Origin of the sequence: Falsigemmobacter faecalis (assembly GCF_003863335.1) — a bacterium.
In the GTDB taxonomy this organism is placed as follows: Bacteria; Pseudomonadota; Alphaproteobacteria; order Rhodobacterales; family Rhodobacteraceae; genus Wagnerdoeblera; species Wagnerdoeblera faecalis.
In genome coordinates this window covers 53,693-137,431 of record NZ_RRAZ01000009.1, presented here as the reverse complement: position 1 = coordinate 137,431, position 83,739 = coordinate 53,693, and the positions used below count along the sequence as shown (strand labels likewise).

Sequence of the window (83,739 nt, the reverse complement as noted above, 5' to 3'; positions counted from 1 at the left end):
GGAAATTATAGGACGCCCCGGGTCAGTTCCGAGCGGAAATCAACACACACCTTCAAACCGTGGGGTCAAACAGCTGACGCGTGCGGCGGTTGCCTGGGATTGCCTCCGCGCATCGGCAGGGGGCGATCGGCGGCTTATTCTTCAGGATGGCATTTGCGCTGCTCATCTTTCGTCCGATTGCTGCCTGTTTTTCGTAGTAAAGAGTGTGGCCACTGAGCACCCTTGCGCGGGATCAAAGGCTGCGGCGCTTGCTGATCCGCTCGCCGGCAGGAGACGGATCGCTGAGGCGGCTCTCAGCTATGGCGGGCGGGCGCTCTGCCTGCTCTGTGCGGGCGCTTGCGGATCATTCTGCTGCGCTGCCTGGCCCTGCCGCAATCGCGAAGGGTCAGCAGGCCCGGAAGGTATGGGGCCATCAGAGGGCCCTCGGAAAGCGGGGCCGCAACGGAGCTGGTACTCTTCGCAGAGCCAGCATCATCCGCGCCTGTTTCAGCGCGAAATTCCCCTGTTCGGCCGGGATGTGCCCTGCAGCAGGGGGAGAGGCAGTCCGGCTCAGGGTTTTCGTCGTCAGGCTTGCAGCCCGTCGGGGGGTATGATGACAATGATACGCAGATCGGTGTTGGCGCCCCTTTCCGCAAAGGACCGCGGCGCTGAAGTGCAGAGAGGGCAGGGCGGCCACCTTCGGGATTTAACCGCAGGATGAATGTCTCAGCTTAAAGAGCAATAGCGGTTGTCTCCGCTCTGCGTGCTCTCATTATGTTCTTTTGGGGAAAATGCGGATGAACTGCCTTCCGTTTCAGCTTGACCCCTGGGCTGAGGTGTTATGTCTCGCCTTTTTCCTCAGGCCTTTGCTCAAAAGGCTGCGCTTGGGCGAGGATGAGTATGGATTTACTGAGGCAGCCCCCCGGATGGGGCCTCCGGGACATCATCAGCCTCAGGCCCGGTGTGTGACACAACTACAAATGTTCTTCTTTTACCCCAGTGCGCATCCTTGGCGGCCCGCACAGCTGTCAGGAACTTTATCCTCTCACAGGGGGAACATCGCATGATGGGACTGTCATAAGCGTCTCAGCCGCTTATATTATTCACAACACCGCAAAGCGGCACAGAGATGAGGCAGGATCTATGGCGACTGAAGGACGCGCCTCCGGGCGGAGGGGTCTGATCTTGGGTTTATCTGCGCTGGCGGCCCTTGGGGCGGGCGGGGCGTTTCTGACACTGCACAACCCGGCGCCATGGGTGGCTGCAGAGGTGATGGCTCCGGGGCCGGTGTCGCTGGTGCTGGCGCTGAATGGTCATGTCAGGGCGCGGGCTGAGGTGGCGGTGCGGCCGCTGGTCTCTGCCTATGTGACGGACGTCGGAGTGACAGAGGGGCAGAGGGTGTCGCGCGGCGATCTTCTGGTCGCGCTTGATGATCGACAGGTTCAGGCACGCCGCGATCAGGCCCAGGCGGCGCTTGATGTGCAAAAGGCGCGCGAGGCCCAGGCCCGTTCGGCGGCACGGCGCGCGCAGGGTCTGGGTGCGAGCGTCATCTCGCGTGCCGATGCGGAGGCGGCAGAGCTGGCACTGGCCACCGCAGAGGGGGAGAGCCTGCGCCTGACCGCTGCCCTTGCTGAGGTGGAGCGGGAGGTGGCGCATTACCGGCTGATTGCGCCGACCGATGGGGTGGTTCTGTCGCGCCGCGTTGAGGCGGGGCAGCAGGTCACGTTGCAGGACACCCTGATGACGCTGGCCGATCCCGAGGATATCCTCGTCGAGGCCGAGGTGGATGAGCTTTATGCCCGGCGGATCAGCGAAGGTCTGGCCGCAAGGCTGCGCGCGATCGGCCAGAGCGAGGTGCGCGAAGGGCGGGTCTCTTTTGCGGCACCAAGGCTTGATCCCGACAGCGGGGGGCGGCGCATCGAGGTCAGTTTTCCCGAGCGCACGGAATTGCCGATTGGCCTGACGGTCGAGGTTAATCTGATCGTTGCGGATTATGCCGATGCGCTCTCTCTGCCGCGCGCGGCTCTTCTGCGTCGCGGGACAAGCTGGCATGTGCTGGTGGCTGAACATGGGCGCGCCGCCGTGCGCCCGGTTGAGATCATTGACTGGCCCTCTGAGCGGGTGATGCTGACCTCTGGTCTGACCGCGGGAGACAAGGTGCTGCTCGATCCGGTGAAGATCTCACCGGGCGATGAGATCCGGGTCGAATAGATGCTCTATGCTGCCAAGCTTGCATGGCGCTATCTTGCCTCGTCGCGGGGACAGACGGCGCTGTTGATCGCGGGCGTTGCGCTGGGGGTGTTTTTCTTTGTCTTCATCAGTGCGCTGATCGGCGGGCTTGGGCAGTATCTGGTGCAGCGCACGGTGGGAGAGATTTCCCATGTCACTCTGACACCCCCTCCTGCGGAGGCGACCCTGCTGCCTGGTCTGCAAAGCACAGCGCTGATGGTTGCTCAGGCGGAGACCGGGCAACGTGATCTTCTGGCCGGTGCTGAGGCGCTGATCCCGGTTCTGGACGCCACGCCCGGTGTGAAAGGCGTCTCCCCGCAGATCACCGGAAACGGCATCCTGATGCGCGGACAGGCGCGGGCGGCGGTCTCTGTCACGGGGATTGAGCCGCAGCGGGTCTCGGATATTGCGAATTTTGGTGCCCGTCTGCAGGAGGGGAATGCCATCCTCGGCTCGAACCGTGTGCTGATCGGTCAGGCCCTGGCAGATGATCTGAAGGTGGGGGTCGGGCAGATCCTGCGCCTGCAGTCAGATCGCGGCCAGGAACGCGCGTTGCAGATCACCGGCATCTTCGCGCTGGGTGTGGAGAGCATTGATCGGCGCTCTATCTTTATCTCGCAGGCGACGGCGCGGACGCTGTTTGCCATTCCCCAGGGGATCAGCCGTATTGAGGTGAGCCTCGAGGATCTGTCGCAGGCCGATGCGATGGCAGAGCGGCTGTCGGCGCTGACCGGCTATAAGGCGGAAAGCTGGACCAGCGGGAATGCCCAGCTGCTGGACGGGCTGAAGGCGCAGGAGCGCTCCGGCGATATGATCAAGGGCTTCAGTCTGGTGACCATTGTGATCGGGGTGGCCTCTGCCATGCTGGTCAATACCTATCGGCGCAGCTCAGAGATCGGCATTATGCGCGCCACCGGGGCAAGGCGGGGCTTTGTGCTGACGGTCTTTGTGCTGCAGGGCGCTTTGGTCGGGATCTGTGGCGGCGCGCTGGGGGCGGGGCTCGGCTTTGCGCTTTTGTCCCACATACCGCCGCCGGAAATCGGGGTGACGCCGGTCCTGCCGGTGGATTACCGACAGGGAGCTTATGGGATGGCGCTTCTGCTGACCACGATCGGGGCGGTGCTGGCGTCGCTGCTGCCGGCGCGGACAGCGTCACGGATCGATCCGGTGAAGGTGATCGGGCAATGACGGATCTGCTGGTGGAACTGAGCGATCTGCGCAAAGGCTTTGGGGAGGGAGAGGCCCGGACCGAGGTGCTGAAGGGCATCACCCTGAGCCTGCCGGAGCAGGAGTTTGCCGCCTTACTCGGGCCCTCGGGGTCCGGCAAGAGCACGCTTTTGTCGATCATGGGCACGCTGATGAAGGCGGACAGCGGGCGGCATATCATGCGCGGCCAGGATCTGATGGCGGCAGGGGATGCGGAGCTCACGGATTTTCGCAATCGACGCATCGGATTTGTCTTTCAGTTTCACCATTTGTTCCCGGATCTGACGGCGCTGGAAAATGTGATCTTTCCTGCCGCCGTCCGGGCCGGGCGTGAGACCCCGGCGCAGAAAGCCCGTGGCCGCCTGCTGCTGGAGCGGGTGGGGCTGGGGCACCGGATGAATTTTCGCGCGACCGCTCTCTCCGGCGGGCAAAAGCAGCGGGTGGCGATTGCACGGGCGCTGATGAACCAGCCCGCTCTGGTGCTGGCCGATGAGCCGACGGGGAACCTCGATCGTGAGAATGCCGATCAGGTGATGGCCCTTCTGACAGAGATCAACCGCGAGGAAGCGACCGCTTTTCTGATCTCAACCCATGACGCCGGGATCGCCGCCGCCTGCCGCCGCCGCATCACCCTGAAAGACGGCCGCGTGGTTGAGGGCGTCTGACCCTTTCTGAATACCGGCGCGCAATTTGAGCATCAAAGCGCAAACGTGCGTCGACGCCGTCACCAGAGCCGCGATGGTGGCGGTGAAGCCAGGGCGGTCCCACCCCTTGCGGTGCCAGCGGGCGCCGGTTCTGCCGCAGCCAAAGGGGCGGCGATGGGCAGCTGTGATAGCTGCGGCGACCCGGACTGTCAGGCGCTCAAATCCAACAGACACAGCGCGGAGACCGGAGCCGCCCCCGGCCATCGGGGCGGCGTTTGCCCGGTGCAGGTCCGTTCCACCAGACGCCCTCCCTATCGCGACAGCGGGGGGCCCCGGCTCCCGTCACAGGGGCGGCGATTGCCAGCCAGGATAGTGGCGGCGGCCCCATGTCACCAGGCGCTCAAGGCCGCGACGGCACAGCGGGCGCAGGCGCGGGTGGCGGCGGATGAAGCCTGCCGCCAGCGGGCCATAGCGGTAGTAGAGCGTGATGAACCGCCGACCCGCGCCGGTGCCGCGCAGCACCTCATCGCGGTAGCGGCGCAGCCAGAGGACATCGGGGTGATGATCGCTCTGATAGCTTGCTCCGGCGACAAAGCAGTCGCCGCCCTCGTCCTCATCCTCTTTATCGGGGGGCGGCTCTTCCTCCTCGCCGCCATCACCGTCGCCATCACCGCCGTCGGGATCGGGGGGCGGCGGTTCGGGCGGGCGACCCGGGCCCGTCTGACCCATTGAGGCCAGAAGCGCCGCGCGGTCCACATCTGCAAGGCCCTGAAAGAGCACGCTGGCCGAGCCCGAGAGCGTCAGCAGCAAATCCTGCGGCTGGCTCTCTCCGGGGCGTGTGCGGGGCTGCAGCAGGCTGGCGGGATCGGTATCGGCGGGCAGTTCCCCGTTCAGATCCAGCCAGTCCTCTCCGGGGGTGAAATCGGTCAGAATCAGACTTGCGTCTTTGGCCGCGATCATCAGATCCGCGCCCTGACCGCCGGTCATGGTCACCGTGCCGCCTTCGGCCGCAACAAGCGTGTCGTTGCCACGATCGCCCGACAGCATATCTTCGCTGTAGTTGGACGGTGCCGCGGTTTCATCGGGATAGGAGGCATAAAGCAGGTCATTGCCCTCGCCGCCGTAAAGGCTGTCATCGCCGGTGCCGCCGGTCAGGGTGTCATTGCCCTCCCCCCCGTAAATGAAATCCCGGCCGCCGTTGCCGTGCAGGCGGTCATCCCCGCTGCCGCCATAAAGCGTGTCATGGCCCGAGCCGCCATAAATGATATCCTCCCCCGCGCCGCCGCGCAGCAGGTCATTGTCGAGACCACCAGAGATCGAATCGTTGCCGCCGCCGCCGTCGATGGTGTCATGCCCCTCGCCGCCGTGGATCAGATCATCGCCGCCCCGGCCGGTCAGCTGGTCACGCCCGTCGCCGCCGATCAGACGTTCGCCCGCATCTGTGCCCTCAATCGTGTCGTCCCCGGAGGTATAGCGCGGTGTCGCCATCTCCCAGTCGCGGTGCGGGCCTTCGTTGCGGGGGAAATAGGCGACATAATCCTCATAGGGGATGTCGGCACTGCGCGGCACGCCATTGGCCCATTCTTCGGGCCAGCCGATAAAGTGACGCTCTTCGCCGTTGGCATTGCCATCCGGATCCGAGCCGGGGGGCGGGCGGATCAGCCCCTCAACCTTGCGCGCGCCCTCAAGCGAATAGAGGACGCGGTCGTCAATCAGCAGCCAGGGCTGCGCATAAAGGCTGACGATCCGCACACCGGCCGGCAGGTTCTGCAGATCGAGCCGGTCATCACCGATCCAGATTTCATCGCGGGAATAGTCGAAATCATCGATCCGCCCGGTGATCCGCGCGTCCGATCCCTCACGGCCGATAAAGATGAACTTATCCGGCCCCTGGTCCCCCCAGGCATGATCGCCATAGGGCGCAGTGCTGTCCGAGACATCGAGGTAAAGCGTATCCGCCCCCGCGCCGCCATAGAGGTGGCTTTGCACCACACCGCGACCGCCTCCGATCAGCGTGTCATCGCCGATCCCGCCCCAGGCACCGCCCCCATGAATGCCGGTGGTTAATGTGTCATTCCCCTGATGGCCATAGATGCGGCGGACCTCCGCAGAGGTCTGCAGCCGGTCATCACCGGGGCCGCCTCTGAGTATTTCTGGCATCGCATCCCCCCAAAGCGCCGCTCGGGGCCTGCATGGGCTGCGGGCCGGGAGAGACGAAAAACTGATTAAACGCGGGCCTATGGGCCCTTTACTGGTCACAAGGCAGGAAAGAGTTAACGGAAAGATAACACGCGTCAGCGCCGTTCAGTCGCGCCAGGGTCCGATCAAAAGTCCGTTACGTCAGGGGGGATCAGCGGCCCCGGGGCGGGGCGCAGAGCTTGCAATCCGCCGGAGGCTTCGGCATGACGTTGCCTCTTTAAGAAGGGGATCTGCCGTGCAGTGGCGTGAGATGCGGGAAGAAGATCTGGCCGGAGTTCTGTCGCTCGCGGACCGCGTGCATCCCGACCTGCCCGAAAGCTATGACGCAATCGCCGAAAAGCGCAGGCTTTACCCGGCGGGCTGCCACGTGCTTGAGGGGGGCGCGGGATCGGCGATCCTTGGCTATGCGATTTCGCATCCGATCCGCGAGAATGCCCCGCCGGCGCTCGACAGCTTTCTGGGGGACATTCCGCCCGATGCCCGGCAGTTCTACATCCATGATCTGGTGCTCGACCCGCAGTTGCGCGGGGGCGGCCATGCGCGCCACGTCATCGACAGGCTTCTGAGGGGGGCGGCTGATTTCTCCTCGGCGGGGCTGGTGTCGGTCTATGGCACCGCAGCGTTCTGGGCGCGCTTTGGCTTTGCCCCGGCCTCCGGCGTTCCTCCGGAAAAGCTTGCAGTTTACGGCGCGGATGCCGTCTGGATGCGCCGCGAACGTCCCGCAGCCGGGTAAGGCAGCCCCGGAGTTTAACCTGCTCAGGCGTCCTTCCGGCGAAAGCCCCCACAGGGCGGCGCGGTTTTCTGCGGTGCTGCGCTGAATTGCTCCGCGCGGTGCGGCAGGCTAAACATCAGGTTGCACCAGACTGGTTGCGCTGTGCAAAGCCTGTCCGGATCTGATGGAATGAAAATGCCAAACCTTGCCGAACGTGACGCTGAGCTGTTGAGTAAAGAATGGTCCGCCCTGCAGGAGGCGCTGGTTCCCCCGGCCCGGGCTGCGCTCTCTGCCATTGTGGCGGATCATGCGGCTGATCTGGTGGATCGCTTTTATCAAGAGCTGGAGAAAGACGCAGACGCGCGGGGATTTCTGTCGCAGGATCTGATCCGCAACCGTCTGAATGGCGCGCTGCAGCGCTGGCTTGTGGCGCTTTTTCCGGCGGATGGTGCCCCTGATTTCGATGAAATGGCCCGGGTGCAGCTGCATGTGGGCGCGATCCATGCCCGCATCGGGCTGGCGCTGAAGCTGGTGACGCGCGGCCTGCGGCTGATCACCGAAGGGCTGATCTATGCCATTGTCGCGCAGGAGGACCTTCGCCAGAGCCGCCGTGCCATGCTGCGGGTTGCGGCCTCCACGCTCGGCATTGCGATTGATATTATGAATTCGGCCACGGTGGAGCAAAGCCGCCGGACCGATCAGAACGCCGAGGCGTTCCGGCTTTTTGCGCTTGGCAAGAACCTCTCGCAGGAGCGCGAGGCGCAGCGCGCGGCCATGGCGGAATGGATGCAGGAGGCGATGTTTGTGATCGCCGCCCGCGAAAAGATGGAAGATCTGGCCGATCTGCGCAGCTCTGAATTCGGGCTCTGGCTTACCCATCGCGGCGGCGTGCTCTTTGAGGGCACCCATGAGATCCACCGCGCCCAGGATATTGTCCGGCGGATTGATGCAGAGCTGCTGCCCGGAATCCGCCGCGGCGAGGATCTGCGCAGCCTGCTGCCGCGTCTCAACAGCGATGCGGCCGAGATCCGCGCCCTGGTCCTGCAGTGTTTCAGCGAGGCCTCGCGGATTGAGGGCGGCCATGATGCGCTGACCGGGGTGCTGAGCCGCAGGTTTATGGATGCGATCCTCACCCGTGAGGTTGAGGCGGCACGGCGGCGCAAGCAGAAATTCGCGGTTGCGCTGATTGATCTGGATTATTTCAAGCTGATCAATGACCGCTATGGCCATGCCGCGGGCGATCTCGCGCTGCGCCACTGCGCAGAGGTGATCCTTGAGACCGCGCGGGTGGGGGATTTCGCCTTCCGCTACGGCGGCGAGGAATTCCTCGTGACCCTGGCCGAGATGGATCTGCCCGAGGCGAAGGCCTTTGGCGAGCGGCTGCTGGAGCGGCTGCGCAGCCGCGAGATCCCTATGCCGGGCGGGCAGGTCATCCGGGTCACCGCCTCAATCGGGATTGCCGAGCTCTGCGGCGAGCCGGATTTTCAACGGCTGACCAAAGCGGCAGACGCGGCGCTTTACGAGGCCAAGAACCTGGGCCGCAACCGGGTGCATCTGGCGGTCTGAGCATGGCGGGTGAGGCCGGGGCAAGGGGGGCGGGATGTATCGGTGCAGCCGGTTCCCGGGCGTGGAGGCAGCTGCGGCGTCGTGCAGGCGGCTCAGCGCTCTTGCGCCCGGGCTCTGATGACTATCGCTGAGAGGCGCTGATTTCAGACAGGTCGCCGGGGGACGGGCAGTGAAGGAAGTGTCTTAGCTCGGGACCGCCGTCCGCCCGCGGAGGATCAGGGCGAAAGCCAGTTCCTGCGAGCTGCGTTCAGAGAGAGACATATGGCTCAGTCTTGACCGCTCATCGCGGCGTCACCTGCGGTTTCGCATGGTGCAGCCCCTGCCTCAGGTCAGAGCGGTGAGGATACTATGAAGACGGCGCACAGGCGGGCCTGTCAATCACCGGGCAGATCAATCAGAGCGGGCGTCTGAGCCTCACAGCAGTTGATCCATCGCCTGGGGCACGAAGGGCCGTGAAGGCCCGCGGTGCAGCGGATGCTTTGATCCACTGAGGCGACGAAGGCTCCGGGATCTGGCCCGCAGGCGGCGGGACCTCAACAGATCCGCGCGTTTCCCAAACCTGACGAAGGGAAAGTCTGCGCTCCGGGCCACTGAGGGCCCGGAGCAGGCTTACTGGCCCGGGATCAGCCCGCGCGGTAGTTCGGGCTTTCGCGGGTGATCTGCACGTCATGGACGTGGCTCTCCCGCAGACCGGCCGAGGTGATGCGCACGAAAGAGCAGTTCTTGCGCATCTCAGCAACGGTGGCATTGCCGGTATAGCCCATCGAGGCGCGCAGCCCGCCAACCATCTGGTGCAGCACCGTGGCGACCGGGCCTTTATAGGCGACCTGACCTTCAATGCCTTCCGGCACCAGCTTGTCGGAGGCTGCATCCTTCTGGAAGTAGCGGTCCGCCGAGCCGCGCGCCATGGCGCCAAGGCTGCCCATGCCGCGGTAGGATTTATAGGAACGACCGTTCCACAGGATCACCTCACCGGGGCTTTCCTCGGTGCCGGCGATGGCCGAGCCGACCATGGCACAGCTTGCGCCCGCCGCGATCGCTTTGGCGAAATCGCCCGAGTATTTGATGCCGCCATCCGCGATGATCGGGGTATCCCCCGCGGCCGAGCAGGCATCCACAATCGCGGTCAGCTGCGGCACGCCCACGCCCGCCACGATGCGGGTGGTGCAGATCGAGCCCGGGCCGATGCCCACTTTCACCGCATCCGCACCGGCACCGATCAGCGCACGGGTGGCCTCAGCGGTGGCGACATTGCCGGCGCAGACCTGAACATTGGAGTTCAGCTTCTTGATGCGCTCAACCGCAATCGCCACACCGGCCGAATGGCCATGGGCGGTGTCGATGACGATCAGATCGCAGCCCGCATCAATCAGCGCCGCCGAGCGCTCAAAGCCCGCATCGCCCACGGTCGAGGCCGCGGCCACGCGCAGACGGCCCAGCTCATCTTTGCAGGCCTGGGGGTTCAGCACCGATTTCTGGGTGTCTTTCAGGGTCAGCAGACCGGTCAGCTTGCCGGCACCATCGGTGACCAGCAGCTTTTCAATGCGGCGCTCTTTCATCAGGCTGATCGCGACATCGCGGTCCGCAGGCTCATGCAGGATCGCCAGATTGTCGGTGGTCATCATGACCGAGACCGGGGTGCGGTCGTCGCTGGCAAAGCGCATGTCGCGGTTGGTGACGATGCCCACAACGCGGCCATCGGCATCCACAACCGGGAAGCCCGAGATGTTGTAACGCTCAGCGAGCACCTTGGCATCGGCCAGGGTCTGATCGGCGCGCAGGGTGATCGGCGCATAAACGATGCCCGATTCAAAGCGCTTCACGCGGCTGACTTCACGGGCCTGAGCTTCGATATCGAGGTTGCGGTGGATGACGCCCATACCGCCCGACTGTGCCATGGCGATCGCCATACGGGCTTCGGTCACGGTGTCCATCGCGCTCGAAAGCAGCGGGATGTTCAGACGGATCGAGCGGGTGACATTGGTCGAGGTATCCGCATCAGACGGCAGCACGTTCGATGCGTTGGGAACCAACAGCACATCATCAAAGGTAAGTGCTTCGCGAATCTCCATGGGAGCCTCCTGGGGGTAAACCATTTGGCGGTTTCCCGTTTCATGATCAGGGGGAAAGTGCAAGGGGGCAGGATCCCCGGAATGCAAAAAGCGCCGCATCTGCGGCGCTTTGTCCGGGCGGCGGCCTGCGGATCAGGCCGTTGGCGTATTGGTTTTGATCGCCAGCGTGCCGCGCGCCCACATCTGCCAGACGCGCGAGGCGACAAAGGCCACCATGGCACTGGCTGCGATCAGCGCGAGGATCCCGGTGATCATCCAGCCCATCGCCATCTGCGCATTGGCAAAGGCCGCCAGCGGAAAGGTAAAGGCCCCCCAGAAGGGCGAGAAGCCTGCCGCCGTCAGCCAGCGCGCGCTCAGAAGAAGCGCAAGGAAAATCCCCGAAGCCACCACCGCAAGCAAAAGCGCCATCGTCTCATAGCCAAGTATCACCGAGGAAAGCACCATCAGACTTGCCGGTGCCAGATGAATGGCCAGCAGCGGGCGCAGGGGGGCGGGCGGAATGCGCTTCACCAGCATCCAGACCGCCTGCAGCCAGAGCACAAGCCCTGAGAAGACGGCATAAAAATAAGCCAGATGCGCCAGTTGCGTATAGCCAAGCGGCTCCAGGGTGAAGGGCAGGATGATATAGCCCGTAAAGATCAGCTGCCAGACCGGCGTGATCACCCGCGCCTCTTCAGGCCCGGTAAAATACGCCTTCAGCACCGCAAACCCCAGGCAGAGATGGCAGCCCACCGCCAGCACCAGGATAGCCAGCGCCAGCCCCGGCAGATAGGGGGCCACCACTGCGGCCATCAGAAAGGCCGAGACATCCGCCGCCGCCAGCCCCGCCCGACCGGGCAGCAGGCTCAGCTCTTCGCGCAGCACGCCGGGACGCCGGAACACCTTGGAGAGATAGGCCCCGATCATAAAGCACCACAACAGGAAGATCCCGCCGAGCAGCAGCTCGGCCAGCCCGCCGGGCAGGGCGGTCTGATCCCCGGCCCGCCTCCAGGCAAGGCCAAGGCCGGTCAGCCCCAGAAGCGGCGGAAAGACCGCCGGCGGCATACGGCGAAAGAGACCACGCGCGGCAATCTTTCGGGCGGCGGGAGGAGGCAGTGCGGACATTGGTAATCCCCGGCAGGGCGGAACAATGCGGCCCATCATGCCGATGCGCCGCCGCGTGCCAAGGCGGCAAAGGAGCGCGTCCCGCTGAGATGATCTCTGATTGTCGCATTTCGGCGACAGTCAGGCGCACCGGTGCCGGTCAGCCCGCCGGAACGCCGCTCATCTGCGCCAGCGCCGCGTCGTAATCGGCAAGCCCCGCGTCCCTGCGTCCGCCCGCTTCCGAGAGCATCCGCCGCCAGGACCGCGCCCCCGGCTGCCCGGTAAACAGCCCCAGCATATGGCGCGTGATGTGGTGAAGCCGACCGCCCTTCGCGAGATGATCCGCGATATAGGGTCGCATCGCCAGCGCCGCCTCCTGCGCGGTGGCGACCGGGTCCTGCGCGCCCCAGAGACGGCTGTCGGCACCCAGCAGCACTTTTGCCGGGTCGTGATAGGCCGCACGCCCGATCATCACGCCGTCCAGCCCGGCCTCCAGATGCGCAGGCACCGCCTCAAGCCCCGCAACCCCGCCATTGAGGCACAGCTCCAGATGCGGGAAGGCGCGCTTCATCGCATAGGCCAGCTCATAATTCAGCGGCGGGATCTCGCGGTTTTCCTTCGGGCTGAGACCCTGCAGCCAGGCGTTGCGGGCGTGGATCACAAAATGGCGGACCCCTGCGGCAGCGACCTTTTCAAGGAAGGCCGGCAGCACCTCTTCGGCGATCTGATCGTCGACCCCGATGCGGCATTTGACGGTGACGGGGCGCGGCTGCGCTGCAATCATCGCCGCGACGCAATCGGCCACCAGGTCAGCCTTCTCCATCAGCACCGCGCCGAAAGAGCCCGATTGCACCCGATCCGAGGGACAACCGCAGTTAAGATTGATCGCATCATAGCTGTAATCCGCGCCGATCTTCGCCGCCTCAGCCAGCTGCGCCGGATCCGAGCCGCCCAGCTGCAGCACCACCGGATGCTCCTGCGCCTCATAGCCCAGCAGCCGGTCGCGATCGCCATGAACGACGGCAGGGGCGGTCACCATTTCCGTATAAAGCTCTGCCCGGCGCGAGAGCTTGCGGTGAAACACCCGGCAGTGCCGGTCGGTCCAGTCCATCATGGGGGCAACAGAGAGCCGATGCGCATTTTTTGTAGTGTAATTCAAAGACTTAACCTCATCACCGCGCAGCGGATCATAGAGCGGATTTGCAGAATTCTGGCCCCCTCAAGGGCCGGTTTCCGCGATGTTCGGATGTGATTTGGCGACATGTAGCAGATTTTTCAGGGGACTGCGATCCGCTTCAGACGCGGCAAAAGCGGGACGGCCAGGCCTGACCAAAAATCGGTTTTCGATTATGCCATGGGCCTTGGGTCCTGACCTCAACAAAAGGAGCAGTTGAATGGTGGCCGAAACGGATTGTCGGCGGCGGCTGAGGGGGCAGGTTTATGCGACACCACTGGGCCTTACGCTGCGCAGGATGGCAGCGTTGAAAATGTTTACTCCTGCCGACAGGAAGACCATGACACAGCCTGCGCGCAAAGAGGACGCGCCGGGCGGGGTGATCCCTCTGTGGCGGCAGAACGACAGCGCTCCGAGGTTGTGTGATTTGTTGCAGCCTCCTTCGAAGCAGTGGGTTCATGGTGCTGCCTCAGCGGTTCAGAGTGGTGGCATGAACAGGCCGGACCCTCTTTTCTGCACGACAGACTGATCCGGTTACAGCCGATCCCTGACGTGGCGTGGCTCTCTGATGGCCTGGCTCGCACACCCGAGCGGCAGGGCGGGTTATTTTGAGAGAGCTTCGACAGCAGCCACACAGTCCCGTCCTGTTCGGGCAGCGGGTCAGTCAGACGACCGGATTTGTCGAAAGCCTTCTCGCTCTTTCGGGGCTGGGTTGGCCCGTGCCCTTCGTCGGATAAGCCTTCCACCGAAAGGCTTGTGAACCCTGCTCAGCAGATAACGCTCTGCCACCGACAAAAGCACCTCGAAACAGAGATATCTTATCGCGCAGGGTCCGGACCGCTGCCTCTGCCGGTGGATCGCACCGGCCTCAGATTTTCGCGCGAGGGCGAGGGACTGGTTCGCAGATGCGGCGCCAGCCGCCGCCGGCAATGGCGCAGGCTGCACATCGCTGTTGCGGCTGATACTTTGAGACTACCGGCTGTCGGGATGACCAGCGCGATACACCTGTTCTGCCCGAACTGCCGGCGCAGATCCCGGTTCAGGAGCGGATCGGTGGTGTTACCGCCGGTGCGATTTCTGACATTGAGAGATGCCATACTGCCACGGCAACAGGCCCGGGATTGGAGGGGGGATATTCCCGGCCAACGGGCCCGCCGGAGGACATGGTCCGGATATCATCAACGCAGCGGCGTGAAGCCCGGGGTGAGATGCCGTAAATTTCGGGGCGCGCGTGGCGTGGCCAGGGATTTTGAGCGCTAAGATGCAGAGCTTCAGATCAGTATTCTTCACAGCCTCTCCCGCCCCAATGGTGTTGGATGGCTCAGTCATGAACCGCCTCACGTCACCCGGGCCACCCGAGAGCGCTCGGATGCGCGGACGTCAGCCGGAAAGGGATCGCTGCGGCAGCGATCAGAAGAGCGCAACATAGTCCTTCGCAATTGAATTCATTCCGAAAGCAGACCGAGCAGATTTCCCGGTGTCCCGGGCATGGGTGATGGACTTTGTGCCCTCGCCACCGCATATGCTGTGGCATGGAACAGGATGTCATCATCGCAGGCGGTGGCCTGAATGGACCGGCGCTGGCGCTCGCGCTGGCTCAGGCCGGATTTCATGTGACTTTGGTCGATGCGCGCCCTGAGGGCGCGCGGGCCGCAGAGGGGTTTGACGGCCGCGCCTATGCGCTGGCGCTGGCCTCGCAACGGATGCTGTCCGCTTTGGGGGTCTGGCCTGCGGTCGCGCGGGAGGCCACGGCGATTGAGGAGATCCGCACCTCTGACGGCGTGCCTGCGGGGGCGTCGGTGCCGTTTTTCCTGAGTTTTGATCGCGGAGAGCTGGATGAGGGCCCGATGGGCTTTCTGCTGGAGGACCGATATCTGCACAAAGCGCTGGTGGCGGCCATAGCGGCAGAGCCGAAGATCCGGCGTCTGAGCGGGCTTTCGGTGACCGGGCAGCAGGCAGATCAGGAGGGGATCAGCGTCACGCTTTCTGACGGAACGGCGCTACGCGCCCGGCTGCTGATCGGCTGTGACGGGCGCGGATCAGCGGTGGCGGGCCGCGCAGGGATCCGGCGTCAGGGCTGGGGTTATGGGCAGATCGCGCTGGTCAATGCGCTGCAACTGGAGGCGCCGCACGGGGGGGTGGCGCATCAGGTCTTTCTGCCGGGCGGGCCGGTGGCGATCCTGCCTTTGAGCGGGGACCGGGTCTCGATTGTCTGGTCGGAGCAGGAGCGGGCGGCGGCCCGGATCCTTGAGTTGTCCGATGCGGAGTATCTGGCGCTTCTGGGCGAGAAGATCGGCCATCTGACCGGGGCGGCGCAGCTTGCGGGGGAGCGTTTCAGCTATCCGCTGAGCCTGTCGCTGGCGGAGAGCTATGTGGCGCCGCGGGTGGCGCTGGCGGGGGATGCCGCCCATGGCATTCACCCGATTGCCGGTCAGGGGCTGAACCTTGGCCTGCGGGATGTGGCGGCGCTGGCAGAGGTGCTGGCGGATGCGCGCGGACGGGGCGAGGATATTGCAGCGGGCAATGTGCTGGAGCGTTACCAGACCTGGCGGCGCTTTGATGCCACCTCGCTGGCTTTGGGGATGGATGTGGTGAACCGGCTTTTCTCCAATCACAGCCCGCTGGCGCGGGCGGCGCGGGGTCTGGGGATGCGGGCGGTGGCAGCGCTTGATGGTCCGCGGCGCAGCTTTATTCGCGAGGCGGCGGGGTTGTCGGGGGAATTGCCGCGGCTCTTGCAGGGACGGCGGCTGTAACTGACTTCTGCCGGGGCTGGCAACCGGCAGGCCTTGGGAAAGACGGTGAGGCCGGAGGGCGCTGCCCTCCGGACCTCCCGGAGTATTTTTAAAAAGCCAAAATGCGCCGGAGGCGTGCAGGGACCTGCAGGTCAGGCGGAGGCTTTGATCGCGTCGCGGATGGCTTTCATATTGGCGCCGTAAACCTCGGGGTGATCGACCGAGCCGCCTTTGAAGACCGCAGAGCCTGCGACCAGCACATCGGCTCCGGCTTTGATGAGCGCGGGGGCGGTTGTCGGATCGACGCCGCCGTCGATCTCGATATGGACCGGGCGGTCGCCGATCATGGCGCGGAGGTCCGCGACTTTGCCGGTCATATCGATGAATTTTTGCCCGCCAAAGCCGGGGTTCACCGTCATGACGCAGACGAGATCCGTCAGATCGAGAAGATGCTGCACCGCGCTGGCCGGCGTGCCGGGGTTCAGCGCGACGCCGGCTTTTTTGCCTGTGGCGCGGATCGCCTGGAGGGTGCGGTGGATATGGGGGCCGGCCTCAATATGGGCGGTGATGATATCGGCGCCGGCATTGGCGAAGGCTTCGATATAGGGATCGACCGGGGCGATCATCAGATGGACGTCCATCACCGTTTTGACGTGTTTGCGAAACGCTGCGACGGCGGGCGGTCCGAAGGTGAGATTGGGGACGAAATGGCCGTCCATCACATCCACATGGACCCAGTCCGCGCCCTGGGCCTCGATGGCCTGGATTTCACGGCCGAAGTCGGCGAAGTCGGCGGAAAGGATCGACGGGGCGATCTTTACGGAGCGGTCGAAGGTCATGGGGCCCCCTGATGGTGCGCAAGCTTTATCCGGGCTTTTGCCCTGAAAGCGCCGCTTTGGAAAGGCGCAAAAGGGTCGCGCGGGTACGCGCGACCCGGAAGGGGGTTATTTGATGATCATCACCGGAAGCTGGGTGCCGGCGAGCACCTCTGCGGCCTGGCTGCCGAGCACCAGTTTGGTGATGCCGCGCCGCCCGCGTGAGCCGATGATGATGAGATCGGCATTCTCTTCGGCGGCTTTTTCGGTGATGGCGACCGCCGGATGGGTATTGGGCACGTAAAGCAGCCGCGGGTGCACGCCAAGGGCGCGGGCCTCCTCAGAGACGAGGGCCAGCACCTCGTCGGCATGGGTCTGCATGGCGGAGCGGTTGGTTTCCATCTGCTCAGGCGTGAAGACCGTGCCGGCATAGGGGCTGAGGTCGGCGGCATAGAGATAATCGGGATAGCTCTCTGAGGCCATGACCACGGTCAGCTTTGCCTTCAGCGCGGCGGCGAGGCCGATGGCCTTTGTCACGCCTTTGCCTGCCCAGTCCGAGCCGTCTGTTGCCGTCAGAATGTGCCGAAACATCTTCACCTCCACCTGTTGGATAAGGAAGTTTAGCACGCAGTTTCCCGGCTGTCGCGCTTACCAGTCGGCGCTGTCGATCCAGATCGTGACCGGGCCGTCATTCAAAAGGCGCACCTTCATATCGGCGGCGAAGATGCCAGCCTCGACGGAGAGGCCCTCAGTGCGCAGGGCGGTTTTGAAATGCTCATACATCGGTGCGGCGGTTTCGGGGCGGGCGGCCGTGGCGAAGCCGGGGCGGTTGCCGCGGGAGGCATCGCCCGCAAGGGTGAACTGGCTGACGGCGAGCACGCTGCCGCCGATGTCGCGGACCGAGAGGTTCATCTTGTCGTTCTCATCGGTGAAGATGCGGAGCCTGGCGATTTTGGCGGCCATTCTGGTGCTGGTGGCCTCGGTGTCGCCCTGCATGGCGCAGATGAGGACCAGAAGGCCGGGGCCGATTTCGCCAGTGATCTGGCCGTCGACGGTGACAGAGGCCTCGGTCACCCGCTGGATGAGTGCGCGCATGTTGTTGTCCTTCCATGAGAAAACCCCGCCGGATCGCTCCGGCGGGGTGTCTTTAGCAAAGCCCGTGAGGGATTACGAATGGATCGCGCCGTCGCCGCAGGCGAGGGCTGCTTCGCGCACGGCTTCCGAGTAGGTCGGGTGGGCGTGGCAGGTGCGGGCCACGTCTTCGGCGGAGGCGCCGAATTCCATCGCGACGCAGATCTCATGGATCATATCGCCGGCCGCCGGGCCAATGATATGGCAGCCGAGCACGCGGTCGGTGGCGGCATCGACGATCATCTTCACCATGCCGTCGCCCTGGAAGACAGCCTTCGCGCGGGCATTGCCCATGAAGGAGAATTTGCCGACCTTATAGGCGCGGCCTTCCTCTTTCAGCTGCTCTTCGGTTTTGCCGACCGAAGCCAGTTCCGGGGTGGTATAGACGACACCGGGGATCACGTCGTAGTTCACATGGCCGACTTTACCGGCGATGATTTCTGCGACCGCAATGCCCTCATCCTCGGCTTTATGCGCCAGCATCGGGCCGGTGATCGCATCGCCGATGGCGTAAAGCCCGGGCAGCGTGGTGCGGTAGTGATCGTCGGTTTTCACCTGACCGCGCGGCAGCATCTCAACGCCAAGCGCCTCAAGGCCGAGGCCTGCGGTATAGGGGCGACGGCCGGTGGCCACGAGGACGACATCGGCCTCAATCGCATGTACGCTGTCGTCTTTGCGCAGCTTATAGCTGACCTTGGCGCCCGGGCCGATGACTTCGGCACCCTGCACCGCCGCGCCGAGCACGAATTTCAGGCCCTGACGGGTCAGAAGCTTCTGGAAGCTTTTCGCGATCTCGCCGTCCATGCCGGGGGTGATGGCGTCGAGATATTCGACCACGGTCACCTGCGCACCAAGGCGGGCATAGACCGAGCCCATCTCAAGGCCGATGACGCCTGCGCCGATGACGATCATCGACTTCGGCGGAGCGTCCAGCGACAGCGCGCCGGTCGAGGTGACGATGACTTTTTCATCGACCGGAACGCCCGGCAGCGAGGCCGCTTCCGAGCCGGTGGCGATCACGATGGCTTTCGCCTCATGCACTTCCTCGCCGACTTTCACCTGACCCTGCGCCGGGATCGAGGCCCAGCCTTTCAGCCAGGTGACTTTGTTCTTCTTAAAGAGGAACTCGATGCCTTTGGTATTGCCGCCGACGACATCGGCCTTATAGGCCTGCATTTTCGACCAATCCACGGTCGGGGCCGCCACATTCAGGCCCATCTTGGCGAAGTTATGCTCGGCCTCATGCAGCGAATGGGTCGCGTGCAGCAGGGCTTTCGACGGGATGCAGCCGACGTTCAGGCAGGTGCCGCCGAGGGTCTCACGCCCCTCAACCACGGCCACTTTCAGGCCAAGCTGTGCGGCACGGATGGCGCAGACATAACCGCCGGGACCGGCGCCGATGACGATCAGATCGAACTGGGCCATGAGATACTCCTGGTAGATCATCCCGGGCCGGAGGGGGCCGGGATGCAAAAGAGGACGGGGGGATCAGAACAGAGAGACCCCGAGGATGACAAGGGTGGCGATGGTGCCAATGGCCCAGACGATCGAGCGCCAGGGCGACAGGCCAAGGCCATAGGCCGGGAAATAGAGAAGGCGGGCCAGAAGCCAGATCCAGGCGGCCACTTCGGTCACGCCCGAGCTTTGCTCCGAAAGCGTGATTACCAGCACCGCGATGGTGAACAGCGCCAGCGATTCGAACATATTGTTCACCGCGCGGCGCAGACGGCCGGTCAGCGGTGAAAAATCGGGCTCGCGGTCGCGCGCACCGGTGTTCCAGTCGCGGCCGACGTCTTTGTTCATCACCGCACCGGCGATGGCGATCTGGACCATCTGCAGGATCGCACCAAGTGCAAGGACCGTCAGTTCCGGGGTCATCAGCCTTCTCCCTCAGCGAAAGGGCAGGCCCGAAGGCCTGCCCGAGAAAGATCAGAGATCCATCAGCAGGCGGCGCGGATCTTCCAGCGCCTCTTTGACGCGCACGAGGAAGGTCACGGCGCCTTTGCCATCGACGATGCGGTGATCGTAGGAGAGCGCGAGATACATCATCGGGCGGATGACGATCTGGCCGTTCACCACCACCGGGCGCTCCTGGATCTTATGCATGCCGAGGATCCCCGACTGCGGTGCGTTCAGGATCGGCGAGGACATCAGCGAGCCGTAAACACCACCGTTCGAGATGGTGAAGGAGCCGCCCTGCATCTCGGCCATGGTCAGCTTACCGTCACGGGCGCGCAGACCAAGTTCGCCGATCTTTTTCTCGATCTCGGCGAAGGACATCTTGTCGGCTTCGCGCACGACCGGAACCACCAGACCGTTCGGGGTGCCGACAGCCACGCCCATATGGACGTAGTTTTTGTAGATGATGTCGGTGCCGTCGATCTCGGCGTTCACCTCCGGCACCTCTTTGAGGGCGTGGTTACAGGCTTTGACGAAGAAGGACATGAAGCCCATCTTCACGCCGTGCTTCTTCTCGAACTGGTCTTTGTAGGTGTTGCGCAGCTCCATGATCGCCGACATATCCACCTCGTTATAGGTGGTCAGCATGGCGGCGGTGTTCTGCGCTTCTTTCAGGCGGCGCGCGATGGTCTGGCGCAGCTTGGTCATGCGCACGCGCTCTTCGCGGGCCGAATCATCGGCTGCAACCGGGGCGCGCGGCGCTGCGGCAGCGGCCGGAGCCGCAGCAGGTGCGGCTTTCACGGCAGCCACAGCCGCCGCGACATCTTCTTTCATGACGCGGCCGTCACGGCCCGAGCCCTGAACCTGATCGCGGTTCAGACCGGCAGCCGCCATAGCGACCTTGGCCGAAGGGGCGTCTTCGACGTCTTTGCCAGTGGATGCCGCCGGAGCCGCCGCCACCGGAGCAGCCTCTGCTTTCGGGGCGGGGGCTGCCGCCACACCGCCTGCAGAGATCATCGCGAGCAGCGCATTGGCGCCCACGGTTTCGCCGTCCTGTGCGATGATCTCGCTCAGGATGCCTGCGGCCGGCGAGGGCACGTCAAGCGAGACTTTGTCGGTTTCCAGCTCACACAGGATCTCATCCTGCGCAACAGCATCGCCCGGCTTTTTGAACCAGGTGGCCACGGTGGCCTCGGTGACGCTTTCGCCAAGGGCGGGGACGCGAACTTCGATGCTCATCCTTATTTTCCTTCGATGGTCAGCGCTTCGTTCACCAGCGCATCCTGTTCAGCTTTATGTTTCGAGGCGAGACCCGTCGCAGGCGAGGCCGAGGCGGTGCGGCCCACATAGCTCACCCGCGAGAAGCGCGCGCCGATTTTGGTCAGCACCCACTCAAGGTTCGGCTCAACAAAGGTCCAGCCGCCCTGGTTTTTCGGTTCTTCCTGGCACCAGACGATTTCAGCATCCTTAAAGCGCTCAAGCTCTTTGACCAGCGACATCGCCGGGAAGGGATAGAACTGCTCAAGACGCAGAATATAGACGTTGTCGGCACCGCGTTTGTCGCGCTCGGCCAGCAGGTCGTAATAGACCTTGCCCGAGCAGATGACGACGCGTTTGATGCCCGCATCCCCCTGCAGGGTCAGCTGCGACACGCCGGTTTTACGCTCGGCATCATCCTGCAGCACGCGGTGGAAGGTCGAGCCGGTGGTAAACTCTTCCGTCGTCGAGACCGCCAGCGGGTGACGCAGCAGCGACTTCGGCGTCATCAGCACCAGCGGCTTACGGAAGCTGCGGTGGATCTGACGGCGCAGAATGTGGAAGTAGTTCGCCGGGGTCGAGCAGTTCGCCACGATCCAGTTGTCCTGGGCCGAAAGCTGCAGGAAGCGCTCAAGACGCGCCGAGGAGTGCTCGGGGCCCTGGCCTTCAAAGCCATGCGGCAGCAGCATCACCAGACCCGACATCCGCAGCCATTTCGATTCAGCCGAGTTGATGAACTGATCGAACATGATCTGCGCGCCATTGGCGAAGTCGCCAAACTGCGCTTCCCACATGGTCAGCGCGTCGGGTTCGGCCAGCGAATAGCCGTATTCAAAGCCCAGCACCGCATATTCCGAGAGCATCGAATCGATGACCTCATAGCGGGCCTGACCCTCACGGATATTGTTGAGCGGGTAGTAACGCTCTTCGGTCTGCTGGTTCACGAAGGCCGAATGGCGCTGCGAGAAGGTGCCGCGGGTACAGTCCTGACCCGAAAGGCGGACCGGATGACCCTCGCTGACCAGCGAGCCAAAGGCCAGAGCCTCTGCCGTTGCCCAGTCAAAGCCTTTGCCATTGGCAAACATGGCTTTTTTGGATTCCAGCTGACGCGTTACGGTCCTGTGGATGTCAAACCCTTCGGGCACGCGGGTCAGCGCAGCGCCGACATTCGCCATGGTCTCAGGCGAAATGGCGGTGGCACCGGCCTCATAATCCGCTTTCTCGCGGCCGAGGTTTTTCCAGCGGCCATCGAGCCAGTCAGCCTTGTTCGGCTTATAGTCTTTCGCGGCTTCGAAATCTTCGTTGAGACGCGCCTGGAAGGCCGCCTTCATGTCTTCGATTTCGCCTTCCGGGATCAGGCCATCGGCGACCAGACGCTCAGTATAAAGCTGCAGCGTGGTCTTTTGCTTTTTGATGCGCTGGTACATCGCCGGGTTGGTGAACATCGGCTCATCGCCTTCGTTGTGACCAAAGCGGCGGTAGCAGAAGATGTCCAGAACCACGTCTTTGTGGAACTTCTGGCGGAACTCAATGGCGACGCGGGCGGCATGCACCACGGCTTCCGGATCATCACCATTGACGTGGAAGATCGGCGCTTCGACCATCAGGGCGATATCGGTCGGATAGGGCGAGGTGCGCGAGAAATGCGGCGCGGTCGTGAAGCCGATCTGGTTGTTCACGATGATATGGATGCAGCCGCCGGTGCGGTGGCCCTTAATGCCCGAGAGCTGCAGGCCCTCAGCCACCACACCCTGACCGGCAAAAGCGGCATCGCCATGCAGCAGGATCGGCAGAACGGCGATACGCTCTTCGGTGTCGTTCAGCTGGTCCTGCTTGGCGCGGACCTTGCCCAGCACAACCGGGTTCACCGCCTCAAGGTGCGAGGGGTTGGCGGTCAGCGACAGGTGAACAACATTGCCGTCAAACTCACGGTCCGACGAGGCGCCGAGGTGGTATTTCACATCGCCCGAGCCATCCACGTCATCGGGCTTGAACGAGCCGCCCTGGAATTCGTTGAAGATCGCGCGATAGGGCTTGCCCATCACGTTCGACAGCACGTTCAGGCGGCCGCGGTGCGGCATGCCGACGATCACCTCTTTCAAACCCAGCTGACCGCCGCGCTTGATGATCTGCTCCATCGCCGGGATCAGCGCTTCGCCGCCGTCCAGACCAAAGCGCTTGGTGCCCATGAACTTAACGTGGCAGAACTTCTCAAAGCCTTCCGCTTCGACCAGTTTGTTCAGGATCGCTTTGCGGCCCTGCTGGGTGAAGGTGATCTCTTTGCCGTAGCCCTCAATGCGCTCTTTCAGCCAGGCCGATTGCTCGGGGTCCGAAATATGCATGAACTGCAGCGCAAAGGTGCCGCAATAGGTGCGCTGCACGATGTCAACAATCGTGCGCATCGAGGCATGGGTCAGGCCCAGCACGTTATCAAGGAAGATCGGGCGGTCCATATCGGCTTCGGTGAAGCCATAAGAGCGCGGATCCAGCTCCGGATGCAGCGACTCGTCGCGCAGGTTCAGCGGATCAAGGTCTGCGGCCAGATGGCCCCGGATCCGGTAGGCGCGGATCAGCATGATGGCGCGGATCGAGTCCAGCACGGCGCGCTGGATCGCCGCTTCCGAGACCTGAGCGCCGCTTTCCGCCGCTTTATCGGCAATCTTTTTGCCCGCGCCTTTGGCCTCTTTCGGGACCATCGGCCATTCGCCGGTCAGCGCCAGGGTCAGATCATCCATCGGCTGCGGCGGCCAGTCTTTGCGGGCCCAGCTCGGGCCGGCAGCGGCGCGTTCGGCTTCGACCGGGGTATCCCCGATCGCCCGGAAGAACTCAGCCCATGACGCATCTACGCTGGCCGGGTCGCGGGCGAATTTCGCCGCCATCTGGTCGATATAATCGGCGTTTGCACCGTCCAGGAAGGACTGGGCGTGCAGCGCCTGATTGGGGGAATGATCGTTCATCCTGATACCTCGCGGGAACGAGTTTGGGCGGGGTCGTCGTGACCCGTGGTCGGGGCGGGCTGCTTTGCGGTGATCTGCAAAACAGAGAATTTCTGGCGCGGGCCGGTCTTTGGCACTGCACCCCTCCGGCGGCCGGCTTTCGCGGTGGCAACGGTCGGGCAGGTGCCGCAAAGCGGTCCTTGGGTCGGATGCGGCAGGCCTCTGCCGCATCCCATGGTATACAATCAGTCGCCCGAAGACGCCAGGGGGGGGCTGAGATCAGCCCTTGATGGCTTTCAGCACGGCTTCGCCGAGACCGGCCGGGCTGTCAGCGACGATGATGCCAGCCGATTTCATGGCTTCGATCTTCGATTCCGCGTCACCCTTGCCGCCCGAGACGATCGCACCGGCGTGGCCCATGCGGCGGCCTTCCGGAGCGGTGCGGCCGGCGATGAAACCGGCGGTCGGCTTCCAGCGGCCTTTTTTCTTCTGCTCTTTGAGGTATTCCGCGGCTTCTTCTTCGGCCGAGCCACCGATTTCACCGATCATGATGATCGACTGGGTTTCCGGATCGTTCAGGAACATCTCCAGCACGTCGAGGTGCTCGGTGCCTTTGATCGGGTCGCCGCCGATGCCGACAGCCGAGGACTGGCCAAGGCCAACATCGGTGGTCTGTTTCACGGCTTCATAGGTCAGGGTGCCCGAACGCGACACAACGCCGACCGAGCCACGCGAGAAGATCGAGCCCGGCATGATGCCGATTTTGCACTCACCCGGCGTCATGACGCCCGGGCAGTTCGGCCCGATCAGACGCGACTTCGAGTTCAGCAGCGCGCGCTTCACTTTCATCATGTCGAGCACCGGAATGCCCTCGGTGATGCAGACGATCAGCGGCACTTCCGCGTCGATGGCTTCCATGATCGAGTCGGCCGCGAAGGGCGGCGGCACATAGATCACCGAGGCATCCGCACCAGTGCGCGCCACAGCTTCATGAACCGAGTTATAGACCGGCAGACCGATATGGGTGGTGCCGCCTTTGCCGGGGGTCACACCGCCAACCATCTGGGTGCCGTAAGCAATTGCCTGCTCGGTGTGGAACGTGCCCTGCGAGCCGGTCAGGCCCTGACAGATCACCTTAGTCGCTTTGTTAACGAGAACGGCCATGCTGGCCTCCTTGTCTTTGCGCGTCATGCGCTTTTGGTCGGACTGGCGCGCGCAGGATGCGCACACCCGGTGAATTAAGTGCTGACGAAAGCAAAAGTCGTCAGACTGACATCGGGAGAGGGGAGGCAGCTGAACTCTTCGCCGCTGTCATCGAACACGCTCACATAGATCTGACCGCCGCCGGGAAGCGGGCTGGCAAGATCATATTTGGTGCAGGATTCGGTGCCAGTGCCCTCAGTGACGGTGTTGAAGCCAGGATCAATGCGGCGCAGCAGACCGGTCGCCAGCTCATGCGCTTTCGCGCCGCCAAGGCTGTAGGTGCCAATGCCGCAGGTTTCCGCCTCAGGTTCAAGCTGAACCCAAAGCTTCGCGTCAGGATCAGCAGAGCGCAGAATGACGAGCATTTCGTCACTGAACTCTGCGTCCTGCGTCCACCCGGCCTCGCCAAGCACCATCTCCACGACCTGCGGGGTTGCCCCCATGGTCAGGCAGACAGCCATCAGCGCCTCAATCTGATCCGCCCCTTTGGCCGTCGCCAGCGCATCGACTTTGCCGAGCACCTCAACCAGACCCGGTGACACCAGGGCCGGGGCCTGAGCCGTGGCGGGCAGGGTATTGCCCCCCGCCAGTCCCAGAGCCGCCATCAGAGCGAACGTCAGTCTCATCCCCGGATCACTCAGCCTTTAACGGCTTTGACGATCTTTTGTGCAGCATCCGACAGGTTGTCGGCAGCAATCACGTTCAGACCGGATTCAGCGATGATCTTCTTGCCGAGTTCCACGTTGGTGCCCTCAAGGCGCACAACCAGCGGAACCTGCAGGCCGACAGCATTCACGGCAGCCAGGATGCCTTCCGCGATGATGTCGCAGCGCATGATGCCGCCAAAGATGTTCACGAGGATGCCTTTGACGTTCGGATCCGAGGTGATGATCTTGAAGGCTTCGGTCACTTTCTCTTTGGTGGCGCCGCCGCCCACATCGAGGAAGTTTGCCGGTTCTGCGCCATAGAGTTTGATGATGTCCATGGTGGCCATCGCCAGACCTGCACCGTTCACCATGCAGCCGATTTCGCCGTCGAGTGCGATGTAGTTCAGGTCGTATTTCGAGGCTTCCAGCTCTTTGCTGTCTTCCTCGGTCTCGTCGCGCAGGGCGGCGATTTCGGGCTGACGGTAAAGCGCGTTGTTGTCGAAACCGACTTTCGCGTCGAGGGCTTTCAGATCGCCATCGGTGGTCACGATCAGCGGGTTGATCTCAACCATCTCTGCGTCCTTCTCGATGAAGAACTTGTAGAGCTTGTTGATCAGATCACCGCATTGCTTGATCGCTTTGCCTTCAAGGCCAAGCGCGAAAGCCACGGTGCGGCCGTGGAACGGCTGGATGCCGGTGGCCGGATCGACCGAGAAGGAGACGATTTTCTCGGGGGTATGGGCCGCGACTTCCTCGATGTCCATGCCGCCTTCGGTCGAGACGACGAAGGAAACGCGCGAGGTCTGGCGGTCCACCAGCAGCGCAAGATAAAGCTCGCGCGAGATGTCCGAACCGGCTTCGAGGTAGATGCGGTTGACCTGTTTGCCAGCCGGGCCGGTCTGGTGGGTCACAAGCGTGCGGCCCAGCATCTGCCCGGTAAAGAGAGCTGCATCTTCTGCCGAGAAGGCCAGACGCACGCCGCCTTTTTCGCCGGCTTCCGGCTCAACGAATTTACCCTTGCCACGGCCGCCGGCGTGGATCTGGGATTTCACCACCCAGAGCGGGCCGCCCATCTCATCGGCAAGCGCCTTTGCGTCTTCGGCTTTCAGCACGATACGGCCATCCGATACCGGCACGCCGTAGGTGCGCAGAAGCGCTTTGGCCTGGTATTCGTGAATGTTCATGTCACAGTCCTGTCCTGGGTGGAATTGGCCGTGTCATGGCACAGACTGCTTTGCAAACAAACAGCATTTGGTTGGATTTGACCTTTACCCACAGGATTTCAGCACAATGTGATCACGTCGAAAAATCGTGTGATCACAAATTCTGAGACATACTGCGTCGCAGCGTCAATCTGTCGCGAAATTGCTGCAAAGCAGCATCACGGGTGTTCACCAGATGGTAACCAGGCCCTGCCGCAAGGTCATGCGGGACCGGCAGCGGCCATAAAAAAACGCGCCCCGAAGGGCGCGTTCTGTGTCGTCGGTCCGGCAGATTATACCAGCGACGGATCGATCGCTTTACAGGCCTCAACGAGACCTTTCACAGCATTGACCGAGTTGTCGAACATCGCCTGCTCGTCTGCGGTCATCTTGATCGCAGCGATACGCTCGATGCCGCCGGCACCGATGATGGTCGGAACGCCGACATACATGCCGTTCAGGCCGAAGGCGCCGTCAACATAGGCCGCGCAGGGCAGCAGACGCTTCTGGTCTTTCAGATAGGCTTCCGCCATCTCAATCGCCGAGGTCGCCGGAGCATAGAAGGCCGAACCGGTCTTCAGCAGGCCGACGATCTCTGCGCCACCGTCACGGGTGCGCTGCACGATGCCGTCCAGTTTCTCCTGGGTGGTCCAGCCCATCTCAACCAGGTCCGGCAGCGGGATGCCTGCAACGGTCGAGTAACGGGTCAGCGGGACCATGGTGTCGCCGTGACCGCCCAGAACGAAGGCGGTGACGTCTTTCATCGAGACGTTGAACTCAACCGACAGGAAGTGACGGAAGCGCGCCGAGTCGAGAACGCCGGCCATGCCGACAACTTTCTCAGCCGGCAGGCCCGAGAACTTCTGCAGCGCCCAGACCATCGCATCAAGCGGGTTGGTGATGCAGATCACGAAAGCGTTCGGGGCATGTTTGGCAATGCCTTCGCCGACCGATTTCATGACTTTCAGGTTGATGCCCAGAAGGTCATCGCGCGACATGCCCGGCTTGCGCGGCACGCCTGCGGTGACGATGCAGACGTCTGCGCCTGCGATATCGGCGTAGTCGTTGGTGCCTTTCAGGATGGCGTCAAAACCTTCCGAGGGGCCCGATTCAGCGATATCGAGGGCTTTGCCCTGGGGCGTGCCTTCCGAAATGTCGAACAGGACGATGTCGCCGAGTTCTTTCAGAGCTGCGAGGTGAGCAAGGGTGCCGCCGATCTGGCCTGCGCCGATAAGCGCGATCTTTGAACGGGCCATAGTGTCCTCTCCGGTTGAGGGTGGTCGGTAACCGCATATGCCCAGAAGCGGCCGCTTGCAAGCCTGCGGGAACATGCCGCAGCCGCCTGGCGGAATGTTTCCGCTAACCGGCGCGGGAAGATGCGTAACATTCTTCGTAATTCCGCCCCTTTGCCGACAGAGACAGCAAGAGGGCGCGGCTTTATGCAAAAGGCCCCGCCATAACGGCGGGGCCTTTCGGGAAGGTTCCGAGACGTAAACCTGAACGGCTTACTTCGGAATGTCGCCTTTGATGCCTTCGACGTAGAACATCATACCGGCCAGATCGGCGTCAGAGATGGTCTCGCCTTCTTTCAGGAACTGGGTGCCGTCCTGCTTGTTCAGCGGGCCGGTGAAGGGGTGCAGGGTGCCCGCGACGATGCCGTCCATGACTTCCTGAGCTTTCGCCTTCACGTCATCCGGCACGGCCGAGGAGAACTCGCCGATTTTGACTTCGCCCGAAGCAATGCCGTCCCAGCGGTCCGACTGCTCCCATTTGCCTTCGAGAACCGCGCCAACGCGCTCGATGTAATAGGGCGCCCAGTCGTCGATGATCGAAGAAACGCGCGGGTAGGGCCCGAATTCCGGCATGTCAGCCGCCTGACCAAAACCGGTCACATTGCCCGCTTTTTGCGCTTCAATCAGCGGCGCGGTCGAATCGGTATGCGAGAAGATCACATCCACGCCCTGATCGATCAGCGCCTTGGCCGCATCGGCCTCTTTGGCCGGGTCGAACCACGAGAAAGCCCAGACCACCGACAGCTCAACCTCAGGGTTCACCTTTTTCGCCGCCAGATAGACCGCGTTGATGCCCATGATGACTTCCGGGATCGGGTAGGAGCCGATGTAGCCCAGTTTGTTCGACTTGGTCATCAGGCCACCGATGGTGGCGGTGACGGCGCGGCCTTCATAGAAGCGCGCGTTATAGGTTGAGACGTTGGCGTGCTCGCGCTTGTAGCCGGTGGCATGCTCGAACTTCACGTTCGGGAATTTGCCCGCAACGTTGTTGGTCGCATCCATGAAGCCAAAGGAGGTTGCAAAAATGATGTTGCAGCCCGAGAGCGCCATCTGGCTCATCACGCGCTCAGCATCCGCACCTTCCGGCACCGATTCCTGATACTGCACTTCAACTTTATCGCCGTAATGCGCCTGCATCTTTTCCACCGCTTCGTGGTGATACTGGCTCCAGCCACCGTCGTTTTTCGGGCCGACATAGATAAAGCAGGCTTTCGCTTTATCCAGCGCCTGGGCCGAAGCGGTGCCCCCAAAGGCAAGGCCGAGGCCGAGTGCAGCGGTAGCAAGAAGTGTTTTGCGCATCATCAGGTATACTCCGGGTTGCGGGTTTCCCGGGCAATTGCCCGGATATAGCCTAAAGTCAATGTGTTGCGTGAAAGCTTCGGCCAAGGGCCCCAGGGGCACCCTTTGCTTTCCTGCCTCCCATGGCAGACATTACCACGAGAACGAGGATCGTAATCAAGTAGGGCGACATGGAAAGATATTCCGTCGGGATCTGTACGCCCGCCACCTGAAGATTAAGCTGCAAAACGGTGATGCCGCCGAAAATCCAGGCACCCAGCAGAAGGCGGCCGGGTTTCCAGCTTGCAAACACCACCAGCGCCACCGCAATCCAGCCCGCGCCCGAGGTCATGCCCTCGGTCCAGAGCGGCACACGAATAAGCGAAAGATAGGCCCCGCCAAGGCCCGCCATGGCGCCGCCGAACATGATGGCCAGGATGCGGATGCGGACCACTTTATAGCCAAGCGCATGGGCGGCATCGTGGTTCTCGCCCACAGCGCGCAGCACCAGGCCCGCGCGGGTGCGGCTGAGGAAATACCAGATCGCCACCACCGCCGCGAAGCTCAGGTAAACCATCAGATCATGGCGGAAGAAGGCCACGCCAAAGCCCGGAATATCCGAGAGCGGCCCAAGATCGAGCTTGCCCATCATCGGGGGTTTCGCGCCCACATAGCCCTGACCCACCAGCGCCGAGAAGCCCAAGCCAAAAAGCGTCAGCGCAAGGCCCGTCGCCATCTGATTGGCCAGCAGATATTGCGTCAGCACCGCGAAGATCAGGCTCATGGCAGCCCCCGCCGCCGCGCCGCCGGCAAAGCCGATCAGCGGGCTTCCCGAATGCACCGCCGTGGCAAAGCCCGCGATGGCACCGGTGATCATCATGCCCTCAACACCAAGGTTGAGAACGCCCGCGCGTTCCACCACCAGCTCGCCCAGACCCGCCAGCAGAATGGGCGTCGAGGCGACGATCAGCGAGGCCGTCAGGATCCAGAAATCAATGGCAGACAGGTTCATCGCGCAACCTCACGGCGGGCCAGACGGATCCGGTAGTTAGAGAGAAGATCAAGCGCCAGCAGGAAGAACAAAAGCATCCCCTGGAAGGCCTGGATCGAGGCTTTCGGCAGGCTCAGCATGAACTGCGCCAGCTCACCGCCGATATAGGTCAGCGCCAGCAGCAGACCCGCCAGCAGAATGCCGATCGGATTGAGACGGCCGAGCAGCGCCACGATCACCGCCGTAAAGCCATAGCCCGAAGCAAAGTCGATGCTGATCTGACCGCCCGGACCCGTGACCTCAAAAAGCCCCGCCATGCCCGCCAGCGCGCCAGAGGCACCCATGCAGATCAGCACCAGCGCCGCCGGAGAGACTCCCGAGAAGCGCGCCGCCCGCGGGGCCTGACCGGTCAGGCGGATGTTATAGCCCAGCATATGGCGCTGCAGCAGCACATAGGCCGCAATCACCGCGATAAAGGCGGTGACGACGCCAAGGTGCATACCGGTTCCGGCGATCAGCTCCGGGTTGGCCGAAGCCTCATATTTCGCGAAGTTGCGCGAGCCGGGGAAGCCGCCGCCATCGGGGTTCTTCATCTTGCCGATGGCCATGGCCGCCAGCAGCGATTCCGCGACATAGACCAGCAGCAGCGACACGAGGATCTCATTGGTGCCGAACCAGACCTTCAGAAGGCCCGGGATCAGCCCCCAGAGCATGCCGCCCACAAGGCCCGCCGCCACCATCAGCGGAAAGATATGCCAGCCGGGCTCGGGGTAGAAATAAAGCCCGACCGCCGCACCGGCGATGGCGCCCATAATATACTGACCCTCAGCGCCGATGTTCCAGATCCCGGCCCGGAAGCCCAGAGAGAGGCCAATGGCGATCAGGATCAGCGGACCGGCTTTGACCAGCAGCTGCGGGCGCGAATAGGCCGCGAACTGCTCATTGAAAAGCGGATCCCAGAAGATCGTGCGGATCGCCTCAAAGGGGTTTTTGCCAAGCGCCCAGAACATCAGGCCCCCGGCAATCATGGTCAGCAGAACAGCGAGAACAGGGGTAACGGCGACCCAGGTCCGCGACGGCGTGGGGCGTTTTTCCAGACGGATCACAGGCGGGCCTCTTCAGGTTTTGGGGCCAGGGCAGGGGTCTCGGGCAGGCCATGCGCGCCGCCCATCATCAGGCCGATCTGATCCACGCTCAGACCGCGCGCGGGGCGCAGCGCGCTGAGGCTGCCTTCATTCAGCGCGGCAAAGCTGTCGGCGACTTCCAGAAGCTCATCGAGATCCTGGCTGATGACGACCACAGCGGCGCCCTTGGCCGACAGATCCAGCAGCGCCTGGCGGATGGTGGCGGCGGCCGCCGCATCCACGCCCCAGGTCGGCTGGTTGACCACAATGATATCGGGGTTTTGCAGGATTTCCCGGCCGAGCACGAATTTCTGCAGATTGCCGCCCGAAAGCGCGCGCGCCGCGACATGGGTGCCGGGGGTGCGGACGTCAAAGGCTTTGATGATCTCTGCGGCGAAGGTTTCAACCTTTGCCCAGTTGATAAAGCCGCCCGATGACAGCCCCTGGCGCAGGTTACCCGAGAGAAGCGCGTTCTCTGACAGGCTCATATCCGGGGCAGCGGCATGGCCGAGGCGCTCTTCGGGGGCCGAGACCAGACCCAGGGCGCGGCGCTCATTGGGGCCAAGGTTCCCGGCGGGCTGGCCCTTGATCTTCACGCGACCGGCCTGGGTGGTGATCTCCCCCGACAGCGCCAGCAGCAATTCGTCCTGGCCATTGCCGGCGACGCCTGCAATGCCCAGCACTTCGCCGCCGCGCAGCTGGAAAGAGATGTTTTTCAGCGAGGTCCCGAAGGGATTGGGCGAGGCGACCGACAGCCCGCTCACCTCAAGGCGCAGCTCACCGGGGGTGTGTTCAGCGCGGGCGGGGGGCGTCAGGATCTGGCCGACCATCAGCTCTGCCAGTTCGCGGGCCGATTTCTCGCGCGGATTGCAGGAGGCGACAACCTTGCCCCGGCGCAGAATGGTGGCGGTGTCGCACAGGCTGCGGATCTCTTCGAGCTTATGCGAGATATAAAGGATCGCCGTCCCTTCCGCCGAAAGCTGGCGCAGGGTGCGGAACAGGATCTCCACCTCCTGGGGCGTCAGCACCGAAGTCGGCTCATCCATAATGAGCAGCTTCGGATCCTGCAGCAGGCAGCGCACGATTTCCACGCGCTGCCGTTCTCCGGCAGAGAGATCGCCCACGAGACGCGCGGGATCGAGGGGCAGGCCATAGGTGCTTGAGACCTTGCGGATCTGCCCGGCCAGCTCGCCCATGGGCGGCGGGTTCTCCATCCCAAGCGCCACGTTTTCCGCCACATTCAGCGCATCAAAGAGCGAGAAATGCTGGAAGACCATGGCCACGCCCTTCTGGCGTGCCTCAGAGGGGCGGTGCGGATGATAGGGCGCGCCGCGCAGCACCATCTGACCGGCATCGGGCTGCACCAGGCCATAGATCATCTTTACCAGGGTGGATTTGCCCGCGCCGTTCTCACCGAGAAGCGCGTGGATTTCCCCCGGTCCGATGCTGAAGGAGACGTCGCTGTTCGCGACCACCCCCGGATAGGCTTTCGTCAGGCCGCTGAGGCTCAGCAGGGGGCCGGTCGATGATGTCATCCGTGATCTCCGCCTCGGAATGCCGTTTTAACAATTGATGCGCCACGCCGATGGCAATGGCCTGAGGATGCTTGCCAAAACTCCGTTCGCCGATCGGGCAGGTCAGCCGCGCAAGCGCGTCCTCCCGATGTCCCAAAGCTGCAAGTCGGGACCGGAAACGCGCCCTTTTGGTGGCCGAACCGATCAGTCCCAGAAAGCTGAACTCCCCCCCTAGCAGAAGCCGGTGGCAAAGTTCCAGATCAAGCGCATGTGAGAAAGTGACAATCAGATGCGCAGCCCCGGCCGGAGCCTCGCTGCAAAATCGCTGTGGTGCGTCGTCGTGAAGGGGGGTGACCCCCTCGGGGATGGCCTCGGGAAAGCGCCTGCGGTCGGTGTCGATCCAGGTGATCTGCCAGTCCGGCAGCGGCTGCAATACCTGCACCATGGCGCGTCCGACATGGCCCGCCCCCCAGATCCACAGCGGCTGTTTTGCGGCGGCGACCGGCTCCGCCATCCAGCCCAGATAAAGGCCGGGGCGGGGGGCCGGACCGGCCGCTGAGCGGCCGCGTGCGACGATACGGCGCAGCGTGAATGGCATCTCCCGCCCGGCCCGCGCCTCGGGTGTTACCGGGCGCAGCCAGAGGCCCGCGTCCGGCTCTGGCAGGGTGCTTTGCGAGAAGACTTCCGTGAGCAGCGTGACGGCGCCGCCGCAGCATTGGCCAAGCTTTGGCCCCAGCGGCTCGCGGGTCAGCCGCGGCGTCAGATCACCGGCCGCGATCATGGCGCGCGCCCGGGCCATGGCCTCAAACTCCAGCGCGCCGCCGCCGATGGTGCCCTCGGAGCCGCCGGGCCAGACCAGCATGGCTGTGCCGGTCTCGCGCGGGGCAGAGCCCTCGAACCCGGCCACCACGATCCGCGCAACCAGGGCGTGGCGGGCCGTGGCCTCCCGCAGGCGGGACAGATCAGCCATGCTGATGGCCCTGCTGCGCGCGCACGGCCATCAGCACCCGCTCGGGCGTGGCGGGCGCATCGAGCGCGACATAGCGGCTGACATCGCCACAGCTTGCAATGGCATCCGACAGCGCCATCAGCACGGAATTGCCATGCATGAAGGGCGGCTCTCCGACCGCCTTCGAGCGGTAGATCGTGGCTTCGGGGTTCGGCTCATCCCAAAGGGTGACATTGAAGGTCCGGGGCCGGTCCGCGCAGGCCGGGATTTTATAGGTCGAGGGCGCATGGGTGCGCAGACGGCCCTGATCGTCCCAGACCAGTTCTTCCGTGGTCAGCCAGCCCGCGCCCTGCACAAAGCCGCCCTCAATCTGTCCGATGTCCAGCTCAGGGTTCAGCGAAGCCCCCGCATCATGCAGAATATCGGTCCTGAGAATGCGGTTTTCGCCGGTAAGCGTGTCAATCACCACCTCCGAGACCGCCGCGCCATAGGCGAAGTAGAAGAACGGCCGGCCGCGCCCCTTTGCGCGGTCCCATGACAGGTCGGGGGTTTTGTAATAGCCCGTCGAGGACAGCGAGACCCGCGCGGCATAGCAGGCCGCAGCTGCCTCGCCAAAGGTCATCTCGGCAGAGCCTGCGGTGACCCGGCCGCCCTCAAAGCGAACCTGCTCCGGCGCGACGCCCGCCACCGATGCCAGATGCGCCGCCATACGGTCGCGGATCGTCACACAGGCGACCTGGACCGCCATGCCATTGAGATCCGTCCCCGAAGAGGCCGCGGTGGCCGAGGTATTGGGCACCTTCGCCGTATCGGTCGCGGTGATCTTAATCAGCTCCAGCGGCAGGCCGAATTCGGAGGCCGCCACCTGACTGACCTTGCGAAACAGCCCCTGGCCCATCTCGGTGCCGCCGTGATTGAGATGCACCGAGCCATCGGCATAGACATGAACCAGCGCCCCCGCCTGATTGAGATGCGTCAGCGTGAAGGAAATCCCGAATTTCACCGGCGTTAGCGCGATGCCGCGTTTCAGCACCGGGTTGGCGGCGTTCCACTCGGCAATCGCTTTGCGGCGGGCGTGATACTCTGCGCTTTGCACCAGCCGGTCGGTCAGGCGGCCCAGCACCATATCCCGGACTTCCTGGCCGTAATGGGTGGTGGCCACCTCCGCCGGGGGGAGGCCATCCGTGGGGCGGTCGGGATAGAAGTTCAGCCGCCGCACCTCCAGCGGATCGCGGCCAAGCGCATGGGCGAGATGATCAAGCACCCGCTCAATCCCCAGCATCCCCTGCGGGCCGCCAAAGCCGCGATAGGCGGTGGCGCTTTGGGTATTGGTGCGCAGGCGGTGGCTCTCAATCCGCATCGCCGGGATGAAATAGGCATTGTCGGAATGCAGCATCGCGCGGTCGGCGACCGGATGGGTCAGATCCTGCGCCCAGCCTGCGCGGGTGTAGTGCTGAAACGAGACCGCCTGGATGCGGCCCTGACCGTCATAGCCCACATCATAGCGGATGCGGAAATCATGCCGCTTGCCGGTGATGACCATGTCGTCATCGCGGTCATAGCGCATCTTGCAGGGCCGCCCGGTCAGCAAAGCCCCGATGGCGCAGGCGATGGCGGGCGCATTGCCCTGGCTTTCCTTGCCGCCAAAGCCGCCCCCCATGCGGCGGCATTCCACGCGCACGGCATGCATAGGGCGACCGATGGCCTCGGCCACCTTATGCTGGATCTCGGTCGGATGCTGGGTCGAGCTGTAGACATGCAGATCCCCGCCTTCGCCCGGCAGCACCGCAGCGGCCTGGGATTCGAGGTAGAAATGCTCCTGTCCGCCCATCTCAATGACGCCCGAAAGACGCCGGGGCGCGGCTTCCAGCGCAGCCTCGGTCTCCCCGCGCTCCCAGATCACCGGGGGGCCAAAGCGGCTTTCGGCGGCCAGCGCCTGTTCCACGGTCAGGATGGCGGGCAGGGCTTCATAGGTGATTTTGCCAAGCCGCGCCGCTTTGCGGGCCGCCAGATGGCTCTCGGCCAGCACCAGAAAAACCGGCTGGCCCATGTAATGAACCCGGCCCTCCGCCAGCAGCGGCTCATCATGGGCTGAGGGCGAGCAGTCGGCCCCGTGGGGCAGATCCTCAGCGGTCAGGACCGCCACCACACCGGGGGCGGCGCGCACAGCACTCAGATCCATGCTCAGGATCTCGGCATGGGCCTCGGAGGACAGGCCAAAGGCCAGATGCAGCACATTGGCGGGCAGGGGGATATCATCGATATACCGCGCCTGGCCCGAGACATGCAGCACGCCTGAATCATGTTGAACGGACAGCCCGACACTCATGCCTGCACCTCGTGAAGATCGGTTTTGAGGCCCCGGGCCTCGGCAAAGACGCGCGCGAGCATGCCTTTCGCGCCCTCCATCCGGTAGGCTGCCGAGGCCCGCATATCTGAGAGCGGCGTGAAATCTGTCTCCAGTGCGGCCTGAGCGGCCCGCAGCGTCTCATCCGAGAGCGCCCGACCGATCAGCGCGGCCTCCGTCGCGCCGGCCCGTTTTGGCGTTCCCGCCATGCCCCCGAAGGCGATACGGGCCGAAGCGATCACCCCCGCCTCGGTGACAAGATTAAACGCCCCGAGCACGGCAGAGATATCCTGGTCAAACCGCTTTGAGAGCTTGGCCACCCGCAGGGTATCGGCCTGCTTCGGGATCTCGATCCATTCGATAAATTCGCCGGGCTGGCGGTCCTGACGGCCATAGTCGAGGAAATAGGCCTCAAGCGGCAGACTGCGGCGGCTGTCACCGCGGCGCAGATGCAGCTTTGCGTCCAGCGCGATCAGCGCGGGCGGGCTGTCGCCGATGGGCGAGCCATTGCCGATATTGCCGCCAATGGTGGCGGCATTCCTGACCTGCACCGAGGCATAGCGCGCCAGCATCGCGCCCAGAGAGGCAAAATGCGGGCTCAGCGCGGCCAGCAGGTCCGAGAGGGTCACCATGGCCCCGATGCGGAAGTGCTCAGCGGTCTCTTCAATGCGCTGAAGATCCTTCACCCCGGCGATAAAAGCCACGGGGCCGAGATCCTTCAGACCCTTGGTCACCCAAAGCCCGACATCGGTCGCCCCGGCGATCAGCCGCGTCTGTGGGTTCGCCAGATACAGGGCCGCAAGCTCATCGGAACTCTGCGGCGCAAACCAGGCCGCCCGGGACCGGTTCATGACCGGCGGCAGCGCCCTGCTGCGGTCAGAAGTCACCCAGACCGGCAGCGGCGCAGTCTCGGCGGCTTTTGCGGCGCGGATGATCGGCGCATAGCCGGTGCAGCGGCAAAGGTTGCCCGCCAGGGTGCGGTCATGATCGCGCGCCCCCGAAATGACGGCGGCGGTCAGACTGGCCACGATGCCGGGCGTGCAAAACCCACATTGGCTGCCGTGGCACTCGGCCATGGCCTGCTGGACCGGGGACAGCCGCCCCGCCTCATCGGCAAAGCCCTCAACCGTGCGGATGGATTTGCCCTGAAGCTGCGGCAAAAAGAGGATACAGGCGTTCAGAGCCCGCGATCCCGCCTCATCCGAGACGACGACCGTGCAGGCCCCGCAGTCTCCCTCATTGCAGCCCTCTTTGGTGCCGGTCAGCCCGCGCTCTTCACGCAGCCAGTCCAGCAGGGTGCGTGCGGGAGAGACGCCCTCCACACGTACCGGCGTTCCATTCAGCAGAAACGCTACATCACTCATCGTCTGATCCGCCGCGTTACCAGTGATCTGCAAAATTGGCGGCGTGTCCCGATGCGGCGTAAGGACAGGCCCCTGGCTGTCATTCAGGAAAGCCGATCCGCGACACTAAGTCCACAGAATAAGTCCGCAGAAGATGCATCCGGGGGTCAAAATTCTGCGCGCCGTCACGCTTTCAGGGTCTGAGCCACCCGCTCAAGCTGCCGCGCGACCTGGGTCCAGCCGCTCACAAAGCCCATCTGCGCATGACGCTCTGCCGCTGCGCCATCGGCGTGACGCGCGGTCACGCGGTAAAGGCAGCCGCCCGCCTCACCGGGGACAAACCGCAGATCCGCGGTAAAGAACCCCTCGCGGTTGGGACGCCAGCCCGCCGAGAGGGAATCGGTGAAAACCAGACGCCGCCCCGGCTCGACATGCAGGATGCAGCCCTCGCCACGGATCTCGCCGTGCGCTGCAAAGACCATCTTCGTGTAAAACCGCCCGCCCGGCACCGGGTCGATGACGGCCTCTTCCGTGCGCCCAGGCTCGGGCGCAAAAAAGCGTTTCAAAAGTTCGGCTTCGGTCCAGCAGCGCCAGGCCGCAGCGGGGGTGCAGGCCAGTGCCACTTCAAAGCTGAGGTCGCGGGCCTGCTCCATCGGGTTCTCCCTGACCTGAGGTCACCGGGGCAGCCTGCGCCCCGTCGCCGCCGCTGTCAAGGAAGCCTTCCACCCGCGCGGGTCAGCCCCTATGCTGGTGCCATGAGCCAGCCACGATTCATCCACCTCCGCACCCATACCGAATATTCGCTCCTTGAAGGGGCGGTGCCGCTGAAGAAGCTTGTGAAGCTTTGTGTGGCGGGAAATATCCCCGCGATTGCGGTGACGGATACCAATAACCTCTTTGCTGCGCTGGAATTTTCCGTCACGGCGATTGGCTCGGGCGTGCAGCCCATCGTGGGCTGCCAGCTCTCGCTGCGCTTTGATCCGGCACCCCAGGGCGAAAAGCCCCGTGCGCCCGCGCCGGTGGTGCTGCTGGCGCAGAACGAGCGCGGCTATGAAAATCTGATGAAGCTGAACTCCTGCCTTTATCTGCGCGAAACCGCTGAGGTGCCGCAGGTGACGGTGGAAGATCTGGCGGATCATGCCGAGGGGCTGATCTGTCTGAGCGGCGGGGCCGAGGGCCCGGTGGGGCGGCTGCTGCAGGGCGGCCAAAACGCCCGGGCCGAAGCGCTGCTCGACCGCCTGGCGGCGATTTACCCCGACCGCTTTTATGTGGAACTGCAGCGCCACCCGGGCGAGGATGGCCAGTTTACGGCGGGTGAGCGGCTGACCGAGCGGCCCTTCCTTGAAATGGCCTATGCCAAAGCTCTGCCGATTGTCGCGACCAATGACGTCCATTTTCCCGACCCGAAGATGTATGAGGCGCATGATGCGCTGATCTGCATCGCCGACGGGGCCTATGTGGATCAATCCGCGCCGCGCCGTCGCCTGACGCCCGCGCATAGCCTGAAATCCCCCGAAGTCATGGCGGCGCTTTTTGCCGATCTGCCTGAAGCCCTGGAAAATACGGTGGAAATCGCCCGCCGCTGCGCCTTTGCCGCCTATAAGCGCAAGCCGATCCTGCCGGTTTTCGCCGCAGATGAGGTCGAAGAGCTGCGCCGTCAGGCCTGGGAGGGCCTGGAAAAGCGCCTTGCGGTGATCCCGCTGGCCGCTCCGCGCGAAGACTATGAAAAGCGGCTGGAATTTGAGCTGACGATCATCGAGCGGATGGGCTTCCCCGGCTACTTCCTGATCGTTGCGGATTTCATCAAATGGGGCAAAGCCCAGGGCATCCCGATCGGTCCGGGCCGGGGCTCGGGGGCGGGCTCGCTGGTGGCCTATGTTCTGACCATCACCGACCTTGATCCCCTGCGCTATGCGCTTCTGTTTGAACGGTTTTTGAACCCGGAACGGGTCTCGATGCCGGACTTCGACATCGACTTCTGCATGGATCGCCGCGAAGAGGTGATCCGCTATGTTCAGGGCCGCTATGGTCGCGACAAAGTGGGGCAGATCATCACCTTCGGCGCGCTGCTGTCAAAAGCGGCGGTGCGCGACGTTGGCCGCGTGCTGCAGATGTCTTACGGCCAGGTCGACCGGCTGTCGAAGATGATCCCGGTTGAAGGGGTCAAGCCCGTCTCGATCACCAAGGCCCTGGCCGATGAGCCGCGCCTGCGCGAGGCTGCGAAATCGGAAGAGGTCGTGGAGCGCCTTCTGACCTATGCCGAGCAGCTTGAGGGGCTTTTGCGCAACGCCTCGACCCACGCGGCGGGGGTGGTGATCGGGGATCGCCCGCTCGATGAGCTGGTGCCGCTCTACCGCGATCCGCGCTCGGAGATGCCTGCCACCCAGTTCAATATGAAATGGGTCGAAGCGGCGGGGCTGGTGAAATTCGACTTTCTGGGTCTGAAAACCCTGACGGTGATCCAGAATGCCATTGATCTGGTACTGGGCCAGGGCCGCGATATTCACCTCAGTTCAGACGGGCGTCAACTCTATGACCCGCCTGCCGGAACTGTCAATGAAATCAACGCGATCCCGCTGGATGATAAAGCAAGTTATGAGCTTTATGCCGCGGCGAAAACCGTGGCCGTCTTCCAGGTGGAAAGCTCTGGCATGATGGATGCGCTGCGGCGCATGAAGCCCACCTGTATTGAGGATATCGTGGCGCTGGTGGCGCTTTATCGCCCGGGCCCGATGGAGAATATCCCGGTCTATTGTGAGGTGAAACACGGGCTGCGCGAGCTGGAGTCGCTTCACCCGACCATTGATCCGATCCTCAAAGAGACCCAGGGCATCATCGTCTACCAGGAACAGGTGATGCAGATCGCCCAGGTCATGGGCGGCTACAGCCTGGGCGGCGCGGATCTTTTGCGCCGCGCGATGGGCAAAAAGATCCCCGAGGAGATGGCGAAGGAACGCCCGAAATTCATCGAAGGGGCCAAAGCCACCCATAATATCGACGCGAAGAAAGCCGGAGAAGTCTTTGATCTTCTTGAGAAATTCGCTAACTATGGCTTCAACAAGTCCCACGCGGCGGCCTATGCCGTGGTCTCTTATCAGACCGCCTGGCTGAAGGCGAACCATCCGGTCGAATTCATGGCCGCGGTGATGAACTGCGATATCCATCTGACGGATAAGCTGAGCGTTTATAAGCGCGAAGTGGACCGTATGGGCATTCCGGTGGTGCCGCCCTGCATCAACCGCTCGGATGCGACCTTTACGGTGAACGAAGGCCAGGTGGTCTATGCGCTTGGGGCGCTGAAGAATGTGGGCGTTGAGGCCATGAAGCTCATCGTTGCAGCGCGCGGCGATAAGCCCTTCCGCGACCTTGCAGATTTCGCCAGCCGGGTGGAGTTGAAAAAGGTCGGCAAACGCCCGCTGGAGATGCTGGCGCGGGCCGGGGCCTTTGATCTGCTGGTGCCGAACCGGGCGCGTGTTTTTGAGGCGCTGGATGCGCTGGTGGCTTATTCTGCCGCGATCCATGAGGCGCGGTCCTCGAACCAGGTCTCGCTTTTTGGTGAGGCGGGGGATGACATTCCGCCGCCGCGGATTGCGATGCGCAACGACTGGCTGCCGGTCGACAAACTGGCGCAGGAGCATCAGGCGATCGGCTTTTATCTCTCCGGCCATCCGCTCGATGACTGGATGGGGGCTTTGAAGCGCAAGGGCGTGCTGACGCTGGCGGAACTGGGGCGCAAAGCGGCTGCCGGCCCGGTGGTGGCGAAACTCGCGGGCTCGGTCTCAAACCGGCAGGAGCGGAAATCCTCGCGCGGGAACCGCTTTGCCTTTGTCGGCTGCTCGGATCCCACGGGGCTTTATGAGGTGACGGTCTTCTCGGATGTGCTGGATGCTGCGCGGCAGTTTCTTGAGCCGGGGATGAATGTCGTCATGACCGTTGAGGCCACGGCCGAAGGCGACAGCCTGAAGCTGCTGGCGCGCGGGGTGGAACTCGCCGACAGCGTCGCCGCGGGGGCCGGGGGGGGTGAGCTGCGCATCCATCTGAGCGAGCCTTCGGCCGCAGCCTCCGTCGCAGCGCTGCTGAGCCGCGCCAGGGCTGAGGCCGGGCGTCAGGCCAAGGGCGAGATCAGCATTGCCGTGATCGATCCCGCCTCGGGTGCCGAGGTGGAGCTGGCAATCCCCGGTTCCTGGCCCGTCACGCCCCAGGTGAAATCCGCCCTGAAGTCCGTGCAGGGCGTTCTGGCCGTCGAAGAGGTATAACACATTGAACACCCCGGATATTCTGATCATCGGCGGCGGTGTCGCAGGTCTGACGCTGGCCGCAGACCTGGCGCCTTCGGCCCGGGTTCTGGTGCTGGAGGCCGAGACGGCTTTTGGCTATCACGCCTCCGGGCGCTCCGCCGCGCTTTATGAGCCTGCCTATGGTGCCCCCGCCGTGCGCGCCCTGACCGAGGCCAGTTTTGACGCCTATCAGGCCGGGGGCTGGCTCAGCCCGCGCGGTCTGATGCTGCTGGGTCTTGAGGGGGAGGCTGAGGCCTTTCAGGCCGATGTTGCGGGCATGAACCTTGAGGAACTCTCGCTGACTGAGGCGCGGGGGATCGTCCCGATTCTCAGCCGCGAGGTGGCTTTTGCGGCTTATTGTGACCGTCCGCAGGACATTGATACTGACCTTCTGATGCAGGATGCCCTGAAGCGTCTGCGCCAGCAGGGTGGTGCTTTGCGCACGGGGCTTCGTGTCACCGCCATCCGCCGCGAAGGCGCGCTCTGGCAGGTGACGGCGGGGGATGAAGTTTTCACGGCGCCGCTGCTGGTCAATGCCGCCGGGGCCTGGGTGAATGAGATCGCCGCTATGGCCGGGGTCAGCGGCCCGCGCTTTCAGCCTTTCCGCCGCTCGGTGGCGCGGATCGCGGCGCCCGGGGGCGCGGATCTGCGGCGCTGGCCGATCTTTTTTGGCATCGGCGAAAGCTGGTATGCCAAACCCGATGCCGGGGCGCTGATCGTCTCGCCCGCCGAAGAGACGCCGGTTGATCCGCATGACGCTTTCTCCGACGACATGGCGCTGGCCGAGGGGCTGGACCGCTATCAGGCCCATGTCACAACCGGGGTCACCCGGCCGCTGGCGACCTGGGGCGGGCTGAGGACTTTCGCGCCGGACCGCGTTCTGGTCATCGGCGAAGATCCTGCGGCCAAAGGATTTTTCTGGCAGGCCGGGCAGGGTGGTTATGGCTTTCAGACCGCCCCTGGGGCGGCGCGTCTGGGCGCGGATCTGATCCTCGGGCGGGCGCCGGGTCTGGCCCCGGATCTGGTCGCCGCGCTGTCACCTGCACGTTTTGGCTGAAAGCTTACTGACTCGTGAAGCTTTGGCCGGTTGCAAAGGGATGACACTCCCGTGAACCTGCTGCAAAACTCTGACACGTCCAAGGCGGAGTTTTGAATTTGTTATCCTATTTGTCCCGCAGCGTGATTGCGCTGTCTCTGGGTCTTCTGGCCGCCTGCGGGGGCGGCCCGGCCTATCGGCCCCAGGCCCCGGTCTCGCAATATGCGCCGCAGTTCGGCGATGTGAAGCCGGTCGACTGGCCCTCGACACCGCCCCGGCATTACCCGGTTCACGGCATTGATATCTCGCGCTGGAATCAGGGCATTGACTGGCCGGTGGCGCAGGCGGCGGGGGTCTCCTTTGCCTTCATCAAAGCGACCGAAGGCGGCGATCACATCGACCCGGAGTTCCGCACGCATTGGGAAAACGCCCGCCGTGCCGGGGTGCCGCGCGGGGCCTATCACTTCTGGTACCACTGCCGCACCGGGGCTGAGCAGGCCGAGTGGTTCATCCGCAACGTCCCGCGCGAATCCGGGGCGCTGCCGCCGGTGCTTGATCTGGAATGGCCGCGCTCGCGCAACTGCCCGGTGCGTCCGGAGGGGGCGCATGTGCGCCGCGAAGCCGAGGTCTTCCTGGACCGTCTGGAGCGCCATTACGGCCAGCGGCCGCTGGTCTATACCACGCCTGATTTCTACAAAGACACCGATCTGGGGCGTCTGCGGGCTGAGTTCTGGCTGCGCGCGGTGGCAGAGCATCCCTCGGCGGTCTATCCCGGCCAGTCCTGGAGCTTCTGGCAGCACACCGGAACCGGGATCATCCAGGGCATTCCCGGCAAGGTTGATATCAACGCCTTCCGCGGCAATCCCGGCGACTGGGCGGGCTGGCTGGCCCGGCGGCGACAATAAGCCCTTTGCGCCGCCCCCCCGGGGCGGCGTTTTTCTGCTGGCACCGCCGCCTCATGGGCTTATAGCGGTGTCAGTTGCAGACGGAGGCCCCATGATCGTAACCAATGACGAAGAGCTTGCGGGCCTGCGCCAGATCGGGCGCATCTGCGCCGAAGTCCGCGATGCCATGATGAAGGCGGCCGAACCCGGCATGACCACGCTGGAGCTCGACACCATCGGGCGCGATCTGCTGGAGAAGGCGGGCGCGATTTCGGCCCCGGAGAGCACCTATAATTTCCCCGGAGCGACCTGCATCAGCGTCAATGAAGAGACCGCGCATGGCATTCCGGGGCCGCGGGTGCTGAAGGCGGGCGATCTGGTGAATGTCGATGTCTCGGCCTCAAAGGACGGGTATTTCGCCGATACCGGCGCGAGTTTCCTGCTGCCCGAAGCCCGGCCCGTGCTGGAGCAGCTCTGCCGCGATGGCAAAAAGGCGATGGATCTCGGGATTGCCCAGGTGCGGGGCGGCCAGCCGCTGAATGCCATTGGCATTGCCGTGGGCCGCTTTGCGAAATCAAAGGGTTATACGCTGATCTGCAATCTCGCGAGCCATGGGATCGGTCGGGGGCTGCATGAATATCCCGAAGAGATCGCCACCTGGCCCGACAAGCATGACCGCCGCGTCATCGCCAAAGGCCTCGTGCTGACGGTCGAACCGTTTCTCTCGCGCGGCGGGCGCGAGGCGGTGCAGGGTCGCGATGGCTGGACGCTTTATGCCCGGCCCGCAGCCCCGACGGTGCAGTTTGAGCATACGGTGGTGGCGACGGACAAAGGCGCGATCATCCTGACGAAGATCTGAAAAAGGCCGGGGTTTCCCCCGGCCTTTTCGTCACAGATTGCGGTACTGCTGTTCCTGTTTCGCGCTCCAGAGGGCGGTGATCTTCCAGCCCTCTTCGGTCTGCTCTTCGTCTTCGACCAGACCGCGCTCATGCAGCCAGGCACGGCGGCGGCCATCGGCGAAGCTGAGATTCAGACTGCGGTGGTGGCGCTCTTCGCCGAGATGGTCATTGACCACATCGAGCAGGTGGTCCACCCCCTCACCCGTCCAGGCCGAAAGCGTCAGCACATCGGGACGGATCGCGGCATTGGCCAGCGTGCTTTCGCGGCTGACCGGATCCAGCAGATCGAGCTTGTTCCAGACCTCCAGCGCCGGCACCTCTTTGCGCAGGCCCAGCGAGGTCAGGATCTCGCGCACGTCTTCCGCCTGTTCAGCGGTCTCAGGGTGCGAGATGTCGCGGACATGCAGCACCAGATCGGCTTCCAGCACCTCTTCCAGCGTGGCGCGGAAGGCCGCGACCAGCTGGTGCGGCAGATCCGAGATGAAGCCCACGGTATCCGACAGAATGATCCGCCGACCCGAGGGCAGCACCACACCGCGCATGGTCGGATCAAGCGTGGCGAAAAGCATATCTTTCGCCAGCACATCCGCGCCGGTCATGCGGTTGAAAAGCGTCGATTTTCCGGCGTTGGTATAGCCCGCCAGAGCCACGATCGGGAAGGGCACCTTGCGGCGCGCAGCGCGGTGCAGCTCGCGGGTTTTCGCTACCTTTTCCAGCTGCCGCTTGAGGCGGATCACCTGCTCGTCGATGGCGCGGCGGTCGCTTTCGATCTGGGTTTCCCCCGGACCGCCAACGAAGCCAAAGCCGCCGCGCTGCCGCTCAAGGTGGGTCCAGGCGCGCACAAGGCGGGTGCGCTGATAGCTCAGCGCGGCCAGTTCGACCTGAAGGACACCTTCACGGGTGCGCGCGCGATCGGCGAAGATCTCAAGGATCAGCCCGGTGCGGTCGAGAAGCTTGACGCCCCATTCTTTTTCAAGGTTGCGCTGCTGCACCGGGGTCACGGGGCCGTCGATCAGCACCAGATCCACCTCGGCCTCTTCGAGGCGCTGTTTGATCTCGGCGATCTTGCCTGACCCAAAGAGGAAGCCGGGAATGCCCTTGCTCAGGCGCACGACTTCAGAGCCGACCACCTCCAGCTCGGGCATGGCGGCTGCCAGCGAGACAGCTTCGGCCAGGCGGTGCTCAGGCAACCGCCGGCCAGGATCATTTTTGCGGTCCGGGTGGATCACCCAGGCGCGGGTGACGGAGTCACCCTGTTCAATCTGGAAGTTCAATCGTCGCCTTCATACAGGCTGATGGGCTGACCGGGCATGATGGTCGAAATCGCATGCTTATAGACAAGCTGCGACTGGCCATCGCGGCGCAGCAGCACACAGAAGTTATCAAACCAGGTGATGACGCCCTGCAGCTTCACACCATTGATCAGGAAGATCGTAACCGGAATTTTGGCTTTGCGGACGTGGTTCAGGAATGCGTCCTGCAGGTTCTGCTTATCGCCAGCCATTTTGCTGCTGCCCTTTTTTTCGCGTTCTTCTTGGCGTTGCCGCGGGTTTCCTCCCGGCTGCCAGCCAATATGGTATGCAACGGGCGGAGTTTCCAGCCCAAAATCAAAGAAGTCTCAGCGCCGCCAGGCCTGGGGCATGGCAAATGCAATCAATGCAAGAGTTTCAAGGCGGCCAAGGATCATGCCCGCCGCCAGGACAACGCGCGGAGCGCTGTCCAGATCCTGCCAGCGGGTCTCAGAAATCTGGCTGATATCGGCCATGGGTCCGGTCCCGCTGAGGGCTGAGACCGAAAAAAGGATCGCGGCCTCAAACTCCAGCCCCATGGCCGCAAGGATCAGGTTCATCGCACCCAGGGTCAGCGCAAAAAGAATGAAGAAGATGAAGGCGATATAGGCCCCCTCAGTGCGGATATGCCGGGCAAAGGCGCCGCCTCCGGCCACGGCAGAGGGCTCAGAGAGCCGCTCCAGTTCGCGCCGCCCCAGCGACCAGAGCGCATAGAGCCGCAGCAGCTTCACGCCCCCCGTGGTGGTGGCCACACCGCCGCCGACCATGGCAAGACCCAGCAAAAACAGCCCCGGCGTCTCCATCCCCGACCAGATCCGCGTCAGCGGCCAGGAGGCGCTGTCAAAGCCGGTGGTGGTCATGAAAGACAGCGTGGTGAAAACCGCCCCCCAGAGCGCGCTGAGACTGCGCAGCAGATCAAGGCTCTCATGCGCGCTGAGTTCACTCAGGGTGTGGCGAAAGGCGAGGGCTGCGGGCACGGCGATCAGGATCACCAGAGCCGTGCGCAGCTCGGGATCGCGCTTCAGCGGGAAATCCACCCGCGCCTGGGGGGCACCAGGCAAAAACCGCCGCGACAGCGCGAAGAGAAGGCCCGCAAAAATCACCATCTCTCCGGCAAAGCCTGAAGGCGCGGTCGAAAACCGCTCCAGCGGCGTAATGCCGGAGGTGGAGATCGTGGCCATAGCATGCATCAGCGCCGTCAGCTCGGTATCGCCCGCGATCAGCAGCGCGGCCCAAAGGCAGGCCGTGATCCCGAGCCAGGCGGGCAGCAGCGCCAGGGCATGCTCAAAGAGCCGGTCGGCAGGCTCGGCCCCGGTCCCTTCAGAGTGGCGGCTGAGGCCTGCGGGGCGGCCAAAAGAGCGGGGGGCATAAAGCTCAAAGCCGCCGATATTCAGCGGCGCAAGGATCGCCGAGGCCGAGACCAGCACGAAAAAGCCACCCGCCCAGCCCACCAGACCGCGCCACAGATGCACCGGGCCGGGCAGCTCATGGGCGGGAAAAATGGTCGCCCCGGTGGTGGTAAAGCCGGAGACCATCTCAAACCAGGCCGCGCCAAAGCTCATCTCAGGCACCGCCTGCATCATCGGCACCGCCAGGATCGGCGGCAGGGCAAGGCAGGCCCCGGCCAGGCTGCGCAGATGGCTGCGCGCCGGGCTGCGGGGCCGGAACCCCCAGGTCGCAATGGCGAGAAAAAGCCCCAGGATCAAAAGGGCGAGAGAGGAAGAGAAAAACGCCCGCGCCACATCCGCCAGCCCGGTCGCGGTGGCATGGACTGCCGGCAGCAGCATCAGAAGCGCTGAGACCAGCAGCATCACCACAGGAAGCGGCAGCGGATAACGGCTCAGGGGCGCGCGGGCGGCGGCGGGCATCAGGGCTCAGAAATAATCAACCGAGACCTGGAGCAGACGCTCCACCTCGGGGATGTCAGGGGCCATGACAAAGAGCGTAATCATATCGCCCTCAGAGATCCGCAGATCGGGGTGGGGGCGCAAAATCTCAGTGCCTTTGCGGATCATGCCGATCATCGCCCCCTCCGGCAGCGGCAGATCCCCGATCAGCTTGCCCGCGATCAGCGAGGTCGACAGCACCTGCGCCTCAATCACCTCCGCCGCGCCGTCTTCCAGCGAATAGATCGCCCGCACCCGGCCATGACGGATATGCTTCAGGATCGATGAGACGGTGGTCGAGCGCGGGTTGATCCAGGCATCGACGTCCAGCGCCTCGGTCAGCGGCACCATGGTCGGGTCATTGATCAGCGCAATCGACATCCGGCAGCCCATCTGCCGCGCGCGGACCGCGACCAGAAGATTGGTCCGGTCATCTTCGGTCAGCACCAGAACCGCATCGGCGCGGTCGATATCGGCCTCCTCCAGCAGATCGCGGTCAAGCCCGTCGCCGTTCAGCACCACCGAGCGGCTGAGCTCATCGGCCACGGCCTCGGCTCGGGCGCGGTTGCGTTCAATCAGGCGGACACGAATGCGGTCGGGGCGGGTTTCCAGTGCTTTGGCAACGGTCAGCCCGACGTTTCCGGCACCGACAATCACCACGCGCTTGCGGGGGCCGGGAGATTTGCCGAAAATCTCCAGCGTACGGGCCACGTCATCGGCATGGGAAAAGACATAGATCCGGTCGCCCGCCAGCAGCTGGTCCCCCGGCTCCGGCGCAAAGAGGCGCTGGTCGCGGCGGATCCCGACCACCACCGCGCGCAGATTAGGGAAGAGATCCGACAGATGCCGCAGCGGCGTGTTCAGAACCGGGCAATCTTCCTCAAGCGCCAGGCCCAGCAGGCGGGCGCGGTTTTCGAGGAAAGCCTCGGTGTCAAAGGCGGTCGGGGCCTCAATGCGCTGCAAAGCGGCCTCGGCCACCTCGACCTCGGGGGAGATGATGACATCAATCGGCAGATGATCCGAGCGGTAGAGGTTCGAGTTCAGCGCCGCGAGATAGGCGGGGGTGCGCAGACGGGCGATCTTGCGCGGCACCCGGAACATCGAATGGGCCATCTGACAGACGACCATATTCACCTCGTCCGAATGGGTCGCGGCGATGATCATATGAACATCCTGCGCCCCGGCCCGCGCCAGCACATCGGGATGCGAGGCAAAGCCGGTGATGCCCTGCACATCAAGGATTTCAGAAGCCCGGCGGATCAGCTCAGGGTTGGTGTCGATCAGCGTGACGTCATTGCCCTCACCCGCGAGGTGACGCGCGATCTGCCAGCCGACCTGGCCCGCGCCGCAGATGATGACTTTCACGGTGTGGCGGCTTTCGGACCAGGGACTTTTTGCAGATAATCGGCAACGGCTTTGCGGTCCGCCTCGGGCAGTTTTGCGTAATTGTCGACGACCAGCGCCATATGGCCGCCCACGCTGTCATACTCCGGCGTCATGCCGCTGCTGAGAAACTCAGCCACCTCAGAGGCGGTCCAGCCGAGACCCGGCCCGGTGATATCGGGCACCCGGCCTTTGCCGGAAAGATCGGGGCCGCCCTGAAGATAACGGCTCATATCCGGGGCGCCGGTCAGACTGTTGCGCGGCGTGTGGCATTCGCTGCAATGGCCCAGAACCTCCACCAGATAGCGCCCGCGCAGCTCTGAGACGCTGAAATCCGCCGCCGCAAGCACCGGGGCCCCCTTGCGGGCGAAGGCGAATTTCCACAGGCCGATGCCGCGGCGGAAATGCAGCGGTAAAAACAGCTCATGCTTTTGCGAGGGGGTATCCGAGACCGGCAGGCTGCGCAGATAGGCATCAAGATCGACCAGATCGCGCGGCGTCATCCCCGCATAGCTGTCCCAGGGGAAAGCGGGGTAGTAATGCTCCCCCTGAGGGGAGACCCCCTTCATCACCGCATTGGCGAGGTCCATGACGCCCCAGGAGCCGATGCCCTCGGTCGGATGGGGCGAGATATTGGGCGCAATGAAGGTGCCATAGGGCGTCTCAAAGCGCTGCCCGCCGGACAGCACCCGCTTTGCCTCTCCCTGAGCGCCCGGGGCGGCATGGCAGGAGCCGCAGCCCGCGGCCAGATAGACCGCCTCTCCCCGCGTGGCATCGGCATCGGCGATCTTAAAGCGGTAGCCTTCAACCTCAGAAGGTTCGGTCACGACCCAGAAGGCAGCGCCGCCCAGAAGGGCCGCACCCAGAAGAAGGGGGATGAGCTTTGCCATGAGGTCTCCGCGCCGGTTTGGCTTTGACTGTGCCAAAACACACTGCCCGGGTCGAGGGGGCAGCGAAAAGGGGCCCGCAGGCCCCTTTGATCACTCTTCGGTGAAGCGCACCTTGCCGATATAGGGCAGGTTGCGGTTGCGCTGGCCGTAATCGATGCCGTAGCCGACGACAAACTCGTCGGGGATCTCAAATCCGGTCCAGTCTGCCCGCATGTCCACTTCGCGGCGCGAGGGCTTGTCGAGCAGTGCACAGATCTGCAGACGGCGCGGCTGGCGCGACAGCAGCAGGTTCTTGACGTGATGCAGCGTAAAGCCGGTGTCGACGATGTCTTCCACCACCAGTACATCGCGGCCCGCGATCTCGCCGCGAAGATCCTTCAGGATCCGCACTTCGCGCGACGAGGTCATGCCATCGCCGTAAGACGAGGCTTCCAGAAAATCCACCTCAACCGGCAGATTGATTTCACGCACCAGATCGGCAATGAAAATAAACGAGCCGCGCAGCAGACCGACGACCACCAGCTTGTCGGTGTCGTGGTAATGGGCGGTAATCTCACTCGCGAGTTCTTCGACCCTGGCCGCAATGGACTTGGCCGAGATCATCTGATCAATCACATATGGCTTTTGAGACATGACCGCCCCTTGATTTCATCGGTCGTTCGCATCTAGAGCAGGTCGGACTTTTAAGCAACCGGGCAGCACAGCAATGACCAGGCACCAGGAAACCCGCCAACTGCCCTATTCGGCAGATCAGATGTATGATCTGGTCGCCGATGTCGGCCGCTATCCTGAGTTCCTGCCATGGAATTCAGCCGCCCGCATCCGCTCGCGCACCCCCGATGATCAGGGGCGTGAGGTGATGGAAGCGGATCTTATTATCTCGTTCAAAGTCTTCCGCGAGAAGTTCGGCAGCCGGGTTATTCTCGACCCCGCAAACCGTCAGATTGACACGCAATACATTGACGGGCCTTTTAAATTTATGCGTTCGACCTGGAAATTCCGCGCTGTCGAAGGCGGCGGATGTGAGGTCGATTTCTTCGTTGAGTTTGAATTTAAGAACGCGATCCTGCAGGGCGTGATCGGCATGGTCTTTGGTGAGGCGATGCAGCGGATCGTGCGGGCCTTTGAAAAACGGGCCCATGATCTTTATGGCAGCCGCGCCTGAGGGGCGCATGAAAAAGGGGCCGCAAAGCGGCCCCTTTGATCTTCGAGCTGCGACAGTAAAACGCAGGGATTACAGGCGGATAACCTTCACCGTCTGGCCAACGGCAGACAAAGCGATCTCCCCCCGGCAAAGCCGCTGGGCGTCCTGACCAAAAACTTCACCGCGCCAGCCCTTGAGCGCCTCAACCTCGCGGTCCCCCGCCGCCAGGGCATCAAGATCCGCAGCCGAGGCGATCAGCTTCGGCGCAACGCCGGTCTCTTCGGATTTTGCCTTCAGCAGCACGCGCAGCAGATCGGCCAGCGCCGGGTTTACCTGCTGTTGCTCACGCGCGGTGTCGACCTTGGGCATATCCTCGGGCTTCATCTCCAGCCCGGCTTTGACCGCGGCCATGATGCCATCGGCAATATCGCCCCTGCGACCTTCGCGCAGCAGCAGACGCGCTTTGTTCAGATCCTCAAGCGTGGTCGGGCGGGTCGACGCCAGCTCCAGCAGCGCGTCGTCTTTGTAGATCCGCGAGCGCGGGATATTGCGGCTCTGCGCATAGATCTCGCGGAAACGCGCCAGTTCCTTCACCACGGCGAGGAAACGGCCCGAGCTGGTGCGGGTCTTCACGCGCAGCCAGGCATCTTCCGGCGTCACGGTATAGGTGGCGGGATCGGTGAGGATCGCCAGCTCTTCCTGAACCCAGGCCATCCGGTCGGTTTTCACCAGCTGGGCGGCGAGGAATTCATAGATGCCGCGCAGATGGGTCACATCGGCCAGGGCATAGTCCTGCTGCGCCCGGGTCAGCGGGCGGCGTGACCAGTCGGTAAAGCGCGAGGTTTTATCCAGATCGGCTTTGACGATCTTTTTCACCAGGGTCTCATAGCCGGCCTGTTCGCCAAAACCGCAGACCATCGCCGCAACCTGGGTGTCGAACAGCGGGTCCGGGAAGACTTTGCCTTCGGTGAAGAAGATTTCCAGATCCTGACGGGCGGCATGAAAGACCTTTACGGTCTCCTTATGACGCAGCAGATCATAGAAGGGCTCCAGCGACATCTCAGGCCCCTCGATGGGGTCGATGAGCACCGCATCGCCGGTCGCACCAGGCAGAGCGGCCTGGATCAGGCAGAGCTTTGCCCAATAGGTGCGCTCGCGCAAAAACTCAGTGTCGATGGTCACATAGGGCTCGGCTTTGGCTTTTTCGCAAAAAGCGGCGAGCGCCTCGGTGGTGGTAATGATCTGCATCTGTCCTCTTGGGTGCGGGGATATCCCGCTCAGGAGTGCCGGAATCTGCGGCAGAAACCCGCCACAACTGAAACCGCCTTACGCCTGAGGTTGCGAAATGAAAAGACCGGGCAGATGATTTCCGCGCATTTCCGGGGTCCGTGCGACGCATTTGCCGCGAAGCGGGCTTGCGGGCAGGGTGTGGCCGGGACTAAAGGAGACCCTTGGTCCTTTGCAGGAGTGTGCGACGATGGATTACAGCAAATCAGGTGGCCCGGATCAGAACGGCAAAGAGGCCCGCTTCATCGATAAGACCGCAAGCGGTAAGAAAAACCCGCCCGGCGGGCGTGGTACGCGTGAGGAGATGCTGGCGCGAATGAAAGCTGCCGCAGACGCCCGCGCTGCCAAAGAGGCAGAGTGACAAAGGCCGGGCGATTGCCCGGCCTTTTTTCTTAAAGATCGATGCGGCTTTTATCGCCCGCGCCATAACGCCGCAGCACCGCCGGATAGAGCCGGTGTTCGGCCGTCAGCACCCGCGCGGCGAGGGTCCCGGGGGTGTCACCCGGCTCAACCGGAACCCGCGCCTGACCCAGAAGCGGGCCATCATCAAGCACCGCCGTGACTTCATGAACGGTGCAGCCGGCCTCGGTGTCGCCCGCCTCAATCGCGCGGGCATGGGTGTGCAGCCCGGGGTATTTCGGCAGGAGTGAGGGGTGGATATTCAGCATCCGTCCCTCAAAGCGCTGCACGAAATCCGCCGTCAGCACCCGCATAAAGCCTGCCAGCAGCACGATATCGGGCTGAGCCGCCTCAATATGGGTCAGCAGTTCCGCCTCAAAACCCGCGCGATCTTTGCCGAAGGGCTTGTGATCGACGGCAGCCGTCGCCACGCCCATGGCGGCGGCCTTTGCCAGCCCGCCCGCGTTCGGATCGTTGGAGGCGACCAGAACCGGGGTGCAGGGGTGATCGGCGTCGCGCATATCCTCAAGCAGGCGGACCATATTGGATCCGCCGCCCGAGATCAGAAGGACGACGCGCTTTTTCACAAAAGGCGGCCCGAGTAGATCACGCCATGGCCGCTCTCATCGGCCTTGACGATGGTGCCAAGGGTGAAGACCTGCTCACCGGCTTCCGCCAGCAGCGCCGAGATGGCTTCCGCTTCGGCAGGGGCCACCACCAGCATCATGCCGATGCCGCAGTTGAAGGTCTTGAGCAGCTCCGCCTCGGTCATTTTTGCGGTTTCCGCCAGCCAGCGGAAGACCGGGGGCAGGGCCCAGGCATCAAGATTGATCGCGCAGGCCAGACCCTCGGGCAGAACGCGCGGCGGGTTCTCGGTGATGCCGCCGCCGGTGATATGGGCCAGACCCTTCACACCGCCTGCGCGCACAGCCGCCAGCGATTGTTTGACGTAAAGCCGGGTCGGCGCCAGCAGGGCGGTACCCAGGGTCTGGGTTTCATCCCAGGGGCAGGTCGCCTCCCAGCCGAGGCCCGACAGCTCCACCACTTTGCGCACGAAGCTATAGCCGTTCGAATGCACGCCATTGGAGCCAAGGCCCAGCAGCACATCGCCTTCCGAGACGTCACGCGGCAGATCCGCCCCGCGCTCCATCGCGCCGACGGCAAAGCCCGCAAGGTCGAAATCGCCCTTGTGATACATGCCCGGCATTTCCGCCGTCTCACCGCCGATCAGCGCGCAGCCCGAGGCTTCGCAGCCTGCGGCGATGCCGGTGATGATGCGGGTCGCCTGATCCAGCTCCAGCTTGCCGGTGGCGAAATAATCGAGGAAAAACAGCGGCTCTGCGCCCTGGCAGACCAGATCATTGACGCACATGGCGACCAGATCCACGCCGATGGTGTCGACATTGCCGGTGTCGATGGCGATGCGCAGCTTGGTGCCGACGCCGTCGGTCGCCGCGACCAGGATCGGGTCTTTATAGCCCGCACCCTTGAGGTCAAACAGCGCGCCAAAGCCGCCCAACCCCCCCATCACGCCCGAGCGCGAAGTGCGCTTTGCGGCGGGTTTGATCCGCTCCACCAAAGCATTTCCTGCATCGATATCCACGCCGGCATCGGCATAGGTCAGACCAGTGTTCGTCGCGCTCATGGCAGCCTCCGTCAGGGTTGGGCGCGCATTAGCCCGAATTGGCGTCCGGTGCAACGCATGGTCGCAGGTTTCCTGTCGCGCTTTGCATGCCCGGGCGGGGCGGTCATGGGATCAGGACTTGCGCAGGCGCGGCGCTGAGACTACTTTTGTGTCAACCAGATATCGGAGGGCGGAAATGACGCCCCAGCGTCCCCAGGGTGCGGACGCGTTCCCGAATGCAGAGGTCGTGCTGAAAGGCAGGGCCCGGCCGGTCGAATCGTCCGGCACCCATAAGAAAGCCGAGCCGGCTCCGCTTTATGCGGCGCTTGATCTTGGCACCAACAGTTGTCGCATGCTGATTGCCCGTCCCAAGGGCAATCAGTTCAGCGTGGTGGACAGTTTTTCCAAGACTGTTCAGCTTGGCGCGGGGCTTGAAAGCTCCGGGCGGCTTAGCCGTGCCTCGATGGGGCGCACGGTGCAGGCTCTGCGCATCTGTCAAAAGAAGCTCGAGGCGCATGGCGTGCGCCGGATGCGCCTGGTCGCGACAGAAGCCTGTCGGCGCGCCAGCAATTCGCGCGAGTTCATGCGCACGATCCGTCGCGAGACCGGTCTCGCGCTGGAAGTGATCCCGGCAGAGGAGGAGGCGCGGCTGGCCGTGGTCTCCTGCGCGCCGCTGGTGCAGCCGAAGACCGAGCAGCTTCTCGTCGTTGATATCGGCGGCGGCTCGACCGAGCTTGTCTGGCTGGATCTGACCGAGCTGGAGCCTGCGGAGCGTCCGGCGGCGCTGATGCGCTTTTCGATGAATTTCAAGCGCACCGGCACCGGGCCTGAGCCGCGGGTGGTGGATTGGATCTCGGTGCCGCTGGGGGTGGCCACGCTGCGCGAGCAGTTTGGCGATGTCGAAAGCGATTCCGCGCGTTTCGCGCTGATGAGCTGGTTTTTTGAAGAGCAGCTTGCGAATTTCTCGCCCTATTCGGCGCAGCAGAAACGCGACGGCTTTCAGATCATCGGCACCTCCGGCACGATCACCACGGTGGCGGCAAGCTGGCTGGGGCTGAGGCGCTATGACCGCACCAAGGTCGACGGGCTTCTGATGACCTCGGGGCAGATTGATACGGTGATCAAAGACTATCTCTCGCTGGGACCGGAGGGGCGGCGCACCGATCCGCGGATCGGACGTGACCGTCATGCGTTGATCATGTCCGGGGCCGCGATCCTTCAGGCCCTCATGCGCTGCTGGCCGACGGACCGGCTGTCGGTCGCGGACCGCGGTCTGCGCGAGGGACTTTTATTTGCTCAGATGAGCGCCGACGGCGTTCTCGAACACGGATTGTAATGATGACTGAAAAGAAATCCTCCGGGCGCGGCCAGCGCGATCTGCGGGTCAGGGTGAAAACCGCCAAGGGCCGTAAGCTGTCCTCGACGCTCTGGCTTGAGCGGCAGCTGAACGACCCCTATGTGATCCGCGCCAAAAAGGACGGCTTCCGGGGGCGTGCGGCCTATAAGATCATGGAGCTGGACGATAAATTCGGCTTCCTGAAGCCGGGTGCCCGGGTGGTGGACCTTGGCTGTGCCCCGGGCGGCTGGTGCCAGGTGGCCGTTCAGCGGGTCAATTCGCTGGGCGAGCAGAAGCACAAGCTGATGGGCACCATTCTGGGGGTGGACCTTCAGGAAGTGAAGCCGATCCCCGGCGCCCAGGTCTATCAGCTCGATTTCCTTGAAGAAGGCGCGGATGATCAGGTCAAAGACTGGCTTGGCGGCAAGGCAGATGTGGTGATGTCGGATATGGCGGCCTCTGCCTCTGGCAACCGTCAGGTCGACCACCTGCGCATCATTACGCTCTGTGAGCATGCGGCGGAATTCGCCTTTGACGTGCTGGAGATTGGCGGGACTTTCGTGGCCAAGGTTCTGGCGGGCGGTGCTGAGGGCGAGCTGCAGACCACGCTCAAGCGTAATTTCGACAAAGTGCAGCATATGAAGCCGCCGTCGAGCCGGTCGGACAGTTCGGAAAAATTCGTGGTGGCAACGGGCTACCGCGGCCGCTGGGAAGACCGTCAGGCTGAGCCGGAGGTATAACGCGGCAGCAAAGGGCGCTGTCTGCGGGCTTTTAAGATGAGTATTTAAGAAAAGCCAAAGACAAGGGAAAAGGCCGCGCGGTGAGCGCGGCCTTTTTTGATGTCAGGCGCCGAAGACGCGGCGGAAGATCGTGTCGACATGTTTGGTGTGATAGCCAAGGTCGAACTTCTCTTCGATCTCAGCGGGGCTGAGGGCCGCGGTCACTTCCGCGTCTGCCAGAAGCTCGGTTTTGAAATCTGCGCCCTGTTCCCAAACGCGCATCGCATTGCGCTGAACGAGGCGGTAGCTGTCTTCCCGTGAGACGCCGGCCTGAGTAAGGGCAAGAAGAACACGCTGCGACATGACAAGGCCTTTGAACTTGTTCATGTTTTTGAGCATGTTTTCCGGATAGATCACCAGTTTCTCAACGACACCTGCAAGGCGGTGCAGGGCGAAGTCGAGGGTAATGGTGGTGTCCGGGCCGATTGCGCGCTCTACTGAGGAGTGGGAGATGTCCCGCTCGTGCCAGAGGGCGACGTTTTCCATCGCCGGGATCACCGACATGCGCACGAGGCGGGCAAGACCTGTCAGGTTTTCAGTCAGAACCGGGTTGCGCTTGTGCGGCATAGCCGAGGAGCCCTTCTGGCCGGGCGAGAAGAACTCTTCGGCCTCAAGAACTTCAGTGCGCTGCATATGGCGGATCTCGATCGCGATATTCTCGATCGAGGAGGCGATGACGCCGAGGGTCGCAAAGAACATCGCGTGACGGTCGCGCGGGATCACCTGGGTCGAGACGGGCTCCGGCTCGAGGCCCAGCTGTCTGCAGACATAGTCTTCGACGTAGGGATCGATATTGGCAAAGGTGCCGACCGCGCCGGAGATGGCGCCGGTGCGGATCTCTTCACGCGCGGCCACGAGACGGGTGCGGCCACGTTCCATCTCGGCATAGAAGCGCGCGAAGGTCAGACCCATGGTGGTGGGCTCTGCATGGATGCCGTGGCTGCGGCCGATGCGGACGGTATCTTTATGCTCAAAGGCGCGGGTCTTCAACGCTGCAAGCACGCGGTCCATGCCAGCCAGCAGCAGATCTGCGGCGCGCACCAGCTGGATGTTCAGCGTGGTGTCGAGAACATCCGAGGAGGTCATGCCCTGGTGAACAAAGCGCGCCTGGTCAGAGCCGACATGTTCTGCCAGATGGGTCAGGAAGGCAATGACGTCATGCTTGGTCACGGCTTCGATTTCATCGATGCGCGCCACGTCGAACTGGACGTCTTTCGCTTTCCAGACGGCTTCGGCGTTCTCTTTCGGGATCACCCCCAGCTCGGCCTGAGCGTCACAGGCGTGCGCCTCGATTTCATACCAGATGCGGAATTTGGTCTCGGGCGACCAGATGGCAACCATCTCGGGGCGGGAATAGCGCGGGATCATCGCGGGCCTCTCGGGGGTAAAGCTGCGGACTGCGGCCCCCATAGCCGCCCTGACCACTCAGGGCAAGGGCAGGCGCGGCGCGGCGCCTTGTTTTTGGCTTTTGAAAAATACTCCGGGGGTGAAGGGGGCAGCGCCCCCTTCGAAGCCCTCAGCCAAGAAGGCCCGAGCCTTTGATGCCGTCGATAATGAATTGCACCGCCAGCGCTGCCAGCAGCATGCCCAGAAGACGGGTCACAACCAGCGTGCCGGTTCGCCCCAGCATCCGCTCCACCGCGCCCGCCGCCAGAAGGCTGAGAAAGCACAGAAACATCACGCCCAGCATCACGCCCTCGACCACCAGAAAGGCCGTCCAGTCGCCGCCGCCCTGCGAGATCAGCAGGATCATCGAGGCAATGGCCCCGGGGCCCGCGATCAGCGGAATGCCTAAAGGGAAGACCGACGGATCATCGTGATCGGAGTGATCGGCCTCATGCGTTTTTTCATCGACCTTGTTTTCCCGCCGCTGCGTGCGCCGCTCAAAGAGCATATCGAGGGCGGTGAGGAACAAAAGCACGCCCCCCGCGACCCGGAAGGCGGGCAGGGAAATCCCGGTCAGCCGCAAAAGCCCGTCCCCGATCAGCGCAAAAACCGTCAGGATCCCCGCCGCGGTCAGACTGGCGCGGATGGCGACCTGGCGGCGTCTGGCGGAACTCATTCCTGCCGTCAGCGGGATGAACAGCGGCGCCAGCGCGATCGGATCGAGGATCACAATCAGCGTGGTAAAGACCGTCAGAAGAAAGGTGGCGTCGATCACGGGTCCTCCGACGGTCGTTACGGTGAGTTTGTCTCGCTCAGCTTTCCGCTTCGTCGAGTTTTTCCTGGGCGTCCAGCCACAGACCCTCAGCGCGGATCATGGCCTCTTCGATTTCCGCGAATTTGCGGTTCCAGCCTTCCAGCTCATGGATGCGGGCCTCTTCATAAAGGCCTGGATCGGCGAGCTTGTCAGCCACTTTTGTGCGCATCTCTTCGAGCTTTGCCACCCGCTCTTCGGCTTTGCGCAGCTCGGCGCGCAGGCCTAGGATCACATCGCGGGAGGGCTTCACCTTCGCGGGGGCGGCTTTTTCGGGCTTTGCCGGGGCAGGGCCGCTGTCGCGCTCCAGCAGTTCGGCGCGGTAGGCGTCAAGGTCCTTGCCGTAGGGCGTGACATTGCCCCCCTTCACCAGCCAGAGCCGGTCTGCCACCAGCCCCAGCAGGTGCATATCGTGGCTGACCAGGATCACCGCGCCGGTATAGGCGGTCAGCGCCTCAACAAGCGCCTCGCGGCTCTCAATATCAAGGTGGTTGGTCGGCTCATCGAGGATCAGCAGATGCGGCGCATCCAGCGTTGCCAGCACCAGCGACAGACGCGCTTTCTGCCCGCCCGAGAGGCGCTTCACCTCGGTGTCGGCCTGATCGGCGGTCAGACCAAAGCCCGCAAGGCGCGCGCGCAGTTTCGACTGATGCTCTTCGGGGCGCTGGCGCTGAATATGCTGCAGCGGCGTCTCATCGAGGTACAGCTCATCGACCTGATGCTGCGCGAAATAGCCGATCCGCAGCTTTGAGCTGCGCGTCAGACTGCCCGCCATGGTCGCAAGCTTCCCGGCCAGCAGCTTGGAGAGGGTGGATTTCCCCTCGCCGTTGCGGCCCAGAAGCGCGATGCGGTCGTCCTGATCGATCCGCAGGTTCAGCCCCTTCAGGATCGCCGGACCATCATAGCCGACCGAGACGCCTTCCAGATTCAGAATAGGCGGCGACAGCTCTTCGGGTTCCGGGAAGGTGAAGACCTGTTTCTTGGCTTCTTCCGGCGGCGTGATCGGCGTCATTTTCTCCAGCATCTTCAGACGGCTCTGCGCCTGGGCGGCCTTGGTGGCCTTGGCGCGGAAGCGGTCGACGAAGCTTTGCAGATGGGCGCGGCGCACATCCTGTTTGCGCGCCTCAGCGGTCAGAACGGCGATCCGCTCGGCGCGCTGGCGGGCGAACTGGTCGTAATTGCCCTGCCAATAGGTCAGCTTTTTGCTGTCGAGATGCAAAATCCCCGTCACGGCGCGGTTCAGAAGGCCGCGGTCGTGGCTGATGATCAGCACGGTATGGGGGTATTTCTGCAGATAGCTCTCCAGCCAGAGCGCGCCTTCGAGGTCGAGATAGTTGGTCGGCTCGTCCAGAAGCAGATAATCGGGCTGCGCAAACAGCACCCCCGCCAGCGCCACCCGCATCCGCCAGCCACCCGAGAAATCCGAGCAGGGGCGCTTTTGCGCCTCATTGTCAAAGCCTAAGCCCCGCAGAATGGCCGAAGCGCGGCCCTCTGCGGACCAGGCGTCGATATCGGCCAGACGGGTCTGAATTTCCGCAATGCGCGCGGGATCGGTGGCGGTCTCGGACTCAGCCATCAGCTCGGCGCGCTCGGTATCGGCAGCCAGAACCGTGTCGATCAGCGAGGTCGAGCTCGACGGCACCTCCTGGGCCACGCCGCCGATGCGGGCGCGGGCCGGAATGCTGATCGCGCCGCCTTCCAGCGCAAGCTCGCCCCGGATCAGCCGGAAGAGCGTGGTTTTACCCGCGCCATTGCGGCCGACAAGGCCGACTTTATGGCCGGTGGGAATCGTGGCGGAGGCGCCCTCAAACAGCGGGCGGCCTTCGACGGAATAGGTGAGGTCATCAATGCGCAACATGCCCATGGCCTGCCCCTCTGAGGGGGGCTTGTCAATGGGATGTCGCAAGTCTCCTCTGGGGCATTCTTTGTGACAGGCTCAGATCATGCATTTTATTTCATCCTCTCTGGCAGCCCTCACCCTCAGCCTGCTGGCGGGTCCGGGGTTTGCGGGCAGCGGCGAGCATAATTTCCAGGCCCCCTCCGGCAATATCCACTGCGTGATGCAGACATACGAAGAGCCGCAGAACGTGCGCTGCGACTTCATTGAAGGGACGGTGACCCATAAAAAGCGCCCCAAAGACTGCGAGCTGGATTATGGCCAGGCCTTCTACCTTGACGCCCGCGGGCGCGGCGAAGTGGCCTGCCACGGCGATACGGTGATCAACCGCCGCGCCAGGGTGCTGAACTACGGCGAGAGCCTCAATGTCGGCGGCGTCTGGTGCACCTCAGAGCGCACCGGCATGACCTGCCGCAATACCGCCGGTCACGGCTTCTCCATCGCCCGGGCAAAGCAGCATGTTTTCTGAGACCATCCCCCATTTGGTGGGGGCGTAATCTGCTGCGAGATTTGTCATATAACCCAAGCCCGCAGGGGACTTTGAGATTGAACTTTTAAAACGGCCCGCCTTCTGGCGGGTCTTTTTTTGCCCGAAGCGTCAGGGGCGCTTTGCCGCGCGGCGCGGGCCGCTGCCCTCCGCCCGGCTGAACACGCGGTTTATGGCGATTCCGGGGTCTGCGCGCCTTATTTCACGTGGCATTCTCTTTCCAAGCAGGCTTTGCCATGCTAGCAGGGCCGCGCAAGGAGCTGCGCATGGGGCGCGGCTCTCTCCAGATATTTCAGAGGGCATCATGGCCATCGAACGCACCCTGTCGATCATCAAGCCGGACGCAACCAAGCGCAACCTGACCGGCAAGGTCAATGCGAAATTCGAAGAAGCCGGTCTGCGCATCGTCGCTCAAAAGCGCATCCAGCTGACCCTGGCACAAGCCGGTCAGTTCTACGCTGAGCACAAAGAGCGTCCCTTCTTCGGCGAACTGACCGAATTCATGGTTTCCGAGCCGGTTGTGGTTCAGGTTCTGGAAGGCGAAGGCGCCATTCTGAAAAACCGTGAAGTCATGGGCGCAACCAACCCGGCAAACGCCGATGAGGGCACCATCCGTAAAGAGTTCGCGCTCTCGGTCGGCGAAAACTCGGTCCACGGTTCGGATTCCGAAGCTGCGGCTGCCCGCGAAATCGCGTTCTTCTTCTCGGGCCTCGAACTGGTCGGCTGATTGCCGCCTCTGAGGTGAGAATTCGGAAAAGGCCGCACCCTCGGGTGCGGCCTTTTTCTTTGGTCTCGGAGGAGGCCAGGGGGGGTAACTGTATTTTAGAGACGCGCGGTCCAGGATGGTCATGTGGTCATTCCGGGGGGTTTTGTGCTGAATATGGAGGTGGCGCGGGGCGTTTTCAGCTTCGTGGAGATTTTTGCGCTGTTGGGCATCATTCCGGGTCTGGTGCTGTTTGTGCCCGGCCCAGGAATGTTCATCCCCGGCCCGGGGGAGCATGGCTGGCACATGCTCCTGCCCGGCCTTGTGATGATCGGCGCAGATCTGCCTGCACGGATGACCGTGTATATCGGAAAGTCGCTTCTGATCATTGCAAAGACCAATGGCTCTCTGCAGCGGTGGGTCAAAGCCTGTAAAGCGCAGATGTCGGCTTGGAATATCTCTTCGCCGCCAGGCGGAAAGGATATGTTGAACCCACCCGGGTGGCCGCTCAGGCCCGCACGCCGTAGAAATCCAGCGCCATGGCCAGTGCGCGGGGCAGGCCCTCTGCACCGGGATTTCGGGTGGTGGCAACGAGAGCGTCAAAGGCCTTGCGCAGGGCCTCTTTTTCCGCGCCCCGGCAGTCGTTCCAGGGGCGGCCCTGCAGCGCCATATGCAGCACGTAATAGCTGATGAAATGCGGCCGCTGCCCGGATTGCAAAAGCCGCCGGTAGCCCTCATCCGCGCCGATGGCCCGCAGGCTTTCGGCGTCCTGAACACCCGCGCGCAGAAAGGCCGCCTGTGACGCCGGCCCAAGGTTTTTGATCGAAGAAATCGCTGTGCCGCTCATGGCTGAATAATTGCCGCTGAGCGCGGCGCTCTGCAAGGGGGCAGCATCCTGAAATGCGAAGCGCGCCGAAAGCGGCGCGCGTCAGTGGTTCAGATTGAGGCCCAGTCGGTGAAGCGGGTGCTTCCCTGCTGCTGCTGGCCGGAGCCGGTCTGCGCGCCCTGTTGCTGCGGGGCGGGGGCGGTCGGCTGGCGGCTGCCCGATTGGCTCTGATTGCTGCTCATGATGCGTTCATCTCTGCAAAACACCCGAAAGACCCGGGCACTGCGGGGCATCTAAGAAGGATATGAATTTTCTTCAAGTCTGCACGATCGCTCCTCTGCTGCAGAACTGTTCGGCGCAAAGAAGTGTCGCGAAAACGCCACAGGCCCGGCGGGGTTTCGGGCGGTGAAGGCCCCTGCGTTCTAGCTTTGCGGCCTGAGAGAGCCGTCAGGCTCAGACTTTGTTCCGACCTGCATTCAGCGCGCGCAAAGCCCGGGCCTGCAGGAGAAGCGGATCCGGATGCGACCTGTGCAGCGCCTGTCTGCCGGCCCCTTTGCGCCGATCCCGCACAGATTTCTGATCTTTCGGACGCCTGAAGATGCGACCGGGATGATCATTGGAAAAGTCTGTCAGGCCTTGTGCCAGGCGGTGACGGCGGGGCCGTCTGCAGCCGATGGCGCGGTGCAGCATCGGCTGAAAGAGCAGGTGCAGGATATTCCGGAGATGCCGGGCCCTCGGGGCCGCCGGGTCAGCTTCGCAAAGCGCCCGATCCGGCGCACCCGGGCGCCGCCATCCGAGGGGGTGGGCGGAAAAGAAGTTCCCGCGCCGCGATTTTCACTGACAAAAAGGCCCCGCAGCAAAATTGCAGGGCCTTTGCCGACTTATTTATACTTTCCGGTATGAACCGGCGGCACCGAGAGGGCCGGAGCCTCCTGGACATATTCGACCGGCGCCGGGGCCGGCTGCGGCGCACAGGCCGCGAGGGTCAGAGCACCTGCCATGACGGCCAGAAGGGATATCCGTTTCATTCCAGTCTCCACATGAGGATCCGCGCCTCAAAGCGGCGCGGGCCCAGCAGACAGGGTGGGCTGCATGGGGTCAAGCTATGCAATATGCACATAGGTTGTGCGTAAATGTCATAACTCAGGACGTGTTTCGCCCCATCCTCTGGCTACTTCAGGAAGAACACGAGGCTCATCACCGCGCCCACAGCGGTCACGAACCAGCGCAGAAGCGTGGTATTGGTGATCCGCCGGCTCAGCCTTGCGCCGATATAGCCACCCGCCGCCGAAGCCAGCGCGAGGGGCAGGGCATAGTGCCAGTCGATGATCCCTGCGGCGATGAAAGTGGCCGTAGAGACGACAGAAAGCACCGAGGAAACAATGCTCTTCAAGCCGTTCATCGCGTGCAGATTGCTGAAGCCCAGCAGCGTAAAGGCCGCCAGCAGCACAATCCCCAGACCGCCGTTGAAATAGCCGCCGTAGATCGAGACCGCCAGCAGCACCAGCGCAGAGGTCAGCCAGCCCGCCGCCGCCACACCGCGGCGGCGCAGCGCCGCCATCATCGCAGGACCAAAGGCAAACAGCAGCGTCGCCGCCAGCAAAAGCCAGGGCACAATCCCCAGAAAGACCGAAGCCGGCGTAACCACCAGCAACAGCGCCCCGATCACCCCGCCGATCACAGAGACGATCAGCAGATCGCGCAGCGACAGCCGCCCGCCCGCCTGCAGATCATCGCGAAACCCCCAGGAGCTGCTCAGATAGCCCGGCAGGGCCGCCAGCGTCGCGGTGGCATTGGCGGTGATCGGCGGCACACCCGCCCAGACGAGGGCCGGAAAGCTCAGAAAGGTCCCGCCGCCCGCCACCGCGTTCAGCACCCCGGCGGCAAAGCCCGCACCGATCAGAACCAGCCACTCCTCCATGCGCCTCACTCCCTGCATTTGCGTAAATTTTATGCAGCCTTAGCCCATCAGAGTTGCCCGGGCCATGACAAAAGGCCGCAGGCTTTTCGCGCGGCGGCAGGGGCCTCGCGGTCCGGGAGGGGACGGGGGCCGGAGCCGGGGCGCTGGCCCCTCTGCGCGGCGCTTTTCTTTCTGGTGCTGCGCGCCTAAAACTGGTGCAAAGTGACTGCGGAGCGTGAGATGTCCGAGACCCTGCCGAAAGGCCTTGATGAAGCACGGACCGAGTGGAACGACATTGCCGCCCGCGTTGGCGAGGCCGATGTCGCCTATCACCGCGACGATGCGCCAGAGATCACGGATGCCGATTATGATGCGCTCAAGCGCCGCCTGCGCGCGCTGGAGGCGGCTTTTCCGGCGCTGGCCTCTGACGACAGCCCCACCGCCAAGGTTGGCGGGCCGCTGGCTGAGGGCTTTGGCAAGATCCGCCATGACGTCCCGATGCTCAGCCTCGAAAACGCTTTTGAGGATGGCGATGTGCAGGAGTTCAGTGGCCGCGTCTCGCGCTTTCTGGGCCTTTCGGGGGGGCTGTCGTTCACCGCAGAGCCGAAGATTGACGGGCTGAGCCTGTCGCTGCGCTATGAGGGGGGTCAGCTTGTCCATGCCGCCACCCGCGGCGATGGCGAGACCGGCGAGAATGTCACCGCCAATGCCCGACAGATCGCTGATATCCCCCAAAGCCTGACCGGCGCGCCGCAGGTGCTGGAAGTGCGCGGCGAGGTCTATATGAGCCACGCCGATTTCCTGGCGCTGAATGAGGCTCAGGCCGCGAAGGGCGATAAAACCTTTGCCAATCCGCGCAATGCGGCTGCGGGCAGCCTGCGCCAGCTCGATGCAAAGATCACCGCCGCGCGGCCCTTGCGCTTCTTTGCCTATGCCTGGGGCGCGCTTTCCGAGCCGCTGTCCGGGACGCAATATGGCGCGATTGCACGCCTGGCAGAGCTTGGTTTTCAGACCAACCCACTGACGCGGCTTTGTCATTCCCCCGACGAGATGCTGGCGCAGTACCGCCGCATCGGGACTGACCGGGCGGGGCTGGGCTATGACATCGACGGCGTGGTCTATAAGGTCAATGACCTGAGCCTGCAGGGGCGGCTGGGCTTTCGCGCCACCACGCCCCGCTGGGCGATTGCGCATAAATTCCCCGCCGAACTCGCCTGGACGCGGCTGGAGGGCATCGATATTCAGGTTGGCCGCACCGGGGCGCTCTCGCCCGTGGCACGGCTCGTGCCGGTGACGGTGGGGGGCGTGGTGGTCTCTAATGCCACGCTGCACAATGAAGACTACATCGCCGGGATCGACAGCCGCGGCGCGCCGATCCGCGAGGGGCGCGATATCCGCCCCGGCGATCTGGTGCAGATCTACCGTGCGGGGGATGTGATCCCGAAAATCGCTGATGTGGATCTCGCGCAGCGCCCCGCAGAGAGCACGCCCTATCTCTACCCCGAGACCTGCCCGCAATGCGGCAGCCCTGCGATCCGCGAGCCGGGGGATTCGGTGCGCCGCTGCTCGGGCGGGTTGATCTGTCCGGCCCAGGCGGTGGAAAAACTGAAGCATTTCGTCTCCCGCGCCGCCTTTGACATTGAGGGTCTGGGCATCAAACAGATCGAGATGTTCTTTGGCGATGCCGCGCTTTCGATCCGTGAGCCTGCGGATATCTTTACCCTGGAGGCCCGGGACGGCCAGGGGCTGACGCGGCTGAAAAACCGCGACGGCTTTGGCGAGAAAAGCTCTGAGGCGCTGTTTGCTGCCATCCGGGCGCGCAAAACCATCGGCTTTGGGCGTTTCCTCTTTGCGCTTGGCATTCGTCACTTGGGCGAAGTGGCCTCCAATGATCTGGCGCGGCACTTCCGCAGCTGGGAGGCGCTGGCCGGGACGGTGGATACCGCCCGCCCGGCGGCAGAGCGCCATCTGATGGCCGATGAGGCCGAGGCGCATGAGCGCGCCGAAGCCCAAGGTGCAGGCCGCCGCGCCACGCTGAAAGCCGTGCGCGATAAGGTCTGGGCGGCTGAGCCCGCAATCGCGCCCGAGGCCCGTCAGGCCTGGGAGCATCTGATGGCCATTGAGGGGATCGGCGCGGTGCTGGCCACCTCGCTGGTCACCACGCTGTCGCAGCCGGAAGAGCGCGCCTCGATTGAGCGGCTTCTGCGCCATCTGAGCATTGAGCCTCCCGAAGAACGTGCCAGCCAAAGCCCCGTTGCGGGCAAAACCGTGGTCTTCACCGGCACGCTGGAGCGGATGACCCGGGCCGAAGCCAAGGCGCGGGCCGAAAGCCTGGGCGCCAAGGTGGCGGGCTCGGTCTCGGCGAAAACCGATTATCTGGTCGCAGGGCCGGGGGCCGGATCCAAAGCCAGCAAAGCGGCAGATCTCGGGGTCACCGTCCTTGATGAAGACGCCTGGCTGGAGCTGATCGGCGGATGAGCCGTCCGGAGGCGCTTTTCCCGCTCTTTGCCGATCTCACCTCGCTGGCGGGGGTGGGAGAGAAGACGGCAAAGCTCTTTGAGGCGCTCTCGGTCACGCTGCCGCGCGATCTGCTGTATCTGTTGCCGCATTCGGTGATCGACCGCCGTCGCCGCGCCAGCATCAGTGATCTGGTGCCGCCGATGGTGGCCACGGTTGAGGTCGAGATCATCGCGCATTTCCCCGCGCGCCGCAAAGGCGGGCCTGCGCGGGTCATGGTGCGCGATGCGGGCGTCGAATTTCCGCTGGTTTTCTTTGGCCCCCGCGCCGATTACGCGCTGAAACATCTGCCGCTCGGCGAGCGTCGTCTGGTCTCGGGCAAGGTCGAGTTTTTCGACGGCGTGGCGCAGATGGTGCATCCCGATCATATCCTTGATCCCGACGCCCCCCATGATCTGCCGGAGTTTGAGCCGGTCTATCCCGCCACCGCGGGCCTCAGCCAAAAGCAGATCCGCAAGGCCGCGCTGGATGCCGTCAGCCGCGCGCCGCAGACCCTGGAATGGGCCGATGGCCCCCTGATGGCGCGGGAGGGCTGGCCCGGCTGGTGCGAGGCGCTTGCGGCGCAGCACCACCCCCAAAGCGCCGCGGATGTCTCACCCGATGCCCCCGCGCGGCGCAGGCTCGCCTATGATGAGCTTTTCGCCCATCAGCTGACCCTGGCTCTGGCGCGGCAGAAGGCGCGCAAAAAGGCGGGGATTTCCAGCATAGGCCATGGGCGGCTGGCGGCACAGGTGCTGGCGGGGCTGCCCTATGCCCCGACCGGCGCACAAAGCCGCGCGGTGGCCGAAATCCGCGCGGATCTGGCGGCGCCTTTGCGGATGAACCGGCTTTTGCAGGGCGATGTCGGCTCGGGCAAAACCCTGGTGGCCTTTCTGGCGCTGCTGACGGTGGTGGAGGCGGGCGGGCAGGGTGTGCTGATGGCCCCGACCGAAATCCTTGCGCGCCAGCATTTTGAGGGGCTGAAGCCGCTGGCGGATCTTGCGGGCCTTCGCCTTGAGGTGCTGACCGGCCGCGACAAGGGGGCCGAGCGTCAGGCGCGTCTGGCGGCGCTGGCAGCCGGAGAGATCGGGATCCTGGTCGGCACCCATGCGGTCTTTCAAAAGGACGTCGATTTCCACGACCTGCGCCTGGCCGTCATTGATGAGCAGCACCGCTTTGGCGTGGCGCAGCGGATGGAGCTGGGCGCCAAGGGCCGCGCGGTGGATGTCCTGGTGATGACCGCCACGCCGATCCCGCGCTCGCTGGCGCTGGCGCAATATGGCGATATGGATGTGAGCGTGCTGGATGAAAAGCCGCCCGGGCGCAAGCCGATCCGCACCTCGCTTCTGGCGGATGAGCGGCTGGAGGAGGTGGTGGCCCATCTGAAGCGCGCGGTCAGTGAGGGCAAACAGGCCTATTGGGTCTGCCCGCTGGTCGAGGAGTCAGAATTCACCGATCTCACCGCCTCGGAGGACCGCTTTCAGCATCTGCGCGCGGCCCTCGGCGAGGGGGTGGTGACCCTGGTTCATGGCCAGATGCCCACGGCGCAGAAAGATGCCGCTATGGCAGATTTCGTCGCGGGGCGGGCGCGGGTCCTGGTGGCGACCACGGTGATTGAGGTGGGGGTCAATGTGCCCGCAGCCACCATCATGGTGATTGAGCGCGCCGAGACCTTCGGTCTGGCGCAGCTTCACCAGCTGCGCGGCCGGGTCGGGCGCGGGAGCGAGGCCTCAAGCTGTCTTTTGCTTTACCAGGCACCGCTCTCTGAGACCGGGCGGCGGCGGCTGTCGATCATGCGCGACACCGAGGATGGCTTTAAGATCTCAGAAGAAGATCTGGCGATGCGCGGGGCGGGGGATCTGATCGGCACGGCGCAATCGGGCCTGCCGCGCTTTCGCCTCGCGGACCCTGAGCGCATGGCGGGGCTGATGGAGACCGCGCAGCGCGATGCCCGCAAACTGCTGCTCGATGATCCGGACCTCAGCAGCCCGCGCGGCAAAGCGGTGCGCTTTTTGCTCTGGCTGCTCAGCCAGGACCGCGCGATCGGGCTTTTGTCGGTGGGCTGAGAGGAGGCGGCTCTGACGGGCCGCCGGCGCCCCCCCCGGGAAGGGGCGGGAGTTACCCCCTTATTCTTCGTCGTCTTTGCCGCCCTTGCCGGTGACCACACCCAGCGATTTCAGCTTGCGGTGCAGGGCGGAGCGCTCCATGCCGACGAAGCTGGCGGTGCGCGAGATATTGCCGCCGAAGCGCTGAATCTGCGTCAGAAGATATTCGCGCTCAAAGACCTCCCGCGCCTCGCGCAGCGGCAAAGTGGCGATCTGACCGCCAAGGCTCAGGCGGCCCTCTTCGGTGCCTGCTTCGCTCTCGCCCTGCAATTCGCGCGGGGTGATCGGATCGCTGCTCTCACCAAGGATCAGCACGCGCTCCACCAGATTGCGCAGCTGCCGCACATTGCCCGGCCAGGGCATGGTCTGCAAAAGTGCCTCTGCCTCGGGCGAAAGATCCCGCAGCGGCAGGCCCTGGGTGCGGTGCAGCGTCTCGATAAAATGATGCGCCAGCAGGGGGATATCCTCGCGCCGCTCGCTCAGGCCCGGCACATGGACCGGGACCACGTTCAGGCGGTCATAAAGCTCCTGGCGGAAGCGGCCTGCGGCGATTTCCTGGCGCAGATCGCGCGAGGTCGATGAGATCACCCGCAGATCGACCCGCACGCGGTCCGCAGAGCCGACCCGGGTGAAGGTCTGATCCACCAGCACCCGCAGGATCTTGCTTTGGGTGCCGGGCGGCATATCCGCCACCTCATCGAGATAGACCACCCCGCCATGCGCGAGGTCCAGCAGCCCCTTTTCAACCCCGCGACCGGGGGTTTCGCGGCCAAAGAGCACCTCTTCCATCCGTTCAGGCTCTATCATCGCGGCCGAGACCGAGACGAAGGGGCCGGCGGCGCGGGCGGAATTGGAGTGGATATACCGCGCGGCCACCTCTTTTCCCGCCCCCGAAGGCCCGGTCAGCATCACGCGGCCATTGGATTTGGTGACCTTATCAAGCTGGCTTTTCAAGCCGCGGAAGGCGGCGGACTGGCCGACGAGATCGGCGGCGGTCACATCCTTGCGCTTCAGCTCAACATTCTCGCGGCGCAGGCGGCTGGTTTCCATGGCGCGGGCCACCACCACCAGAAGCTGGTCGATATTGAAGGGCTTTTCGATGAAATCATAAGCGCCCTGTTTGATCGCCGCCACCGCCAGCTCAATATTGCCATGGCCCGAGATGATGACCACCGGCACGCCGGGATTGTCGCGCCGCACGGTCTTGAGGATATCAATCCCGTCCATCCGGCTGTCTTTGAGCCAGATATCGAGGATCATCAGCGCCGGAGGGGCGGTGTTGATCGCCTCAAGGCAGTCATCGGAATTGGCAGCAAGACGGGTCTGATAGCCTTCGTCCTTCAGAATATCGGAAATCAGCTCGCGGATATCGCGCTCATCATCAACGATCAGAATATCGGCCATCACGGGTCTCCCTTATTGTGTGTGGCGGCTGCGCCGGGGCGCGGCCACCGCGAGCGGCAGGCGGATCACCGCCATGGCCCCGGGCCGGTCGGTGCCCCCGATGGGGGGGGCATCTTCCAGCGCCAGCGTGCCGCCGTGTTCTTCAATGATTTTGCGCACGATCGGCAGGCCAAGGCCGGTGCCCTTCGCGCGGGTGGTAACATAGGGCTCAAAAAGGCTGGAGCGGTCTTCCGGAAGGCCGCTGCCATTGTCAGAAATGCGCAGAACCGCTGAAGGGCCCTCCGTCTCAAGTTCAATCAAAATAAGCGGGGTATGCGAGGGTGGCGCGTCTTTCTCACGGAAGGCCGCAATCGCTTCGCCGGCGTTTTTCAAAAGATTGGTCAGCGCCTGACCAATCATCGTGCTGTCGAGGGGCAGGGTCAGCGGCCCCTCGGGCAGGCGGGTCTCAAAATGCACGTCTGGCTGGCCGGCGTCCTGCAAAAGCACGGCATCGCGCACCAGTTTCACCAGATCCTCTTCGCGGGTCTCGGGGACCGGCATGCGGGCGAATTTGGAGAATTCATCGACGATGCGGCGCAGATCGCCGGTCTGGCGCACGATCACATCGACCAGGTTCTCCAGCGCCTCATAGCTCTCTTCATCAAGCTTGGGGCCAAAGCGGCGGCGGATGCGTTCGGCCGAAAGCTGGATCGGGGTGAGGGGGTTTTTGATCTCATGGGCAATGCGGCGGGCCACATCGCCCCAGGCCGCCATGCGCTGCGCGGTGACCAGCTCGGTCACATCGTCAAAGGCCACGACATAGCCTTCGGCGATATTCTCATCCGAAAAGCGCGGCGCGATCCGCACCAGCAGGCTTTCCATCCGGTTCTTCCGGGTCAGACGGATCTCTTCCTGGGCGGTGGTCTCATTCTCGCGCGCATGTTGATAAAGTGCTGCGAATTCCGGCACCAGCAGCGCCATCGGCCCGCCCTGATCTTCCTGCTGCAGCTCCAGCAGCCTGCGGGCGGAGCGGTTCAAAAAGACCACCTGGCCCTCCGCATCCAGCCCGATCACCCCCGCAGTCACCGAGGCCAGCACCGAGTCAAAAAGCCGCCGCTGGGCTTCGGTCACCGCATGGTTGCGGTTCAGCGCCTCATGCTGGTGTTTGAGCTGCCGGGCCATGCGGTTGAAGCTGTGCCCCAGCAGCGCGATCTCATCGCCGGAATGGGTGGGCGTGACGCGGACGTCAAAATCGCCCTTACCCACGCGGGAGACTGCCCCCGCAAGCGCGCCCACCGGGCGGGCCAGACGCTCGGCGATCCAAAGGCCCATCCAGACGGCCGCAAGGATCAGGATCAGCGCAAAACCGATATAAAGCAGGCCGAACTGAAAGAGCTGCCGCCCGCGCTCAGCCTCCAGCTGGTTGTAAAGCCGCACGCTTTCCTGGGTGTCATCCAAAAGCCGCAGCAGCGTGCCATCCACCGTGCGGCTGACATAGATCAGCCGGTCAAGCACATCAGGCAGCAGCATCAGCACGCGAAATTCGTTGTTCGGCCAATCCTGGATCAGCACCGTCTCGCCGCTGATGGCGCGCGACAGCTCCGCCGGGCTGGGCTTTTCAAAGTCAAAAAGATAAGAGCGCTCGCCGCGGGCCCGGATCTCTCCGGTGCCGTCGATCACAAAGGCCTCGCGCAGACCGCGCTGCAGTTGCGCCTGTTCCTGGGTCAGAAAGAGGCGGATATCGCCGTCATTATTGACGATCCCGGTCTGACGCGCATGCCCGAGCCGCGAGGTCAGCGAGGTGGTGTCATCGACAAGCGCGCGGCGCTGCTCGGTCTCATAGGCCTCCGCCGCCGAGCGCGAGGCCCCGATCACCGAGCGGACGCGGTCGGAAAACCAGCCCTCAAGGCCGATATTGATGGTCAGAACCGCAAAAATCGCGATGAGAATGGTCGGGACCAGCGCCACAAAGGCAAAGATCCCGGACAGCCGCAGGTGCAGCCGAGAGCCTGACTGCTGCGCGCGCCGCCCCGCCAGAACCCGCAGAACGGTGTTCAGAACCAGCGCCGCCAGCAGCAGGATATAGACCATATCCGCCAGCAGAACCGCCCTGAGCCAGCGCGAAATCGAACGCTCGCCAAAGGGGCCGAGGACAAGGAAGGTCAAAACGGCCAGCAATGGCCCCAGCACGACCAGCCCAAGCTGGAAGGTGGTGCGCACCGAGCGCGCCCGCAAAAGGCCGTAAACACGGTCCCAGAATCCTGGCAGTGCCGTCACCTGCACCTGTGCCCCTCTCCTCCCGGCCACAGACAGCCGGCAGGAGCCTGGCATATCCGGGGGGCGCTAATGCGCAAACCTCAACATCTTCGGGGCGATGCGGTGGGATAGACCGCTTCGCAACGCCCCTGTTGCTGTTTTACATCAACTTCCGCCGGCGTGTCACGCGGATATCAAGATCCGTGATCTTCTTGCGCAGGGTATTGCGGTTGATCCCCAGCAGATCGGCGCAGCGGGCCTGATTGCCGCCGGTCGCATCCAGCGCAATTTCGAGAAGCGGGGCCTCAATCTCACGCAGGATCCGCTGATAAACACCCGGCGGGGGCAGCGCGCCGCCATGCAGATCAAAGTAGCGCTGCAGATGCCGCGCCACCGAGGCCGAGAGCTTTTCGCCCTCCGGGCCGCCGCGGGCGGGTTCAGCCGCGGGCTGGTTGCCAAGGACCAGCTCCACATCCGCGCGGCTGATGTCATCGCCCGAGGCGGTGACGGACAGCCTGCGGATGGTGTTTTCCAGCTGGCGGACGTTGCCGGGCCAGGAATAGGCCCGCATCAGCTCTTTGGCCTCACCCGAGAGATTGCGCGAAGGCGCTCCGTCGCGGCTGGCGCGGGCGAGGAAATGCTCGGCCAGCAGCAGGATATCTTCCACGCGCTCGCGCAGCGGCGGAACCGGGATGGTGACACCGCCCAGGCGGTAGTAAAGCGCCTGCCGGAACTGACCATCCTCAATGCGGCGGGTCAGATCGACCTGGCTCGTGGCCATCAGCCGCGGCGCCCCCTCGCCAAAGCCGTCGATCATCCGCACGAGGCTGGCCTGAGTGTCCTCATCATAATCGGCGACCTCATCCAGCACCAGGGTGCCGGAACGGGCGCGGGCCTTCAGCGCGGCAATCCCCGCGGGCGTGGCCAGCTCTGCGGCCTGGGCCACCACGAAGGGCTGGTCGCGGCGATCCGAAAAGTCGTGGATCGCTTTGGCAATCAGCGATTTTCCGGTGCCGCTTTCGCCGGTGATCAGAACCGGCAGATCGGTGTTCATCACCCGCGCGACCAGACGATAAAGGCTTTGCATCGCGGTGGTGCGGCCCACCAGCGGCAGATCTTCAACCATTTCGCGCGGCGGCTGGGTGATTGAGGTCACAAGGGGCCGCGAGGCGGGCTTGCGGCGGGTCTCCAGCGCTTTGGCAGCGCGTTTCATCAGATCGGGCAGATCGAAGGGCTTGGGCAGGTAATCCCAGGCATCCGCTTCCGTCGCCTGAATGGCGGTCATGATGGTGTTTTGCGCCGAGATCACAATGACGGGCAGCTCGGGGCGCAGCTGCGAGATGCGGGGCAGCTGCTCAATGCCGTTGCCGTCGGGCATGATGACATCGGTGATCACCAGATCGCCTTTGCCTTCTTCCACCCAACGCTGCAGCGTCATCAGCGAGGATGTGGCATGCACCTTGCAGCCCGCGCGCGTCAGCGCCTGGGTCAGAACCGTGCGGATCGTGCGGTCGTCATCGGCGACCAGAACCGTGCCATCCATCAGCTTTTCCTTTCAGCTTTGGGCACCATCGGCAGCGAGATGCGAAAGGCGGTGCGGCCAGGCACCGAATCCACCGCAATCCAGCCGTCGTGGTCTGAGATAATTTTTGACACCAGCGCGAGGCCCAGCCCCGTGCCGTTGGTACGCCCTGAAATGAAGGGCTCAAACACATTGGCCAGCATATCCGGCGGGATGCCGGGGCCGTCATCGATCACCTCGATGTTCAGCGGCAGCGCGCGCGAGGTGCCATCGGGACGGCGCAGCCGCAGGCCATGATCGTAAAAACTGCGCAGCCGGATGGTGCCGCCCCGGGGGCCGGCAGCTTCGGTTGCGTTTTTCAAAAGGTTCAGAAAGACCTGCAAAAGCTGGTCGGGATCGACAAGCGCCGCAGGCAGCGAGGGGTCGAAAGACTCAACGAATTTCATATGCGAGGCATAGCCCACCATGGCCGAGCGCCGCGCCCGGTCCAGCACATCATGCAGATTGACCGGGGTAAACTCGGGCGGGCGGGTATTGCCGAACTGCTCGACCTGCTCCAGCAGTTTGACGATGCGGCGGGTTTCCTCGACGATCAGTTCGGTGAGCTCCTGATCCTCGGGCGAAAGGCCCATCGACAATAGCTGCGCCGCACCGGAGATGCCTGCGAGGGGGTTTTTGATCTCATGCGCCAGCATTTCCGCCATGCCGATCGCCGATTTCGCTGCTGAGCGTGAACCGGTGCCGCGCCCGAGGCGGTCTGCCAGTTCCCGCGGTGAGATCATCACCAAAAGCGTCTCCGGCGCGTCCTGGACCGGGGCCACATGCAGGGTGCATTGCACCGGAGGGCGGTCGCCGGAGGTCACATCCACATCGTTGATGAACAGCGCCGACTGGTTTTTGCGCACCCGCGCCAGACCTTCATCCAGCGGCGCATCAATCGACAGAATATCCAGCAGCGGCTGACCCTTCAGCGCGCGCAGCGACATATTCATGAAAAGCTCCGCCGCCGGATTCACTTCGCGAATGGTATTGTCAGGCTCTATCAGCAGAGCCGGAACCGGGAGCGAAGCCCAGATGATGCCGGGGGCGGGCAGGGTCATGCAGCGTATCTTTCAGGGGCAGGGTGCGGCGCATCGCGCAGAGCCGACACCAGGGTGGATATAACATCGGCAGGCTCGCTCCGGGTCAGAGCCAGAGCGCGCAGCGCGGGATCGGCCCCTGCGGCATCAAGATACCAGCCCAGGTGTTTCCGGGCGACCTTCACCGCAAGCTCAGTGCCGTAAAAACTCAGCATGGCCTCATAATGGCCCACCACCAGATCGGCGAGGGCCGCCCCCGTCGGGATCTGCGGCGCAGGCGCGCCGAAAAGCTGATGCGCAATCTCAGCCAGCACCCAGGGGCGACCCTGAGCACCGCGCCCGATCATGACGCCATCCGCGCCCGAAAGGCGCAGAGCCTCGGCCGCCGATGCGGGCGAGGTGATGTCGCCATTGGCAATGACCGGCAGCGAGACCGCCTCTTTCACCCGCGCAATCGCGGACCAATCGGCCTTGCCTTTGTAAAACTGACAGCGGGTGCGGCCATGGATCACCACCATCTGCACGCCCGAGGCTTCGGCGCGGCGGGCAATTTCGGCGGCGTTATGGCTGTCATCATCCCAGCCGAGCCGCATTTTCAGCGTGACCGGCACTTTCACCGCGCCAATCACCGCCTCAAGCAGCGAAATGGCATGATCGGGCTCGCGCATCAGGGCCGAGCCGCAGGCGCCATTGCCGCCCGCCGCCGTCACCCGTTTGGCGGGGCAGCCCATGTTGAAATCGATGATTTTCGCACCCTGGGCTTCGCAGTATTTTGCGGCCTCTGCCAGCCAATGCGCCTCACGTCCGGCCAGCTGGACCGAGGTCGCGGCCTCGCCAAAGCCAAGCTCTGCCTTGGCACGCGCCAGCGGGCGGCCCTGCACCACGTCCTGACTTGCAATCATTTCCGAGACGACAAGCCCCGCGCCGAAGCCCGAGACCACCCGGCGAAACGGCAGATCGGTAATCCCCGCAAGCGGTGCGAGAAAGACCGGAGGGTCGAGCCGGAGGTCTGCCAGAGAAAGGGTCAACTGCCTGATCCTTGTGCGAATGAGTTTTGGGTATGCAGGCGCGGCAGGGCCGTCCATGCAGAAGAGGGGTATTTTTCCTGCAATGCAGGCAATTGCCTGTCGATTTGGCGCAAAAAGCGGGCAAATGCACGAAAAATGAGCGTAGCGCGAAAAATCGGCGGCGCCCTGCCTGCCGCCTGAGGTGGACAGAGCGCCGCCCGCAGCATAGCACAGGCGCAAAGCCGCAGGACAGGAGCGCGAAGATGCGTGAGGCCGCCATTATTGTCGCAGCCGGACGGGGCAGCCGCATGGGCGGGGGGATCCCCAAGCAGTGGCGCGATCTCGCGGGGCAGCCGGTGCTGGCCCATGCGGTGGATGCGCTGCGCGCGGCGGGGCTGTCGCGCGTTGTGCTGGTGCTGCATCCCGAGGATCTGACGCGGGCGGATATTCCCCCGGGCTGCATCCTCGTGGCGACCACAGGCCCCGAGCGCGCCGATTCGGTGCAGGCGGGGCTTGCGGCGCTGAAAGGCGAAGCGCCGGAGACCGTCTATATTCACGACGGCGCGCGGCCTTTCCCCGGCGCGGCCATGATAGACCGCCTGCGCCAGGCGCTGCTGCGTGGCCCTGGTGCCGCCCCGGCCCTGGCGGTGACCGACAGCCTCTGGCGCGGGCGCGACGGCGAGGTCAGCGGCACCGAGCGCCGCGATGGGCTTTTTCGCGCCCAGACCCCGCAGGCCTTCCGCTACGAGGCGATCTGCGCCGCCCATGCGGGCCATCCGGGCGGGGCCACGGATGATGTGCAGGTGGCGCGGGACGCCGGCCTCACCATTGCGATTGTCGATGGGGATGAGGATAATCTGAAGCTGACCTGGCCCGAAGATTTCGCAAGGGCGAGGCGCATTCTGAAAGGACGCGATATGGATATCCGCATGGGCAACGGCTTTGACGTGCATGCCTTTACCGAAGGGGACCACGTCTGGCTCTGCGGGGTGAGGCTGCCGCATGACAAGGCGCTGCTGGGCCATTCGGACGCCGATGTGGGCATGCATGCGCTGACCGATGCGATCTATGGCGCTTTGGCGGAGGGCGATATCGGCACGCATTTCCCGCCCTCGGACCCGCAGTGGAAGGGCGCTGAAAGCCATATTTTCCTGCGCCACGCCATGGAGCGGGTGGCCGCGCGCGGCTATAAGCTGGCAAACTGCGATGTGACGCTGATGTGCGAGCGCCCGAAGATCGGCCCGCATCAACTGGCCATGCGCCAGGCTCTGGCTGCGATCATGGGCGTCGATGTGGCGCAGATCAGCGTCAAAGCGACCACCACCGAAAAGCTGGGCTTCACGGGCCGCGAAGAGGGCATCGCCTCGCAGGCCACGGCGCTTCTGGTGCGCGCATGATCCGCTTTATCACCACCTTTGGCTATGCCGGGCTGATCCGGCCTGCGCCGGGCACCTGGGGATCGCTGGTCGCGGTCATCCTGGCCATCGTGATCGTCGAGGGGCTTCACCCGCTGCTGCTGCCGCTGGGCGTGGTGCTGGTGACGCTACTGGGCTTTTGGGCGGTGCCGCGCGCGGTTGCGGGGCAGGCGGATAAAGACCCCTCGGAGATCGTGATTGATGAGGTCGCGGGGCAGTGGCTGGCGATGTGTTTCACCGTGCTGCCGCTCTGGCGTCACGGGGTTTCGCTGCTGGAGGCCTGGCCGGGCTTTGTGGTGCCCTTTTTGCTGTTCCGGCTTTTCGACATCACCAAGCCCTGGCTGGTCGGTCGGGCAGACCGGCGCGGCGATGCGGCGGGGGTCATGCTTGATGATCTCTGGGCGGGGCTCTTTGCGGGCATCGGATCGGTGATCCTTGCCGGTCTTTATCACGCGGTGCTGGAGCCTTTCCTTTATGGATGACACCCTGCTGGCGGATCTGATTGCCCGCGCCCGCGCCCGGGGGCTGACGCTGAGCACGGCGGAAAGCTGCACCGGAGGGCTGGTCTCGGCGGCGCTGACCTCGGTGCCGGGGGCCTCTGACGTCTTTGAGCGCGGCTTTGTAACCTATTCGAACGCCGCCAAAGTCGAGATGCTGGCGGTGCGGGAAGCGACCCTTTCGCGCTTTGGCGCGGTCTCAGAGGAGGTCGCGCTGGAGATGGCCGCTGGTGCGCGCGCCAAGGCGGGGGCGGGGATTGCGGTGTCGATCACCGGGATCGCGGGCCCGGGCGGGTCAGAGTTCAAACCCGAAGGCCGGGTCTGCTTTGGTCTGGCCGACAGCGGGGGGGTGAGGACCGAAACGGTCGAATTCGGCGCCTTGGGCCGTGCCGCCGTTCGCGCGGCGGCCTGCGATCACGCCCTTGGCCTGATCGCCCGCGCCCTCGGTAGCTGAGCGGGGCGCAGGCGGCTTTGCAGGGCGGGGATCAACCCCTCGCCCGCCGCCTCGCCAAAATGCGGCTCCTGGGTCAGGCCGGGGAGATGCGTCTCCACCTCCGCGCGCAGGGGGGCGGGCATGGCGGCGAGCGTTGCGTCATTGACCATCAGGCTCTCAACCGGGATGCCTTCGGCATAGATGATCTCATGGCGGTCAAAAACCAGGCTGAAGTATTCCGCGTAACCCCCTTCGCGAATATAGACTTTTTCATCATCGACCAGATGGCGCGCCTGGACCAGAAGCTCTGACTTCCGCTGCCCTGGCAGGCGGTCGCGCTGATAGATAAAAAGCCGCTGGTGCGGCCCGACCACCAGTTCGCCATCATTCCCGAGCGTGCCCGCAGGCACCACCACCGGCGCAAAGCTGCCCCTTGCGCGCAGGGTCGTGGTGCCGATCCAGCGCAGCGGTTGCGCGCCGTGATCGCGGGTCAAAAGCCGCTCGCCCGGGCGCAGGCTTTCGACCGTTACCGCCGTGCCATCCGCCCGCATCACCCGGGTGCCGCGATGAAACGAGAGGCAGAGCAGATCCGCAAGCCGCAGATCCTCCGGCGCGGGCTCAGAGGTCAGCAGCATATATTCGGTGCGCGGCGTCAGCGGCGACAGCGGCAGCACATAAAGTGAGGCCGCCCCGCTCAGCCCGCCACTGTGACAGCGCAGCAGCAGCAGTTCCGCTTTTTGGCCGTCCGGCGCCATAAAGACCAGCCGCCCGGCCAGCGCGACCGGATCGCCCGGCGCGCCAATCTGCGAGCCGGCGGCAATCCTTTGACCCCGCGCGGGTGAGCGGCTGACGCCCGGTCGCGCCAGCGCCAGGGGCCGAAGGCGGGCCGCCGAATCAAGTTCATAAATATCGCCCGCGCAGATCGCCTCCCCCTCGCCCAGACCATCGCCGTGATTGGCTCCGGCCGAGACAAAAAGATCATCTGCTGCAAAGACATGCACAATATGTGCAGCATCGGTCAGCGAAGCGTTCAGATCGGCGTTAAAGGACACTTCAGCCTCCGTCACAGCGCGGTGATGGCAAATTATCTCCCCCTGATAGTGGAGAATGCGTTCACTCTGGTGGCAGAAATGCGGCACAGTCATGACAATCGCGCGAGAGAACACGCGCGGCAGTCAGATGGGGACAAAGATGGATCTGGGGATTAAGGGAAAACGGGCGCTGGTTTGTGCCGGTTCAAAGGGCCTGGGACGTGGCTGCGCCGAAGCCCTGGCAGAGGCGGGCGTGGATATCGTGCTGAACGCCCGCGGTGCCGAAGCGCTGGAGGCGACGGCCGCCGATCTGCATGCGCGCTTTGGCGTCCGTGTGACGGCTGTGGCGGCGGATATCACCACCGAGGCGGGGCGCGCCGGGGTTCTGGCGCAGGCCGGTCAGATTGACATCCTGGTCACCAATGCGGGCGGGCCGCCCCCCGGCGTCTGGAGCGACTGGTCGCGGGAGGATTTCATCCGCGCGCTTGACGCCAATATGCTGACGCCGATCGCGCTGATGCAGGCGCTGATGCCGGGGATGATGGAGCGCGGCTGGGGCCGGGTCGTCAATATCACCAGCCAGTCGGTGAAATCGCCGATTGCCACCCTCGGCCTGTCCAATGCGGCGCGCACGGGGCTGACCGGATTTGTGGCCGGGACCGCGCGTCAGGTGGCCCCGAAAGGCGTGGTCATCAACAATCTTCTGCCGGGGATCCACGCGACGGACCGCGCCATCATGCTCGACGGCGCGGTCTCGAAGGCCGAGGGTCTGTCGATGGAGGAGGTCCGCAAACGCCGCGCCGCGGGTATCCCGGCGCAGCGTTATGGTACTGCGGCAGAGTTCGGCGCAACCTGCGCTTTCCTCTGCTCGCAGCATGTGGGTTTCATGATCGGCCAGAACATCCTTCTGGATGGCGGGGCGCTGAATTATACCCTTTAATCAGATCATTACGGCCTGATTTTAAAGTCCGGAAGCGGCCTCAGGCCTCTTCCGGCTCAAAGCGCAGAGCGACGCCATTGATGCAGTAGCGCAGACCCGTCGGCGGCGGGCCGTCAGGAAACACATGACCCAGATGCGCGTCACAGCGCGCGCAATGCACTTCGGTGCGGCGCATGTTGAAGCGCTCATCGACAGTATGGCCGACCAATTCTTCTTCGATCGGCGCAGAAAAAGCCGGCCAGCCGCAATGCGCTTCAAACTTCTGCAGATGATCAAACAGCGGTGCATCACAGCAGACACAGCGGTAAGTGCCGGGCGTGTCAGGAAAATTATCATGCGTGAAGGGGCGCTCGGTGCCGTGCTCACGGGTGACGTGATAGGCGAGATCGGAAAGCCCTTCGCGCCACTCGGCGTTTGTCTTTTCCACTTTGTCCATGTCCGGCCTCTCTTGTTCCTGGCAGGGTATCCCCCCTAAGATGGCCCCGGCACTGCGCCCCGGACAAGGGGGGCGGGGAAGTTTTCGGGGGAAGATCTGATGGCGTCACCGCGCGCGCTCCTGCGCTATGCCGCCTCACCTGAGGATCTTCGGGCCATCGCCGCCCTGCGGCAGCGGGCTTTTGGCCATGCTGCCGCGCCGGACGACTGGGATGGACGGGCGCGGCATCTGATGCTTTGTCGCGGTGAGGATCTGATCGGCACGCTGCGCCTGACGCTGTGGCAGGGCGATGAGGGGCAGGCCGGTTACACCGCGCAATTCTATGATCTGAAACGGTTTTTCCTGAAGTTTTCCCGCAGTCTGGAGGTGGGGCGGTTTTGCCTCGATCCGCAGTTGAGCGATCTTTTTACCCTCCAGCAGCTTCTGGGCGGCATCACCCGCGCCGCGGAAGAAGGGGGGGCAACGGCTCTCTTTGGCTGCGCCTCGTTTCCGGGCTCTGATCCGGCCCTCCATGAGCCCGCGCTTGCCTATCTGCGCCAGACGGCGCTCGCGCCGCAGGACTGGGCTCCGGGTCTCAGGGGGGGAGGGGCCGTGGCATTGCCGCAGCAGCCCCTTGGCGCGGCCCCTGTCCTGCCGCCCCTGCTGCGCGGCTATCTGGCGCTTGGGGCGCGGGTCTCGGATCACGCGGTGCCGGATCCGGCGTTGAACACGCTGCACGTTTTCGCCGCGCTTGAGCCCGCGCGGATCCCGCCTGGACGGTTGAAAGTGCTGCGCGCGCTGGCAGAATGAGACGGATACGCAACAGGTGGAAACAATATCCAGGGGATGGTATGGCGGGTTGTAGCAGTTCTGCTGCCCCGCGCTAAGCTGGGTGGCAGTGCTGTGATCTGATACAAAGAGAGCAAGGACCCCTCATGCGTTGCCCGTTCTGCGGCCATATCGATACGCAGGTGAAAGACTCGCGTCCTGCAGAAGACCACGTCTCGATCCGTCGCCGCCGTTTCTGTCCGGCCTGTGGCGGGCGCTTCACCACCTATGAGCGGGTGCAGCTGCGCGATCTGGTGGTCGTCAAAACCTCGGGGCGGCGCGAAGATTTCGACCGCACCAAGCTTGAGCGCTCCATCCGCATCGCCATGCAGAAGCGCCCGATTGAGCCCGAGCGGATTGATCAGCTGATCTCAGGCATTGTGCGGCGACTGGAAAGCCTGGGCGAAACCGATATCGCCTCGCATATCATCGGCGAGATTGTCATGGAGACTCTGGCCCGGATCGACACGGTCGCTTATGTCCGTTTTGCCAGTGTTTACAAGAACTTCCAGGCCGCAGGTGATTTTGATCGCTTCGTCGCAGAACTGCGCCCGAAGCCCCGCGAAGACGAGAGAACGGACCGAACGTGAGCCGCGATGAGGATCTGCGCCATATGGCGCATGCGCTGGCCATGGCGCGGCGGGGGCTGGGGCTGACCTGGCCCAATCCCGCCGTGGGCTGTGTGATTGTGAAAGAGGGCCGCATCCTCGGGCGCGGCACCACGGCGCCGGGCGGCAGGCCCCATGCCGAGCCTCAGGCGCTCGCCCAGGCCGGAGCGGCGGCGCGCGGGGCCACCGCCTATGTCACGCTTGAGCCCTGCGCCCATACCGGCAAAACCGGACCCTGTGCGGAAGCCCTGGTGCGGGCGGGGGTGGCGCGGGTCGTCTCGGCGCTGCAGGACCCCGATCCCCGGGTGGCGGGGCGCGGGCATGACATTCTGCGCGCCGCCGGGATTGCGGTCACGACGGGGGTGAGGGCGGCCGAGGCTGCGGTGCTGCAGGAGGGGTTTTTGTCGCGCATCACGCGCGGACGGCCCATGCTGACGCTGAAACTCGCGCTCAGCCTCGATGGGCGGATTGCCACTTCGAGCGGGGAGAGCCGCTGGATCACCGGACCGGAGGCCCGCGCCCGGGTGCATCTGATGCGTGCGGGTCATGATGCGGTGATGGTGGGGGCCGGAACCGCGCGGGCGGATGATCCGGAACTGACGCTCAGACTGCCGGGATACCGCCACCAGCCGCTGCGGATTGTGGTCTCGGGCGGTCTGGATCTGCCACGCGGCGGGCGGATGGAAGCCTCGCTGCCGCAGGGGCGCTTTTTGCTGATCCATGGGTCCGCTGCGCCGGAGGAGGCGCGGTCCCACTGGATGAAGAAAGGCGCGGAACCTATTGAAGTTGCGTCAGGACCTTCCGGCTCTGTTGATCCCGAAGCGCTGATGCAGGCTTTGGGTGATCTTGGCCTGACGCGGGTGTTCTGCGAGGGCGGCGGTGCTTTCGCGGCGGGCCTGATCGGCGCAGATCTTGTGGATCAGATAGAGGTCTTCACTGCGGGTGTGCTGCTGGGAGCAGACGGCCGTGCGGGTCTTGGCGCACTCGGGGTTGCGGCTCTCAGCGAGGCACCGCGCTTTGAGATGACGCAGATGCAGCAGATCGGCGGTGATCTGTGGCAGAGCTGGCGGCGGCGCG

71 protein-coding genes and 1 pseudogene (1 of these 72 running past the window's edge) are annotated in these 83,739 nt (G+C 63.9%); 26 read left to right on the top strand and 46 right to left on the bottom strand.

The features are described from left to right. Window positions 1-1,164 precede the first annotated feature (1,164 nt). The 3 genes from EG244_RS08145 to EG244_RS08135 are packed head-to-tail and all read left to right on the top strand — an operon-like array spanning window position 1,165 to window position 4,079. The gene (locus tag EG244_RS08145; protein ID WP_158617273.1) at window positions 1,165-2,190 is read left to right on the top strand and encodes an efflux RND transporter periplasmic adaptor subunit; all 1,026 of its coding nucleotides are present in this window, start codon (window positions 1,165-1,167) and stop codon (window positions 2,188-2,190) included. Continuing rightward, entirely contained in the window at window positions 2,191-3,396 is a 1,206-nt protein-coding gene (locus tag EG244_RS08140) for an ABC transporter permease (RefSeq protein ID WP_124964503.1), read from the top strand. Next, window positions 3,393-4,079 (top strand): ABC transporter ATP-binding protein, encoded by a 687-nt coding sequence (locus tag EG244_RS08135; RefSeq protein WP_124964502.1) that lies wholly within the window; start codon window positions 3,393-3,395, stop codon window positions 4,077-4,079. Before EG244_RS08140 ends, EG244_RS08135 begins: the two co-directional genes overlap by 4 nt. Before the next feature lie 321 nt (window positions 4,080-4,400). Here the strand turns inward: EG244_RS08135 and EG244_RS08130 are convergent, their stop codons facing one another. Continuing rightward, complete coding sequence (locus EG244_RS08130) at window positions 4,401-6,218, bottom strand: calcium-binding protein (protein WP_124964501.1); 1,818 nt, start codon at window positions 6,216-6,218, stop codon at window positions 4,401-4,403. 274 nt (window positions 6,219-6,492) lie between these two features. Here EG244_RS08130 and EG244_RS20385 point away from each other — a divergent pair, with 274 nt between their 5' ends. Both EG244_RS20385 and EG244_RS08120 read left to right on the top strand, forming a co-directional pair. Next, window positions 6,493-6,990, top strand: a complete 498-nt coding sequence (locus tag EG244_RS20385; protein WP_158617272.1) for a GNAT family N-acetyltransferase — start codon at window positions 6,493-6,495, stop codon at window positions 6,988-6,990. 168 nt (window positions 6,991-7,158) lie between these two features. After that, window positions 7,159-8,535: a GGDEF domain-containing protein gene (locus EG244_RS08120; RefSeq protein WP_124964499.1), complete on the top strand. Its 1,377-nt coding sequence runs from the start codon at window positions 7,159-7,161 to the stop codon at window positions 8,533-8,535. A gap of 623 nt (window positions 8,536-9,158) precedes the next feature. Here the strand turns inward: EG244_RS08120 and guaB are convergent. The 3 genes from guaB to dusA all read right to left on the bottom strand — a co-directional run bounded on the left by guaB (window position 9,159) and on the right by dusA (window position 12,849). Continuing rightward, window positions 9,159-10,607, bottom strand: coding sequence for an IMP dehydrogenase (gene guaB / locus EG244_RS08115; RefSeq protein WP_124964498.1), 1,449 nt, complete (start codon window positions 10,605-10,607; stop codon window positions 9,159-9,161). A 132-nt stretch (window positions 10,608-10,739) separates the two neighbouring features. Beyond that, window positions 10,740-11,711, bottom strand: a complete 972-nt coding sequence (locus tag EG244_RS08110) for a TDT family transporter (protein WP_158617271.1) — start codon at window positions 11,709-11,711, stop codon at window positions 10,740-10,742. A gap of 139 nt (window positions 11,712-11,850) precedes the next feature. Beyond that, a complete protein-coding gene (gene dusA / locus EG244_RS08105) occupies window positions 11,851-12,849 on the bottom strand; it encodes a tRNA dihydrouridine(20/20a) synthase DusA (RefSeq protein ID WP_267900263.1) in 999 nt (332 codons plus the stop codon). A gap of 562 nt (window positions 12,850-13,411) precedes the next feature. Between dusA and EG244_RS08100 the strand changes: the two are divergent. Together EG244_RS08100 and EG244_RS08095 are read left to right on the top strand one after the other, a co-directional pair. Continuing rightward, window positions 13,412-14,293, top strand: a pseudogene (locus EG244_RS08100) (transposase). A gap of 103 nt (window positions 14,294-14,396) precedes the next feature. Further along, window positions 14,397-15,617: an FAD-dependent monooxygenase gene (locus EG244_RS08095; protein ID WP_124964496.1), complete on the top strand. Its 1,221-nt coding sequence runs from the start codon at window positions 14,397-14,399 to the stop codon at window positions 15,615-15,617. A gap of 131 nt (window positions 15,618-15,748) precedes the next feature. On the opposite strand, the gene rpe is transcribed toward EG244_RS08095, so the two are convergent. From rpe to EG244_RS08000, 19 genes are all read right to left on the bottom strand, one after another. After that, window positions 15,749-16,435 carry a ribulose-phosphate 3-epimerase gene (rpe, locus tag EG244_RS08090; protein WP_124964495.1) on the bottom strand — a complete coding sequence of 229 codons (687 nt, stop codon included), beginning with the start codon at window positions 16,433-16,435 and terminating at the stop codon, window positions 15,749-15,751. Between the two features lie 105 nt (window positions 16,436-16,540). Further along, entirely contained in the window at window positions 16,541-17,002 is a 462-nt protein-coding gene (locus EG244_RS08085; RefSeq protein WP_124964494.1) for a universal stress protein, read from the bottom strand. Window positions 17,003-17,059: 57 nt separating this feature from the next. Then, the gene (gene dtd, locus EG244_RS08080; protein WP_124964493.1) at window positions 17,060-17,506 is read right to left on the bottom strand and encodes a D-aminoacyl-tRNA deacylase; all 447 of its coding nucleotides are present in this window, start codon (window positions 17,504-17,506) and stop codon (window positions 17,060-17,062) included. Window positions 17,507-17,578: 72 nt separating this feature from the next. After that, window positions 17,579-18,967 (bottom strand): dihydrolipoyl dehydrogenase, encoded by a 1,389-nt coding sequence (lpdA, locus tag EG244_RS08075; protein ID WP_124964492.1) that lies wholly within the window; start codon window positions 18,965-18,967, stop codon window positions 17,579-17,581. Between the two features lie 63 nt (window positions 18,968-19,030). Further along, window positions 19,031-19,420 carry an MAPEG family protein gene (locus EG244_RS08070; RefSeq protein ID WP_124964491.1) on the bottom strand — a complete coding sequence of 130 codons (390 nt, stop codon included), beginning with the start codon at window positions 19,418-19,420 and terminating at the stop codon, window positions 19,031-19,033. Between the two features lie 51 nt (window positions 19,421-19,471). Next, the gene (odhB, locus tag EG244_RS08065) at window positions 19,472-20,680 is read right to left on the bottom strand and encodes a 2-oxoglutarate dehydrogenase complex dihydrolipoyllysine-residue succinyltransferase (RefSeq protein WP_199737891.1); all 1,209 of its coding nucleotides are present in this window, start codon (window positions 20,678-20,680) and stop codon (window positions 19,472-19,474) included. 2 nt (window positions 20,681-20,682) lie between these two features. Continuing rightward, window positions 20,683-23,655: a 2-oxoglutarate dehydrogenase E1 component gene (locus tag EG244_RS08060; RefSeq protein WP_124964490.1), complete on the bottom strand. Its 2,973-nt coding sequence runs from the start codon at window positions 23,653-23,655 to the stop codon at window positions 20,683-20,685. 258 nt (window positions 23,656-23,913) lie between these two features. Next, window positions 23,914-24,798: a succinate--CoA ligase subunit alpha gene (sucD, locus tag EG244_RS08055; RefSeq protein ID WP_124964489.1), complete on the bottom strand. Its 885-nt coding sequence runs from the start codon at window positions 24,796-24,798 to the stop codon at window positions 23,914-23,916. A 74-nt stretch (window positions 24,799-24,872) separates the two neighbouring features. Continuing rightward, window positions 24,873-25,463, bottom strand: coding sequence for a hypothetical protein (locus EG244_RS08050; RefSeq protein WP_124964488.1), 591 nt, complete (start codon window positions 25,461-25,463; stop codon window positions 24,873-24,875). A gap of 11 nt (window positions 25,464-25,474) precedes the next feature. Continuing rightward, a complete protein-coding gene (gene sucC / locus EG244_RS08045) occupies window positions 25,475-26,668 on the bottom strand; it encodes an ADP-forming succinate--CoA ligase subunit beta (protein ID WP_124964487.1) in 1,194 nt (397 codons plus the stop codon). Window positions 26,669-26,979: 311 nt separating this feature from the next. Continuing rightward, window positions 26,980-27,942, bottom strand: coding sequence for a malate dehydrogenase (gene mdh, locus EG244_RS08040; RefSeq protein ID WP_124964486.1), 963 nt, complete (start codon window positions 27,940-27,942; stop codon window positions 26,980-26,982). 249 nt (window positions 27,943-28,191) lie between these two features. Then, complete coding sequence (locus EG244_RS08035) at window positions 28,192-29,280, bottom strand: BMP family ABC transporter substrate-binding protein (RefSeq protein ID WP_124964485.1); 1,089 nt, start codon at window positions 29,278-29,280, stop codon at window positions 28,192-28,194. 55 nt (window positions 29,281-29,335) lie between these two features. Continuing rightward, window positions 29,336-30,268, bottom strand: a complete 933-nt coding sequence (locus EG244_RS08030; protein ID WP_124964484.1) for an ABC transporter permease — start codon at window positions 30,266-30,268, stop codon at window positions 29,336-29,338. Then, on the bottom strand, window positions 30,265-31,353 hold the full coding sequence (locus EG244_RS08025; protein ID WP_124964483.1) for an ABC transporter permease: 1,089 nt from the start codon (window positions 31,351-31,353) through the stop codon (window positions 30,265-30,267). Before EG244_RS08025 ends, EG244_RS08030 begins: the two co-directional genes overlap by 4 nt. Then, the gene (locus EG244_RS08020) at window positions 31,350-32,885 is read right to left on the bottom strand and encodes an ABC transporter ATP-binding protein (RefSeq protein ID WP_233588948.1); all 1,536 of its coding nucleotides are present in this window, start codon (window positions 32,883-32,885) and stop codon (window positions 31,350-31,352) included. The genes EG244_RS08025 and EG244_RS08020 overlap by 4 nt, the downstream gene beginning before the upstream one ends. Then, entirely contained in the window at window positions 32,782-33,855 is a 1,074-nt protein-coding gene (gene xdhC / locus EG244_RS20920) for a xanthine dehydrogenase accessory protein XdhC (protein ID WP_124964481.1), read from the bottom strand. Before xdhC ends, EG244_RS08020 begins: the two co-directional genes overlap by 104 nt. Then, window positions 33,848-36,163: a xanthine dehydrogenase molybdopterin binding subunit gene (gene xdhB / locus EG244_RS08010; protein ID WP_124964480.1), complete on the bottom strand. Its 2,316-nt coding sequence runs from the start codon at window positions 36,161-36,163 to the stop codon at window positions 33,848-33,850. Before xdhB ends, xdhC begins: the two co-directional genes overlap by 8 nt. After that, complete coding sequence (xdhA, locus tag EG244_RS08005) at window positions 36,160-37,545, bottom strand: xanthine dehydrogenase small subunit (RefSeq protein ID WP_124964479.1); 1,386 nt, start codon at window positions 37,543-37,545, stop codon at window positions 36,160-36,162. The genes xdhB and xdhA overlap by 4 nt, the downstream gene beginning before the upstream one ends. A 164-nt stretch (window positions 37,546-37,709) precedes the next feature. Next, on the bottom strand, window positions 37,710-38,177 hold the full coding sequence (locus EG244_RS08000; RefSeq protein WP_124964478.1) for an SRPBCC domain-containing protein: 468 nt from the start codon (window positions 38,175-38,177) through the stop codon (window positions 37,710-37,712). 102 nt (window positions 38,178-38,279) lie between these two features. On the opposite strand from EG244_RS08000, the gene dnaE reads away from it, so the two are divergent. The 4 genes from dnaE (at window position 38,280) to map (ending at window position 44,580) form a co-directional block, all read left to right on the top strand. Then, entirely contained in the window at window positions 38,280-41,780 is a 3,501-nt protein-coding gene (dnaE, locus tag EG244_RS07995; protein ID WP_124964477.1) for a DNA polymerase III subunit alpha, read from the top strand. 4 nt (window positions 41,781-41,784) lie between these two features. Further along, complete coding sequence (locus EG244_RS07990; protein WP_124964476.1) at window positions 41,785-42,858, top strand: NAD(P)/FAD-dependent oxidoreductase; 1,074 nt, start codon at window positions 41,785-41,787, stop codon at window positions 42,856-42,858. A 98-nt stretch (window positions 42,859-42,956) separates the two neighbouring features. Next, the gene (locus tag EG244_RS07985) at window positions 42,957-43,742 is read left to right on the top strand and encodes a glycoside hydrolase family 25 protein (RefSeq protein WP_233588946.1); all 786 of its coding nucleotides are present in this window, start codon (window positions 42,957-42,959) and stop codon (window positions 43,740-43,742) included. Between the two features lie 91 nt (window positions 43,743-43,833). Beyond that, window positions 43,834-44,580, top strand: coding sequence for a type I methionyl aminopeptidase (gene map / locus EG244_RS07980; RefSeq protein ID WP_124964475.1), 747 nt, complete (start codon window positions 43,834-43,836; stop codon window positions 44,578-44,580). A 30-nt stretch (window positions 44,581-44,610) separates the two neighbouring features. Here map and hflX read toward each other — a convergent pair whose 3' ends face one another. The 6 genes from hflX to hpt form a co-directional block, all read right to left on the bottom strand. Beyond that, window positions 44,611-45,894 (bottom strand): GTPase HflX, encoded by a 1,284-nt coding sequence (gene hflX, locus EG244_RS07975; protein WP_233588945.1) that lies wholly within the window; start codon window positions 45,892-45,894, stop codon window positions 44,611-44,613. Further along, window positions 45,891-46,124, bottom strand: coding sequence for an RNA chaperone Hfq (gene hfq / locus EG244_RS07970; RefSeq protein WP_028028559.1), 234 nt, complete (start codon window positions 46,122-46,124; stop codon window positions 45,891-45,893). Before hfq ends, hflX begins: the two co-directional genes overlap by 4 nt. A gap of 114 nt (window positions 46,125-46,238) precedes the next feature. Further along, the gene (locus EG244_RS07965; protein ID WP_124964474.1) at window positions 46,239-47,777 is read right to left on the bottom strand and encodes a TrkH family potassium uptake protein; all 1,539 of its coding nucleotides are present in this window, start codon (window positions 47,775-47,777) and stop codon (window positions 46,239-46,241) included. A gap of 6 nt (window positions 47,778-47,783) precedes the next feature. Continuing rightward, entirely contained in the window at window positions 47,784-49,160 is a 1,377-nt protein-coding gene (gene trkA, locus EG244_RS07960; protein ID WP_124964473.1) for a Trk system potassium transporter TrkA, read from the bottom strand. Beyond that, window positions 49,157-50,068, bottom strand: coding sequence for a c-type cytochrome (locus EG244_RS07955; protein WP_124964472.1), 912 nt, complete (start codon window positions 50,066-50,068; stop codon window positions 49,157-49,159). The genes trkA and EG244_RS07955 overlap by 4 nt, the downstream gene beginning before the upstream one ends. A 90-nt stretch (window positions 50,069-50,158) precedes the next feature. Then, window positions 50,159-50,701 carry a hypoxanthine phosphoribosyltransferase gene (gene hpt, locus EG244_RS07950; RefSeq protein ID WP_124964471.1) on the bottom strand — a complete coding sequence of 181 codons (543 nt, stop codon included), beginning with the start codon at window positions 50,699-50,701 and terminating at the stop codon, window positions 50,159-50,161. Window positions 50,702-50,774: 73 nt separating this feature from the next. Between hpt and EG244_RS07945 the strand changes: the two genes are divergently transcribed. Next, window positions 50,775-51,233, top strand: a complete 459-nt coding sequence (locus EG244_RS07945) for a type II toxin-antitoxin system RatA family toxin (RefSeq protein ID WP_124964470.1) — start codon at window positions 50,775-50,777, stop codon at window positions 51,231-51,233. 69 nt (window positions 51,234-51,302) lie between these two features. Here the strand turns inward: EG244_RS07945 and rnd are convergent, their stop codons facing one another. Then, on the bottom strand, window positions 51,303-52,460 hold the full coding sequence (rnd, locus tag EG244_RS07940; RefSeq protein WP_124964469.1) for a ribonuclease D: 1,158 nt from the start codon (window positions 52,458-52,460) through the stop codon (window positions 51,303-51,305). 229 nt (window positions 52,461-52,689) lie between these two features. Between rnd and EG244_RS20660 the strand changes: the two genes are divergently transcribed. Further along, complete coding sequence (locus EG244_RS20660) at window positions 52,690-52,860, top strand: hypothetical protein (RefSeq protein WP_199737875.1); 171 nt, start codon at window positions 52,690-52,692, stop codon at window positions 52,858-52,860. Window positions 52,861-52,891: 31 nt separating this feature from the next. On the opposite strand, the gene purN is transcribed toward EG244_RS20660, so the two are convergent. Together purN and purM are read right to left on the bottom strand one after the other, a co-directional pair. Next, window positions 52,892-53,485, bottom strand: coding sequence for a phosphoribosylglycinamide formyltransferase (purN, locus tag EG244_RS07935; RefSeq protein WP_124964468.1), 594 nt, complete (start codon window positions 53,483-53,485; stop codon window positions 52,892-52,894). After that, window positions 53,482-54,543: a phosphoribosylformylglycinamidine cyclo-ligase gene (gene purM, locus EG244_RS07930; RefSeq protein ID WP_124964467.1), complete on the bottom strand. Its 1,062-nt coding sequence runs from the start codon at window positions 54,541-54,543 to the stop codon at window positions 53,482-53,484. Before purM ends, purN begins: the two co-directional genes overlap by 4 nt. Window positions 54,544-54,718: 175 nt before the next feature. On the opposite strand from purM, the gene EG244_RS07925 reads away from it, so the two are divergent. Together EG244_RS07925 and EG244_RS07920 are read left to right on the top strand one after the other, a co-directional pair. Next, window positions 54,719-55,858 (top strand): Ppx/GppA phosphatase family protein, encoded by a 1,140-nt coding sequence (locus tag EG244_RS07925; RefSeq protein WP_124964466.1) that lies wholly within the window; start codon window positions 54,719-54,721, stop codon window positions 55,856-55,858. A 2-nt stretch (window positions 55,859-55,860) separates the two neighbouring features. Beyond that, complete coding sequence (locus EG244_RS07920) at window positions 55,861-56,598, top strand: RlmE family RNA methyltransferase (protein ID WP_124964465.1); 738 nt, start codon at window positions 55,861-55,863, stop codon at window positions 56,596-56,598. A 102-nt stretch (window positions 56,599-56,700) separates the two neighbouring features. Here EG244_RS07920 and purB read toward each other — a convergent pair whose 3' ends face one another. The 3 genes from purB to EG244_RS07905 form a co-directional block, all read right to left on the bottom strand. Continuing rightward, the gene (gene purB / locus EG244_RS07915; protein WP_124964464.1) at window positions 56,701-58,005 is read right to left on the bottom strand and encodes an adenylosuccinate lyase; all 1,305 of its coding nucleotides are present in this window, start codon (window positions 58,003-58,005) and stop codon (window positions 56,701-56,703) included. A 148-nt stretch (window positions 58,006-58,153) separates the two neighbouring features. Further along, window positions 58,154-58,798, bottom strand: coding sequence for a MarC family protein (locus tag EG244_RS07910; protein ID WP_124964463.1), 645 nt, complete (start codon window positions 58,796-58,798; stop codon window positions 58,154-58,156). 37 nt (window positions 58,799-58,835) lie between these two features. Then, on the bottom strand, window positions 58,836-60,692 hold the full coding sequence (locus tag EG244_RS07905; RefSeq protein ID WP_124964512.1) for an ABC-F family ATP-binding cassette domain-containing protein: 1,857 nt from the start codon (window positions 60,690-60,692) through the stop codon (window positions 58,836-58,838). 85 nt (window positions 60,693-60,777) lie between these two features. Here EG244_RS07905 and EG244_RS07900 point away from each other — a divergent pair, with 85 nt between their 5' ends. Continuing rightward, on the top strand, window positions 60,778-61,200 hold the full coding sequence (locus tag EG244_RS07900) for a DUF6636 domain-containing protein (RefSeq protein WP_124964462.1): 423 nt from the start codon (window positions 60,778-60,780) through the stop codon (window positions 61,198-61,200). A gap of 322 nt (window positions 61,201-61,522) precedes the next feature. After that, window positions 61,523-61,945: a nucleoside-diphosphate kinase gene (gene ndk, locus EG244_RS07895; protein ID WP_124964461.1), complete on the top strand. Its 423-nt coding sequence runs from the start codon at window positions 61,523-61,525 to the stop codon at window positions 61,943-61,945. A gap of 484 nt (window positions 61,946-62,429) precedes the next feature. On the opposite strand, the gene EG244_RS07890 is transcribed toward ndk, so the two are convergent. From EG244_RS07890 to EG244_RS07885, 4 genes are all read right to left on the bottom strand, one after another. Continuing rightward, window positions 62,430-62,768, bottom strand: coding sequence for a TfoX/Sxy family DNA transformation protein (locus EG244_RS07890; protein WP_124964511.1), 339 nt, complete (start codon window positions 62,766-62,768; stop codon window positions 62,430-62,432). An 89-nt stretch (window positions 62,769-62,857) separates the two neighbouring features. After that, the gene (locus tag EG244_RS21300; RefSeq protein ID WP_267900261.1) at window positions 62,858-62,989 is read right to left on the bottom strand and encodes a hypothetical protein; all 132 of its coding nucleotides are present in this window, start codon (window positions 62,987-62,989) and stop codon (window positions 62,858-62,860) included. Window positions 62,990-63,628: 639 nt separating this feature from the next. Continuing rightward, complete coding sequence (locus tag EG244_RS20380) at window positions 63,629-63,775, bottom strand: hypothetical protein (RefSeq protein ID WP_158617270.1); 147 nt, start codon at window positions 63,773-63,775, stop codon at window positions 63,629-63,631. A gap of 143 nt (window positions 63,776-63,918) precedes the next feature. Continuing rightward, entirely contained in the window at window positions 63,919-64,668 is a 750-nt protein-coding gene (locus EG244_RS07885) for a sulfite exporter TauE/SafE family protein (protein WP_124964460.1), read from the bottom strand. A gap of 219 nt (window positions 64,669-64,887) precedes the next feature. Between EG244_RS07885 and ligA the strand changes: the two genes are divergently transcribed. Both ligA and recG read left to right on the top strand, forming a co-directional pair. Continuing rightward, the gene (ligA, locus tag EG244_RS07880) at window positions 64,888-67,125 is read left to right on the top strand and encodes an NAD-dependent DNA ligase LigA (protein ID WP_124964459.1); all 2,238 of its coding nucleotides are present in this window, start codon (window positions 64,888-64,890) and stop codon (window positions 67,123-67,125) included. Then, entirely contained in the window at window positions 67,122-69,209 is a 2,088-nt protein-coding gene (recG, locus tag EG244_RS07875; protein WP_124964458.1) for an ATP-dependent DNA helicase RecG, read from the top strand. Before ligA ends, recG begins: the two co-directional genes overlap by 4 nt. Before the next feature lie 60 nt (window positions 69,210-69,269). Here the strand turns inward: recG and ntrX are convergent, their stop codons facing one another. The 5 genes from ntrX to dusB form a co-directional block, all read right to left on the bottom strand. Further along, the gene (gene ntrX / locus EG244_RS07870) at window positions 69,270-70,652 is read right to left on the bottom strand and encodes a nitrogen assimilation response regulator NtrX (RefSeq protein WP_124964457.1); all 1,383 of its coding nucleotides are present in this window, start codon (window positions 70,650-70,652) and stop codon (window positions 69,270-69,272) included. 12 nt (window positions 70,653-70,664) lie between these two features. Then, window positions 70,665-72,914 (bottom strand): sensor histidine kinase NtrY-like, encoded by a 2,250-nt coding sequence (locus tag EG244_RS07865; protein ID WP_407644038.1) that lies wholly within the window; start codon window positions 72,912-72,914, stop codon window positions 70,665-70,667. Between the two features lie 133 nt (window positions 72,915-73,047). Beyond that, on the bottom strand, window positions 73,048-74,430 hold the full coding sequence (locus tag EG244_RS07860; protein ID WP_124964455.1) for a response regulator: 1,383 nt from the start codon (window positions 74,428-74,430) through the stop codon (window positions 73,048-73,050). After that, window positions 74,430-75,509, bottom strand: coding sequence for a two-component system sensor histidine kinase NtrB (locus EG244_RS07855; protein ID WP_124964454.1), 1,080 nt, complete (start codon window positions 75,507-75,509; stop codon window positions 74,430-74,432). Before EG244_RS07855 ends, EG244_RS07860 begins: the two co-directional genes overlap by 1 nt. Further along, window positions 75,506-76,516, bottom strand: a complete 1,011-nt coding sequence (gene dusB / locus EG244_RS07850; RefSeq protein WP_233588942.1) for a tRNA dihydrouridine synthase DusB — start codon at window positions 76,514-76,516, stop codon at window positions 75,506-75,508. Before dusB ends, EG244_RS07855 begins: the two co-directional genes overlap by 4 nt. A gap of 242 nt (window positions 76,517-76,758) precedes the next feature. Here dusB and EG244_RS07845 point away from each other — a divergent pair, with 242 nt between their 5' ends. From EG244_RS07845 to EG244_RS07835, 3 genes are read left to right on the top strand one after another with little or no spacing between them, the layout of a single operon-like run. Next, window positions 76,759-77,892 (top strand): bifunctional 2-C-methyl-D-erythritol 4-phosphate cytidylyltransferase/2-C-methyl-D-erythritol 2,4-cyclodiphosphate synthase, encoded by a 1,134-nt coding sequence (locus EG244_RS07845; RefSeq protein WP_124964452.1) that lies wholly within the window; start codon window positions 76,759-76,761, stop codon window positions 77,890-77,892. Then, window positions 77,889-78,392 carry a phosphatidylglycerophosphatase A family protein gene (locus EG244_RS07840; protein ID WP_124964451.1) on the top strand — a complete coding sequence of 168 codons (504 nt, stop codon included), beginning with the start codon at window positions 77,889-77,891 and terminating at the stop codon, window positions 78,390-78,392. Before EG244_RS07845 ends, EG244_RS07840 begins: the two co-directional genes overlap by 4 nt. After that, complete coding sequence (locus tag EG244_RS07835; protein WP_124964450.1) at window positions 78,385-78,861, top strand: CinA family protein; 477 nt, start codon at window positions 78,385-78,387, stop codon at window positions 78,859-78,861. The genes EG244_RS07840 and EG244_RS07835 overlap by 8 nt, the downstream gene beginning before the upstream one ends. Here the strand turns inward: EG244_RS07835 and EG244_RS07830 are convergent. Next, window positions 78,822-79,892, bottom strand: coding sequence for a Hint domain-containing protein (locus EG244_RS07830; RefSeq protein ID WP_233588941.1), 1,071 nt, complete (start codon window positions 79,890-79,892; stop codon window positions 78,822-78,824). The two genes, EG244_RS07835 and EG244_RS07830, sit on opposite strands and share 40 nt — an antisense overlap. 139 nt (window positions 79,893-80,031) lie before the next feature. On the opposite strand from EG244_RS07830, the gene EG244_RS07825 reads away from it, so the two are divergent. Further along, window positions 80,032-80,811 carry an SDR family oxidoreductase gene (locus tag EG244_RS07825; protein WP_124964510.1) on the top strand — a complete coding sequence of 260 codons (780 nt, stop codon included), beginning with the start codon at window positions 80,032-80,034 and terminating at the stop codon, window positions 80,809-80,811. A 40-nt stretch (window positions 80,812-80,851) separates the two neighbouring features. Here the strand turns inward: EG244_RS07825 and msrB are convergent, their stop codons facing one another. Continuing rightward, window positions 80,852-81,247, bottom strand: a complete 396-nt coding sequence (msrB, locus tag EG244_RS07820) for a peptide-methionine (R)-S-oxide reductase MsrB (RefSeq protein ID WP_124964448.1) — start codon at window positions 81,245-81,247, stop codon at window positions 80,852-80,854. Window positions 81,248-81,346: 99 nt separating this feature from the next. Here msrB and EG244_RS07815 point away from each other — a divergent pair, with 99 nt between their 5' ends. The 3 genes from EG244_RS07815 to ribD form a co-directional block, all read left to right on the top strand. Beyond that, complete coding sequence (locus EG244_RS07815) at window positions 81,347-82,036, top strand: GNAT family N-acyltransferase (protein ID WP_124964447.1); 690 nt, start codon at window positions 81,347-81,349, stop codon at window positions 82,034-82,036. Window positions 82,037-82,161: 125 nt separating this feature from the next. Beyond that, window positions 82,162-82,644, top strand: a complete 483-nt coding sequence (gene nrdR, locus EG244_RS07810) for a transcriptional regulator NrdR (RefSeq protein ID WP_124964446.1) — start codon at window positions 82,162-82,164, stop codon at window positions 82,642-82,644. Further along, a protein-coding gene (ribD, locus tag EG244_RS07805; protein WP_325050385.1) for a bifunctional diaminohydroxyphosphoribosylaminopyrimidine deaminase/5-amino-6-(5-phosphoribosylamino)uracil reductase RibD crosses the window boundary here: on the top strand, window positions 82,641-83,739 show its 5' portion. Its footprint extends 5 nt past the window's final position; the window shows 1,099 of its 1,104 coding nt (coding positions 1-1,099); its start codon is at window positions 82,641-82,643; its stop codon lies beyond the right edge, outside the window. The genes nrdR and ribD overlap by 4 nt, the downstream gene beginning before the upstream one ends.

Coding starts and splice junctions, on each gene's coding strand:
- EG244_RS08060 (WP_124964490.1), bottom strand. CDS start 23,655: ATGAACGATCATTCCCCCAATCAGGCGCTGCACGCCCAGTCCTTCCTG.
- EG244_RS08050 (WP_124964488.1), bottom strand. CDS start 25,463: ATGAGACTGACGTTCGCTCTGATGGCGGCTCTGGGACTGGCGGGGGGC.
- dnaE (WP_124964477.1), top strand. CDS start 38,280: ATGAGCCAGCCACGATTCATCCACCTCCGCACCCATACCGAATATTCG.
- recG (WP_124964458.1), top strand. CDS start 67,122: ATGAGCCGTCCGGAGGCGCTTTTCCCGCTCTTTGCCGATCTCACCTCG.
- rnd (WP_124964469.1), bottom strand. CDS start 52,460: ATGCAGATCATTACCACCACCGAGGCGCTCGCCGCTTTTTGCGAAAAA.
- xdhB (WP_124964480.1), bottom strand. CDS start 36,163: ATGAGTGTCGGGCTGTCCGTTCAACATGATTCAGGCGTGCTGCATGTC.
- EG244_RS07885 (WP_124964460.1), bottom strand. CDS start 64,668: ATGGAGGAGTGGCTGGTTCTGATCGGTGCGGGCTTTGCCGCCGGGGTG.
- guaB (WP_124964498.1), bottom strand. CDS start 10,607: ATGGAGATTCGCGAAGCACTTACCTTTGATGATGTGCTGTTGGTTCCC.
- EG244_RS07835 (WP_124964450.1), top strand. CDS start 78,385: ATGGATGACACCCTGCTGGCGGATCTGATTGCCCGCGCCCGCGCCCGG.
- EG244_RS07945 (WP_124964470.1), top strand. CDS start 50,775: ATGACCAGGCACCAGGAAACCCGCCAACTGCCCTATTCGGCAGATCAG.
- sucD (WP_124964489.1), bottom strand. CDS start 24,798: ATGGCCGTTCTCGTTAACAAAGCGACTAAGGTGATCTGTCAGGGCCTG.
- mdh (WP_124964486.1), bottom strand. CDS start 27,942: ATGGCCCGTTCAAAGATCGCGCTTATCGGCGCAGGCCAGATCGGCGGC.
- EG244_RS08035 (WP_124964485.1), bottom strand. CDS start 29,280: ATGATGCGCAAAACACTTCTTGCTACCGCTGCACTCGGCCTCGGCCTT.
- odhB (WP_199737891.1), bottom strand. CDS start 20,680: ATGAGCATCGAAGTTCGCGTCCCCGCCCTTGGCGAAAGCGTCACCGAG.
- EG244_RS08070 (WP_124964491.1), bottom strand. CDS start 19,420: ATGACCCCGGAACTGACGGTCCTTGCACTTGGTGCGATCCTGCAGATG.
- EG244_RS08030 (WP_124964484.1), bottom strand. CDS start 30,268: ATGAACCTGTCTGCCATTGATTTCTGGATCCTGACGGCCTCGCTGATC.
- sucC (WP_124964487.1), bottom strand. CDS start 26,668: ATGAACATTCACGAATACCAGGCCAAAGCGCTTCTGCGCACCTACGGC.
- xdhA (WP_124964479.1), bottom strand. CDS start 37,545: ATGAGTGATGTAGCGTTTCTGCTGAATGGAACGCCGGTACGTGTGGAG.
- EG244_RS20380 (WP_158617270.1), bottom strand. CDS start 63,775: ATGAAACGGATATCCCTTCTGGCCGTCATGGCAGGTGCTCTGACCCTC.
- EG244_RS08130 (WP_124964501.1), bottom strand. CDS start 6,218: ATGCCAGAAATACTCAGAGGCGGCCCCGGTGATGACCGGCTGCAGACC.
- ligA (WP_124964459.1), top strand. CDS start 64,888: ATGTCCGAGACCCTGCCGAAAGGCCTTGATGAAGCACGGACCGAGTGG.
- map (WP_124964475.1), top strand. CDS start 43,834: ATGATCGTAACCAATGACGAAGAGCTTGCGGGCCTGCGCCAGATCGGG.
- EG244_RS08135 (WP_124964502.1), top strand. CDS start 3,393: ATGACGGATCTGCTGGTGGAACTGAGCGATCTGCGCAAAGGCTTTGGG.
- EG244_RS07855 (WP_124964454.1), bottom strand. CDS start 75,509: ATGACCCTGCCCGCCCCCGGCATCATCTGGGCTTCGCTCCCGGTTCCG.
- ndk (WP_124964461.1), top strand. CDS start 61,523: ATGGCCATCGAACGCACCCTGTCGATCATCAAGCCGGACGCAACCAAG.
- EG244_RS21300 (WP_267900261.1), bottom strand. CDS start 62,989: ATGAGCAGCAATCAGAGCCAATCGGGCAGCCGCCAGCCGACCGCCCCC.
- EG244_RS07965 (WP_124964474.1), bottom strand. CDS start 47,777: ATGCCCGCCGCCGCCCGCGCGCCCCTGAGCCGTTATCCGCTGCCGCTT.
- dtd (WP_124964493.1), bottom strand. CDS start 17,506: ATGCGCGCACTCATCCAGCGGGTGACCGAGGCCTCTGTCACCGTCGAC.
- EG244_RS20660 (WP_199737875.1), top strand. CDS start 52,690: ATGGATTACAGCAAATCAGGTGGCCCGGATCAGAACGGCAAAGAGGCC.
- EG244_RS07920 (WP_124964465.1), top strand. CDS start 55,861: ATGACTGAAAAGAAATCCTCCGGGCGCGGCCAGCGCGATCTGCGGGTC.
- EG244_RS07900 (WP_124964462.1), top strand. CDS start 60,778: ATGCATTTTATTTCATCCTCTCTGGCAGCCCTCACCCTCAGCCTGCTG.
- hfq (WP_028028559.1), bottom strand. CDS start 46,124: ATGGCTGGCGATAAGCAGAACCTGCAGGACGCATTCCTGAACCACGTC.
- EG244_RS07860 (WP_124964455.1), bottom strand. CDS start 74,430: ATGGATGGCACGGTTCTGGTCGCCGATGACGACCGCACGATCCGCACG.
- EG244_RS08140 (WP_124964503.1), top strand. CDS start 2,191: ATGCTCTATGCTGCCAAGCTTGCATGGCGCTATCTTGCCTCGTCGCGG.
- EG244_RS07845 (WP_124964452.1), top strand. CDS start 76,759: ATGCGTGAGGCCGCCATTATTGTCGCAGCCGGACGGGGCAGCCGCATG.
- EG244_RS07925 (WP_124964466.1), top strand. CDS start 54,719: ATGACGCCCCAGCGTCCCCAGGGTGCGGACGCGTTCCCGAATGCAGAG.
- EG244_RS07815 (WP_124964447.1), top strand. CDS start 81,347: ATGGCGTCACCGCGCGCGCTCCTGCGCTATGCCGCCTCACCTGAGGAT.
- lpdA (WP_124964492.1), bottom strand. CDS start 18,967: ATGGCCCAGTTCGATCTGATCGTCATCGGCGCCGGTCCCGGCGGTTAT.
- rpe (WP_124964495.1), bottom strand. CDS start 16,435: ATGACCTTCGACCGCTCCGTAAAGATCGCCCCGTCGATCCTTTCCGCC.
- hpt (WP_124964471.1), bottom strand. CDS start 50,701: ATGTCTCAAAAGCCATATGTGATTGATCAGATGATCTCGGCCAAGTCC.
- purB (WP_124964464.1), bottom strand. CDS start 58,005: ATGATCCCGCGCTATTCCCGCCCCGAGATGGTTGCCATCTGGTCGCCC.
- EG244_RS07905 (WP_124964512.1), bottom strand. CDS start 60,692: ATGTTGCGCATTGATGACCTCACCTATTCCGTCGAAGGCCGCCCGCTG.
- EG244_RS08120 (WP_124964499.1), top strand. CDS start 7,159: ATGAAAATGCCAAACCTTGCCGAACGTGACGCTGAGCTGTTGAGTAAA.
- xdhC (WP_124964481.1), bottom strand. CDS start 33,855: ATGGCTGATCTGTCCCGCCTGCGGGAGGCCACGGCCCGCCACGCCCTG.
- purM (WP_124964467.1), bottom strand. CDS start 54,543: ATGAGCGCGACGAACACTGGTCTGACCTATGCCGATGCCGGCGTGGAT.
- EG244_RS08085 (WP_124964494.1), bottom strand. CDS start 17,002: ATGTTTCGGCACATTCTGACGGCAACAGACGGCTCGGACTGGGCAGGC.
- nrdR (WP_124964446.1), top strand. CDS start 82,162: ATGCGTTGCCCGTTCTGCGGCCATATCGATACGCAGGTGAAAGACTCG.
- EG244_RS08110 (WP_158617271.1), bottom strand. CDS start 11,711: ATGTCCGCACTGCCTCCTCCCGCCGCCCGAAAGATTGCCGCGCGTGGT.
- EG244_RS07825 (WP_124964510.1), top strand. CDS start 80,032: ATGGATCTGGGGATTAAGGGAAAACGGGCGCTGGTTTGTGCCGGTTCA.
- ntrX (WP_124964457.1), bottom strand. CDS start 70,652: ATGGCCGATATTCTGATCGTTGATGATGAGCGCGATATCCGCGAGCTG.
- EG244_RS07890 (WP_124964511.1), bottom strand. CDS start 62,768: ATGAGCGGCACAGCGATTTCTTCGATCAAAAACCTTGGGCCGGCGTCA.
- EG244_RS07955 (WP_124964472.1), bottom strand. CDS start 50,068: ATGGCAAAGCTCATCCCCCTTCTTCTGGGTGCGGCCCTTCTGGGCGGC.
- EG244_RS08000 (WP_124964478.1), bottom strand. CDS start 38,177: ATGGAGCAGGCCCGCGACCTCAGCTTTGAAGTGGCACTGGCCTGCACC.
- msrB (WP_124964448.1), bottom strand. CDS start 81,247: ATGGACAAAGTGGAAAAGACAAACGCCGAGTGGCGCGAAGGGCTTTCC.
- EG244_RS08095 (WP_124964496.1), top strand. CDS start 14,397: ATGGAACAGGATGTCATCATCGCAGGCGGTGGCCTGAATGGACCGGCG.
- EG244_RS07840 (WP_124964451.1), top strand. CDS start 77,889: ATGATCCGCTTTATCACCACCTTTGGCTATGCCGGGCTGATCCGGCCT.